This window comes from Alkalibacillus sp. S2W (assembly GCF_046764385.1).
Classification (GTDB): Bacteria; Bacillota; Bacilli; order Bacillales; family Alkalibacillaceae; genus Alkalibacillus; species Alkalibacillus almallahensis.
The window spans coordinates 2,248,790-2,364,132 of sequence record NZ_CP177234.1; the positions used below are offsets into that span (position 1 = coordinate 2,248,790).

The following is a 115,343-nucleotide window of genomic DNA, read 5'->3' on the forward strand; positions in this document are numbered from 1 at the left end:
TCTTCGCCATGTAAAAAGCCAGTAAAAACTGTATTCGTACCAGCAAAATATTTTTCTAATTCGCCACGATGCGGTCCATCGCCAACGATTCCCAACACAAATTGATCAGAATAATCGAGGACATGACGAATTTTTTCAATTTCCTTCTCTGGTGCGAGTCGTCCGACAAACAGTAATAAGGTTTTATCAGTTTGACCACCTGATAACCTGTCACGCATGTCAGGGCTTTCGTAATCAGGATTGAAAAATTCTGTATCGACACCACGTTCCCACACTTCAACATTGTGGAAATCATGCTCATCAAGTTCCTGCTTCACGACATTCGATGTGCATAGATTAAGATCGGCTTTGTTATGCAACTTTCGAAAATACCACCATAAGAGTGGCTTAAATATCGAGACATTATAATAATCTGCATAACGTGGTACTTGTGTATGGTATGACGCGACTAATGGATAGTTCAACTTATTTGCATAGTGTACCCCAGAAGCGCCAACAAATGCAGGATTAACGACATGAACAATATCTGGGTCTTGCTCTTCAATAATCGTGCGCACTTTTTTCGAAGGAAACGCAAATAATTTTGAACGGTAAAACAAGAATTTCCTTGCAGGTACACCTATAATCTGCGCTCCTTCAAATTCTTTAACACCTAAATCTGGGGCTACTACCGTTACATCATGACCCTGCTTCATAAAATAACGTATACTATGCGTTAATCGGGTCACAACGCCATCTGTTGCTGGTAGAAATGTTTCTGTGATGATGAGTATATGCATAACAAGTCCGTCCTTTATCCTATACGCCTATTATTTCCACGTTACAGTTGGCAAAATATTGTCTTTGATGACGCGATCTTTATGAGCAACAACTGCGTGTAAGATTTCTCGAATAACTTCTTCGTCTAATAAATATGGCTCTAATCCTAAATCTTGTAATTTCGTGTTTACAGCGTGGTAGAAATGATCTTCCGCTTCAATACGAGGGTTATCTAAATGTGCGATATTCGTATCTAAGCCTTCTTCTTTCGCGACTTTTTGTACTTTTTCAGCTAATTCTTGTACTGAGAAGTATTCCGTGAATTGGTTAAAGACGCGGAATTCACCACGATCAGCTGGATTCTCCGCTGCAATTTCGATACAACGTACGGTATCACGAATGTTTAAGAATGCACGTGTCTGACCACCTGAACCATAAACCGTGATATCTTCGCCGACAGTTGCTTGAATAATGAAACGGTTAAGGGCTGTACCATATACGCCGTCATAGTCAAGACGATTTGTTAAAACTGGGTCCATTAATGTTTCATCTGTTTCTAAACCATACACAATGCCTTGGTTAAGGTCTGTCGCACGAATGCCCCAAATCTTACAAGCAAACGTAATGTTATGGCTATCATGTACTTTTGATAAGTGGTAGAAAGAACCTGGTTGCTTCGGATACGGAAGTGTATCTTTGCGACCTTTGTGTTCAACTTCAATATACCCTTCTTCGATCGGAATATTCGGTGTACCATATTCACCCATCGTACCTAATTTAATAAGATGACAATCTGGAACGATTTCGCGAATTCCGTAAAGCACGTTCAACGTACCTGTCACGTTATTCTCCTGAGTATAAACCGCATGCTCACGATCAATCATTGAGTATGGCGCTGAGCGCTGTTCAGCAAAATGAACAAAAGCATCTGGCTCTTCCGTTTTAAGCACTTGTTTTAGAAAATCATAATGTGTCAGATCCCCTTCGTACACGCGGATCTCCTTACCTGTTAGCTCTTTCCACTTCGCCACACGCTCATCCAACGATGTAATCGGTGTTAACGAATTCGAATGAAGCTCTTGGTCAATATCTCGTCTTACATAGTTGTCGATAATTGATACATCATGGCCTTGCTTGGATAAATATAATGCGGTTGGCCACCCACAAAAACCATCTGCACCAGCAACAATAATATTCATAATTCTTTCCGCCTTTCTTATTTAAATCACTTTTTAATTAGATAAAACATATTTCACAATCATTATCATAACATTCATAAGCAAGATTTCAATTAGTATCTAGTAATATAGAAGCAATGATATGAATTTGTCAAATATTTTGGAAAAAACAAGGGGATTAGAGTAATCAAACCCCTTCATTCTATCAACTTAAATATGATTTGAACATCCAAAATTCTTGACCATTTTGTCTTATTATAACTGATTAATTATAATTTGGACTCATTTAACCAATAACTTTAAAAAATCTTTACATTATTATATGAACCTTAAATAATTCAACATTTTATCAACCTAATGATGAAAACACACTTTTTAATTGAATTCAGATTGAATTAACTATTTAATGATGAAAATTTATAAATGACAAAAGTCTGCACCTATAAAAATATCATTTCGCACAAAAAAACCGCCCATCTCTATGAGATGAGCGGCACCAAAAAGATAGCGTCTTAATAACCTTATGATCGAGGTTATCTTCATTTTATTATAGACCTATAATATTTACAATGTCACATTCATTGAAAAATAAATCCAAAATCCCATGTTTAGCGACCTAAAAATTGTCGACATTGTTCAACTTTTTATAATTATTCTAATCTAGAATTCTTCATCTTCTTCTTTTTTTAACTTATATTGGTCTTCTCCTAAGATTAAATAAGCTAATTCATCTCGTGTATATTTAGATAACTCGCGACGACGTCCAATGTAGAAAATCGCGCCTAGTACCACCCAGACAATTAACGCAATAAAGGACTCTTGTCCAAGCGCAGCTGGTGAAGCTGGGTATAGCAATAATATTAAGAAAGCAATACTTGATACCATACCAATGATTGTCACGACTTTTCGCCACGGTGAAATAATATGCAACTCTGGATTATAATCATGTGCTTGATCATTCCATCTTAATAACTTATAAGCTGTGTAAGTGGTGTAGAAATAAGCAATGGATACACCAACTGAAGACATATTCACAATCCAGCCAAGTACATCGCGACCAAACCACGGCGCAATAATCGAAATGAGGGCCGCAAATAAAATCGCATAAAACGGTGTGTTATGCTGCTTGTGTAAACGCGCGAACATATCTGGAAGCACTTTACCACGCGCCATAGCAAATAAAACGCGGCTTGCTGAAATTAAAAAGCCATTTAAACCAGTGAAAATACCCATTGATAAGGCTGTAGCTAAAACAATTAAACCAGCTGTCCCCATCACTTCTTCAACCACAACACCTGTGCCCCATGAATGGTTCGCACCTGATAACTCCTGCCATGGCATAGCGACACCTGTAGCCACAATCATCATTGAATAAATCGCTGCTGCAAATAAAATCGCTAGCACGATTAACGATAAAGCTTTTTTCGATGAGAACTTAAATTCTTCCGCGGCTTGTGGAACGTTATCGAAACCGACATAGGCAAATGGCGCAATAGCTACCATGGTCAGAATCGCCGATAACGCTGTCATATCTGGCTTAAAGACAGGTGTTAAATTACTGAACGATGTGTCCCCGCTTGAAGTCATACCAATTGTAATTGTTAAAACACCTAATATTAATACAGCTACAAAAATAAACTGCATACGACCTGAGATCGTCGAGCCACGAATATTTAAAAATGCAAAAATACCAATTAATAATGTCGTAATTATAATTTCTGTTAAATAAACTTCCCATCCTGCTATTTCATATAGCTTTGCCTGTTCGATGAAATCCGGGAAGATGAATTTCAACATTAATGAAAAGGCTGTCGCATTTAACGCTACGATACATATGTAACCAAGCGTTAAAAACCAACCACTAATATACGCATGCGTCCGGTTCAACCCTAAGAAGGCGTAGGCAAATTCCCCACCTGATACAGGATATCCTCGAATGAGCACACCATAGCTGATCGCAATGACGATCATGAGTAGCGCTCCGATTGTTAGTCCTAAAATAACGCCTAACGGACCAGCATCGCCCATCCAGTTTGCTGGCATAACAAATGATGCCCAACCAATAGATGAACCGAGCGCAATGGCCCAAACCCAATGAGGTTTTAATGTTCTGTCTAATTTCTGACGTGTTAGTGATTTGTCTGACCTTCCACTCACGACTAAAAACTCCTTTTCGTATTAAAATGTTAAAGTATTACGCAAGTCATTGTCGCACACTAAATGAATAATAGGAAATCTCCGATGACCTCGTCTGTGCTAGTACGAGCAAGCATGAATGACTTGTGTGCATTATTTTTTAAAAATGTCGCAAAATATCAAAAAATGCACGCAAAATACCACAAGTATAAAATGATTGACCAAGGGTAAGGATGGAAGTAAAAAAGTTAGGTGACTCATGATGCGCTGGATTGGCTTACTCTTGTTTTCAATCATTATCTTCCCTTTTTATCTTCTTACTACACATGTTTTTGATAACTTTTCATTAAATAACTCAGAACAAATTGAAGAACCGGAACCTCAATCAATCACTACAACGACAGAACATACTCTAAATGCTTCTGAACACAAGCCTGTCACAACTGTTAGCTCTTCTGACAAAATCAAAACAGAATACATAAACAAACTCAATCAACTAGAAGAATCTGTTTGGGAAGAAATCAACCAATTAGAGAAGCAAGCGGAATCTGATCTTACAAGTACAAGTAACGCAATCAAAAGAGGAGCAGTTCTTTTAAAATATGAACGACAAGCACGGGAAATTGAAGAAGAAACTGACGAACAATTTACTGAACTTATGCAAGAATTAAAGCATAATGTCCAATCAGATCAAACGGGTCAGCACCTGTCACAAGAATTAAAATCGGAATACGAAGACCGTAAATCAAAACTAAAGTCATCCATATACAAGGAAGTGAATGCATTTCTTAGTGAATCATGATGAAGGTACGCAGATTACTGCGAACCCTCAGAAAACATGTTGAAACTTTTGGATGGATTGGGGGTAGCCAGTCTAAATATCAGAGGGTAAACTATACTTAATAAATCAAGAACGTGCTAAAGGCAAACCTTCTGAAAAGTTGGGACGCAAAGCTTTTGGTCTAAGGGGGAACCTACGATTGCAAGGCTGCCACCATGTGAATGGGGGGAACGAAAATGAGGCAAGCAGCACCAACTTCGTTACGTTATCTTGATCAAGAATGGATTGAGCTGATCAAAATGGCTAAAGCACTCGGCATTGAAAAAGAAGACATTCAACAGTTTTTAAAACATAAGTCAATATAATGGGATGGCGACGTCGCCATCCCATTTCGTTACTTATAATATGCCATTAATGCGTTAAACATCGCTTCATCTCGATTTTCTAAGGCTTGATCAATTAATCGCATGAAATTTTCATGCTCTAGAGTTGTAATTACATCTAATAACTCTTCTTCCGATACTTCGCAAGCATCTGAATTTAATCGTTTGATGAGCTCGTTCACATATGTTTCAAATTGTTCAAATGCCATTAATTGATATAGTGGTAACGTCAAGTATTCCTTACCATGCTGAAACACAAATTGATCATCTGTGTTGACAATCTGTTCGCTACGTCGATCGATAATAATTTCACGTGCTTCTAAGGGAATAAAATGATAAGTCTTGCCATGATGTTCAATCGAAAAATACTGAAACGCTAAAATAATCCTTAAATAAGTCTCATCTCGTTTGACATAATAAGGCTTTAACATTTTTACCGATTGCACCGCCACCACCCCCCACTCAAGATAATTTTTGAAAATTCTGTGTATTATAATTATGCACTATTTTTCAGAAAAATTAAAGCGATTTGACAAAATTTTTATATACAAATCTTATAAACTGTTTTAAACTACGATATAATGGGAAATAATTGCTATGTTAATAGTATAAATTAGTGATAAAGAAGGTGACATGATTATGCCAAACGGGAAATGGTTTCGTATCGGATACGGACTAATTATAATCTTACTCATTGTCTTCCTATCAACAAAAGTAAGATTCATTTTCGAACCGATTTTTGTTTTATTTCAAACATTATTTATTCCCATTATTATTGCGGGTATTCTCTATTATTTAATTCGGCCACTCGTCGATTTCGCATCGAAATACATACCGCGGCCATTGTCCGTATTAATCGTTTTTTTAACCGGTATTGGAATTGTGACAGGGCTGATTATGCTGATCGCTCCAGAATTAGAACGACAATTTAACAACTTAGCCAACTCGCTTCCTGATTTAATTGATGATGCCAACCAAATGTTACTCAATATACAAGCAAGCGATTGGTTCTCACGGATTTCACCTGAAGAAGATGCGATCACGAATTTCTTTAACAATTTAGAAAGTAACTTAGATCAAATTCTTTCGCAGATCGCTTCACAAATTACAGAATATATTGGACTCATTGCGAACGTTTTAATTACGATTATTGTGGTACCGTTCATTTTATTTTACTTATTAAAAGATGGTGAACTACTACCTCGTCGAATCATCGGTTTCTTACCTAAGCGTTATAAAGATGAAGCCGTGGAAATTTTAGATGACATGGATTCAGCGCTAAGTTCTTATATTCAAGGACAAATTATCGTTAGTTGCTTTGTCGGTGTACTCGTTTATATCGGTTACACGATTATCGACTTACGATTCTCGCTAATTTTAGCTGTTGTAGCGCTTTTAACGAACTTCATTCCATTTATCGGTCCATGGATCGGGACGCTTCCTGGTGTGGTTGTTGGTTTACTCGAATCACCGTTTCAGGCACTACTTGTCATCATCATAGTAGTCGTCATTCAACAGATTGAAAGTAATCTTATTTCACCCCAAGTTATGGGTAAAAAATTACAAGTCCATCCAATTACGATCATATTCCTGTTGCTGTTTGCCGGTAGATTTGGTGGTATCTTAGCAATGATCATCGCCGTACCGACTTACGCGGTTATTAAAGTAATCGTCAGTCACATCTACCGGATTATCAAACTAAGGAATAAAGATTCATTTGAATGAATAAGACCCTCTAGCTCAGGCTAGAGGGTCTTGTTTTCTTTCATTTCTTTTTCAAGATTTATTATTGGTTTTATATATTAAATACAACACCTTAGTTGTTGTATTGTGAAGAGCGAAGGTGGCGACTCCTTTGGGAACAGCACGAGCTCGAGACCCCGCAGGCCATACTTTTAGGCCGAGGAGGCTCGATCCGTGCCCACGGAAAGCGTCCACCGGTAGCGATTCACAATAACAACAACGGATAATAATTCAACTTCTCTTTCAAGCTCTATTAAGCAATCGTTTCGTAATTTTCCAAGAGAAAAATAGGAAGATCACAGCACCGATCCAATATAAAATCACAGCAATCGTCATCCCTGAATTATAAGGTGCAATTGATGAAACAAGCATACCACCTAATAACACACTACAAAGCGGAATACCGACCAAGAAAATCGGATGCAATGAACGATACGTAATAAAATCACCTGTATATTCTGATGGTGCTTTAATAAATGAGAATAAACCTGCTACCGATGCAATAATTAGAGCTACGATCGGTGTCCAAACTGTCAAATGATCATACATATACGGTGATAGATACATAAACCAAAATAAATCTGTCACAACCGCTTCAACTTGGCTTCCATTAAATTCACCACCATGTACATAAATCAAATGACTGATTAGCACGAGTAACCCTTGCGGCAAGAATAAAAAGATAAACGTTAAGGCAATTTGCGATTTGATTTCACCAGTAATCGATCCAATCATCATTGAAAAGGCAAAAATAAACGCATAAACCGCTAAAGGCATGATAAAGACTTCCCATAAATCAACATTCGATAATAAGGAGCTAAACTCTGATTGTGAGATGACCAATACCGCTAGCAAAAACGATATAGTAAAACTTAATACAATGGATAACATTCCGAACACATATTTCGTTGCAAACATTTGCTGACGCGAAAAAGGTAATGCCATCGAAAAATCATGACGTTTCGTACTTTTTTCTAAGCCAATTAAGAAGCCAGCAAGCAAGATTACAAGACCAATCGCAATCACACCAAATACGTCTGGTGAAAATAAACCATTTATTTCATTAGCCTTATTTTGCTCCCAAAAAGTTGGGTTTTCTTCCGCCATATTCCGCCACGTGTCCAAACTCATGACTGCATTCAAAAAATAACTTAATAAAAATACAATAAGTACACTCACACTAATTAACACATTATGCTTCCACTCTTTCATCCATAGTGCTTTAGGAAACATATAAGTCACCCCCTAATTTCGCCACAAACACGTCTTCAAGCGTCAGTGGTAATTCTTCAAAAAGTATCGGATCATATTGTCTTAATACCGCTTCATTTTCCTCATCATTTTCTTTAATTAACACAACACCGACACGACCTGATTGACTCAATACATCCATATGTTCTTGAATATCACTTGGAAATGCATCGTGATAAGCGACTTGCACCTTTTTATATTGTTGCTTTAACTCTTCCATCTCCACTTCTGATTCAACCGTTCCATCTTTAAGCACAACGATATGATCCGCCATCTTCTCAAGTTCATCCAGACGGTGAGATGAAATAATGACCGAGACGTCTTGTTTGGCTACTTCTTCAGCAATAAATTGAAGGATATCCTTCTTAATAATGACATCTAAGCCATCTGTCGGTTCGTCTAGCAGTATGTACTGCGCATTAGTCGCAAACGCTAGAATTAGAGAAAATAATGCCTTTTGCCCTTTCGACATTTGTTTAATTTTACCTGTCTTCTTGAAATTGAATTTATCCAGCAAATCATAATAATAAGTTTCATCAAACGATGGATAAACAGTCTTATAAAACTTCACAATTTCTTTGACGGAATAAGCCTTCAAGGCATCTGTCGAATCAGGAACAAATACAATGTTTTGCTTAATATCTGGTTCCCGGTAAACACTTTTACCATCTACTGAAATCGACCCTTTATCAGCATGAATAATCCCTGATATCATACGGAGTAATGTCGTTTTTCCTGCTCCATTTCGCCCAACAATCCCCGTGATCGTGCCTGGATGGACTTGGAAATTTACTTGATCTAATATACGCGTTCGATCAAGCGATTTGGTTACATGATTTACTTTAATCATCTGATTCTCTCCCTTCTTCTTTAAAAAACTCCTCGACCCATTGCTTTAACTCTTCTTTAGTCAAACCAGCTTGAATAGCTTTCCCAAATAAAGCTTCTGCTTGTTCTTTCAAATACCCCACTTCCTTTTCTTTCACAAGTTCTAATACGTCTTCTGCAATAAACGTGCCTTTACCTCGATAAGTCACAAAAATCCCCTCGCGCTCCAATTCTTTATACGCTTTACTAACTGTGTTGGGATTGACAGTCAACTGTGCTGACATTTCTCTAACTGAGGGTACTTGATCACCTGCAACCACAACGCCTTGTAACACACGACGTTTGACTTCATATATGATTTGTTCATAGATCGGCTGATTACTAGTTGGGTTTAAAATAATATGCACATCATCACCTCGCTTCTCTGTGTATTAAGTGTACTACATTAGATAGTACAGTTGCAACAGTTAATTAAAATAAAAAATAAAGGCTACCTTTTGAGGTAACCTTTATTTCCCTGAACATTTATCCATAGCTTGTATAATCGCAGCTCGAAAACCATTTTGTTCGAGTGCATCTACTGCTTTAATCGTTGTTCCACCTGGTGTACAGACTTGATCCTTTAATTCACCAGGATGTTTATCTGTATCGAGCACCATCTTAGCAGCCCCCAACAAGGCTTGTGCCGCATATTGATAAGCTTCCTCACGCGGAATACCCTGTTTCACCGCGCCGTCAGCTAATGCTTCGATAAACATATAACCATAAGCTGGCGAAGAACCGCTAATTGCCGGAATGGCATCCATCATCTTTTCATCTACTTGATCTGAGCGACCGTATAGTGAAAATAAATCATGAATCAACTGAATTTCATCATCTAGCACATGCTCATTTGCACAAAACACAGTCATGGCTTCACCAACGAGGGATGGCGTATTTGGCATCGAACGTATAATTTTCGTTTCCTTCCCAAAAGCCAGTTCAATATCTTTCATCCGCACACCAACCGCAATCGTTACAATAATGGTATTCCGATTAATATCTTTACGAATTTCTTCAATAACATGCGGATATACATGTGGCTTCACTGCTAAGAATAAAATATCGCTCTCACTCGCCACACGGCGGTTATCATTACTAATGTCAACTTGGTACTTTTCTTTCACATGATCGATTGTTTCTTCTGTGACTGCAGACGCATGTATTTGCTCGGGTGCGATTCCACCATACTGAATCATGCCGTTCATAATCGATTGCGCCATCTTGCCACTTCCAATAAAGCCAATCTGCTGGTCTATCATGCTTTCCACCTCCGTTTATTACTATCCTTCTATGTTCATCATTATAATACCCTTGTCAAATTGAGTTTAGCACATAAGTTTTGAAAATCGTACTTTTTTGCAGCTACTTATTAACGTCTATTGTTGATATTACGATCCACTATCAGCAGACGCTTTTCCATACTTGAAATTCAAAAAAAGCTGATAACCCAAAGTAGGCTATCAGCTCGTTAATTGTTCTCTTTCAATTGTTAGATAGTCGCCCACTTGCTCAGCAACTTCTCGACCCTCTCGAATGGCCCAAACCACTAAGCTTTGACCACGTCTCGCATCACCTGCCGCAAAGACATGTTCGTCACTTGTGCGGTAATCATTAGTGCCATCGACAGTCCAAATACGGCCACGCTCATCAAGTTCTAAACCAAAATGATCAAGCACTTCGCGTTCTGGCCCTGTAAATCCGATTGCCACAAAGACTAAATCGGCTTCCCACACTTCTTCTGTTCCTGGAAGTTCTTTTGTGACTAATCGACCTTTTTCTTCGACCTTTTCCACACGAACCGTTCGTAACGATTTAACATTTCCCGCTTCATCCGTATCAAACGCTTTCGTTAAAATTTCATACTGACGCGGATCTTCGTCATAAGCCTCGACCGATTCCTCGTAACCATAATTTAACTTAAACGTCATTGGGAATAACGGCCACGGGTTATCATCGTCACGTTCTTCAGGGTTTGCAGGGTGCTTACCAAATTGAACAACACGGTTACATTCTTGACGTAAAGCTGTTGCCACACAATCTGCACCTGTGTCTCCCCCACCGATGACGATGACATTTTTTCCGCGTGCATGAATCGATGCTTGATCTGGATCCGTTTCTAATGCTTTAGTCGAGTCTTTTAAATAGTCCATCGCGAAATGGATGCCCTGGCTATCACGATTATCAGCTGGGACATCACGGTGTTGTTGCGAACCAGTGCATAGAATAACGGCATCGTAATCCGCTTTTAATTGTTCGCGTGTGATATCTTCACCGACTGATGTATTACAAACAAATGTAACGCCTTCAGCTTCAAGTAATGCCACACGACGCTCAACCGTTTCTTTATCCAATTTCATATTCGGAATACCGTACATCAACAAGCCGCCTGCACGGTCATCTCGTTCATAGACCGTGACTGTATGTCCTTGTTGGTTCAATTGATCAGCCGCTGCTAAACCTGCAGGACCTGAACCAACAATCGCAACATGCTTCCCTGTTCGTACTTCAGGCGGGTTCGCTTGTTCCCAACCATTTTCAAAACCACGTTCAATGATTTCATTCTCGATTGTTTTTATTGCGACTGGATCATCATTAATCGCTAATGTACATGACCCTTCACAAGGAGCAGGGCAAACACGTCCAGTGAACTCAGGAAAGTTATTTGTTTCTTTCAAGCGTTCAAACGCATGCTGCCAGTCACCTTCACTGACTAACTCATTCCACTCTGGGATGAAGTTATTAACAGGACACCCAATATCCGATTGATTAAAACTAACGCCTGTATGGCAAAATGGCGTTCCACAATCCATACAACGCGCCCCTTGTTTTTGCAATTCATCTTCGGCTAATCGAATAGTATATTCTTCCCAATCTTTGATTCGCTCAATTGGGTCACGGGCTGCTTGATCTTGTCTTGAAAACTCCATAAATCCGCGTAAATAACTCAACTAAACACCTCCTCACACTCGTTATTGCACAACTGTATCGGTTTTTTCTTCACGTTCTTGACGTAATTTCTCTTTATATTCTTCAGGAATGACTTTAACGAATTGCTGAACGGCTTCATCCCAATGATTAAGTAAATACTTCGCTCGTTTACTTCCAGTCATTGCGAGATGATTTTCAAGCATGACTTTCAATTCGTCTTGTTCTTCCGCCTCAGTTACTGTTTCAAATAAGACCATCTCATGATTGGACTTCGCTTTAATCTCTTCCATGTCTGAATTCCAAATATAAGCTATTCCACCAGACATACCTGCCGCAAAGTTTTTACCAATCTCACCTAAAATAGCAACACGGCCACCTGTCATATATTCACAACCATTATCGCCAACACCTTCGACAACAGCTTGAACACCACTATTTCTAACCGCAAAACGCTCACCTGCTGCTCCGTTAATATAGGCTTCGCCACCTGTTGCACCAAAGAATGTCACGTTACCAATAATGGTTTCGGCCATGCGATGAACAGAAGGTGGGTTATGAGGCGTAATGGCAATCTTACCGCCTGACAATCCTTTACCAACGTAATCATTCGCGTCACCAGTCACGCTCATCGTAATGCCTTTCGGTAAAAAGGCTCCAAAACTTTGACCAGCTGAACCTGTGAAATTGAGATTAATCGTATGATCTGGTAAGCCTACTTCACCATAGCGTTTCGTGACTTCATGACCTAACTCTGTTCCAACTGTCCGATCTGTATTGGATATTGGTAATTCAAGAATCGTTTGTTCTTGATGATCCAGACTTGCTTGAACGTTCGGCATAATTTCAGTTCGATCAATGTGCACTTCATCATACTGGCTAATCGTAGGGCGTTCCTGTTTAAGCCAAGCATCATCTGAATGTTGCAATAATGGATCTAAATCTAGCTGTTTCGCTTTATGATGCGACGCTTTACGTGGATGAACTTTCAATAAGTCAGTACGACCAATCATTTCATCTAGTGAATGAATACCTAGTTGCGCCATGATTTCGCGCATTTCCTCAGCAATAAAGGTCATATAATTGACGACATGATCTGCTTGCCCGTTAAATTTCTTACGCAAATCAGGATCCTGAGTCGCAATACCAACTGGACACGTATCTAAATGACAAGCTCGCATTAAAATACAGCCGAGCACAACCATAGGTGCTGTTGAGAAACCATATTCTTCTGCACCTAGCAATGCCGCTTTCACGACGTCTTTCCCTGTCATTAATTTACCATCCGTTTCTAAACGGACTTTTTCACGCAAATTGTTTAACACCAAGGTTTGATGCGCTTCCGCTAAACCGAGCTCCCACGGCAAACCAGCGTGACGGATACTTGTTTTTGGTGAAGCCCCTGTACCGCCTTCATAACCACTAATTAAAATGACGTCAGCTTTACCTTTGGCAACACCTGCCGCAATCGTTCCAACACCTGTTTTCGAAACGAGCTTCACGTTAACCCGCGCATTCGTATTCGACTTCTTCAAGTCATAAATTAATTGCGCTAAGTCCTCAATGGAATAAATATCATGGTGTGGCGGCGGTGAAATCAAACCGACACCTGGCGTTGATTTACGGACATTCGCAATCCAAGGGTGAACTTTCTTCCCTGGCAAGTGGCCCCCTTCACCTGGCTTCGCCCCTTGTGCCATTTTGATCTGCAGTTCATCAGCGTTACTTAAATAGTAACTCGTAACGCCAAAGCGACCTGAAGCGATCTGTTTAATCGCGCTCCGTCGTAAATCACCATTTTCATCAGGTGTAAAACGATCCGGGTCTTCCCCACCTTCACCACTATTACTTCGACCACCAATTCGGTTCATCGCAATCGCTAAAATCTCATGCGCTTCTTGACTCAAAGCGCCGTAAGACATAGCACCAGTTTTAAACCGTTTAAAAATCTGTTCGACTGGTTCTACTTCTTCTAGCGGAATTGCGTCACGACCTTCATCGTTAATTTCAATTAAATCGCGTAAAAATGTCACTTTTTCTTCTTCGATTAATTCAGTAAACTGTTGATAGCTTTTAGCATCATTCATCCGAGCCGCGTGTTGCAACGTATGAATCGTTTTCGGGTTAAACGCATGATGTTCACCGTCACTACGCCACTGCATATCGCCACCCGAAGGTAGTGTCTTCCGTGTTAATGGATAGGCCATGCGATGACGTGTCAGACTTTCTGCGGCGATCGTCTCTAAATCAATGCCACCGAGTTTCGAGGCTGACCCACGGAAATACTTCTCCATTACGTCTTCGCTTAAACCAATCGCTTCAAATATTTGTGCACCACGATAACTTTGAATCGTCGCAATGCCCATTTTCGACATCACTTTCACGATACCTGATGTCGCAGCATCACGGTAACGATCAAATGCTTCATGAACTGATAAATCATCGATATATTGATCGTCAATTAGCTTTTCAATCGAACGATAAGCTAAATACGGATAAATCATATCCGCACCAAATCCGATCAATGTCGAAAACTGGTGGACATCTCTCGCTTCAGCTGTTTCAACGATTAGACTTGCTTTCGTCCGTAGTCCTTTTTCAACAAGATAGTGATGCAAACCACTCACTGCTAATAATGACGGAATTGCGATTTGTTCAGCTGATTGACCACGGTCAGACAGCGTAATCATCGAAACACCTTGATTTATCGCCCGTTCAACGCGTTTAAACAATTGATCCAGCGCAGGCTCTAATCCTTTAGCCCCTTTTTCAACTGGATAACAAATCGATACTTTTTCAAATCGGAAATCACTGCGGGAGTTATGAATGACCGCATCGAATTCCGCTTTCTTTAAAATCGGTGTATACAAACGAATTCGCTTACAGTGCTCCGGTCCATCGTCAAGCACATTGTGTTTGGGCCCTAAATAAGACGTAGTCGATGTAACTAGTTTCTCACGAATCGCATCGATCGGCGGATTCGTTACTTGGGCAAATAACTGTTTGAAATAATTAAATAATAGTTGTGGCTGTTCGGATAAAACAGCAAGCGGCGTATCATTCCCCATCGAGCCAATCGGATCACGTTTTTCCGTGACCATTGGCATTAAATTTTTCATCATTTCTTCTTTCGTATAACCATTAGCCAATTGGAAATGAAGCAATTCTGTTTCATCGATCTCTTCATCTTGGCGCCCCATCGGCAAACCACTCAATTGAACTAATGAGTCATTAAGCCACTGGCGGTAAGGACGTTTCTCCGCTAATTCACGCTTAACTTCATCACTATAACTCACTTTATGATTCTCTAAATCTATTAAAATCATTTGACCTGGACCGAGCTTACCTTTTTCGACAATGCGGTCAGGCTCAATATCTAGTACGCCAACTTCAGAAGAATAGACAATCCGATTATCATCCGTTATATAATAACGCGCAGGGCGCAGTCCATTACGGTCAATCGACGCCCCAATTTGGCGACCATCTGTATAAGCAATCGCTGTCGGACCATCCCACGGCTCCATGAGACAGCTTAAATACTCATAGCATGCACGCTCAGGATCACTCATGTCATCGTTTAAGTCCCATGCTTCTGGCACCATCATCATCGCTGTTTCTGGAAGTGACCGGCCGTTCATAACGAAATATTCAAACGCTTGATCGAGCATTCCACTATCACTCGATGATTCATCAATGACAGGTAGCAAATCTTTATGACGTTGACGATAAACATGCGATGTTGCTGCCGTTTCGCGCGCTTTCATCCAATTCACATTACCTGTAATCGTATTAATTTCACCGTTATGCATCAACATACGGTTCGGATGAGCTCGCTCCCATGACGGGAAAGTATTGGTACTATAACGAGAGTGCACCAGACCGAATGATGTCTTGGCACGATCATCTGACAAATCTAAATAAAACGTCTCAAGTTGCTCTGGCGCAAGCATCCCTTTGTACACAATCGTCCGCGGCGATAAACTCGCAATATAAAATGGTCCATCTTGTAATGTTTCATCTGCTTCAATTTGCTTTTCAATAATCCGACGAATCAGGTATAAGTCTCGTTCAAAGTAAATTTCACGCCCCGTTTCGTCAGACTTTCTTATAAAAATTTGTTCTATATAAGGTTGATTATGACTTGCACTTTCCGAAATAACACTCGAATCGACCGGAACATCACGCCAAGCAATCACATGATGACCTTCTTTTTCCACGACATCATTGAACATCGTTTTAACCGCTTCACGCTTCGTATCATCCTGCGGTAAGAAAACCATCCCAACCGCATAATTACCTTTTTCAGGTAGCATTTCATTCCATTGTTGACGATATAATTCATCAGGAATTTCAAGCATTAAGCCGGCGCCGTCACCTGTATGACCATCGGCACCACGGCCCCCTCTATGATCTAACCGTTTCAAAATCGTAATCGAATCATTTATCATCTGATGAGTCGAAACACCGTCTATTTGTGCCACAAAGCCAATTCCACACGCATCATGTTCTTCGCGCGGGTTATAAAGACCTTGTTTAGCTGGATAACCTGTTTGAATCATCGTGTCACCTCATCTTTCGGTCGTAAAAATTTTCAGAAGAATGTTATTTCTATCATAGTGCTTTTCTGTTATGCTTTCAATATATATATTCGATCAAAACGATCGCAAATTGAGATAAAGCGCTTACAAAGGTTGATAGATATGGAGTTACGACAACTAAAATATTTTATACAAGTGGCCGAATTAGAACATGTAAGTGAAGCTGCAGCGGAATTACATGTCGCCCAATCAGCAGTGAGTCGACAAGTGGCGAACTTAGAAGAAGAGCTTGGTGTTGATCTTTTTATTCGTGGCGGTCGGAAAATTCGATTAACCCCTGTTGGAGAAGTTTTCCTTGAACGAATTAAGTTAGCGATGACAGAGATTGAAAATGCGGAACGTGACGTGCGCGAGTTTTTAAACCCTGAATCAGGTACGATTCGTCTCGGTTTTCCGACCAGCTTAGCGGCTAAAACTTTGCCGAAAGTGATTGCGGCCTTTCGAAAAGAACATCCGCAAATTGGCTTTCAACTTCAACAAGGGACAGTCCATGAGTTAATCGAAGCCGTAAAAGTTGGACAAATTGATTTAGCGTTCACATCTCCTGTGCCACTCAATCATGCTGAAGTAAAAGGGGATATCTTTTTCACGGAAAATATTCAGGCGGTTTTACCAAAGACGCATCCTTTCGCAAATTATGAGCATTTGCGATTAGATCAATTACGACACGAACCGTTTGTGTTGTTTCGCCAAGGCTATATTATGAGAGATTTAGTGGTGAATGCGTGTCGGCAAGTTGGCTTTGAGCCTCGAGCTGCATTTGAAGGTGAGGATATCGATACGATTAAAGGTCTCGTGGCTGCTGGATTAGGAGTTAGTTTGCTCCCAGAAATTTCACTACAAGAACGTCGGAACCAAGACACGGTGATCTTAAATATAGTTGAACCCAATATGACCCGCACTATTGGTATGGTGCGACCTAAACACCGTGAAGTCGCACCATCTGAGCAAGTTTTCTATGATTTTCTCATTAATTATTATCAAAAACTCAACCAATTCGGATGGTAGTTACACAATTGAATTGACGAGTTGACCAATCTGTTCAACCTCAATTCTTACTGAATCACCTGGATTTAAAAATTTCGGAGGATTAAATCCTTTCCCTACACCACTCGGCGTCCCCGTGGCAATCACATCACCTGGCTCTAGTGACATCCCATCTGATAAAGTTGCAATTAAATGGCGCACATCGAAGATCATTTGTGATGTGTGCCCATCTTGGCGTAATTCATCATTAACATAAGTTTGCAATGCAAGGTTATGAGCATCATCTATTTCATCAGGCGTTACAATTGATGGACCAAACGGCGCAAATGTATCGAGCGATTTACCACGGAAAAATTGTTGATGTTTCTTTTGCAAATCACGGGCGGTGATATCATTTAACAACGTATAACCAAACACATAATCTAACGCGTCAGCTTCTGTAATATTTTTACCTTGCTTTCCAATAACCACGGCTAATTCGCCTTCATAATCTAATTGCGACGTTGTTTGCTGATGTGCATCGACAGGAGTATTTGGCCCTATAACCGCACCTGGTGATTTGGTGAAAATGACGGGGTGATCAGGAATTTGCGAAACATCCTGATTAGTCACTTCTAATGCATGTTCACGGTAGTTTTTACCAATACACATGATGTTTTTCTTTGGACGGAACGGTGCAAGCAAAGTCACATCATGACGTGAGATATGTTGATTAATTTCTTCATTAATATTGAGCTCATCATAATTTTCGATGACAGCATCTAGTGTCGGAAAAATGCTTAATAACTTTTCAGAATAATAGATGCCGTCATCCGCTTCAATTCCCCATAAATATTGTTGATTGTATTCAAAACTTACAAAACGCATCACATTTCCTCCAAACGTCAAGTATCTTAGTCTTAGTGTAGCATGATTAACTTCCAATCTGTTAATCATAACGTCTTTTTTATACGAAACTTCACGATCTTCTTCAGCATCCACCAAAATCTGATTTTATATTTGGGAAATCGACTTATTTCCCGGGCAATAATTTTGTGAAGTTGATGATATTTTGCAAAACTCGATGGAAAATGACACTTCCTCGTTGGTAAGACACCAATACTCGATGGAAAAGATCCATACAAAAACCTGCACACCTAATATTTAGGCGTGCAGGTTCATTTATTTCTCTAACATTAAATACTGGTACAACTTATAATCAATTTTACCTTCAGGTTGTTTGCGTTCTTCAAAGTTTTCATTATGAATGTAACTTGCAAGGGCATCATAAAAAGTTCGGTCCGTGACATCTGTTGCGTCGTGTAAATAATTTAACTGGGTAAGACGACGAACGATTTGTTCGCGTAAATCATCATCAATGTCGACAATATCTTCTTCATTGGTACGAGTGAAATACAATTGATGTAAGCGGAAAATACGTTCCAATTCTTTAATCGGCGTGACATGGTCATCGACACGGACATCGACCATACGGTCATTATAGCCGCCATAACCACCTTTTTCTTTCACAACAAATAATGCTGCTGATTGTTTGCCACGACTGTCACCGCCAGCATTTTGACCTTCTTTCAATGCATGTAGCAATCGTTCAGCTAATGGTTCGCCTGCCTTTTCTTCAAAGCCACGCCCCATTGCAGTAACGGTCTCTTCACTTACCAAAATATTGCCTTGTGCGCTATAATTATCGCCGGTTTTGCCACCAGCCCAATCGTAGCAGCCGTCACCCGTAAACGTTGCGACACCACCATTTGCATCAATAATCGCGGCTTGGCGCATCGCTTGATCAGGATCTTTAGATGTTAATTCATCGAGAGCTTCCTGCGCTGACTTCCCTTCTTTTAACAAAGCCAATCCTTCTGGGCCATATGCTGTGTTAGCCATCGATTGCGTAGCGATAGCACCTACTCCTGCTTCAGCCCATGGGACCACAGCACCGACACCTAAAAATTTTGACTGAACGGCGATGCCGAGCTCTCCTGTTTCAGGATCGCGACCGACAATTGAAAATGTTGCGACGAGATCATTTGGAACCTTTGTCATGATAATGCCTCCTCAAAATAATACGGTTTTTGTTTGAACAATAAACTAACACCTACAAAAGCTATACAAGACAACACGACAGGTATGGTTACCGCGTGAACGCCTAATAAGTCACCATACGTTGCGTTGTACTGATAAATCGCTATATATGAAACAATACCAACTAACATAGAAGCAATCGCACCATGTTTATTCGCGTATTTCCAATAAAGTCCGAAAATAATCGGCCAAATGAATGCTGCTTCCAAGCCACCAAAAGCAAATAAGTTCAAATAGATCAGTAGATCAGGTGGATTAATCGATAATAAGAAAACGATAATGCCTAAGAAAGCCGTGAATCCGATACTGACCTTTTTAACATGACTCCTTGACGCTTGTGGCCGGAAGTAATTGATGTAGACATCTTTTACAACCGATGAACTTACGAGCAATAATAAAGAATCAACTGTCGACATCATTGCAGCTAGTGGTGCAGCCAACACGATTCCAGCAACCCAAGGTGGAAGTGTTTCGAGTGCAATCATGGGAATCACTTGGTCCGCGACTTCAATACCCGGTAAAACTGGACGCGCGTAAACACCGATTAAGTGCATATTAAGCATAATTACCCCGACAACGACTGTCCCGATCATCAATGCACGGTGCATCGACCGAGCATCACGATACGACATCGCCCGAACGGCTACTTGCGGAAGCCCAACGACACCAACACCAACTAAAATCCAAAACGACGTTACATAGGCGGCGTTTAACTGACCATCATGCCCAAATGGCGTGACTAAATTAGGATTAATCGTCGTCAGATCATTCATGATACTCGGAATACCGCCACCTGCCATGACAACAGCAATCAATAAAATAAATGTACCGACGAACATGATAATCCCTTGTGTAGCATCTGTTACAGCAACCGCACGGAATCCACCAATGATAACGTAAACTAAAACGGCTACTGCGAATAAAAAGAGTGCGCCTAAATACGACAAGCCTGTAATCGACTGAATTAAATGCGCGCCACCGATCCACTGAGCAGCCATCGCCGAAAATAAAAAGATCACAATACTAAGAGCTGAAATAATGACGACGGTTGAGCTCTGATAACGCGTTTTTAAGAAATCAATCAGCGTAACCGATTGAAAACGTCGTGTGACGATGGCGAATTTTTTGCCCAAAACAAGCAAAATAAAGTACCCAGTCGCCACTTGGGTCATCGCAAGAAGCACCCAACCTAAACCAATCGTGTAGGCAGCACCTGGTCCACCAAGAAAACTAGAAGCACTACCATAAGTCGCTGCCATCGTCATCGCGAGTACCAAGCCACCAAGTTCGCGACTACCAAGGAAATAATCGCTGATAAAAGACGATGATTGATTAAGTTTTCGATTCGACCAAATGCCAATCATAAAAATGACGGCTAATAATAATAAGAGCGGAATCAGGACTTGCCAGTTCATAAATCATCCCGCCCTTCCTCGTCAAACGGCATATCTTTAAGCACAAATTTAACGACGAGATAAACAAGACTAATCATGACAACTAGCCCAACGATACAACTCCAAAAAAACCATGCCGGAAATCCTAGTATGTATGTGTACTCTTCAGGTGGCTTTGAACCAAGTGTATAAGCAAAGCCGTACCACCAGATGATATTAAAGGCCGCTAACGCCACACCAATGAGTGCTTCACGGTGCGCTATGCGAAAACGCCAATCCCCCTTCGGCACACAACCATCCCCCTTCTATTTCTTTACGCTAATCATATTGTATAACAAAGTAAATTATAAGAAAATTCATTCGGTTGATTTTTTGCATGTTTTGTCTATTTATTAAATAACTTCACGTATTAATGAAATAATTCGGTACAATTATTTCATTAATTCGACCAACAATCTCAAATTTAATAGCAGAAAGGAAAACGAGCCGCTTAAAACGGCTCGTTCGATCGACTAGCTATAGGATTTTAGCGCATCTTCTAGTAAGTTCCAGAAACGATTTTGATCTAATCCTTGTGCAAATTTTACGTTCGGCTTTTCACCTGTTACACCTAATAGATCGACGCATGTCATACCATACGCAAATTCACCTTTGGTTTCGATATCAACTCGAACATCGACTGTATCGAAAATCGATGGATCAATTAAGTAAGCAACTGTACACGCATCATGGATCGGCGCGCCATCGAAGCCAAATACATCTTTATAGGTTTGCTTGAAGAATCGCAACAACTCAACGACAAACTCAGATACGTTATTGCCGACTTTTGAAAAACGGTCGATTGTTGCATCCGTCGCCTGAGCTTGGTGAGTCACATCGAGCCCAAACATCGCAATCGGAACACCACTTTCATACACCACTTTTGCCGCTTCAGCATCGACCCAGATATTAAATTCGGCTGCCGGCGTCCAATTACCGAACGTGCCGCCACCCATTAAGACAATCTCTTGAATCTTCGGCACGATCTTGGGCTCTTTGACCATAGCCATCGCGATATTCGTCAGTGGCCCGGTCGGCACAAGTGTGATATCACCATTTGATTCAAGCACTTTTTCGATGATCAAATCAACCGCATGCTGGTCGTGCACTGGTGTTTTTGGAACATCAGGTAAATTTGGGCCGTCTAAGCCTGAATCCCCATGAATCGATTCCGCGATTTGTGTTTCTCTAACCATCGGACGATTAGAGCCTTCTGCAACCGCCACATCTAAACCAATAATATCGCAGACACGACGGGCATTTAACGCTGTTTTATCCACTTCAACGTTGCCTGCTACTGCTGTTACGGCTTCAATTTCAATATTCTCGTTTGCATTGGCCAAAATCATTGAAATCGCATCATCATGGCCCGGATCACAGTCTAAGATTACTTTTCGTTTTGTCATGGTTGTCTCCTCCTAAGTCCATTCCCTTTTCCTTTATCTAGTTTACTAGTAAACGGTTTCAAAAGATAGAATATTGCTTTAAAATAAAATTATCACAATTAAGGAGTGGTGAAAATGGAAAATGGTTGCCTTAAATGCGGAAGCCGAGATGCAGACAGCAAAACAGTTTCAATGACAGGAGGCGCCCTTTCAAAAGTTTTTGATGTTCAAAGCAATAAGTTTGAAGTCGTTTTCTGTAAGAATTGTGGCTACTCCGAGTTTTATAACAAGAAAGCATCTGCTGCCGGTAACGTCTTTGACTTCTTTTTCGGCAGTTAAATCACTTGTCAGCGTTCATAGCGCTGACTTTTTTTATGTCGAATAGATGCGAATCTCGCCTACTTCCGCTAAAATAGTCAGTAGTGAGCACTTAAAGTTTTTAAATAATTGCTCGAATTTATTAAATAAATTGAACGACTTATGAAATAACCCTATAAAATAATCAAATAAAATAAGGAATTTATTAGATTACTTCAAAAGCTTTCAGAAAGGAGCAGCATGATGAATCGAACCATAATCCGCCCACTCTCAACCTTATTAATGGGGTCTACCTATTTATTATCCGAATTTGTCCAAGCTGATTGGGTTAATATTCTCGTCAGCTTATTTGCACTAACGACCATCATTACATACATGCCCTATTTAAAACGGATTCCTTTCATCTTAATAAGCGCGTTACTAGGTTCAGCCTTTCTAATTTTTATATTTGGCGACGGTTTATGGGAGATGTTTCTCGGCTTAAATACTAACGTCTCTGTTTTAGCGATTTTCATTTTTGTCCCGTTATTATCCATCCCGATTAAACGGGGACGTTACTTAGAATATTTAGAAACCGTGTTCAATCACTACATTAAAACAACTGGCCAGCTGTATTCCTTTGTCAAAATAGCACTCATGGGCGTTGGATCAGTCATGAATCTAGGAACGGTTCCGATTATGTATCAGTTGACTGACACGGCGTCGTATCAACCTTATCGAATGATTCGTGCCCGAGCACTTGGACGCGGTTTCGCGATGGCTTTCATGTGGTCACCGTACTTCATTTCTGTTGCTTTAATTTTATCTTATTTTGACGTTAGTTGGATTCAAATTTTCCCAATTGGATTATCCATGGCAATCATTGGTATTTTTCTTGGTGTTTTATTTGAACGAAAACATTCCATGCCAATTGAAATCAATCAATCGACTACAGACGAAACAATCTCAGTTAAAGAAGCAAAAAGAAAATTAATAGAATTGCTCGTCATCATCCTTTGTCTGACGGCATTAATCATGACGATTGAATATATGGTTGATCTATCCGTTTTAACCATCATCCCGCTCATTGCGATCGTCATGTCTGTCGGTTGGGGGCTCGTCTATGAACGTCCTCGCGACTTAATCAAAAGTTACGGCCAATTTACGCAAGAACGCCTCCCAGCAATGGGCAATGAGCTGTCATTATTTATTGCAGCGGGTGCATTCGGTGCGGCTATTTTAAGCGCAGGAGCTAGTGAATGGATTATTGATTTTATTAATTTCTTCGGTATTTCGCATATCTTAGTGCTGATTCCTGTTCTGCTGATCATTGTTAATGTTTTATCATTTATTGGTGTGCATCCGATTATTACGATGACAGCGTTAGCCATTACACTTAGTGCTTCACCGATTTTTGCTGATGATCATTTACTTTTAAGCTTTGGATTGCTAGCCAATTGGATGGTGTCAGTGATTGGTTCACCATTCTCTGGGCTCAACTTACTGTTATCTGGCTTAGCTAACAGCAATCCAGTCGCAGTCGGGCCGCGCAGCAACCTGCTTTTTGCTTTAACACTGTGGTTCGTCTGCTACTTAACCATTTGTGTATTGTATTTTGTTTTATAAAATAAATAAGCATCACGATTGGCCGCTCATGGACTGACTTCATAAAGCTTGGCTGGCGTACGATTGCCGATGATTCATTTGTATCACTTGGTACTGTGCTCGGCTCAACGTTGATTACCAAAGTTGTCTTAAGAATGCAAGGGATTATCTAAATAAACCCCGCCTACTCAATTCCAAATGAGTTAGACGGGGTCTTTTTATCAGTAATCAAAATTTAATAGATACGGCGCTTTTTGGTGATGATACGGCGAAATATTGATGTGATACAGCGAAATTTCTCTTTATACGGCGCTTTTTAGTTTTCATACAGCGAAAAAGCTGTGTGATACGGCGATATTATCTCTCATGCTTAACTTTTAACCCTTAATCGCACCTTCTGTCATACCTTTTGTAATTCGACGTTGGAAAATCGAATATAAAATGATGACTGGAAGAATCGCAAAGACGAGACTGGCAAATAGTACGCCCCATGCGTTCGTATACTGCGCTTCATTACTGATGAAGTCAATTGCCAAGGCAAGTGTATACTTCTCGCTTGATTGCAGGAAGATTAGGGCCATAAAGTATTCGTTCCAAAACTGAATCGCGTTCATAATCGTGACCGTAATGATCCCTGACATCGTTAATGGCGTCACGATCTTCCACAAGATTCCGTACGGGGACATGCCATCAATCGAAGCTGATTCTTCGAGAGATTTCGGGATGGTGCCCATGAAACTTGTTAAGACGAAAATAGTAAATGGAAGTTGTGACATCGCATAAACGACTGACAATCCAATAATACTATCAAGCATGTTAAACTGCGCTAATAGGAAGAATAATGGGATCCAACCTAATACCATTGGAATCATCATCGCTGAAATATACAATGTAAAAAGCATCTGACTGCCTTTAAAGCGAATTCTTTCTAATGCATAAGCTGTCGGGACAGCTAAGACGAGACATAACGCGGCACCGAGTGCTGTAACGAGGAAACTATTGAATATACTCGTATCAATATTATACTCTGTCCAAGCTGTGACGAAATTACTGAAACTAAACTCCTCAGGAAAGCCCCAGGGATTCGCATAAATCTCTGCGTTACTTTTAAACGCCCCTAAGAACATCCAAAATATCGGATATAAGACGGCCAATGACCATAAGATCAAGGGCAAACGGATTCCACTTCGTACTAGTTTTTCACCAACGGTACGTTTCACGATTGTCTCCCCCCTAGTACTCTACTCTTTCTTTTCTTAATAGTAACTGTAATAGAACAACGGTAATCAGTGATAGAACGAGAATCATAACACCAATGGTTGCCCCGTAACCGAAGTTATACTGCGTGAAGGCTTGTTGGTATAAATATGAACCCATCACGTGTGTGGAGTTGTTTGGTCCACCGCCAGTCATAACCTGTACAATGATAAATGACCCGTTTAATGTGGTGATCACAATATATAAGATTGATATTTTTATTTGTGGCCAAATCAACGGTAAAGTTACTTTCCAAAATTGTTGCCATTCATTAGCCCCATCAATCTTGGCCGCTTCATAATAGCTCTTCGATATGTTAGAAATACCGCCCATAAGCAGTAACATAAATAAGCCAATTCCTGCCCAAATCGAAGGAAGTACTAAACTCGGCAACGCCCATGTTTCACTACCGAGCCATGGCCTGGTCCATTCTTCTAAACCAATCACCTCTAAACCAGAGTTCACTAACCCTAAACTCGGGTTATAAATGAACATCCATAGAATACCGATTACTACGACTGACATGATATTCGGGAAGAAGAAGACAATGCGATAAAACGGCGCTTCTTTAATCTTCAATTGGGTTAAGGCAACGGCAATAAACAATGCCATAATCATAATCCCAATGACTTTGGTTGCGACTAGAAAATAGTCATGCCAAATCGTTGCAGGAATGACCTCATCATTAAATAATTCAATGTAGTTATCAAAACCTACGAATTCACGAGTATTTGATGCTCCTGACCATTCAAAGAAAGAATAATATAAGCCACTAAATAACGGATATAATGTAAAAATGCTAAACATAATAAAGGTCGGAACTAGACAAAACGCTAGAAATAAGTATTTTTGTTTTTTCGTTTGAACCATGCTTATCACTCTTTTCTTCAGTTTATGTTGTTATGTTTAAAGAAGATTGACGACGTCACCATCTCCAGGTTGAAAAGAGCCTGATCTTCGTTATGTAGAAATTGTATGGAATGTAGCGAGGCTACATTCCATACAATTTGTTATTCCTGTCCTTCTCGGTAATCAGCCGCTGCATCTTCAGCTTCTTGAATAAATTCTTCTGCTGTTATGTTACCGAGTAATAATGATACGAGCGAGTCACTGATTGGTGTTTCAAGGTCAGCACTCATTGGATGCGGTTTATAGAAGATCTCAACTTGCTCAGGATCGTTAATCATTTCGTTCGCTTGAATTAAATATTCAGGAACATTTTCATTATTCGCTAAGTCTACACCTTCTAAGTTCATAATCGCACCTGTATGCTCAGAGAATAACTGCGCATATTCGCGTGTAAAGACAAACTCAACAAATGCTTTAGCTGCTTCTGGATTATCAGCTTCCTCAGCAATTGCAAGTGGTCTTAAGTCTGGAACAATCGCCATTGGTTCATCTTCTGGGTTCATTGGAGATGGTATAAAACCATACTCTAGATCTTCTGGTTTGTCACCTTCCATCTCATTTGGTAACCAGAAACCAACTGGAATAAAGGCATTGTCACCAAGTAAGAAGTTCATTTGAGACTGCGTATGGTTAAGTGCACCTAAGCCAGAGTCAACATAACCTGCATCAACCATTTCTTGAACATTACTCATGACTTCTTTAGCTGCATCCGTTTCCCAAGCACCTTCTTTACCTTGGACGATATCAGCTAAAAGCTCATTACCACCATGTGCTGCAAAGGCAGGGTACAACATACCGCGCGAGAAGTAATATGGGTGTTGACCTGTCGTAACAAACGGTTCGATGTCTTCGTTTTCCTGAATTTCACCCATTGTGCTCATGAAACTATCAAAACCTTTAGGGACTTCATAACCGTTCTCTTCAAAACGGTTCATGTCATACCAAGTTCCCCATGCGTCGAAAACTAATGGTAAGCTGTAAAGTTCGCCGTCATATTTCGACGGTTCAGCTATAAAACTATCAACTAATGAAGAACCATCTTCAAGCTCAATCCCTTCAGCCCATTCAGTTAAGTTCATGAGCTGTTCGTCCTCAACCATTTGAGTTTCACTAGATCCTGCACCATCAATATATACGACATCAGGTGGATCGCCAGAAACCCAACGCGAACGCATTTCTTCGTTAATATTCGGGCCAGCGTGTTGTGTGACGCTAACATCTGGATATTCCTCTTCGAAGTCAGAAATTACTTCTTTCCACCAAGAATCACCATAACCACCAACGAAATATTGGATTTCTAATTCACCACTAATTTCGCCGTCAGATGACCCTTCGCTGCCACTGTCTTCGCTGCTGCTTTCATCACCCGAAGACTCCTCTTCATCTGAGGAACCATCATCTCCTACTGGTGCTTCATCTGGCGCACATGCGTACATGAGCATCGCTAGAAGCATCAGCATTAACACAAGTCCAAATTGCTTTTTCAACAATCCATTCACTTGGTTCTCCCCCTTGTGATTAATATTATTATTTGAAACGCATCTGAAATATTTATTTAAGATGCGACTTCATCCACTAATCATTGTTTCGCTAATTGAATAGCCTCTCGCACATAGCCATCACTTTCATCTAATGCTCGGTTAGCTGTTTCATAATCAACCTCGCCTTTTAACATGACAATGGCTGGCTTGACATGATTATTTGTTGTGGCCAATGTTTCTTCCGCTACTTCATAGGTGACTTCAGCAATATCCATAATGATCCGTTTCGCCCGGTCGCGTAATTTCACGTTATTCGCTTGCACGTCGACCATTAAGTTTTCATAAACTTTACCCAGTTTGACCATTGTTGTTGTACTAATCATGTTTAGAATCATTTTATGAGCTGTCGCCGCTTTCATTCTTGTCGAACCAGTTAACACTTCAGGTCCGACAACCACATCAATAGCTCGGTCTGTAATCTGGCCTATTTCTGAACCTTCATTACATGTGAGCGCTACTGTAAATGCACCTTGTTCTTTTGCATGTTTGACGGCACCAATCGGATAAGGTGTCCGGCCACTTGCTGTAATGCCTATGACGACATCTAAAGGGCCAAGATCTTTAACCGCAATGTCTTCTTTACCCTGACTCCCTTGATCTTCTGAGCCTTCTGACGCTTGGAAAAAAGCGTCGACTCCTCCAGCCATGATTGTTTGCACCATTTCAGGCGGTGTCATAAACGTCGGCTGGCATTCTGATGAGTCTAAGTAGCCTAAGCGACCACTCGTTCCAGCTCCTACATATATCAATCGACCTCCTCGCAACAATCGTTGGTAAACGGCTTCCACGACTTGGTCGATGATTGGTAATACATTTTCGATTGCTTGATGAATTTTAGCATCCTCTTGATGAATCGTTTTCAAAATGTCATATGTATTTTGCTGGTCAAGATTCATGCTATGAGGGTTTCGCTGTTCAGTTATTAATGACGATAATTCCATGTAGCCCATTCCCTTACCATTGTTTTAATAAAGCGCTTTCAGAGTTGTGACAATTGACTGAAAATTTATAATTATTATAACCTCATTAATTACTTGTGTCAATAAAGTCTTTTATTTTTGAAATATTATTTCAGATATATGAAAATAAAAGTTGTTGAATATCGACAAAATGGATTCAACAACACACTGTCACATGAATTTAGAATGCATGCTATAATAGACGCATTAACGATTTGGAGTGAGGTTTGTGCTAGAACGACTTAAGGTCATTTACCCTAATTTAACGAGTTTACAAGAAACAGATTCGGATTATGTGACTTTTTACATAAACGGTATTTTATACGGTATTCCTAACGAGGATATCAGCGATGAAGCTTATCAGTTGGTTAAAGCTTTAGCCGAAGAGGAACCGTATGACCATCACATTTGGCAACAATATTTCGAAAACGTGCGACCTGACCACCCATCATCACCAGATCATTTTCGGTTCATTGCCTTTAAACAAGTGGCTGATGCCTTGCCAGCTATTGAGGACGTTTTAAACAAAACTTTAATTATCTTATTCAACCAACAAGGTATCACCATTGCGCTCGAGTTATTAGGCAATGGCGAAGAACCGTTAGATTTCCATGACGTCATTGATGTCTTATCGAATGACTTGGACTTTAAAATGATGATCTTTCAATCTGATGTGCACGACAACCTTCAAGAAGGGCCGAATATCTATCAGTGGTTAAAACGCATAGTCCCTACCTTATTCCATGACAACAAACAAGTCGTATTGAAACAAAATGATGCCTTATTACCTTTTCTAACTGATTCATTAGATCGAACAGATCAACATTTTTTCAAACAAAGTATTTTACGAGATGCTATTGATGACGAGCCTCTTCTTGAAACAATTGAAGCGGTTATTGAGCATCAGCTTAATGTATCATCAGTTGCTAAAACGCATTACATGCATCGAAACACCGTACAAAAACGCATCGATAAGTTTAATGACTTAACTCATTTAGACATTAGAAAATTTGACGATGCGTTAAAAGCTTATATCGCCATTAAATATTTATAAGTCTCTTTTAATATACGAAATCGCTTCACGCGTTTCGTCGATGTATTGCACAGACTGCTCATATTGTTGCGCGGCTAAGCTCATAAATAACATATCAATGACATGTAGTTGCGCCATACGAGATGAGGTTGCTCCACTACGAAATGTCGCTTCGCGTGCGGCTGAAGTGTGCAGGTTAATATCCGCTTGATCAGCCACTTTTGACTTTCCATATTTCGTGACACTTATCGTCTGAATCCCTTTCTGACTAGCTAATCCGAGGACCTTAGCTACTTCTGCTGTCTCACCTGAGAACGATAAACCAACCACGACGTCGTGCTTGTCTTTGTTCGCGACCGTTGTTGCAGCCATATGTAAATCTGAAAATGAATGCACATGCTTATTAATCCTTACAAATTTCTGCGCGGCATCACTAGCGGCAATATATGACGCCCCAAAGCCTACAAATGTAATCGAATCCGCATTGATAATCGCTTGTACTGCACGCTCCAGTTCTTGTTTGTCTAAAACATCAACGGACTCCTTAATCGTTTGAATCGTATTAGCGGTTACGGTATCAATGACACTCGCGGTATCTTCATTCGGCTTAATGTCACGGTAATCCGTTGAGCCATTACCTTGCTGAAGATCACCTGCAACGCGTAATTTTAATTCTTGAAAACTTTTAAAACCAATTGATTTACACATACGAATCACAGCCGCACTACTTGTTTGACTAGCCTTACCTAATGATGCTGCTGTCATTTGAATCGCTTCTTCAGGATGCTGAATCATATAATCGGCAATTTTGCGTTCTGAATTAGGCAAAAAACCGACCATTTCCTTTAAAATCACCAAACCACCTTTTAATTCCGACACACGCCTCCATCCTTTCTTTTAACGAATTTAACACTGGTCTATTACGTTGTTGATATTGTGATCCGCTTTTGGTGCATGGTTTAGTTTCGCTGTAAGTGTAGAGATTTTCGCTGTATCAAGCGATGGTTTCGCTGAATATGAGCATGTTTTCGCTGTATCATGCGGAATTTTCGCTGTATCGAGCACCATTTTCGCTTTATAATGAGGAATTTTCGCTGTATCACAGCGGTTCACGAGACACGCGCTTTTCTCATAACAGCCCTGTCGACGCCTACCACATAAACTAAATTCCTAAGTTTCTTCGACTATTCTGCGCCGAGTACTCGCAAGCGCATGATTTACTTCGACATGATCTCGTGACTTCCACCTTGCAAACAGGACGTTTGTGTTCTTAGTGGAAGTTTCACTATAGATCGACCAGGAGTCGCCACCAACACGACTCAAAATTCAACAACTATTTAAATATTACAATATAAAACTCAATTCGATTTTTAATTAAATAACCATTATTCAACTTCACTCACATACACGGTTACATCAGGGTGATTATGTAACACACTCGCGGGAAATTGTTCGTCTATCTCACCTTCCATTAATCGATTAAACGCATGTTCTTTCCCGTGTCCACTTACCATTAAAATAATTTTCTTAGCTTCCATAATCGTCTGAATGCCCATCGTGATCGCTTGAGTCGGTACATCATCAATCGATCCAAAAAATCGAGCATTCGCTTGACGCGTTGTTTCAGCCAAGTCAACGATATGTGTCCGCGACTGAAATGATGTTCCAGGCTCATTAAAGCCAATATGTCCATTATGACCGAGTCCAAGAATTTGTAAATCAATCGGACCTTGCTCAGCAATCAATTGCTCATAGCGATCACATTCAGCCGTTAAATCACGTGCTTGACCATCCGGAATATGACTCGCTTTAACTGGTATTTCAGAAAATAAATGACGTTCCATAAATGTTCGGTAACTTTGCGGATGATCAGGTGAAACCCCAACATATTCGTCTAAATTAAACGTTGTTACATGAGACCAGTCGGGTTGTGCTTGGCGTATAGATTCATAAAATCCAACTGGCGTACTTCCGGTTGCTAATCCTAATACGGGTTGTTCTAGTTTTCCTATATATCCTCGCACATCATCAACGACAGATTGACTCATCGTTTCATATTGTTCAGTTCGAATCACGTTCATAGGCTTTCACACCTTTACAATAAGTTGCATGCACCGTTAATTGATCGTCGACTAAGACGAAATCAGCATCTTTACCAACCGCAATACTGCCCTTCTCATTCCAAACGCCGTACTGCTTAGCTGGATTGACTGAGGCCATTCTAATGACATCATGAATAGAAGCGCCACCAACGTCCATCATGCGTTTGCCCGCTTCGTTCATCATTAAAACACTACCAGCAAGCGTGCCATCACTCAATGTTGCCTGACCATCAGCTACAGTGACCTCTTGCCCACCTAACGTATAGGTTCCAGGATCTAACCCTTTAGCTCGAATACTATCTGTGATAAGCGTTATCCTGTCAGGACCTAACATGTCATAAAGCAATTTCAACATCGGATCCACGACATGAATACCATCTGCAATGAGTTCACTTTGTAAATCATCAAATAATGCCGCCGCACCCACAGCTCCAACTTCTCTGTGATGAATGCCGTTCATCGCGTTGCATAAATGGGTTAATTGACTTAAACCATGTGTTCTCGCTAAGCGAATCGTTTGATAATCAGCATCAGTGTGACCAGCTGAGGCGACAACGGCATGATCATTTAACAATCGCATCACATCATTGGCGCCATCCAATTCAGGAGCTAGCGTCATAGCCTTTACCACACCAGTTTCGAGCCATTCTTGGGTAAGCAATCGATCTGGTAAGTGAATATGTTCTGCTGGCTGAGCGCCTTTTTTCTTTTCATTGATAAACGGCCCTTCAACGTGAGCCCCAAGAATCTCAGCTTCACCTTTTTGTTGATCATAATTAGCAATCATCTTTAATGCCTGTTCGATTTGCGATGGTTCGCTTGTTAGTGTTGTCGGTAAAAATGACGTCGTGCCTTCTTGTGGTAACGTTTGAGCCATCGTTATGAGTGCTTCATTCGTCCCATCCATGACATCAACACCATTGGCACCATGAATATGGGTATCGATGAAACCTGGAATCATGTTGAATCCACTTCCATCAATCGCTGCTTGATCTTGGGTTGATTCCTCATGAATACCGATAATTTTACCATCTTCAACCCTAATCGAACCGTTTTCAATTGTTTGCTGTTCAAGGAAAATTCGCACATGATTGATGATCATAAACAGACCACTACTTTCTGTTACAATTTAAATATATATTTTAAAATTTTGATTTTTTAATGTAATTTTATTTTAACATATTGCTTTTCATATTATAATAAATTTAAGAACTTTTCAAAAAATTATCCAGAGAGGTTACGATGTCTATGACATGGATTCAAGAGATTCAAAACATTGTCGGCGAAGAACACGTACAAACCAAACAGTCCTCTTTATTATCGTACGCTTACGATGCAACGCCGAATTTTAATACAAAACCTGAGGCTGTCGTGGCCCCAACAAGCGAAAAAGAAATTAAAGAGATCGTGACAGTTTGTGCTAATCATCAAATACCTATTGTGCCACGAGGATCTGGTACAAATCTAGCGGCAGGCACGACACCGACTCAGGGCGGGGTTGTTTTGTTGTTCCATCGAATGAATCGTATTCTCGAATTCGATGAAAACAATTTAACCATCACCGTCCAACCTGGTGTGATAACAGGGGATATTTGCGAGGCTGTTGAAGCTAAAGGGTTATTTTACCCGCCAGATCCTAGTTCAATGAAGATCTCGACGATTGGTGGTAATATTAATGAAAATTCCGGCGGCTTACGTGGTTTGAAATACGGTGTGACGAAGGATTACGTTCTCGGGGTTAACGCAGTGATCGCAAATGGGGATGTCATCCGAGCAGGCGGAAAAAACGTTAAAGATGTCGCGGGATATGACTTGACCAGTTTATTCGTTGGTTCTGAAGGAACTTTAGGGATCATCACGGAAGCCACACTCAAACTCGTTCCGTTGCCTGAATCTAAACAAACTTTATTAGCTTCTTTTGATTCGATTGAACGCGCAGCGGAAACCGTTTCTCAAGTGATTGCCAATAAATTAACGCCTGCCACATTAGAATTCATTGACCGAGCGACAATTCAAGCTGTTGAAGATTACACGCATGTCGGATTGCCGACAGATGCTGAAGCGGTGTTACTAATCGAACAAGATGGGCCGCCGTCCATTTGCGAACATGATATTCAACTCATTCAAGGAATCGCGATTGAACACGGGGCCATCACGACTCAAATCGCTGAAACGGAAGCACGTGCGGCTGAATTAAGAGAAGCGAGGCGCAGTGCCCTATCAGCCTTAGCCAAAAGGAGTCCAACGACCATTTTAGAAGATGCCACCGTTCCTCGTTCTGAAATCGCGACGATGGTCAAAGCAATTGAGGCGATTGCCTTAGAACATGACGTCAATATTGCCACATTCGGACACGCGGGTGATGGCAATTTACACCCCACTTGTATGACCGATTTACGTGACAAAGACGAATGGGAACGTGTAGAAGCCGCATTCGCCGCCATTTTCCGAAAAGCAATCGACTTAGGTGGCACGATCACTGGTGAACACGGCGTTGGCGAAATGAAATCACCCTACTTAGCTTGGAAAGTCGGTGATGAAGGAATCCAGCTAATGAACCAAATTAAGCTAGCCTTTGATCCCAAGCAGATCATGAACCCAGGCAAAATATTTCACCGTTCAGGAGGTGAGGTCGATGAGTGAAGCGATCACTCAAGCCTTTCAGGAACGAATCAGTAAAGATGATTTACTCAATTGTATGAAGTGCGGCTTTTGTTTACCAGCATGTCCGACCTATGTTGAAGCACAAGATGAGGTCCACTCGCCTCGAGGTCGGATTTCACTTATGATGGCTGTTCGAGACGGAGAGATTGATGATGTTCATGAAGTCGAAGAATCGCTGAATGTTTGCCTCGGATGCCGAGCTTGTGAACCAGCATGCCCAGCCGGTGTTAATTACGGAGAAATGTTAGAAGAAGCGCGTGCGATCTTTTACGAGCATAAAGATGTCCCGCTTCAAGAAAAGGCTTTACGCAAAACGACGCTGAATATGCTTTTTACCGATCAAGAGAAGATGGGTAAAGCCACGAGTTTATTACGGTTTTACCAACGGTCTGGCCTGCAAAAGACCGCTCGGAAATTAAAAGTGATGAACTTTTTCCCTGATCATATGCAACAAATGGAACGCGCCTTACCCGACATACCGAAACGTGCGAAACAACATCGTGAAGTCACGTTTCCAAGTGAAACCGATCAAACAAAAGCAACTGCTGCTATGTTCAAAGGGTGCCTCATGGATACATTGTTTCACGAGACAAACCAGTCTACGATAACATTGTTGAATCGAGCAGGTTGTGATGTCGTCGTACCTGATACCCAAGGTTGCTGCGGAGCTTTACATGGTCATAGTGGAGAAAAAGCGGGTGCTAAAGAGTTGGCGAAGCAAAATATTCAAGCATTCGAACAAGCAGACGTTGAATATATCATCACGAATGCTGGCGGTTGCGGCGCATTTTTACACGATTATGATCATCTATTAGAGAACGATCCAGAATGGGCTGCGCGGGCAAAAGCCTTTACGGATAAAATTGTTGATTTTTCAACGGTATTAATGGACCTTGATTTTCCTAATGAAATGCCTTTAAATATTGATCAGCAAATCATTACCTATCAAGACTCATGTCATTTGCGGAATGTGTTAAGGGTAGCCGATGCACCACGACAGCTCATTCAAGCGATTGAAGGGGGTCACTACATTGAAATGCCACACGCCCACCAATGTTGTGGGTCAGCAGGAATCTATAATTTGACCCAACCTGAGATGTCAATGCAAATCTTAGATCACAAAATGGAAAACGTCGTCACAACGCGGGCAACCACAATCGTGACGACGAATCCAGGCTGTTTATTACAGATGAAACTTGGCATCGAACGAACCGAGCAAACAGACACGATGCGCGCTGTTCATTTAGCCGATTTATTATTAGAAGCTTTGTCGACAGAGGATTTGAACTCAGATTGAACCAATACACCCGCATCTTGTAAGGCCGCAACGACAGCGCCGACAACAGGTTCGCGTTCAAGCATTTTAACAGGGGCGGACAACTGATGATTGAGGATCGTTGGCAAAACATCACGACGTTTAAACACGCCACCAGCTAAGACGACTTCTTGATTATGTTTAAAATGGCGATTTAACATCGTCTGAACCGAAAACGTAAGATCATCGGCGGATTGCTGGATTAAACGAATTGCTAAGGTATCACCTTCATCATAAGCCTGAAACACAGGGCGCGTTAATTTAGCGATTGATTCACGGGGACTTGGTGATTCATAAATATACGGGATCAAATCTGGAACGTCTTGAATTTGGGCGTAAGCTAAAATATGTCGTGTGATCACATCTGCTTCCATTTTGCCGTCATAAGCTTGGAAAATAGCTTCTAAAGCAGATTGACCGATCGCATAACCGCTTCCTTCATCACCAAATAAATAGCCCCAGCCACCGATCCGAGCGGTTTCGCCCGTTTCATTTAGACCAAACGTAATTGAGCCTGTCCCAGCAATTTGAACAATGCCAGGTTCGCCTAAGGTTTCAGCGTATAAAGCATTGATCGCATCATTATCTACGCGAATCGGGAAATCTGGTGCAGCTTCAGCTAAGACCGTCTCAACAAGATGACTTTTTTCAGAATCACCAGAACCAGACATGCCTGCAAAGCCACGAGCAATCTTATTAAAAGCTGTCGGATCGTCATAATGTAATTCAGTCATTAAGGTGGTGATTGTTTCCTTTAATTGTGAACGACTCACGGCATTCGGGTTCGTGGGTCCAACAGTTGCCGAAGCATACACATGTCCTGTTTCATCCGCAACTAAGGCCTGTGTTCCTGTGCCGCCACCGTCTATTCCTAATACGATCGTCATGCTGTAACCTCCTACTTCATTTAGCAATGTGCACATAAATCATGCCACAATGGTGTGCATATTGTCTATTCTTTATGAAAGCGTTTTAATTTACAATAGTCTTATAGAAAGGATGAGTCAAATGGCAGATTTAAAGTTACATAACATTAACAAGTATTATGACAAAAATGTACACGCCGTGAAAGATATCAACCTAGACATTGACGACAAGGAGTTTGTTGTACTCGTTGGCCCTTCTGGTTGCGGGAAATCTACAACATTACGAATGATAGCTGGCCTCGAAGAAATTACAGAAGGTGACTTGATGATTGATGGTGAGCAGAAAAACAACGTGCCACCGAAAAACCGTGATATCGCGATGGTCTTCCAAAACTACGCGCTATATCCACATATGAGCGTTTATGACAACATCGCATTCGGGTTAAAATTACGTAAGTTTAAGAAGGATGAAATCAAACAGAAAGTACATGATGCTGCGAAGATCCTTGGCTTGGAAGATTTCCTTGACCGTAAACCGAAAGCACTATCAGGCGGTCAGCGTCAACGTGTCGCACTTGGTCGTGCGATCGTCCGTGATGCTAAAGTCTTCTTAATGGACGAACCTTTATCTAACTTAGATGCGAAATTACGTGTTCAAATGCGTACTGAAATTCAAAAACTCCACCAGCGCTTACAAACAACGACGATTTACGTCACTCACGACCAGACGGAAGCGATGACGATGGCAACTCGCCTCGTCGTTATGAAAGATGGCATCGTCCAGCAAGTCGGAACACCAAAAGAAGTATTCGACTTCCCTGACAACGTCTTCGTCGGAGGATTTATTGGATCACCAGCGATGAACTTCTTCTCAGGTCACATTGAAGACGGTTCATTCAAAATTGGTGATTCCGTTTCACTAGAAATTCCAGAAGGTCGTATGAAAATCTTACGCGAAAAAGATTATGTCGGCAAAGATGCTATCCTAGGTATTCGCCCTGAAGACATGTATGATGAGCCTGTCTTCATCGAGCATTCCCCTGGTTCAACCTTCACAACAAACGTTGAAGTCGCCGAACTCATGGGCTCAGAATCTTATCTGTACTCTAAACTCGACGATCAAGATTTCATCGCCCGTGTCGATGCTCGCTCAGAAGTAAATGCCGGCGACGATATTAAACTAGCAATCGATATGAATAAAGTCCACTTTTTCGATAACGAAACGGAAGAACGGATTAAGTAAACTTGAGCCTCTGCGTTGGTCACACGCGGGGGCTTTTCTTATTTGAGGAATTCGCGCAGTCGCTGATATATTCTGATTTTCGATGATAAACTCAGTATTTTCGCTGATAAATCCAATGTTTTCGATGATAAACCCAAATTTTCGCTTATAACTTAAAAATGGCTCTGATCTATTATAGTTATCGAACATAGCATCTTCCAAAAAATGGCGAACACATTCACCAATTAACAGAATCTCGTCCCTCAACCTCATTAAAGCTTATTCTTAAATGCTATCGAATAAAAACATGACATTCTATCTATTTTTCGATGTTTCTAAAGACAAAATTTCACTTCCCTCTCTATTTTCCATTCATTTTGTCCTAATTTTCCACATAAAACGTTCAACTTACTATAACTTTATACTCAAAAACACTAATTCACAGCCATTCCACCTCCGTTTGACACTAAATTGTCACAATGTTAATCTTATTCTGAATTTTAAATTCATCATTATAGAAAGGTGGTGAAACAAAATTTTATCGGAATTTTGAAAGCGCTTTCTATCTCTCACCTAGATCTACTTTGTTTATCCTCACAGAAAAACACATAAGCTACTCGTACAATAAAAACATAATTTGAGGTGGTGCTAACGTGAACCATGCACGGAAATGGTTTATTGTAACTGTTATCGTCATGTTTGTTTTATCGAATGTTGGATTAAGTATGAAAAGCCAATCAGTCCAAGCACAAGAACAACCTACTCCTCAAGATCTTATCCTCTTAGAAAATGTTCCTGAAGCGAATGCCACAATTGACTCTGAACAATTTCAACTATCAGCCTTAAATGTCTATGATGATGGCCATTTCAAGCAAGTATCAGAAGGCATTGAATGGTCGTCCACAAATAAAAATGTCGCCACTGTTAACGACAATGGCGAAGTAACCCTTACCGGGCAAAATGGCAGAACGTTTATTAAAGTAACCAATGGTGATTATGAAGACCGAATCGCTGTCGATTATAAAGTTAAGCCTGGTAAAAAGGGGCCTGGAAAACCTGAATCAGAGCCTTCTTTAGTGAAAGAACAAGGCGAACGTTATGACATGATTCAACACGCTTTAGACGAGCTATCGATCGAAGAAAAGTTAGGACAAATGTTAATGCCTGACTTTCGGAACTATGATGGTGAAGCTGTAACGGAAATGCTCCCGGAAATCGAACAGCTTGTAAAAGAGTACCATTTAGGTGGTGTGATTTTATTTGCTGAAAACGTGCAAGGGACAGAACAAACGGCGCGCTTGGTCCATGATTATCAACAAGCCTCCGAGAAATTCGGCTTAATGATGACGATCGACCAAGAAGGCGGCATTGTTACACGTCTACAGTCAGGTACTGATTTTCCTGGCAATATAGCACTCGGCGCAACGCGTTCTGAAGATATGGCCTATGATGTCGGTCAAGCCATCGGGCGTGAAATCGGGTCACTTGGGATCAATACAAATTTCGCACCAGTCATGGATGTGAATAATAACCCAGATAATCCTGTGATTGGTGTGCGTTCATTTGGTGGAGATCCTGATTTAGTTGCTGATTTAGGCATCGCTTATACAAAAGGTCTGCAATCGACTGGTGTCGCAGCGACGGCTAAACACTTCCCTGGTCACGGTGATACGGATGTCGATTCACATTTAGGCTTACCAGAAGTTCCACATGACCGCGAACGATTAGAACAAGTTGAACTGGCACCTTTCCAAGAAGCAATGGAAGCTGGCGTGGACATGATCATGACAGCACACGTGACGTTCCCACAAATCGACAACACGAAAGTAACGTCTAAAAAAACAGGTGAAAAGGTCACGTTACCAGCAACCCTTTCGCACAAAGTTTTAACAGAACTGATGCGCGAGGATATGGGCTATGAAGGCATTATTACGACAGATGCGATGAACATGAATGCCATTACAGACCACTTCGGCACAGTAGATGCAGCGATTCGTGCTGTTAAAGCTGGTAGTGATATCGTCTTAATGCCAGTCGGATTAGAAGAAGTCGCAGATGGTTTATTAACCGCAATCGATGAAGGTGAAATTTCCGAAGAACGCATCGAAGCATCAGTTGAACGTATTTTAAGTTTGAAAATCGAACGCGGCATTATTAAACAGGAAAACCCGACACCAATTGAGGACAAAATTGCTAACGCAACGGAAATCGTAGGTGCAGATGTACATCAACAACTCGAACAAAACGTTGCTAATCAATCCATTACGATGGTTAAAAATGAAAACGACGCACTTCCACTTAACCAGGATAATCAAGGCGAAATCGTCGTCGTAGGTGATACGTTTGTGAATGATTTAGGCAATGCAGTCGCTAATTATCATGACGAAACGACTGTGATTGAGTCATCAGGCAATTTATCCGAAAGCGACCAAGAAACAATAGCCAATGCAGATGCTGTCATTGCTGGTTCTTACACGTATAACGTCAATGGCAGATCACCAGATAATCCTGTCATGTCCATGTTCAATTCACTGGATAGCATGACCGATGCCCCTGTCATTTCAGTCGGTATTCGGAACCCATACGACATTATGGCTTACCCTAATGTCGATGGTTATTTAGCACAGTACGGCTTTAACGAAGCCAGTTTTGATGCAACAGCCGCGACCATCTTCGGTGAAAACGAACCAACAGGACAATTACCAGTCACGATTCCGACACTTGATGATGGTGTCTTATATGAATTCGGACACGGATTGAATTACTAATTTATTTCATTTTAAAAAAGGTTTGAGGAGGAATTTTTCATGAGAAAATGGCTCATCGGGTTAATGGCTTTTGCGCTAACATTCACAACTGTGACCGTTATAACGGCAGATCCAGGCAATGGTAATGGACAAGCTAAAGGCCACGCCAAACAATTCGAACTAGGTGTTGAACAATTATTAGATGAGGAAAAAGATTTAATCGAAGGAAAAAATGTTGGTTTAATCACCAATCCAACAGGTGTTGATTCTGAGCTTAACAGTATTGTCGATACACTACACAATGATCCTGATGTAAACTTAACAGCCTTATACGGACCAGAGCACGGCGTTCGTGGTAGTGCCCAAGCAGGCGAATATGTTGAATATTACATTGATGAAAAAACAGGTCTTCCTGTTTACAGTCTCTACGGCGAAACAAGAAAACCAACGCCTAAAATGTTAGAAGACGTCGATACTTTACTTTTTGACATTCAAGACGTTGGAACACGCTTCTACACGTATATTTATACGATGGCTAATGCGATGGAAGCTGCGGCAGAAAATGATATTGAATTCGTCGTTTTAGACCGTCCAAACCCAATTAATGGCCAAGATGTCGCAGGCCCTGTCTTAGATGAAGAATTTTCTTCATTCGTTGGTGAATATGAAATTCCATTACGCCACGGCATGACAGTTGGTGAACTAGCGAAACTATTTAATAAAGAGTTTGATATTAACGCTGACTTAGAAGTCGTAGAAATGGATAGTTGGAAACGTTATATGTATTACGATGATACAAACCTAGACTTTGTCGCACCATCACCAAACATGCCAACTACTGATACAACAGTCGTTTATCCAGGTGCCGCATTAATCGAAGGGACAAACGTATCTGAAGGCCGCGGCACAACAAAACCATTTGAGTTAATTGGCGCTCCATTTATTGATTCAAGTGAATTAGCCGCACACTTAAACGAACAAGATTTACCTGGAGTAACATTTAGAGCAGCGTCCTTTACGCCAATGTTCTCAAAACATGCGGGTGACTTATCACACGGCATTGAAATTCATGTAACAGATCAAACTGAGTATAAATCAATCGAAACAGGATTACACATTGTGAAAGCCATTCATGATTTATACCCAGAAGGTTTCTCATTCCGTTCTGATGGATTCTTTGACAACTTGATCGGTAACGGTTGGGTACAAGAATCGATTGAAAACGGTGAATCCGTCGATGCGATTATCGAACAATGGCAAGATGATTTAGATGAATTTAAAGAAGTTCGTGAACAATATTTAATCTATTAATCTAACCTTTTTATATGCTGAACAACCCCCTTTAGTTCAACAATATAAAGATTCTATTGAGAAAACGATCTCGAGGTGACTCGGGATCGTTTTTTCTTTAGTATTTAAAACCCCACTCATATTTATCAAACTTTTCTGAATAAATACTATCTCAAAACATATTATTTCGTTATAATAGAATTAATTGAAATTGAAGATTTTTAGGGAGTGTTCTTATGGCAGAATTAACTGGTGGCGAAGTCGTCGCTAAAATGCTCAGTCAAGAAAATGTTGAAACCGTTTTCGGAATTATTGACGGGACCTATTTCGGGTTCTATTCAAATTTAGAACCGAATGGTATTCAACTGATTACCCCTCGTCATGAGACGAGCGCTGCCCATATGGCTGGTGCTTATGCACGTTCTTCTGGAAAGCTTGGCGTCTGTATGGCGAGTAACGGCCCAGGCGTTGCAAATATTTTACCAGGACTTGTCGTCGAACAAGGCGAAGGTAACCGCGTCCTTGTCATCACCAGTGCAAGACGGACAGGCATTATGTATCCTGATCGTGGCGGGACGTATCAGTGCTTCGATCAAACAGGTACGATTAAGCAAATCGCAAAATGGAGTGAAGCTGTGCCATCGTTCGATCGGATTCCAGAGCTTCTGCGAACAGCTTTACGCGAGTGTTACAACGGGCGCCCAGGTGTCGTTCATTTAGATATTCCTGAAAATATTTTAAACGCATCCTTTAAATCAACCCTTAATCTCCAACAACCACATCAATATCGACTCACCGAGAATCCTTCACCTTCAGATAACCAAATTAAACAAGCAGCCAACTTATTAGCCGAAGCGAAATTTCCAATCATTCATGCAGGAAGTGGTGTCATTCACGCTCAAGCCTACGAAGCTTTAGAAACTGTCGCGAAACAACTACAAGCCATGGTGACAACAAGCTGGGCTGGTCGCGGGGCTATGCGTGAAAGTAGTCCACTGACAATGCCGATGACCCACATCGAGACGAACAACCAAATTCGTAATGAAGCGGATCTCGTTTTAGTATTAGGATCTCGTGTTGGCGAAACGGATTGGTGGGGTAAAGCGCCTTATTGGAACCCCGATCAGACCGTGATTCAAGTCGACCTTGATCCCTCTACTATTGGTCGAAATAAACCAGTTAATCTCGGCATTCAGGCAGACATTAATATTTTTCTAGAAAAGCTATCAGATACTTTACAAGATTATATTCCAAAAGCGACACTCAAACGACGTCAGTCAACGATTAAGAAATATGTCCAAGCGCGTAAGAAATATCGCAAAAAATTAAATGAAAAACTAGAAGAACTTGATGCACCCATGAACCCAGCTCATGTATCGGCAATGGCTCAAGATGTCTTCTCTAGACAAGTACCTGTCGTGGCAGATGGTGGTAACACGACGATTTGGGCGAATTTCTTCACATCCATTGAAAAACCAGGTGGCATCTTCTCTACCTTTAAATTCGGTATGCTTGGGGCTGGTGTCGCTCAAGCCCTAGGTGTTGCTGCTGCCAAACCAGAGGAGCCTGTCCTCTGTATAATCGGCGACGGCGCTATGGGCTTTCACCCACAAGAAATCGAGACGGCGGTTCGTAACAATTTAAACGTGATCTACTTAGTCGTCTGTGATAAACAGTGGGGTATGGTGAAAATCAATCAAAACATTGCGCTCAGACCGGTTAAGACACTGGTCAAAAAATCGCTCGATGACCATGAAAATATTAATTCTGATTTAGGTGAAATCGCGTTTGATCAAATGGCACAAAGCATGGGTGCGCATGGCGAACGAGTGGCAGATCCTCATTCCTTACGCGAAGCTCTTAAACGAGCCAAACAACTGAATCAATGCACAGTCATCCACTGTGATGTCGACCCTGTTAAACATATGTGGGCACCCGGTTTGAAATATTTTAAAGATATGCATGACGAGCCAAAGGGGAAATAGATCATGGGCATAGATGAGATCCAACTGAATTTCAATGAATCAACATTATTCTTAATGAATGTCTTAATTGGATTCATCATGTTCGGCGTGGCACTCGATTTAACGGTCCATGATTTTAAACGAACGTTAAAATCACCAAAACCTTTTATTATCGGATTAACGGCACAATTTATTCTATTGCCAGCATTCACCTTCCTACTCGTCTTATTATTACAACCGAGGCCAAGCATTGCGCTGGGCATGTTCTTAGTGGCTGCCTGTCCAGGCGGGAATCTATCAAATTTTCTCGCCCATCTCAGTAAAGGACGGACAACGCTATCGATTAGTATGTCAGCCGTTTCAACACTTTTGGCCATTATCATGACCCCACTTAATACGTTAATGTGGGGATCATTTTACGGCCCGACCAATGATTTATTGAGGTCATTCATGATTAGCCCGACCGATTTAATCACCACGATTGTGATCTTACTTGGCATCCCGCTGACACTAGGGATGCTGGTGAATAAACGCTTTCCCGATTGGTCAAAGAAAGCGAGTAAATGGATGAAGCGCTTCTCGATCGGCTTTTTCATATTATTCGTGATTGGAGCATTAGCCAATAATTTCGAACACTTTATCGATTATGTCGGTATGGTCGTGTTTGCGGTGTTCTTACACAACTTACTTGCGATTATGATCGGATACAGTTCTGCGCGGTCATTTGGTTTACCTGAACGAGACCGACGTGCGATTGCGATTGAAATCGGCATCCAAAACTCTGGGCTCGGATTGATTTTAGTCTTTAACTTTTTCGGAGGACTTGGTGGTATGGCGATTGTCGCCGCATGGTGGTCCATCTGGCACATTATCGCTGGTTTAACGATTGCTAGTTTTTGGTCACGAAGACCGCCTGCTACAGAAAGTGAGGGTCATGCCGCATGAATATTTTGATTACTGGAGCAATGGGCTATTTAGGTAGTCAAATCGTGAAACGTTTAATGAAAGAGCGTGATGACTGCCATGTGATTGCGACAGATATTAAGTTAGAGCCTGATTTTGAGTTGAATGATTCGGTCACGTACGAACAAGTCGACGTTCGCTCTTCTGCAATGCAACAGTTATTCGATCGTTATCACGTCGATATGGTGATTCATCTAGCGACAATCGTCACACCAGGCAAAATAAGCGACCGCTCATTCGAGTATTCCGTTGACGTCGAGGGCACACGGAATGTAATCGAAGCTTGTGTCGCAACGAATATAAAGCGATTAATTGTATCATCAAGTGGCGCTGCTTATGGCTATCATGCGGACAATGCGAATTGGATCACTGAAGATGAGCCGATTCGAGGAAACAAGGCCTTCGCTTACGCCTATCACAAACGACTCGTCGAAGAAATGCTCGCCGACTACCGTGAGTCGAATCCAGAGCTTGAACAAATCATTTTCCGGATCGGGACCATTCTTGGCGAAAACGTCGATAACCAAATTACCGATCTCTTTAAAAAACCTTACATACTAGGCGTAAAAGGTTCAAAAAGTCCGTTCGTATTTATTTGGGACCAAGATGTCGTATCCTGCTTTATTCGAGCCATTGATTCGGACCAAATTGGGATTTACAATATTGCCGGTGATGGCGCATTGACCATTGACGAAATCGCAGATCAATTAGGAAAAAACGTCATTCGCCTCCCCGCTTCACTCTTAAGATTTGGATTAGCTGGACTCAAAAAATTACGCCTAACACAATACGGCCCAGAACAACTCGACTTCTTGCGCTACCGCCCTGTGTTAGATAATACGAAACTAAAACAGGAATTTGGATTTGTGCCTAGTTATACGTCGGCGCAGGTTTTTCAGGAGTTTGTGGTACATCGAAATCAAAAATGACCACGTGCAATTTGTCTGCACGTGGTCATTTTTAAGCTATATTTTCAATTATTAAATCATTGAATTGATCATAATCGTGATTATTTAGATGGATTGTCGCTTTAAATGTGACCTGGATCCACCATTGTGAAGCATAATTAGGACGAGTATTCTTTACTATTAATGAAATATTTTCGTTATTTTTAATTAAAGCATATATTGCCTGTGCATATATTCCTGGAACATAACCTAAGAATATACCTGTTTTGTGATAAATACCAACAGCAAAACGGTCATATTCATTATTTTCCTCTATTTTCGCAGTTAAAGAGTCACCGATATGAATATATTCTGACCAATTCTCAGGCAAACTAGAATTGTGTCGCATACCGTTTATATAAAAGTTCGATATTAACGTATTTTCATTTAGTCGTAAAGGCTCTTCAAATGAATAAGGATCGCCTGATAGAACACCTCTAGTTGCCTGCAATAAATCCATACGGTCAGCATTCGAATTCAAAGACAATTCTTCTAAGATATTCACATACCCTATCCGATTTTCATCTGGAATACGTCGGTTGAATGTTGAAAAGAGCGATGTAGACTGATACGTTTTTGTTAATTCTGGAAAAGCTGGATGAAGACGATATCCTTGTTCAAGTGCTGCATACACATTTCGCGGTGATTCACTCTTAAAACTGTACTCAAAAACATACCGATTGTCATCATAATTAAGTGTTCCTACATGATAATAAAGGTTTGTCTTAAAATCCTTCCAAACGACCAATAGCGATTTAACCTTATTCATTGTAAGCCTCCTCTCTAAAAATACTTTTCATTTTATCTAAACGGAATTGAATTAACTTAATAATAAATTCTTTTCTATCCTTTGATAACAATGGAAAATCATATATGAACTCTTCAAATTTAGAGAAATCTAAAGTATCAGTCTTATAAAAAAATTTTTTACATTCCTCAGGAAAATTTTTAGCAAAAAACTTTAAAGCTTTTTTAGCTTGAATTCTAGGAGTTTCTCGATTGTCCAACCCAATTTTAACTTTAGATTTATTAAAAAATTGATTCATTTTAGTGTGATCATTAACCATATTAATAATTGCAGATTCTGTTAATTGCCAACCTAAAGAAGCGCCATTATCATATAAAGGTCCAAAACAAGGGTCTCCTTCTATATATAGAATTTGCCAATTATGACCGTGACGATCTTGATTAGCTATTAATATATCAAATAAGTTCATAAAGATATAACTCTCTAATGTTTGATTATATAGTTTAAAGTCTTCAAACAACGAGAATAATTCTCTAATTAAATCGTCATTTTTCAAGTCTCTAAACTTGAGATGATCGTAGACTTCGCCAAATTGAGCACTTAATAAAGAAGCAGCTGTCTCTCCGTGTTCAGCACCCCACTCTACCCTGAAGTGTTTCATAAGACATGCTCTTCTTCCGTTAAAATAAACGATCTCAGCGTCAACTGTTGGAAGTCCAATAAATTTGGCCAATTCTGCAGCAATAACTTCATTTACATCTTCCCAATTAGTCCGATTCCCATCAAAGTTTCTAGGAAACTTAATGACGAACTGTTTATCATCTGGAGATAGCAACTCGTATTTTTCCAAGGTACTATTCTCACCAAAATTAGTAACGGACCAATTAGAAACATCTCTCATAAATGAATACCTCATTATAAAGTCATAAATGCCTTTACACTAAGTATAAACTTGTTAACTAATTTTGTCATGGTAAAACCTCTTCATAAAACATAAATAAAACTCATGAAGCATTTTAACTCCATGAGTTCTAATGAAAATTATCCTCTTAAATACTCAAAAAACAATTCCACAAACCGTTCGCGATCAACATCATATAACACGTGAACATTCGGCTCATGATCGGTATTGCGTAAATGGTCTACAACCGTTGCTCCTGCAGTCTCACTACCACCAGTCTCAACCGTGACATAAAAATCTTCACCTTCAAATAACGTCGGATCAATCACGTAAGCGATGGCACATAAATCATGCAAGCGTAGCACATCACCATGATAACTTTCTAGGAATGGTGAATCTCCTTGTGCATCCATATAATGAGCTAGCATGCCATGTAATTTTTCGGTCAAAGGCGTGCCAATCTCTTTCATGGCAGCGACTTCTGACTGGGTTAAGTATGCTTTATGCGTAACATCCAAACCACTCATAATAATCGGAAGGCCACTTTGCATGACAACCTCAGCCGCTTCAGGATCGACATAAATATTGAATTCTGCTTGTGGTGTCACGTTACCGCCTAAAACAGCGCCTCCCATAATCGAGATCTGTTTAATTTTATGTTTTAATTCAGGATGAGCGAGTAACAGTGCCCCAACATTTGTCATCGGACCTGTCGCAACAATCGTCACAGGTTCATCCGCTTCACGTAAGACATTAACCATCGCTTGAATGGCTGGTTGTTCGCTTTCTTTCAACGTTGACTCTGGAAATGTAACGCCTCCAAGCCCAGACTCACCATGAATGTCACCCGCAATCATTAAATCGCGGATAAAAGGCTTCTCGGAACCACGTGCAATTTCGACATTACGACCTAAATAGCTTACGAGCTTAAGCGCATTGTCGATCACCTTTTCTTGTGTCTGGTTACCTGCACTCGTCGTAATCAATTTCACATCAATATCTTCGTGACGTAAACCTAATAACAACATCATCACGTCATCGATACCTGGATCACAATCAATAATAACTGGTTTTTTTGCCATGAAATCACCTCATTAAGTTTGTCTAAGTGGATCTAAATGATCAATCGTTTGATCAATTTTGTTTCCTGTTGCTAATTGGGCTGCTAACTTCCCAACATACGGGCCGATCGTTAAGCCTGAAGGGCCAAGTCCTGTTGCTACCGTTAAATTTGAAAAGGCATTAATCCTAACAAGCAACGGTTTTCCATCAGGCCCTATCGGACGAAAACCAATTCGAACTTCTTCTAAAGTTGCTTCGACTAAGCCAGGTGCGACATCCAATCCTTCATGTAACACATCATGCACGCCGCCAGCTGTTAATCGATAGTCAAAACCACTACCCGCTTCACGCGTAGCACCCATTACGACACGGCCGCCTTCAAATGCCAGCATATAATGACTAGATTGTGGTAATACAACAGGCCAATCAGCAGTTTCTTGAGATAACGTTAAATGCGCGATTTGTCCGCGCTGGGGTTCGAGCGGCAACTCAAGCCCGAGTGGCTTTAACAGATCATTCGTCCAAGCACCTGCCGCGACGATGACCTCATCCGCTTCAATACGTTCTTCATTTATGTAAGCAACCACATAATCCCCACTCAACTCTAATGATACGCTACCTACCAAATATTGACCACCACAATTTTGAAATGCTTGCAATAATGCCCGGTTCAATTTTGCACCGTCAACACGGGCACCACCTGATACATAAACCGCTTGCACATCATCTTTTAAAGGCGGATACAAGGCTTGAGCCTCCTGATTCGATAACGTCTTTACATCACCAACAAACGATGTCTCTTCTCGTTTCGTTAACGCTTCTTGATAAAGTTCCTGCAACGTCGCTTCATCTTCAGCAAGCGCCAAAGCTCCGCACAATCGATAGCCCGTGTCATCAGCACCGTCATTTCTCAAAGCATCAACTAAATCAGGATAACGAATCGCACTCGCTCGTGCTAACGCATATAAATCATCATCTTTACGCGCACTAACCCAAGGGCAGACAATCCCTGCGCCAGCATAAGTTGCCTGCCCTTCCATTTGGGAGTCAACTAACGTAACATCTTGCCCTTGTTTCACTAGTTCATAAGCTGCTGAAGCACCGAGAATACCGCCACCAACCACTAGATAAGACATTAACGTATCACCTCAATCTCATTAAACGACTTTACCGCGCCGTCTTTTCAGTAAATATTCTAATGCCCCTGTACCAAAGAAAATACCTATTAAAATCAGAACAAATCCAACCACATGCTCTACCATAATGACATCACCTAAAAAGAACGCCGAACCAATCATGGCAAATAGCACATTCAGGTTCGTGAAAATCGCTGATTCAGCAGGCCCCACTTTCTTAATCGCTAAATTGTAGGTCATATGACCAAATGCTGTCGCACAAATGGCACTAAATAAGAACACACCGCCAATATGCCAATCAAATACGCTCGTTATTTCACTAACATTAGCACCTAATAACTGACTTAATGCAAAGATAAAAAACGATCCAAATACCATCATATAACCCGTAATTAAGCGGGGATCGAATTCAGCTTTTAGCTTACTAATCAGTACAAAACTAAAACCTTGCACGACAACGCCAAGAAAGACCAGCACATCACCATATGATATCGAACCAAGTCCACCATCACCCGTTAGCGTTGTGAGCGCAACCCCTGAAAATCCGAGCAAGAAACCAGTCATGCGTAACTTATTAACCTTTTGTTTAAGAAAAATGACAGACATCAAAACCGTCACAAGCGGCACCAATCCTAAGATGAGCGACGCATTCACACCTGAGGTTCCTTCCAAACCAGTCGCGATAAACGCATGGTGCAAAACAACATTAAACGCACCGATGTAAGCCATCACGGCCCATTCTGATTTTCTTGGTAAACGAAAAATTCCAAGCACTATACAAATAATTAACACCGCAACACCTGCAGTGAACACACGAAAACTATTTAATAAAAGTGGATCAACCGCATCGACCAATACTTTCAACGCAGATACGTTCATCCCCCACATCAACATCACTAAAAACAATAAACTATAAATTTTCCACATAAGCTGTCACCTTCTAATTATGATTCTACCACTTTACAAAATTTCGTGACTAGAATCAATAGAAGAAGCTTGGAAATTTTGTTTTCGCTGTATGTTGCCACGTTTTCGCTGTATACTGCCGTATTTTCGCTGTATCAACGATAAAAATCGCTGTATAATAGGCGAATTTCGACGTATCAAGCTCAATTTTCGCTGTATGTCACATTGTTTAATATTCTTAATCCAAATTCAAGTACATGTTCTATTCCAATCAGTTATAATACAAATTTCTATATATTACATAAGGAGGTCGTAGAAACTTGGTATGAAATTTTACAGACATTCAACCTCATATCTTTACTCGGCTTAGCTCATCTAAAAATGCTGGTCGGCGATAATATTCACGCTCTAACTTCTCTATAATAGGTAAAGTTTCGTTATAACCACAAATCTTTTGCATATCGTTAATCGTTTTACAGACACGTCGGTACGCTTTACGATCAGAAGCTTTATCCGCTTCTTGATTAATTAATGTTTCAAAGAGTGTGCGAACTTCTTTAGGATAGGCGTCCTTTAAATACGGTGCAAAGTTTCTAATACTATTAGGATAATCCTGACAATAAGCCAATAAATAATCATATTGTTGCTCTTTTAATAAAAATTGTGCGTAATGCTCACCTCGAAAACGATGCGCTTCATCGTCTATAAGTGACTTTACGACAAGTGTCCATTCATCATTTGGATACAGTTTACGCAAGTAATCATAGTAAGTCATTCCAAACTCGCACAACAGATTTTTCGCTAAGTGACGCTGTTGTTCTGTATAGCCAAGTTTCTCATAATGACGATATAAAATGTCATACCAATCGTCTTTTACCACTTGGGCTGTTTCTACTAAATCAATCACCCAATCACTGTCTCCCTCACTTTCTGCTTTCGCAATCGCTCGCGTATATCAGGAATATCTAAATACTGGTTTAAAAATGAATTTAAATCAGTGTCTCCAAGTTCCCACTTCATATCGTATTCAAAGATAATCACGTCACGATTAAGCCCTTCTCTAGATGAGGCAATATGTTGTAATGCTGCTTCAATCTTCTCACGCACTTCACTCATAACTCCGTAAATCATCACACCACGTAACATTTCAACTGACCACTTCGGCCATTCCCTAAATCTTTCATGCTGAGTAGCTTCTATGACTTGATCAATGATGACAAGATAATCTTCTCTATCTAAATAAATAATCGCTTGTCGCACCACTTTATTTAACAATCTAATAGCTTGATCAATTTCAGAACCAAACAGTCCGCTTGAATCATCTGTTTCATCTATATAATCAACTAACTCTTCAATAACGACAAACGTTAAATCGACTGTTTTAATTATATCCTTATCTCGCCAAGCTTCTTCAGCTTGTTCTAACACGTAACTAGCTCCTAATGTCGCGTCAAATGTTTTATGCCATGGAATAAAACCACCATAATCCGCATCTTCAAGTGCTTCTGAAACTAAGCGTCTCGCCCAAATCATATGATCCTTGCTACCCTCTGAAAGGTATAATCGAATATGGGATTCTAAATTTTCATGTGATGACGTAAGTGACAGTAACAAATCCACTAACTGTTCCTTTGATGCACTTTTTAACAACTCGGTTATCGACTTTTCTTTGTCTCTATCAAGTAACTGAAACATAACCGCGACCTGATGTCTGCACCAATCATCATGATCTAATGGGCATGTGCACACAGCATTTGTTATAACCCCCTTCTCATTCTTTAATTTAACTTGATAAAAAGTCGACTCCTCCACTGACGCGCAAACATTTTGACTTTGGCGTTCTAACGACGTCACAGCACCATCCTGGAACAGATCAAAACCGCGATTAACAAGTACTCTTTCAATGCGTTTTTCGAAATCATTTAGATGAATCATTATTGTCGCTCCCTTCAAGTGAAGCTCACTCACTATGAAAACAAGGCGAAATCTGCCCACAATCAGATTTCGCCTTATTTATTACATTAATGTTTCCGTAATTACCCCAATATAATCCTCCCATAAATAATCTGCTTCCTCAAAGTAACTATCAATTTCATCATAGGCAGGATTTAACATATCTTCATCTTCATCGACTACATATCCGAGTAATTTGGGGTTGTATTGATACGCCTTAAGAATCGATTGTTCCACTTCAATCACGGGAATACCATCATTCACAAAAATATAGTACAATGCCCAATTAAGTGACCAAGACATCGAGGGCTCATCATATTCTGTTAACAATTTCTTTGCATCACTTAAACGGTTTAACGCAAGATAACATATAATCAATCGGTAACGTATCCCTTGATTGTCGTTCGGGTTTAAATCGAATAATAACCATTCATATAATTCAACCGCTTCATCTAAATCTTCCATATAATTATGAAAATCACCAAGCGCCTCAATCGCTCGGAACCAAGGGCGATTTTCTATAACAGCCCAAGGCATTTCGTTATCATGGATCGCCTGCATGTCAATTTGTTCACGACCAATTGAAATTGCCTTCCTTAACAAATCATATGTTTCTGAGACAAACTCACTTAGTTGTGCTTTCATAACATGAGCATCAATATTGTTCGGGTCAAGTTCTAAGGCGTCATCGGCAAGTTTTTCTTGTTCGTCTAAATCAAACGTATCAAACGCGTCATACATTTTAATTTGGGCTTTTTGTTGATCTGTTTTGGGTGTAAATGAATCATTAATATGGTTCTGAAGATATTCATTTGCGTCATCCAAACTATCAAACGGTTCATCTCCCATATTCTGATGCATTTCATAGAGCGCACGTTCAGCCCCTGTACTTGGTGGTCCTTGTACCACTTGTGGCTGTTGGCTTGTTTCTTCTTCAACTACTTGATCCATGATAAAACTTTCTAACTGTTCCACCCTATTACTAACGGCTGATGCTGAAACACCATATTCTTCTGCGACTTCTTTAAACGTAATTTGATTAACCCCAGTCGATTTGAACATCGGGTGATTTAAATAAATATAATCTAGAGCCGCCGCCATAACTTCAGGTTTTTTAAATGAAGGATGTTCATGCTCGTAATAATACAACCATAAACTAACCAGCAACTCTTGGTCCCCATCACTAATTTTTTGAGACATAAATAGATGGTCAAATGCCAGTTCCAACACCTTTATTGCGCGTGGGTCTTCGTTTAAGTCATTTATTGAATTTGGTTTAGAACCCATATTCCACCAATTTTGCAGGAAATCTAAATAGCGCTCTTCAAATTGTTGCTTATTATTGGCCTGGGCAGAAAATTGATTATACGCGAATTCAGAAAGTGGCAGGGCTACAGGCATAATTTGGTGATATACACCCCAACGCATGAGAACTCCCATTAAAAATGGAGCACTTTGATCTTCATCAGTAATAATTGTATTGCTACTGACCCAATATGTTTGACCTGTATACATATCACTGATTTCCAGCCGTTCTTCTGATGGTTGACTTTCTACCTGAAAAATACTCACGTGGCTTTCCTTCCAACTTAAAACTGTTTCGCGTGTTATCTCACGATTAATCGAAGGTGCTATACGATCAACAAATTGGTTCATAACGTCCGAATCATAAATTGACCAATATAAAAATTTCACCATATGATCCATCGATTCCATATCTGATTTCGGTTCAGATGTATAAATGGCAAAGTGATCAACCATTTCCGTTACGAGTGATTGAAAATATTGTTCTATTTCCTGCACAACCACTTGATTAGAAAATTCAACTAAATTCGTCTTTCCGCAACATTTTTTATACTTTTCCCCACTTCCACAAGGACAAGGGTCGTTTCGTCCAACTTTATCCGACATGATCATCACCTCTACCCTCATTTTAGCAAAAGAATAGCTTATGAATAGTGATTTTAAAATTATTCAGGCAATTATTTTAAATAACTACTCTAATATCTATGAAGTAGCTACTTTTCGTTACGATAATATCCCTAAACAATTATATCTATCATTTATGACAAATAGCCAAAAAATTTCAGTACGGTTATAATGTTATGTAACGAAAGGAGTCAAGCGATGAATCTATTACCATTGCAAAAACCATTAGAATTATTACAATTAGAAGTGCTGATCAAACGTTACCGTAAACGAGATCAATGTTACGCGCAAATACAAGACCAATATCACCGTGAACTTGCGGGTTATTTAGGGGAAAAAGCCTTACAATACTATTTTTCCCTTTTACGCTACAAACCAGTTCTCACTTTGTTCGGCCTCCGAGCAAAAGCTTTTACCCACTATTTTCAAATCGACGCCCTCTTAATCACGAGGCAATTCTTACTCATCGTTGAAAGTAAACATACTAAAGGTGTGATCACCGAAAATGATGCCAAACAAATGATTCAACACGCTGATGGTAATACTAAGTCATTACAACACCCGCTTCATCAAGCTGACATTCAACGCCGTCAATTACAAACCTTCCTCATGAACCACCACCTTGATCAGCTCCCTATCTATACATGTGCAACATTCACACATCCCGAAGTCATTATTGATATGCCGAATCAACCGAACAATCTTTTCACGCACCACTATTTACTTCAATTTATTTACGACTTATTAGAAGAAAATCCTACTCAGATCATTTCCTCCAAACAAGCTCAGACAATCGGCCAATGTTTAGTCGAAAATCATGCGCCGCAAAATCGACATTTGGCGATAGAATGGAATATTAAAGAACATGATTTAATTCATGGTCCTTTTTGTCCAAGGTGCTCAAAAATGGTGATGAATCGGAAACACGGAACTTGGTTCTGCCCATCATGTCAACTTTATGATAAACATGCTCATACTGACGCATTGCGTGACCTCTTAATCTATCATCAATACCCTGAATTTTCTAATCAAGTCGTCAAAAATTGGCTTAACATTGATTCACCTCATGTATGTAAGCGCCTTTTAGCAAGTTACGACCGAACTGGAGAAAAGCGATTAACGAAATATAACCTCTCCTGCCTAGTTCCTGAACTCAAACACCAATTTCGCCGAATAAAGTCTTGATTTCGCTGTATAATTGTCAAAATTCGCTGTATCAGTTTCGATTTTCGCTGTATAATAGATGAAAATCGCTGTATGATCCTTAATTTTCGCTGTATTTCTATCATTTTTCGCTGTATCAGAGCAAAATTTCGCTGTATCAATACGTTACACTACTCTATTTGTATAATAAAAAAATCCTAACTAGAGACAAACTCTAGTTAGGAACATATAAACCACTATTCAGCTGTAATCATCTCTAAATCAACTGATTGAGATTTTTCTACTTCCTCACCATTTGCAATCTTCTTCGCGATTTCAACACCGCGTTCACCAATGACAGTTGGTTGTTGCTTAACTGTTGCATCCATTTCGCCGTTTTCGATTGCTTCTACAGCATCATCGATTGCATCAAAACCAACAACGGTAACATCTTCTTTACCTGCTGCTTCCAACGCACGTACTGCGCCTAGTGCCATTTCATCGTTGTGGGCAAATACTGCGTCAATTTCGTCACCTGTTTGTAGGATATTTTCCATTACGCTTAACCCTTCAGCTCGTTCGAATCCTGCTGGTTGTTTCGCTACAACTTCAATGCCATCTTCTTCATCTACAACATTGTGGAATCCTTCTCCACGTTCACGGGCAGCTGACGAACCTGGAATACCTTGAAGTTCAACGACATTACCTTCGCCGCCTAGTTGTTCAACAATATAATCGCCTGCCATTTCACCACCAACAACATTATCAGAAGCAACGTGAGCTACGACTTCGCCACCATCAGCACTACGGTCGATTGTTACGACAGGAAGATCTGCATCATTTGCTGCTTCAACAGCAGAAACAACTGCTTTTGAATCAGTAGGATTTACAACTAAAACATCAACATCTTGTTGAATTAAATCTTCAATACTACTTAATTGTTGAGCTGAATCATTCTGAGCATCAACTACAGTTAATTCAACATTTTCATCTTCCTCAGCTTTCGCCTCAGCCCCTTCTTTAAGTGTTACAAAGAATGGGTTGTTCTGAGTTGAAACAGACATACCAATATGAATGCCATCATCACTTCCAGAATCGCTATCACTCTCTTCATTATCTCCTGAAGTTGGTGATTCTGTTGAGCATGCTGCTAATAATCCAATTACTAAAAACGCTAATAAACTTAATTTAAATTTTGAAAACATCGTGTTTTCCTCCCCAATCATAGAATAGTATTTTGACCCATCGGCTAAGCAACTACGACTTTTGACGATCTAATAAGACTGCTAGAAGAATGACCGCCCCCTTTACGATTTGCTGATAGTTAGATGAAACACCTAATAGATTCAAACCATTGTTAAGCACGCCGATAATTAGCGCACCAATCAAGGTTCCAAATATCCAACCACGGCCACCTGATAAACTAGTACCACCCAGTACGACGGCCGCAATGGCATCTAATTCATATGTGAAACCTGCGTTCGGTGATGCAGAGCCTAATCGTGACGTCAAAATAATACCAGCTAATGCAGACAATGCACCAGTTAAGGAATAAACACCGATTTTCACACGATTAACTTTTATTCCTGATAAAATTGAAGCCTCTTCATTACCGCCTAATGCATAAACATGGCGACCAAACACCGTTTTCTTCAAGATAAATAATAAGATAAAGAAAATCACGAACATGATGATAACCGGAATCGGAATACCAAATAAGTAGCCACGACCTATTAAATCGAAAAACTGACTATCTGTGAAACCCGTTACAGGTCTGCCCTCCGTATAGACGAGGGATAGCCCTCGGAACATGGTCATCGTGGCAAGCGTTGCGATAAATGGTGCCACTTTACCTTTTGAGATGACAAGGCCATTAAAGGCACCAAGACCAGCACCTGCTAAAACACCTAGCAATACAGCCAAAATAGGATCTAATCCACTTGCCATCATCCCAGCTGTTAAGGCTCCTGCTAAAGCAAGAGTTGAACCAACAGATAAATCAATACCACCCGTCAAAATAACGAATGTCATACCAAATGCTAATAAACCGACGATTGTAACCTGTCTAAGCATGGTTAATAAGTTATCTAAACTAAGGAACTGTGGACTCATGATACTTAGTCCAGTCATAATGACAATTAAACCAAGTAACGGTCCGATTTTTTGCAGGATTTGTCCTACTGATTGATTTTTCACGTTACTCCCCTCCAGTCGCTGCGTACATAATTTTTTCTTGAGTAGCATCTTCACGTTTTAACTCAGCTCCGATTCGCCCTTCATGAATAACCAAAATACGATCGCTCATGCCTAAGACTTCTGGTAATTCTGAAGAGATCATAACGATGCTAACTCCTTGCTTCGTTAATTCATTCATAATGTGATAAATTTCTTTCTTTGCCCCGACATCAACACCTCTAGTCGGTTCATCTAAAATTAAGATTTTCGGATTAATTCCGAGCCATTTTCCAATGACAACTTTTTGCTGATTACCACCACTAAGCATCCTAACTTCTTGATTTTGACCAGCCATTTTCACATTCAAACGTTTGACTAAGTCATGAACAAGCTCTTTTTCACTCTTGTCAGACAAAATGGTTTGATTTGAAAGCCCTTTCAAATTAGGCAATGATAAATTCTCTTTGACTGACATAGACAGTACTAGACCCTGTTCTTTGCGGTCCTCTGTCACGAAACCAATTCCAGCATCAATTGCATCAGTTGGCTTTTTAATATTAACTGGTTTTCCTTCGATCGAAATTGAACCGCTTTCAATTGTCCGGTAACCAAATAAGGACTGCATGATCTCTGAGCGTCCTGCCCCCATTAGGCCAGCGACACCGAGAATTTCACCTTCTCTTAAATCAAAATTAATATCTTGAAATGCATCCGATGTTAACCCATCAACTTTCATTTTGACGTCACCAATTTCGGCATCCCGCTCTGGATAAAGCGTGCCTAATTCGCGGCCCACTAGCATTTGAATAATTTCTTCATATTCAACTGTTTTAGTTTCGCGCGTGCCAATATACTCACCATCACGCAAAATCGAAACACGATCACAAATCCGATAAATCTCTTCCATTCGGTGCGAAATATAAACAATACCAACTTCTTGCTCACGAAGTCGCTCAATCACCTCAAATAATCCTTCGATTTCACGGTCTGTTAAGGCAGCGGTTGGCTCATCCATCACAATCATTTCTGCATCAACGGATATCGCCTTAGCAATTTCAACCATTTGTTGCTGACCAACCGAAAGATTGCCCGCCAATGCTAATGGATCAAGGTCAATGCCTAGCTGAAGGAGATAGTCATTAGTTAACTGTTTCATCTTTTTCGTGTTGGTGACACCCGTTTTTCCGTACTTCAATTCACGCCCTAAGAACATGTTCTCCATGACCGTTAAATACGGAATAATGTTCAGTTCCTGATGAATGACAGCAATACCTGCTTTCTCCGATTCTTTCGGATTATTAAATTCAACTGCCTCACCTTTTACATAAATTTCACCTTCATCACGACTGTGAATCCCCGTCAAAATCTTCATTAGCGTTGATTTTCCCGCGCCATTTTCCCCTAACAATGCGTGAACTTCTCCTGGCAAGACTTCAAAATCAACTTCATTTAAAACTTTATTACCGACAAACGATTTGGAGATTCCCTTCATTTGCACAATTGGTTGCGCCATTAAAAAATCACCCCAGCTCTTAAAATGACATTAGCAAACGGTGTAACTTCACCCGTTCTGATTACCACTTTGGCATCTTGAGTGAGCTCTTTAAACCGTTCATGCGAGACATAATCCACTTCACCACTATATTGATTAAAAATTTCTTTTTGGACTTCTGCGTTGTTAGTTTTAATTTCTTCAGCTAGCGTAATATGTTCTACTTCCATATCGGACAATACGACTTCTAACGTGTCAGTAAATCGTGGTTGGCCTTTCTTTAATGCCAAATCAATTTTGGGAACATGATCTGGAACAGGTAAACCACAATCCGAAATGACAATCGTATCGGTATGACCTAGCGAAGCAAGCACTGTTGCAATATCACTGTTGAGTACACCCTGTTTTTTCATATTATCCACGCTCTCCATTCAATAGTTTCATCACATCTTCACGACTTGGCATACCTGTCTGTGCACCGAATTGACTCACTGATAAAGCACCGGCCGCATTGCCAAAACGAGCAGCCTCAGCATAGGATTGACCCTCTGCAATCGCCACCGCAAATCCTCCGTTAAAGGTGTCGCCTGCTCCAGTCGTATCAACAACATCCACCGTATAACCAGGAACAATCGAAGCTTCACCGTCTTTGACCATATGCACACCTTCAGATCCATAAGTCACGAAAAAGCGGTCTCGATTGTCATTATAAAAAGTATCTTTTTGCTCATCATCAATTAAAATCTTCAACTCATGCTCATTTGGTGTTAAAAAGTCCACCTTCTCTAACAAGTCAAGATCAATCGACCGAATGGGTGCTGGATTCATGACCACCTTCACACCATGCTGATTCGCCAAATTAACAACTTCCTCCACGCTTTCTAACGGAATTTCAAATTGTAACAGCACTATATCACTTGCTTTAATATCTTCTTCGTATTGGCGGACCAATTCAGGTGTTACATGATTATTTGCACCCGGAACAACGATGATTGTATTATCGTGATCTGCCACGGTAATTTGAGCGATCCCTGTTGGAACCCCTTCAATAACCTCAACCTGACATCGATTAACACCTTGCTCTTTCAAATTATCGATTAGTGGTTGACCAAACGGGTCGTCGCCCACACAGCCAATCATGGTAACATCTGCCCCTAACTTAGCTGCAGCAACTGCCTGATTTGCACCCTTACCACCAGGAATCGTTTGAAAATCTTGACCTAATAACGTTTCACCTTTATTAGGGAAACGTTCAGCTTGGGCTACTAAATCCATATTAATACTTCCAATAACTGTAACTTTTGCTGCCATTACTAATCTTCCTTTCTCTTTCGATCAGTGGATTGCCGCCATTCTAAAGTTGGCTGATAAATATGTTCTGTTTCATCTGTTGCTTCGCCAGATATGAGAGACATCAACGCATCAGCTGCCTGTGTGCTCATTTCGTAGATAGGCTGCGACATGGTTGATAACTCCGGAATCGTCATACTACTTAAATCAATCCCGTCAAATCCGATAATCGCTAATTCTTGAGGAACTTTAATTCCTAATGATTCTGCTGCTTTCAAAGCTCCGAGTGCCATAATATCGTTTCCTGCAAAAATGCCATCAACTTCTGGTTGTTCTTGCAACAATTGTTTAACTGCTTTAGCCGATTGTTTTTGATCAAAATTACCTTGAACTACATAACGTTCATTAAACCAACCTGTTTGTTGCATGATATTGTAATAACCGTCGTAACGAGCCGTAGCGTTTTCAACATGCTCAGGCCCTCGAACATGAGCAATACGTTTGCCCCCAATATCGATTAAATGTTGCGTCGCTTGCTCAGCACCAACCGTATTATTCACCATAAATGTCGGCACCTTTTCGTGAATCGAACGGTCCAATGCAACAACCGGCATATCATATTGATCAATTAAATCTCGTTTTAACGTATTCGAAACCACAATCGCGCCATCGACATAACGCTGTTTCATCACATCTAAATATAGTCGTTCCTTATCCGGATCTTCATCTGTATTACATAAAATCGTTGTAAACCCTTTTTCAATCAAATAGTCTTCTACACCCCTAACAAGCTCAGGGAAATAAGGGTTCATAATATCTGGCACCATAATGCCAATCGTTTTTGACTCTTTCTTATATAAACTCCGTGCAACCGAATTCGGCTGATAATTCAACCGAGCAATCGTCTCTTTCACCTTCTCACGCGTATCAGGATTTACATAACCATTATCATTCATCACACGCGAGACTGTTGCAACAGAGACATTCGCATCCTTTGCCACATCTCGAATTGTCGTCAATTTCATCACCTTATTCATTTTCACTACATTCACATGTAAACGGTTACACATTTTGTTTAATAAAATGGATTACGTTTTGTGTAACCCGTTACATGCATTCTATTATAGTGGTAATTAATTTGTAAAGACATTTTTATAAAAAAATTCAGATTAATTAAGTTTTATGATCGTTAGGTATCATGCGTTAGCGGGACTCGATGGTATCTTCGTTCTACTCGATGGAATCGCTTCTCGACTCGATGGTATTCTCGATCAACTCGATGATATTTTGGCTTCACTCGATGGAAAAACTCTGCAACTCGATGGAAAATCCCCCTTGACTGACGATAATTGCACCCTAAAAAGATAGAGTCCATATAATTGTGTAAAAAGGGTCATTTTCCTCTCCACATGGTACAATGTTTTCAACCACAAAAACGATTACCAGGAGGAGAGTACTCATGACCCAACTTAAGTTTAGCGCAAATATTGAAGATTTGAAAGAAAAAGTAATGGGCTCAGACCTAGAAACGATGGTGAAATCAACGATTGTGTTGATTTTGAATGAATGTATGGAACAGGAGCGTGAGGACTACTTACAGGCTGCTGCTTACGAACGGACAACGGAACGTGTCGATTATCGAAATGGCTACTATGAACGCGAATTGATCATGAGTTTGGGATCTATTAAATTGACTGTTCCACGAACGCGATTCGGTGATTTCTCACCTTCTATTTTTGAGCGATACGCTCGCTATGACCAAGCGTTTGTGATGTCGATGTTAGAGATGTTTGTGAATGGGGTTTCAACACGTAAGGTGACGAAAATCGTTAATACGTTATGTGGTGAAACCGTTTCGAAATCCTTTGTATCGAATTTAACGAAAAAATTAGACCCCATTGTGAATGAATGGGCTCAACGCCCATTGCACACTTTAACGTTAGATTTTGTGTTTGTCGACGCTCTTTATATCAAAGTAAGAGAAAACCAAAAAGTGGTCTCCAAGGCAGTTTATATAGCCATCGCATTAGATGATGAAGGCTATCGGCATATATTAGGGCTTCACATTAGTCATTCGGAGAATGAGGAGGCTTGGCAAACATTTTTTCAGCAGCTAATTGGAAGAGGGGTATCATCACCTAAGTTGGTTGTTTCAGATGCTCATAACGGCTTAGTAAATGCGATTCAAAAGTCTTTTATAGGGACGTCATGGCAACGTTGCACCGTTCATTTCAAACGAAATATCATCGTCAAAATGCCTAAAGAAGGCAAAAAAGAAGCCATTAAGTTATTGAAACAAATATTTGATGCCTCGTCGCAAAAGGAAGCACGACAACTTAGAGATCAGTTTCTCGATGACTATGGTGATCAACCATCATTTCAAAAGGCTTGTAAGGTTTTAGATGAAGGGTTTGAAGACGCGATTCAATATCTAGGCGATGCCATTCCTGAAAACTTTAAAACACATGTTAGAAGTACAAACTCATTAGAACGTTTAAACCAAGAAGTTCGAAGACGAGAAAAAATCATTCGTATTTTTCCGAACACACAATCAGCCTTCCGTCTGGTTGGGGCAACATTAATGGCGTATGAAGAAATCATCAAACATAATCCTAAAAAATTTAGGATCTGGGAAAACAAATGAAATGACGCGATGAGGTGGAGATGGCTCGTCCCTCACCATCTCCACCTCATCGCGATAACACATAAATAATCAATGACAAGAGTTGAATTTCATTGCCATGTATTTTACACATAATTATGGACTTGACTCCCTAAAAAACCTCTTATTCTAACAATTAGAATAAGAGGTTAGACTTTACTGCTTCGTTTTATACGTTTCTAACAATCCTTGCATAAACTCCAATAGTTCATCTCGTACATCATCACGTTCAAGCGACATTTCGATCGTCGTTTTAAGGAAGCCTTTAATCTCACCAACATCATAGCGGCGACCTTCAAAATTATAAGCAAAAACGGGTTCTTTATGGTTCAATTCTTGAATCGCATCAGTTAATTGCACTTCATTTCCTGCGCCGAGCTTTTGTTGGTCGAGATACGTCATAATATCTGGATTCAAAATATAACGTCCCATGATCGCTAAGTTCGAAGGCGCTTCATCAACGGATGGCTTTTCGACAAATGAATTAACGCGGTAACGACGCCCATCTTGTTCCACTGGATCGATAATCCCGTAACGATGCGTCTCTTCTTCCGGAACCGTTTGTACACCAATCACGGAATGGCCAGTTGATTCATAGTCATCCATTAATTGTTTTAAAGCTGGCTTGTCTGAACGCACAATGTCATCGCCAAGCAAGACGGCAAACGGTTCATCACCGATAAATTTTCGCGCACACCAAACAGCATGTCCTAAGCCCTTAGGTTCTTTTTGGCGAATATAATGGATATCCACTTTCGACGTTTCGGTTACTTCATTCAATAGGTCGAATTTTTGCTTCTCTAATAAAGCATCTTCCAGTTCATACGCTCGGTCGAAATGGTCCTCAATCGCGCGCTTCCCTTTTCCGGTCACAATCATAATATCTTCAATACCTGATGCAATCGCCTCTTCAACGATATATTGAATCGTTGGTTTATCAACGATCGGCAGCATCTCTTTCGGCAAGGCTTTTGTTGCTGGTAAAAATCGCGTCCCTAATCCAGCTGCTGGAATGATCGCCTTTTTCACTGGTTTCATGGTGCATCCTCCTCGATTATCTAATCCGCTTGGTTTTTTCCTCGTCTAAATTTTGTCGAATAAACTGTCAATTGTATTACCTTTCAGAATAAGCTATACGCGCAATTTTTTCAATATATATGAGTAACCATCATTTCCTAAACTTTTCCCATAATAAATAAACACCTATACCCAGCACAACTCCTGCCGAATCGATTAACACATCGCTCACTTGTCCCGCTCGTCCATCAATAAATGTTTGATGATACTCATCAGATGCGGCATACAAGATGGACACACCTAATGCGATCACGACTCGATTCACCGTCCGCAAATGATACAAACGAATCGCATTCATGAGTAAAATCGCTAATAAGAAATAAACGAATACGTGCGCACCTTTCCTTACAAGTAAATGAATAAATTCCGTATCTTCTGTGACAAATGGTAATAGATTTAATACCACCTGCATGACACTACCACTTAAATCACTAGATTCAGTCCCAGGTTGATGGGAAAAATAAAAGATTAACGCCATCCATAAAATGACGAGTAACCACGATGTCCACTGGCGCATGGTTGAGCTCCTTTAATAATGTTTATATCTAATATAACATGATGTCTTTCCCATTTAACGTGTGAATTTTGATTAAAACTATTTCAAAAGTGCGCCGATATTTGTCCGATTTCAGCGCGCGCCGTTATATTTCAGCGAACGCCGATATATTTATGATCGCGCCGATATATTCCAGAAGGCGCCGTTATTTTTTCAATCGCGTCGATATATTTCGTGAGGCGCTGTTATCCTATTTTTATCGGCGACCTACCTGATCAAACTAGAGCTTAACCATCATGGTCGCTGATATCGCGATTTTATCGGCGACTGAACCCACATCCACATCAATTTTACTAAACAATAATTTTTCCTATTATAAGATTCAAAATGATCATCATTAAAATCAGACCATTAAATTAACCATTCACCCACCCAATCGAGTAGGAGGAGGTGATTAACCTCCGACCTCTCACACCACCGTACGTACGGTTCCGTATACGGCGGTTCAATTTTATTTAAACACGTACTTTCTTATAATGTTGTGCAGAGGAGACTAGCCCGAATTGGGCTAGTCTCTTGTTGGTTATTGTGGTTGTAAGAATCCAGGAGTAAGCGGTGCGAACCGCACCTTTACTTGTATAGCTGTTTCTGTAAGCATTGTATTTACTCATGCCTAATTTAATTAGATTCTTTCTCCTGTTCTTAGGTGTTTTCCACTTTGTCCATATGCACGCTCTTAGGCGAATCCTCGTATGGGAGTCAACACGGTCCAAAAGGCTTTTCATATAACCTATCCTAAAGTAATTAACCCAACCTCTTATGAGTTGGTTAATCCGTTCCACTTGATACTTCGTATCAACACTCCAATTTCTTTTGGTTAACTGTTTCAATTTATATTTGAACGTTTCGATGGATGTCTGATGTGGCTTTGCTTTATACTCATGACTTTGGTAATCTATAAAGAAGCCAAAACCAAGAAACTTCAAATCAGGGTTATTGGGTTTGGTTACTTTTGATTTCGTTGTGTTGACGGTCAGGCCAAGCTTCTCTTCGATAAATGTTGATACCGAGCGCATAACGCGATTCGCGGACATCTCGCTTTTGACCATAATGATACAATCATCAGCGTACCTAACGAAGCGAAGGCCTCGACTGTCGAGTTCTTGGTCTAACTCGTTCAACATAATGTTACTTAACAGCGGGGATAGATTGCCACCTTGTGGTGTTCCTATAATGGTCTCCTTATACCCTTCATCTAATTGCACCCCACTTACTAGAAATTTTCTAATGAGTGAGATAACATCGCCATCTTTCACCGTTCTCGAAATAAGGTTCATAAGACGGTCATGATTGACCGTATCAAAGAAACGTTCAAGGTCTATATCCACCACCCATTCGTAACCTTCATTCATAAATTCAAGTGACTGACGTATCGCCATTTCAGCGTTTCGTCCTGGTCTAAACCCATAACTATGTTCATGAAATTGTGGGTTAAACTTAGAGGTTAGAACTTGTGTTATTGCTTGTTGAATAACCCGATCAACCACAGTTGGAATGCCTAGTAGGCGAACTCCCCCATTATCTTTAGGAATCTCAACCCTTTTGACTGGTGCTGGTTGGTACTCTCTTCGTTTGATTTGGCGGATGATATCCTTTTGATTTTCCACCATATATGATGGCAACTCTTGAATCGTCATGCCATCCACACCAGCGGCACCTTTGTTTTTAATGACGCGTTTTTGTGCCTCGTCGAGATTATCTTTCCTAAGAATCAAGTCCAACAGTTTTTCATCGTACATGCTTGTTACTTCCTTTCTTTCTCGTAAAGATGGTATCCACTTAAACGCGGTATGCCAGTGGTCTTTTTCCTCTTCCAATCGAGATTTCCGTAACCATAAAATTGTTCAGCCCTTCGCTCTTTCTAACTTTCGTTAGATGTCTTCACTACTACGGCTTCAGCTGACTTCTCATCATCCAAACTTATATCACTACAAGTCTTTGATGTAGATAATGAGACCTCCCTGGTTAAGGTGCGAGCTCTTTCTCTCCATCTATCTGCTATATTTACACCGCATGATATGGGTAGCTATAGGACTTCAACTTCTTTAGCAGTCTTATCCTCATACGTTGCCTCTTATATAGTTTCTATTCGTCAGACCAGAGATTTGTCTAAGGCTTCCTTCAGATTCCATGTCACCATGGACACCCTTGCCTTCGACTATGTGCTTACCACTACCAGGTCGCACTCAGGACTTTCACCCGTTAGAGCTCACCCATGCCAGGCAAACTAAAAAAGCCAGCTCTATACAAGCATAGAGCTGGCTAGTAAATTACATCATCATATTTACACCTGGTCCGAGTGGAATGCCTGTTAAAGCGAAGATAATTAATAGGACAATCCAAATACCTAGGAAGATTAAGCTGTATGGCAACATGAGGGATATGAGTGTACCCATACCAGCTTTCTTATCATACTGTTGCATAAATGCTAACACGATCAAGATATACGGGTTCAACGGTGTAATAATGTTCGTCGATGAATCGGCAATACGATATGCCGCTTGAATAAAGGCTGGGTCGTAATCAAGTAGCATAAACATCGGCACGAAAATCGGTGCCATCAGTGCCCACTGCGCAGAACCACTGAACACGATTAAGTTCAGCACAGCCGTTAAAAGCACAAATCCAATAATAACCGGAAGACCTGTCATTTCGATACTCGTTAAAAATTCTGCACTGTTAACTGCTAACCAAGTTCCTAAGTTACTCCAGTTAAAATAGTTAATGAACTGGGCAGCTGCGAAAATTAACACGATATAACTCGACATGTCTTTCATAGCTTCAGCCATATATTTCGGAATATCGCCTGATGTCGTAATCTTCTTCACCGTCACACCATAAGTTACACCGAGTGTGATGAAGAATAATAAGAGAATTGGGACAATATTATCTAAAAATGGCGACGGGATCATGCTTCCATCTTCAGCTCTCAGGGGTGAATTTGGCCAGAATAAGGTTAAGGCAACTAGTCCTAAGTAAATAAGGCCTGCAATCACTGTATTGCGTAGACCACGAGATTCTTGAGCTGTGACTTCTTCAAATGAATCCTCGAAATCACCGGTGTATTCTCCTAATTTCGGTTCGATAATGCGCTCAGTAATTTGCGCACCAACAAATGCTAAAATCACCACTGACGCAATCATGAAGTAATAGTTATCCACTGGGGTGACGTTAACTGTGTCATTAACAGCTTTAGCCGCTTCAGTCGTAATTCCAGATAAAAGCGCGTCTGTTCCTGCGATAATCACGTTTGCCGTAAAACCAGCACCCGTACCTGCGAAACCTGCAGCTAAACCTGCAAGCGGGTGACGTCCAACCGTATAGAAGACCATTGCTGCCAATGGTGGAACGAGTACGAACGCAGCATCAGAAGCTAAGTTACCAATAATACCTGTGAAAATAACCGCATAAGTCACTAATGCTGGTGGTGCGTTTAAAATAGATTTTTTAATCGCTGTTTCTAATAAACCAACTCGTTGCGCTAGACCGATACCAAGCATCATCGCTAACACTAGACCGAGCGGTGCGAATCCTGTAAAGTTATCGAGCATCGACCCTAAAATATATTGCAGGCCTTCACCCGATATTAAACTTTTAATCTCTAAAACTTCCCCACTACCTGGGTGCTCAACTGTCGCTCCAACAAGGTTAAATACTAGTGATAATAGCATCACGAAGATGGCTAAATATACAAAGATAAAGAACGGATCTGGTAGTTTATTCCCCCACTTTTCAACCTTGTTCAGGAACCCTTTTTGCTCGTTTTCCATACGTCACTCTCCCTTACGTCTAAGATGGGTTTAATATTTGATAGACTTTCTTCGGGCGCCCCCGTTGGCCGGACTCTTCACCAACAACTTTCGCTAACCCGACTTCTTCTAAATCGACTAAAATTCGCCGCGCATTGCGTTCGGATCGTTGTAACCAATGGGCTAATTCTTGTGCTGTTAGTTCGTCTTTTTCATAATGATGAATTAAGGCATAAATGCGTGATAACTGTGTTGGATTAATGGATAAGTCATTTAATCGCTCTAACCAATCCTTATCAGCAATGCGCTGTTGCGTTAACATCGGAAAATCTTCCTGACTAACCGATAAGACTTCCTTATCTTCGTTCACTAAGACAATCCGGTCGTACTCTGGTTCCCCTGCGTATCCAAAAGCGACTTGCAAATGCTCGTCTGCTTCTAATACCGTATGGCCATAGCCAATGCCAACTCGAATGTCTAATCCACTTTGAGCAGCCATTTGATCAATGCGCTCTCTAATCGAATATTCTTGTAAAAATATGTCCACATCCCCCCTTGTGGTATAGATAAAGTATTTACCGCCACCGATTTTCACCATCGACCCGTTTACTTGCTCAGACATTTTTAAGATCGCTCGGTGTAAATCAAGCTCTTGGTGCTGGGTTTGATAAGGGACAAACCCTTCAGCCACAGCCGATGGATAGACCACATCCACTCCTAAAATAACGAATTGCTTTTTCTGATAAGAATGGGTATAAGCCCGTTGTTTTAAATAATCGAGTGCTAGTTGAATCGATATTTCTGATGGCACGACCCGGTACACTGGGATTCCTCGCGCTTTTAATTTCCGATAGACCGCATGGATACACGTAACAGCTACGGCCGTGTCTCCCTGATCATATTTTTGCTGATGAAATTCGACCACTTGTTCATGTGGCTCATAAAATCGACCTTGACTCACACGATGAAATTGAACGGACTGCAATTGTTCTGAGTCTAGAAGTTCTTCGCCAATCGTATCGAGACTAATCTGATCAACCATATAACCAAAATCTATAAAAATATTAAGCAGTACCGACAATAAGCTTGATCCGTGAAGCGTTGCATAAGTCCCATGCTCACTTGTAATCACGCCTGCATCGATAGCATACGAGTACGGATACGGACCAGAAAACAACCATTGATCAACCTTATAACGATGCTGCTCTATAATTGATTTAACATCCTCCGTGTTTTCATATGAATACGGATATGCACGAATCCCTTCCAACTTATTTATAACTTCCAGGGACCGTTCTACTGAATCTTCAGGTCCAAGAACGCCAATAACAACTTCTTTCATATGCACCTACTCACTTTGACTCAAATTCTTATAGTATGCTGTTAACATCTGCACGCCCTTTTCCAAATCGTCTAGCGTGGCATATTCATCTGGGTGATGGCTCAACCCATCCCGACATGGGATAAAAAGCAAGCCTGATGGCCATTTTGTGCTCATATTCATGACGTCATGCCCCGCGCCACTATCCATAACAAGCGGCTGCAAATCTAGATCTTTCCCTAATTGAACGAGCGACTCCCTTAAATCTTTATCCAATAAAATCGATGTGTTATTAACGAGTTCTTCAATCTCAAATTGAGTTGTCGATGTTTCTTCAAGTTTTGCCACATAGCTACGAATAGCATCAGCGACTCGTTTTTTCAAATCGTCGTCCACACTTCTAATATCGATGCCAATTTCAACTGTGTCCGGAATCACGTTCATCACATTAGGACTCAAATCAACCGTGCTAACAGTGGCGACTACTGGGGTTTTCTGTTCTTCGTTTAATTGCTTCGTAAACGCCTGGACATAAGGAACGAGAGGAGCAATTGCAACAAAGGCATCGTTTCGTTTATCCATCGGCGTTGTCCCCGTATGTCCAGCTTTTCCTTGCGCCTTAACTTTGAGGCGAATAGGTGTCGCAATTCCATTAACAACGCCAACGTCATAACTGTTGTCTTCAATTTGTGTCCCCTGCTCAATATGCAGTTCAACGAATGACTTGAAGGCATTTTGATCACGCTCAGCCTGGGAAAAATCAGACCAATTGTAACCGCAAGACTGAACGGCTTCTTTGATGGTAACGTTTTCAAAATCTGGAACATCACCAATCGAATCATCCAATAAACCCGTCATCGCTTTACTACCTACTGTTGAAACGCCGAATCGCGCTGATTCTTCTGATCGAAAGACAATCACTTCTAATGAATGTTCAGGTGTGAAACCTTCATCTTTCAATTGTTTAATCGCACCGAGAGCTGTTAACACACCAGCCACCCCGTCATAGCCGCCACCATTGATGACTGTGTCTAAATGCGATCCAGATGCGACTGCTGGCAAGCTTGAATCCGATCCTACCCAACGTGCCGTCACATTACCTGCTTCATCTTCTCGAACCACTAATCCTAATGCTTCCGCTTTTTGTTTAAAAACGGCAATCGACTCATCTTCTTCGGCTGTATAGCTCAATCGTGTAAATCCTTGAGCTAATGCCATATCGTCAACTAAATTTAAATCGTCTAATGTCTCTTTCAACCACTGCTTCATTTACATCGTCTCCTGCTTGTTTAAATACTGAATCGTGTTCGCAAATGTTGATACGGCAGTTTTTAATGAGTATTCATCAAAATCAAAACCTGGATGATGATGCCCGTGTGGAATCGAACTCGGGAAAATCATGAACGTTGCTTTACCGCCATTTTCTTGCACGCGATTCATCATGAACGTCACATCTTCAGACGCCCCTAGCTCAATCGTGTCGAGGAAGTTTGTGATAAATGGGTTACCCTCATTTGCTTTTGGCAAAATCGTCAACCATTCTTGATCGCAAACGCCATTTAACGCTTCACCCATAAAGTCAATCGTCGTTTCCACGTCGTACATATCGCCACTTGCCTGCAAAATTCGCTTCGCTTGTTCCATCATATATTGATTAAGCTCTGTCGTTTCACCACGAATTTCCATTTCCATACGTGCCTCATCTGCAATCACATTACGTCCACTACCTGCATCCAGCCGGCCTACGTTGACACGCGTTGCCCCATCTTTATGGCGTGGAATTGCATTTAAATTTAAACTGGCAGAAGCAGCTGCAAGTAACGCATTCTTTCCTGCATTCGGCTCGACCCCTGCATGCGCGGATTTGCCTTGATAATGAACATCGAATTTAGCACTCGCTAAAAATCGACTCGACGTCATCGCCACATGGCCTGCTGATTGATCGCCAATTCCTAAATGACCACTTAAGAAGTAATCAACATCATCAAGCCAACCTTTAGCTACCATGGACTTCGCACCACGCCCACCTTCTTCAGCGGGCTGGAAAAATAGCGTATAGCGTCCGTTTAATTCATTTTGATAATCATGTAAAAATTGGGCGACACCTAATCCAATCGTCGTATGCCCATCGTGACCACAGGCATGCATGCGACCTTCCTGCTTTGACCGAAAACCTTCACGAGCTGGCAAATGATTTTGTTCATCACTCTCTAAGATTGGTAAGGCATCAATATCAAAACGCATCGCGGTATGAGGACCTGTGCGTCCTGTGTCTAAAACAGCGACCACACCTGTTAGACCACCTTTTACTTGCTTAAGAAAACTTTCCGGAACATCATACTCACGTGCTCGATCCTCCGCTTCATCGATTTCCACTTGAGACGGCACACCATAACGTTCGTCTGGAACTAATGCATCAGCCCCGATATATGTCGTAAAGTCTAGCGCTTCAAGTTCTTCCATCACTCGATAACTCGTGACATATTCCGTAAACCCAAGCTCAGGCGTCTGGTGAAATAAGCGCCTTTTTTCCTGCAAATAGGTCGTGAGTGATTCCGTAAATTGATTCACATCCATCTCATCACGCCTCCTTTAAGTCATTCAACACGTCAATCGCTACTTGTGTCATCATGTTCACACCATAGCTTAAGCCATCTTCATTCAAGCGAAAATTCGGGTCATGTAACGGCTTCTGACCTTCACCGATTGACGTTCCAAGCCAATAATAAACGCCTGGATATTTTAATAGAAAACGACCAAAATCTTCGCCACCTAAACTCGGCGTCACATGCGGAGCAGCCTCTTCTCCGTACTGATTAACCACGGACTCTCGAACACGCTCAGCCCATTTCGGCGTATTAATCGTAGCCGGATAACCGTCTAAATATTCGATGTCAGCTGAAGCACCCATCGACTCCGTAACCCCATTCACCACATCATGAAAACGTCGCTTCACTTTATCCTTCATATCGTTCGACTGAGTGCGAATCGTACCTTCAAGCGTGACCTCATCAGCAATCACATTATAACGATAGCCACCTTCAATTTTGCCAAACGTAATCACAGCTGGATCAAATGGGTTCGCATTACGACTTACAATCGTTTGCACCGAACTAATCACCTGGTTAGCCGCCACGATCGCATCAACTGTGTCGTGTGGCATCGACGCGTGACCGCCGGATCCACTAATTGTGATTTTAAACCGATCTGAGTTCCCCATCATCGGCCCAGCTACAACACCGAACTGCCCGACTGGAAGCCCTGGCCAAACATGCTGCGCCACCAGGACATCTGGTTCGATCTCATCAAACACACCATCCTCCATCATTTGCTGCGAACCACCCGTTGGTGAATTCTCTTCAGCTGGTTGAAAAATCAATAATACAGTTCCCTCGATTTCATCTTTTCGAGCCTGTAAGTTGCGCGCCGTCCCTAAAAGCATCGCCGTATGCGCATCATGTCCACACGCATGCATCTTACCGTCTACTTCCGATTTAAAATCTTCATCCGCTTTCTCATGAATCGGAAGCGCATCAATATCCGCACGCAAACCGACTGTCTTCCCTGGTTTTCCGCCTTCGATTATTCCAAGTACTCCTGTCTCTGCAAAACCCGTTTTATATCGAATTCCATATTCATCTAATTTCTTTTGAATCTTTTTCGATGTGTTATATTCCTCACCGCTCAATTCCGGTTCACGATGCAAGTCGCGCCGAAATTGAACCACATCCGTCATGATGTCTTCAAACTGTGCCATATATAGATTCACACCTTTTAAGTTAATTTCGGAACCATTACGGACATTTTCCGTTAATCGCATTATAGTTGAATTTGAAACCGCTGTCTACAATTTGACAGAAAATTTGTTGAATTTTGTTTGTTTATGGATCTGAATGGTTACTCTTTTCTCTAATCAGGTCGCCGATATTTGCTCCGTTTCGGCGCGCGCCGTTATATATCAGCGGGTGCCAATATAATTGCTATGGTGTCGATATTTTTCTTGAGGCGCTGATACCAAAATTTTATCGGCGACCTACTCTAATTAGGAAATGGATAATCGCTCACACTACCATAACAACGTCCAAAAAATCATATTATTAATCAAACACAATAACTCCAATCAAAATATTGAGAAAATTCCAAAACTATGATAAGTTAAAAATTAATATTTTTCCTGCAAATGAACAATTAATAAAGCTTTTCCTGCAAAACTTATAAAGGAGACTCATAAAAACTATGATTGAACGTCTGAACACGCAATCATTATCGAAGAAGCTGCAATATGTAGTGGACTATTACCAACGCCTACCACAAGCGTTCGCGATGCATTCGGCTGAAAAACTGGGCGAATTAATCGACGTTAGTGAATCAACCATCATTAGATTTGCTCAAGAGCTGGGGTTCAAAGGGTTCAAGGACTTTCAGCAGGCTGTCCAAGAGAAGATTTTCGAAAATGAAAAAAGTTTATCTTCCTTCACTTATGGTAAACCGACCGCGGAACAATCTCACAATCTCGTCCATGACACGATGTGGTGCGACCAAGAGCATATCAATATGATACGCAATCAATTACCAGCATCACTCGTAGAAGCTTTTGTCACTCAGTTAGAATTTGCCAATCAAATTTATGTCGCAGGCACGCGAACTTCGGCTAGTTTGGCTCATTGGTTTACGTTTGGCTTAAATTTGGTAACGGGGAAAGCACAGTTGTATGATCAACAACATAGCGATTTTATTTCGATCGTGACTGATATGAAGCCCAACACTATACTCGTTGTGTTTTCATTCCATCGTTATGCGAAATCAACGCTTCACTTAGCTCAAGAAGCGAAAAAGCAAGGCATGCACGTTCTTGCAGTAACAGATAGTGAGGTGGCACCGATTAGCCAACATGCAGACGTCTTAATTCCGATTCAACTACCTGTTCGCTCAACGTTAGATGCAGCGCCGGTTACGTTTTCTTTCTTAAATGGTGTTTTAACTGATTTATCTCTGAAACAAGGCGAAACATTTCAAGAACGCACACAAAAATTCGAAAGTGTGCAATTAGATGATTTCTTTTATAAATAAGAACACAAACAGCGAAATTTTAAAAAGTAATGTATTTATTGAGGAGGCTTACAAAATGTCACAACAATCACTTAAAGATATTTGGACGCATTTACACAACAACGCGGAAATTAGTTGGGAGGAATACAACACAACACAATATATCATCGATCAACTCAAACCTTATAATCCCACCATCAAAACATTCGATGACATGCCGGGTGCTGTCGTGGAAATTGGTAGTGGCAAACCCGTCGTTGGCATTCGTGCTGATATCGACGCGCTTTGGCAAGAGGTAAATGGCCAAGAGCAAGCGAATCATTCATGTGGCCACGATGCACATATGACGACCGTCATCGGCGTTTTTCAAAAACTAGTGGAAACCGATTTGAACGGCACGGTTCGCTTCATTTTCCAATCCGCTGAAGAAAAAGGAAACGGCGCTCTTGCCATGGTCGAAAAAGGGGTCGCGGATGATCTCGATTATTTATTTGGTATGCATTTACGACCTGTTCAGGAGCTAAATAACGGTGAATTTGCACCTGCGATCAAGCATGGCTCAGCCAAATTTATCAAAGGAACGATCACGTCAGCTGACACGCACGGGGCTCGCCCGCATCTTGGGATAAATGCAATCGAAGTGGCTTCAGATATCATTCACCATATGCGCCATACGCATGTCGATCCGATGATTCCCCATTCGATGAAAATGACCGAACTTCATGCAGGCGGCAAAAACACAAATATTATTCCAGGAAAAGCTCACTTTGCGATCGATTTGCGTGCACAAACGAATGAAATGATGGATCAACTATCAACACAAGTCGAGCGTATGGCCGATCATTTAGCTTCCTATCATGATATCAAAATTGACCTTGAGACGGGCGCACACATGGCTGCTGCGGTTTACAACGAAGAAGCGACTGGTTTACTTGCAGGGGGCATCCAATCCGTCGATCCGGACAGCAAACGAGATCCCATCACAACCACAGGTGGCGATGATTTTCATTTCTACACACTTAAACGCCCGAATGTGAAAGCGACGATGCTCGCGATTGGTTGTGATTTAGCACCTGGCCTGCACCATCCCGATATGACGTTTAATTTTGACGCGATTCCGAAAGCAGTTGATATTTTGACAGAGACGATTCAACAGACTTTAGCTCATGGAGATGATGCGTGATGAGCACGTACGATATTAGACGGCTAACCACCATCGACGAAATGCCACTCATGCAACAAGTCGAAGAAGCCGTTTGGCAAATGAGCCCGATTCCCGTTCATCAACTATACACAACGGTCAACCACGGCGGCCTAATTTTAGGCGCATTCGACGGCGATCAAATCATTGCCTTCAGCTACGGCTTCCCTGGATTTAATGGTGAGAAAACTTATCTTTGCTCACATATGCTCGGTATTTTACCCGATTACCAACAGGCAGGGCTCGGGGAAGAAATGAAGTACGAACAAGCGCGCCATGCCTCAGACATGGGTTATGACATGATGACGTGGACATTCGACCCGCTTCAAAGCATGAACGCCTACTTAAACTTAACGAAACTCGGCGCACGCGGCGCTCATTACAAAATCAATCATTACGGCGCGATGAATGATCGTCTTAACCAAGGACTCGAAACGGACCGAATCGTGATTGAGTGGCATTTTAACGATGACGAACCTTTAGCACAGCCTGACATCAGCAATTTACAAGCACTTGTTGACGTCCAAAACAATCAACCTAAAACGCGACTTGACCGTTTCAACGACAAGCATGACGCGTTCACGGTCCCAATTCCACGCGATTTTCATCAAATCAAAACGGACGATTTAGATCTCGCAAAAGAATGGCGACACGCTACACGACCAGCGTTCGAAATGCTATTCAAAAACGGTTACGAAGCGCGAGTTGCTGTTCCAGATCAAGCAAACCAACTCACCTATTATTATTTTAAAAAGGAGTGATCTACCCGTGATTCCAATTAAAAAAATCCGCTTACGCAAATTGAACATGGAGCTCATCAACCCGTTCACGACGAGTTTTGGAACATTTAACGATAAGCAATTTTATATCATCGAAGCTGAAGATGAACAAGGTCATGTCGGTTACGGTGAATCTGTTGCATTCACGAGCCCGTGGTATAACGAAGAAACCGTCGAAACCAATTGTCACATCATCAAAGACTTTCTCATTCCTGCCTTACAAGATGCGACGATTAAACATCCAGCTGATGTCGATGAACTTTTTAAACCGTTCAGACGAAACTTAATGGCGAAAGCGGCTGTAGAAGGCGCCGTTTGGGATTTGTTTGCAAAACAACAAAATATCCCACTAGCAACCGCGCTCGGCGGACAAGCAAAAACGATTGATGTCGGTGTCAGTATCGGTATCAAGCCATCTATTGATGCCCTTGTAGATACCGTCCGCAAAAGTGTCGAACAAGGCTACAAGCGCATTAAAATCAAAATCAAACCTGGTTGGGACATCGCGCCTTTATCTCGCGTACGTGAAGAGTTTCCAGATATCGACATGATGGCGGACGCCAATTCGGCCTATACGCTCGATCAAATCGACACATTAAAACAATTGTACGACTTAAATTTAACCATGATCGAACAACCACTCGCGCACGACGATATTATCGATCACGCGACACTTCAAAAAGTAATTCAAACTCCAGTTTGCTTAGACGAAAGCATTCATTCACTCGAAGACACACGTAAAGCAATTGAGCTCGGTAGCTGCAAAATTATTAATATTAAAATCGGTCGTGTCGGCGGCCTAACCGAAGCGAAACGTATTCACGACTATTGCATGGCAAAAGACATCGATGTGTGGTGCGGCGGTATGCTTGAAGCTGGCGTTGGACGCGCACATAACATCGCTCTGACCACTTTGCCAAACTTTACATTACCAGGTGACACAGCGGCATCCAGTTTATATTGGCATCAAGACATTATTTCACCTGAAGTCACCGTTCAAAATGGTGTTATTCACGTGCCAAGCAAGCCTGGAATTGGTTTCGACATCGACGTCTTAGCACTCGAAAAATTGACCATCGAACAAGAGGAATTTTCATTACAAGCTTAGGAGGGTTATCATGCAAAAGTTATTAGAAGGGAAGTTCGGTCGCTTTATTTTACCCGGCATCATCTTACAATCCGTCTTAATCGGTGGCGGCTTTGCGACTGGACGAGAAATCGTTGAATTCGGTGCCGCATTCGGTTCCATGGGGTGGATAGCAGGTATTGCGATTTTCCTTGGTTTTACGATTGCCTCGATTTTAACATTCGAGTTCGCCAGGAAGTTCAAAACGTACAACTACCGCCATTTTCTAAAAGAACTCATCGGACCATTATGGTTCTTATTTGATATCGTTTATATTTTCTTAGCCATTTTGATCATCTCGATTATGGCATCAGCTACCGGTGAAATTTTACAAAACACGCTCAACTTAAATTACTGGATAGGCGTCGGACTCATCATTCTCATCGTTGGTGGCCTAAACTTTTACGGAAAAGGTCTTATCGAACGATTTAAAACATTCGGTACACTATCTTTAATGCTCGGCTACTTACTGTTTGCGATTCTCGTCATTTCAACCACATGGGACGAAGCAGTTGCGACACTTCAAGCAGGCGACACAAGCTTTGCGGGAAATGATATTGCGATTGGTACCGTGATCTGGACAGGTCTCCTTTACGTAGGCTATAACTTAGCTGTTTATCCAGCGACCTTATTTTCAATCGAACGCCAAACGTCACGAAAAGAATCAGTCGTCGCTGGCCTTGTTGCAGGGATCCTCATGACTGTACCGTGGTTCTTGACCTATTTCAGTTTACTCGGTCATTATCCTGATTCAGACGTGTTTGACGCATCAGTCCCTTGGCTCGTTATGCTAGACGGATTTCCAGTGATCGTCGTTATTTTATTCGGTGTTGTCGTTGGCTGGACATTAGTCGAAACGTCTTCAGGTATGATTCATGCCTTCGTCGACCGTGTCGACACACAACTACAAGAAGTCTCGAATAAAGCCTTAAGCCAAGTTCAAAAAGGCATTATTGCAGTCGGGGCCCTTGTGTTAGCGCTTGTCCTAGCACAAGTCGGCATCATCGATTTAATCGCAACTGGCTACACTGCGATGGCCTACGCCATGATCGCCGTCTTCATGCTGCCACTCTTAACGATTGGCGTTTACAAAATCTTCATCAAGAAATAATGAAAAGCCATCGCGATGAGATGCGATGGCTTTTCATATACCTATATTCCAGCAACTGAAAAAGGTTATTTCACATAGTCCTCTGATTGTTAGACAATTACCTAAGATTGTTTAACAATCATAGAGGAGTATTTAACAACCTAATGAGGTTATCTAACTATTAATAAGGATTGTCTAACATTCGGGTAAGATTATTAAACAATCTTGATTAAAGACGTCCTAAGACTCGATCCTTCAACTGCTTCAATCGCTCATCTGCAGCTTCACGCGTCGCACCTTTCACCGCAAAATAAAACTTCATCTTAGGTTCCGTGCCTGATGGACGTAGGCAGCACCAAGTATCATCATCGAGCCAAAATTTCACCACATTTGAAGCTGGCATATCCAACTCAACTGACTCGCCTGATTCTAAATACGTACGTTTCCCAGTTAAATAATCCTCAACAGCAATCGCACCCTCGACTGGATTAAAACGAAAATCTTCCATAATCGCATTAATTTGCTCAGGTCCCTCTGTTCCTTCCAATTTCAACGAATGCAAATCTTCAAAATAATAACCATGACGCTCAAATAATTGCTCCAAGGCATCGAATAACGTCATGCCCTGCTCACGGTAATAAGCCGCCATTTCACACGCCAATAACGTCGACTGAATCGCGTCTTTATCGCGAGCGAAATCCTCAACTAAATAACCGTAGCTTTCCTCATAACCGAAGACAAACTCATGCGCACCAGACTGATTATATTCTTCAATTTTCTCGGCGATAAACTTAAATCCTGTTAACGTATGCTCCGTCGTCACATTATAGTGATCTGCAACGGCCTTACCTAGCTGAGACGTCACAATCGTATTGATCATCACGCCATTTCCAGGCACTTCATCCAAATTCGCCAATTTATAATCGAGCATGAGCGCTCCGAGCTGGTTACCCGTTAACACATGATACTCGCCATCCGCTTTCTTTGCGGCCACACCTAGTCGGTCAGCATCCGGGTCTGTCGCGACTAACACATCTGCGTCAATATCCTTACCTTTTACAATCGCATATTCAAACGCTTGATGCTCTTCTGGATTCGGCGATTTAACCGTTGAAAACTCAGGATCCTCCTTAACCTGTTCCGCTACAGCAAAAACATGGTCAAATCCAGCCTGAGCCAGACTTCGTGTCGCCAAATTATGTGCCGTTCCATGTAATGGCGTGAAAACAATCGATAAATCCCGCTTCACATCATCACGATAAGTAATTGATTTAAGCTCACGTAAATAAGCCTCGTCTACAGCATCATCAATCCAATTTAACAATCCTTCTGCCTCGATCTCTGCTTGATCTTTCACCGCAATCGCTAACTCATCCGCAACACTATTCACTTGATCAATCATTTGATCAGCTTGAGCTGGTGGCAATTGCGCACCTTGCTCGTTATACACTTTATAGCCGTTATATTCAGGTGGATTGTGACTCGCCGTGATCATCACACCTGCCCCTGCTTCTAACTGCCGAACCGCAAACGATAGCGTCGGCGTCGGGCGAACACCCGTGAAGACATACGTTTTAATCCCATGTACCCCAAGGACTTTCGCCGTTTCAACCGCAAATTCGCGTGACTGATAGCGCGAATCATAAGCGACCACCACGCCACGGTCTGCCAAACCTTGTCCTTCTAAATAAAGCGCCAAACCTTTGGCTGCCTTGCGCACCGTATAGACGTTCATCCGATTCGTCCCAGGTCCAATCACACCGCGCATGCCACCCGTTCCAAATTCGAGCGTACCACTAAAGGCCGCTTCAGCCTCTGAACGATCCATCTTATGTATAGCCTCTTTTAATTGAGAGTCTAAGTCTTGAGTTGAATTCCAACGTTCATATGTATCTTGCCAAGTCAAAAATAATCGCTCCTTTAATTAAAACTTCTAATAATCATTATAACGGATTTGATCGTAAAATGGTAAAATTGATTGATACTAAATTATTTAAGGGGAATTAAGATGTCTATTTATATCCGTCCTATCATACCCGAAGACCTTCCACACATCTTACAATCAACGAAAGACCCGACCATTCGATACTTAACCGGGACGACTGCGACATTTTCATTAGAACAACTACAAAACCATTTCGACAAAACACAAGACGATCAGTCCCGCTTCGATTTCGCCATTTGCTTAACTCAAACAGGGCAATTCATCGGTGAAGGTGCTATTTTAGATATTGATCGCTACAACCAATCAGCTGCCTTTCGCCTCGCCTTGAGTCATTCAACGTATTTCAATCAAGGATTCGGCAGTCAAGCGATTCGGCTATTGTTAGCCATCGTTTTTGACGAATATCAACTCAACCGCCTGCAACTCGAAGTCTATTCACATAACACCAGAGCGATTGCTGCTTATGAGAAGCTCGGTTTTAAACGTGAAGGTGTGCTCCGCCAGGCACTCTATTATGATGGTAACTATTACGACGAAATTGTTATGGCGATGTTGAAAGAGGAATATGTACAACACTATGATTAGTAACATTTAAAAGAGCTGGGTCGCCCCAGCTCTTGTCATCACTTCTCTTTTAACTGCACATTTTCTTTCACATCTGGATTCACAATATAATTCGGTAAATACCCTTGTAAAACGTCGGCTGCATTTTGCGCTGATTTACGTTTCAGTTCTGCTTCAGCTTCCACTGAATAGAATGCTGAATGCGGATTTAAAATCACTTGGTCCATCTCTAAAAATGGATGGCCATCAGGAATCGGTTCATTTTCTAATACATCAAGACCTGCTCCTGCAATCTCTCCTTTTTCTAACGCTTGAACGAGCGCTTGTTCATCAATCACGCCACCGCGTGACGTATTAATGATAAAGGCAGACTCTTTCATTTGCTTAAATGCATCATGACTGACTAGTTTTTCGGTTTGGGCATTTAATGGTAAATGAACCGACACATAATCCGACTGGTCATAAAGTTCATCCAAACTGACTAATGTCACATCATATGAATCAGCCACATGTTTCGGCACGAAAGGGTCATACGCCACAACGTTCACACCAAACACTTGTGCTTTCTGAGCTAATGTTTGGGCAATATTACCGAACCCAAGCAAACCTAACGTATTACCACGCATGCGATAAACAGGTTTCGCGACTTTATAATCCCAGTTGCCTGCTTTCACAGCATTATTCATTTGCGTCACTTTTCTTACACTCGACAACAGTAATGTCATCGTGTGGTCAGATACTTCATCTAAACAGTAATCAGTGACATTACTGACAATGACACCATATTCTGTCGCAGCCTCTATATCAACAGTATTAAAACCAATTCCGTAACGACCAACCACCTTTAAATTTTCTAACGATTGAATCACCCGTCTCGAAATTGGACCGTATTGATTTAAAAGTGCATCTGCATCATGACATTGTTCAATAATCTCATCTTCTGTTTGGCATTGTTTTAAAATTAACTCAATCCCTAATTCGTCTAGAACTTCATGTTCAGGGTCGAATGTATTATAATTATAATCGGTTACATATACTTTCATTCGTCACACTCCTTATCGTTTCACATCTCGTTGTTCTTGATCCGGGACCATAAATTTCTCGACAGCTTCAGCAGTGGGTAAACCTTCAATGTCACCAGCCATGCCGACCACCATAGCACCGATTGCATTCGCGCGTTTAATCACATGATCAATCGATTCGCCGCTTAATAGACCACTTATTATACCTGCTGCAAAACCGTCTCCAGCACCTACTGGATCGACGACTCGCCTAACCTTAAAACCAGAGACGTAACCATCTTCACCTGCAGTTGCGTAATAAGCTCCTTCATCACCTAATTTGACAATAATCGTTTTGTCACCTTGAGGATTAAGTGCTTTCGCGATAGCTTCAGGCTCCGTTTCACCAGTCAAAAATTCACCCTCATCAATTCCTGGCAAAATCACATCAGCCAAACTAGCAATCTCCTGTAATACTAATCGCGCTCTATCTTCTGACCACAGTTTCAAACGTAAATTAGGATCAAATGTAACCGTCACACCGTGTGCCTTAGCAATTTTAATCGCCCGCATTGTCGTGTCATAGGCAGACTTACTCAAAGCTGGTGTAATACCCGTAATATGTAATATTTTCGCCTGACTAACCGCATCTTCATCCAATTGATCAGGCGTCATCATACTCGCTGCTGACTGATGACGATAATAGTACACATTCAAATCATCTGGAGACAATTGTTCCTTAAATAATAATCCCGTCGGTGATTCACGTGTGAACTGACATGTTGACACATCAACGCCTTCACCGCGAATCGTTTTTAATATGAAGCGGCCAAATGGGTCATCACCTAGTTGGCTGAACCACGACACTTGGTGCCCTAACCGAGCGAGTCCAATGGCCACATTCGATTCAGCGCCGCCAATTTTTTTCGGAAATTGGTGCACGTAATCTAATGGAGCATATTGATCTGGTTGAAAGACTACCATTGTTTCTCCTAATGTAAACACATCGTGCTGTTCCATTTTTCAAGCCTCCTTATCATAACCATAAGTTCAATCTAGTTAATTCCTACACTAAAACAAATAGCAAAACCGAAATTGTGACGACACTTAAGACCGTAGTGACCAGCGTGACGCTTGATACTAAATCCGGTCTTGCTTTGAATTCAAGCGCAAACATGGTCGTTGTCGCAGCTGCTGGCATTGCAGCTTGTAAAATAATAACTTTTCCTAATAAATCTGAAACGGGAAGTAACATCACTAAACCCCAAGCCATGATCGGCATGACCACGAGTTTAATGATAGTACCAGTCATCACCTTCCCTGTTTCAAACTTGTCGAATGAAATATTCGCTAGTTGCATCCCTAATACCACCATCATAAGCGGTAAAGCCACAGCTGACATGAATTCCACCATGTCGAGCACACTTGTATGTAAATTGATATCGAGTAAATTCAAACCTATCCCCAGTAACAAGGCATAAGTCGCAGGCATTTTAAACACGGCAAAAATCGCATAACGAATTTCATAACCACCACGCGAAGCATAATAAACACCAAACACATTCATAATAATCGTCTGTATCGACATAAAAATAATCGCGTAATTAAACGCTTCTTCATTAAGCGCAAACATTATAATCGGTGCACCATAATTTCCTGCATTCATGAAGGCCGTCGATAAAATCATGCCACTTTCTTCCGCTTGATCCCATTTCAACAGCAATTTTAATAGTTTAATAAGGCTGATTGTGGCAAATAACAATGCAAAACAACTAACGACAACGATTCCGAAATCGCTACTGAATTCTTCATAATAGAACGCATCGAAGACGAGAAACGGGATAAAGACATAAATTGTAACTGCAGATACTGGTTTCACATCAAGGTGACGCCATTTTTGTAACACATAACCAATGACGAATACACTAATAATCGGTAGAACGACTTCTAAAAATACTCCCATAAACTCACCTTCCTCATACCATCTTGTTGTTATTCTTAGTTGATTGATTCATTTACAGACAATAGTATACGCTTCCCGTAAACAATTAACGGGAAGCATCTGATAACTTTTTATTCTGCTTTAAGAAATGATTCGATTGCCTCTAAAGCCTTTTCTGCATCAGGTCCTTCACAGATGACTTTCACTTGATCGTCGCCTTGAAGCTGTAAGTTAATTAACCCTAAAATACTTTTCAAATTGGCTTCCATCATACTGCCGTGAACATTTTTTTGAAGAAAAATTTCGGCCTTATACTTTTGGATTAACTGACTGAGTTCCATAATCGTTTGGGCATCATTCAATTGAATCCGAATCGTTTTTTCGACTTGATTAGCCATGAGTTAGCCTCCTCTATCATTTAAATTACCATTCAGCAAACGTGCCATCTTCATGACGCCAAATCGGATTGCGCCAGCGATGACCTTGTTCTGCCTTTTCCTTAACGTATTCTTCGTTAATAGAAATTCCTAAACCAGGTTGTTTCGGTAATGCGACGTGACCGTTTTGATAATCAAAGACTGAACGATCCTGAATATAATCTAATAAATCATTCCCTTTATTATAATGGATACCCAACGATTGTTCTTGAATAAACGCATTATGACTCGTTGCATCGACTTGTAGACAAGCGGCTAAAGCTATCGGTCCGAGTGGACAATGTGGGGCGACTGCTACATCATAAGCCTCTGCCATACTCGCAATCTTTTTCACTTCAGTAATGCCACCCGCATGTGATAAGTCAGGTTGAATAATATCAACATAGCCGTCTTCAAATAACGGTTTAAAATCCCAACGGCTGTACATTCTTTCGCCAGTCGCAATAGGTGTAGCTGTATGATTTGCGATATCACGTAACGCTTCATTATGTTCAGGTAAAACAGGCTCTTCAATAAACATTAAACGATACGGCTCTAACTCTTTTGCCAACACTTTTGCCATTGGTTTGTGTACACGACCATGAAAGTCAATGCCGATTCCAATATCTGGACCGACTGCTTCACGAACAGCAGCTACACGTTCTACGACTTGATCAATCTTGGCATACGAATCGATATACTGCATTTCCTCTGTACCGTTCATTTTAATAGCACGAAATCCTTTGTCGACGACTTCTTTCGCTGCTAGGCCGACATCTGACGGACGATCGCCACCAATCCAAGAATACACTTTAATCGAATCGCGACATGCCCCACCCATGAGTTCATAAACAGGGGCATCATAGTATTTCCCTTTAATATCCCATAATGCTTGGTCAATGCCAGCAATCGCACTCATATGGATTGGTCCACCGCGATAGAAACCACCACGGTACATCACATTCCAATGGTCTTCGATATGAAGCGGATTTTTGCCGATTAAGTAATCTTCCAATTCATGAACAGCAGCTTTAACTGTTTCTGCACGACCTTCAATAACGGGTTCGCCCCAGCCAATCAACCCTTCATCTGTTTCGACTTTTAAAAATAACCACCTGGGTGGCACGACAAAAGTTGTTAGTTTTGTGATTTTCATGACCACTCACCTCGCCCTTGCTTGACTTGATCGACAAATGCTGTCGCTTTAGCTTTTAATGTATTTAAATCTAAAGATGGGTCAACTAACGATCCGCCAACACCGACGGCAATCGCACCATACTTGATAAACTCTGCTGTGTTATCAACATTGATGCCACCTGTTGGAATCATTGGAATATGACCTAAAGGACCTTTTAAATCTTTGAGGTAACGTGGTCCAACTGCAGAAGCAGGAAATATTTTAACTGCGTCAGCACCTTCTTGATACGCTTTCACCATTTCAGTTGGCGTTAGCACACCAGGAATCGATATCACGCCAGCATCGTGTGTTAACTGAACAACTTCCTCGTCAAAAGATGGTGAAAATATAAACTGCGAGCCTGCATCCAAGGCCTGTCTTGCTTCACCTGGGGTCACAACCGTTCCCGCACCGACAAGAGCACGGTCACCGTAATAATCATTTAACTCACGAATTGAACTAAATGCATCATCACTGTCTACCGTTAATTCCAACACGTTGACACCTGATTCGACTAGTGCGTCAACCACCTGAAATAGTTGATCCTTAGGCACCCGACGCAAAACCGCGATAATCCCCGTATCTTTCAGCATCTCCAAATGCTTTTCCTTGCTCATCTTGTTTTCACCTTCCTTTTAACTCTATTAATATTTAGTGTCAATTTAAATTCTTATGAAAACGCCTAGTTGGTGTATTGTGATGAGCGAAGGTGGCGACTCCTGGTCGACTAAGTTCGGTCACGTCCTGTGACCAACGTCGACATTAGGCCATCCGGGCCGTCACGGGAACAGCACGAGTCTCGAGACCCCGCAGGCCACGTTTTTAGGCCGAGGAGGCTCGAGCCGTGCCCGCGGAAAGCGTCCACCGGGAACGAATCACAATAACACCAACTACCCACGATAAAGTTCTTTCAACAAATAAAGATAACTGACAGAACAACAAACGCGCCCTGTCAGCATGATGGTACTATTCACCTAACGAGATTAACCATGTTGATAGATCTGGAATAAACACGATCATAATCAGCGCAAAGACCATCGCAAAGAAGAACGGAATAACAGCTTTGGATATCTTCTCAATCGACAATCCTGATATTCCAGAACTGACAAATAAGTTAACGCCAAGTGGTGGTGTAATAAAGCCAATTGCTAGTGCAACAACCATAATAATACCGAAGTGAACCGGATCATAACCTATGCTATTGGCAATTGGTAATAATATTGGCGTTAAAATGATAATCGCGGCGATCGTATCCATAAAACAGCCAACTAATAATAACAATGCCGTAATCAATAAAATTAATATAATGTGATTTTCCGTTAAACCTAACATCCAGTTCGCAATTTGGTTCGGAATTTGTTCAACCGTTAAAAACTTACCAAATGCGTTTGCCGTTCCAACGATAATCAATACAGTAGCTGTCGTTAAAGAGGAATCTGCAATCACTTTCGGTAAATCTCTAAATCGTAATTCCCTATGCAACACTAGGCCGACAAACAAGCCATAAAAGACGGCAATAACAGCCGCTTCTGTCGGTGTAAATTTACCACCGTAAATACCACCTAAAATAATAACTGGAATGACCATTGCCCATTTTGCATGCCAGAATGTTTGACCGATATGTTTGAGCGTAATTTTTTCAAGTGTGCCTTTGTAGCCCATTTTTCGAGAATATAAGTAAGCCCATACCATTAAACTCACACTGACTAAGACACCAGGAATGATACCAGCAATAAACATATTACCAACAGATGCGCCACCCGTTACACCGTAAATGACCATCGGAATACTCGGTGGGATAATAACACCGATTGAACCGGCTGCGGCGACTGTTGCCGTAGCGAATGCTTTATCATAACCTTGACGAACCATTGCTGGAATCATAATCGAACCAATTGCGGCAACAGTTGCGGGTCCAGATCCTGATATTGCTGCGAAAAACATACACGTAATAATAGTTGCGATTGCAAATCCACCTGTCTTGCTTCCAACAAGTGAGTTCGCAAAATTAAACAACCGTTCCGATATACCACCTTTACCCATAATTTCTCCAGCTAGGATAAAGAATGGGACAGCCATAATCGGGAATGAGTCTAATGACGTGACAAGCTCGGTCATTAAAAACGAAATCGGCACTGTATCAGCAGCAATAATCGTTAATAATGTCGCAATCCCGAGTGCGATCCCAATTGGTACACTTAATAGTAATAAAACGGCAAAACTACCGAATAGAATCCCTACTGTCATCAGTCATTCCCTCCTCTTCTTCAACAATTCTTTCGCGTTCATCAGCCACATCCATACTCTTCTTACCGAGTAACATTAAGACTTGATTGTACATATTTTGAATTAATCGGATCACCGTTAATCCCATGCCAATTGGGGCTGCCATGTACACTAGTCCCATTTCGACTTGTAATGCAGGCGACTTTTGACCGAGCTCTAACAAGTTCCTAGAAATATCAGTGCCATAATAAACGACAAGTGCTGCAAATATTAAGAATAATAGATTCGCAAACAAGGATAATACTACTTTCCATTTATCTTTTAATAAAATTAGTAAGACGTCAACTTTGATATGACGCTGTTTTTTAACACCGTAACTAATACCGATATAGACAAGCCATATAAAACAGTACCGTCCTAATTCTTCCGACCATGACAATGAGTTGCCTGTTTCACGCATAACCACCTGTAAAAAGATGACCGACGTCATCACACTTCCGATGATGACTAAAAGCCACTCCTCTATGTGTTGTTCGATTTTTCTAAGTATATTCATGACTTCACCTCAATACATACGGAATTCCTTCTAAAACTCATTTACATAAGCCAAAACTCTTGCCACCTAATTGGCAGCAAGAGTTTTGTTATATAATAAGGGGGAGTAACTCAAATTATTCTGATTGTGCATCTTCAACTGCTTGCATGATACCATCTACTGTTTCAGGTCCGATTTGCTCTTTGAAATCTTCGATAACTGGTTGTACAGCATCGACCATTTCTTGACGGTTTTCAGGAGTGATTTCAGTATACTCCATACCTTCTTCTTGTAGGTCTTCTAAATATTTTGCATTAGCTTCACGGTTCAATTCAATCTGATGTTGACCCGCTTCTTTTGCAGCATCGCTTACAATCTGCTTCTGCTCATCATTTAAACCATCGTAAAACTGTTTGCTCATTAAGAATACGAATGGGCTGTATACGTGGTTTGTGTTCGACACATAATCTTGTACTTCATAGAAATTTTCTAAATAGATTGTTGCGTAAGGGTTTTCTTGCCCATCTACTGTACCTTGTTGCATCGCTGTGAATAATTCAGTAAATGCCATTGGCGTTGGGTTCGCACCCAATGCTTTAAATGCTTCTAAGTGAAGGTCGTTTTCCATTGTACGGATCTTAAGACCATCGAAGTCATCAATAGTTTCAACAGCGCGTTCACTATTTGTTAAGTTACGGAAACCGTTTTCCCAATAAGCTAAACCAACTAAGTCTTCTTCTTCAAGTTTGTCTAGTAAACCTTGTGCAACATCACCTTGTAATACTTCGTCTGCTACATCTTCGTTCGGGAATAAGAACGGTATGTCAAATACACTGAACTCTGGAACAAAGTTTGCGATTGGTGCTGTTGACGGAATAGTTACTTCTTGGTTACCAAGTTGAAGCGCTTCCGTCATTGAACGGTCGTCACCTAGCTGACCACTGTGATATGTTTCAACTTTAATCGCACCATCTGTTTCTTCTTCCACAATCTCTTTAAACTTAAGTAAACCTTTGTACTGAGGGTGGTCTTTGTTTAAGCCAATACCTGCACGAATTGTGTGTTCCGCTTCACCTGAAGCGCTTTCATTTTCACCATTACCTTCGCCATTGTTGCCACTTTCGCCATTTTCACTACTGCCACCACCACAAGCTACTAATACTAAAGCTAATAGGGCTACAGCTAAGAATGAAAATAATTTTTTCATCATCAAACACTCCTTAAAATAGATTTTTTATAGGTTAATTATTTTTCAACAACAGAATGTCCACCAAATTCGTTACGTAATGCTGCAACAACTTTGCCTGAGAACGTGTCATTTTCTTGAGAGCGGTAACGCATCATAAGTGACATTGCGATGACCGGCGCTGCCATTTCGAATTCAATAGCACTTTCAACAGTCCACTTGCCTTCACCTGACGAATTCATCACACCACGAATGGAGTCTAAATCGCCATCTTTTGAGAAAGCATTTTCCATCAATTCAATTAGCCATGAGCGAATAACAGACCCGTTATTCCATACTTTTGAGACAGCTTCATAATCATAATCGAACGGGCTTTTCTCTAGGATCTCAAATCCTTCGGCAATCGCTTGCATCATCCCGTATTCGATTCCATTATGTACCATCTTTAGAAAGTGCCCACTACCACTAGGGCCTGTGTACAAGTAACCGTTTTCAACTGCGGTGTCCTTAAAGATTGGTTCGATTTGTCGAAATTGATCTTCATCGCCACCAATCATGTAGTTTGCGCCGTACCTTGCACCATCTGTTCCGCCACTTGTACCGCAATCAAAGAAGTAAATCCCCTGTTCTTGCAGATGTTCGTTTAGACGAAGACTTTCTTTATAGTTGGAGTTACCACCATCTATGATGCGGTCCCCCTCATCTAATACATTACCAAGGGCTTGAACCACTTGTTCGGTTATCTCACCCGCAGGTACCATTAACCAGATCGTTCGTGGTGTTTCAAGTTGGCTTACCAGTTCCTCTAAGCTGTAGGCTGGCGTTGCACCATCTTGAGCAATTCCTTGGACTTGGTCTTCACTTACATCATTTGCGATTACTTGGTGTCCATGGTCCATAAGATTAAGTGCTAAATTATAACCCATTTTACCAAGACCAACGATTCCTATTTGCATCTGGTAACTCCTTTCTTTTAATAGTTTAGAAAATAGTGAAATTATTTTTCTTAAATTCGATTATACATAAAATTTTTTTCGTTACAATAGGTATATGAAATTTTTTTCGAATAAATTACTTTAGTTTGAAATTTTTTTCTTATACACTAGAGATAGATGATTAATTAAATCGGAGTGATGACGTTATGACAGAAGCCCAACAAGTATTAAACTTGATTAGAGGATCGCTGACACTATACAGCGAAAAAGAACAAAGAATTGCGAAATATATTTTAGAAAATCCACAATTGATTATTCATAAGACAATTAACCAAGTCGCTGAAGATTTAGATATCGCAGAAGCAACGGTCTTTCGTTTTTGTAAACGATTAGGCTTTAAAGGGTTCCAAGCGATGAAAATAGCTTTAGCCTCGGAAGTCGTCGAAACGATTGAAGACGTGCACGAAGAAATTAATGAAGATGACTCACCGATTGAAGTGACAAGCAAAGTCTTTCAATCGAATATTCGAGCGATGGAAAGAACGCGGGAAATCCAAAATGAAGAAGCAATCAAAACCGTTGTCGATAAGTTATCGACCTATAAGAATGTTTATTTCTACGGTAGTGGTGGCTCAGGTGTTGTTGCCCAAGATGCACAGCATAAATTTATCCGTCTAGGCATCCATGCCCACGCTTATACAGATTCTCATATGCAACTAATGTCTGCAGCCCAATTAGATGAGAATAGCATCACATTTTTCATTTCACACTCAGGATCTAATATCGATATTTTAGATGCATTAGAGGTAGCTAAAGAAAAAGGCGCCTTTACTGTGGCCATTACGAACTATGCTAAGTCGCCTCTTTCTAAAGCAGTTGACGTGGCACTTTATACGTTATCCAACGAAACCGAATATCGTACCGAAGCCTTATCATCGCGTATTGCTGAATTAAGCATTATCGACGCACTACACGTCAATTACCATATGCAAAATCTTAATGACGCGAAGCATGCTGTCGATGAAATGAGACGTGTTATTTCGAAAAAACGGTTATAAAGGATGTTTACAATGAACACTGTTTTAGGATTAGATATAGGAACGACGAGTGCAAAGGCCGTTCTATTTGATTTAAATGGATCTGTCGTATCAGAACATGAAGTACCTTATCCCATTTTGCAACCGAAAAATGGTTGGGCTGAGCAGGATCCTCTACAAGTTGAACATGCGACAATTGAAGCAGTTCGATATGTCATGGCTGGTACGAAACGTTATCAATTAGTTGGCATCGGCTTATCGACAGCAATGCATTCGTTAATTTGTATGGACCATAAAGGCGAAGCACTATCTAATGCAATCATTTGGGCTGATACGCGTAGTGCTAATGAAGCTGAGAATTTAGATTCATCAATCTATTTGGCCACAGGCACCCCGCTTCACCCAATGAGCCTATTGTCAAAACTCGTGTGGATGAACAAACACCAGGTAACAGAGTTTAATCAAGCAAGCTATTTTGTATCAATCAAAGAGTACTTACTCTATCGCTGGTTCGGTGAAAAAGTCGTCGATTATTCCATGGCCTCAGCGACAGGGTTGTTTAATATCCATCAGTTAAAGTGGGATGACCAAGCTTTAAATGCAGCAGGGATTGAGCGGGAGCAACTATTCGAACCGAAACCACCTGAAACGATATTAACGAATATAGATCCGGTCTTAGCTGAAAAGATGGGCATATCACCTTCGACACCTGTTGTGATTGGTGGCAGTGACGGTCCACTTGCCAATTTAGGTATTGGAGCGATCAACCCTGGGGAAACTGCAATCACGATTGGCACAAGTGGTGCGATCCGTCAATTTTCAAATGAGCCCTTGCTTGACGATCAACAAGAGATTTTTTCATATAGCTTTACTGATGATATGTGGATCACAGGCGGCCCAACGAATAACGGTGGCATTGTGATGAAGTGGGTGCAAGACTTGATCTCCAGCAACCACTACCATTATTCAATGGATGAATTAAACAATCTAGCTTTCTCTATTGAACCAGGGTCTGAGAATTTAATTATGCTGCCCTATTTAAACGGTGAACGCGCGCCATTTTGGGACGGCAAAGCCAAAGGTAGCTTCATCGGCCTAACATCGTCACACGGTAAAGAACATATGGTACGCGCGAGCATGGAAGGCGTCATTTACTCAACCTATCATATCGGGCATGCCCTAGAGCGCTTAGGTAACCAACACGACATCATTTACGCAAGCGGTGGCTTTGCAAGATCCAGTCTCTGGCTACAAATGCTAGCTGACACATTCGGTAAACCCGTTAAACTCCCTAGCAGCCACCAGAGCTCCGCTTGGGGTGCCGCATGGTTAGTGCTGTGTAGCATCGAAAATTATCAATTGAAAGACATAAAAGATTCCGTACCCATGAGTCGTGAAATTGAACCAAACAGCGTTAATCATGATAAGTACCAGCACATGTTTTCTATTTACAAAAATTTATACGACCAACTAAAACATACATTTCACCAGTTGTCTTAGATTATTAGACACTTTCGTGAGATTGTCAGATAATCCCTGATGATTGTCTAACAATCTCTGGATATTATCTAACAATGTGACGACTTTGTCTGACAATCTTTGTAGGGTGTAAAAAAGTCAGGCATGGAGCACCGGACGCCCCAATACCTGACTTTTTACTTTCCTAACTTCCCTCGTTCATAAAAATAGTTTTCTTCAGCTTCTTTTACCCAGTCCCTGATATCAACTGAGCTTTCCGCTAAAAACTGAAATGATAATCTTGTATATTGACGAATTGCTTCCTCTGCCTTAATTAAATGTAAGTAAAAATCTTTTTTCATCGCATCACCTGTTTGATTAATATGCTCAGCTTCATTGACTAATCTCTTCAATTGATTTTCCAATTGGTACGACTCGACATCATACGTTTGAAAAAATCTCACAGCTTCAGTATAAGCTTCTCTTAACTCCTCATCCGACAAACCATTGACCCCTATTTTACCAAATTGATGTAACGCTTCATCAATAATATCATAGCGTTCTTTTAACCATTGTTGAACTGTTTCGTAAGCAATGTCATCATACGTTGGTGCTATTAACACCCTTAATTTTGAAGTCGGTTTGTATTTATTACGAATATGCTGGTCAACATCTTTTAGTTCATGACGAATGGATTGTAAGACGTTTGGAATATCCAATAAAAAATCACGCTGTGTTTGAGATATATTTTTCATTTGATGATTAAATTGTTGACGATAAGTCTTTTCTAACGTATTCCTTGCCTGATTCAAATCCTGATTGACTTCCTGAACCATATGCCTTAATTTTACATGCTCACTCTGTTGTGCTTGTTCGATTAAATGATGACTTTCTGATGCTCGACGTTCATACTCTGCATACGCTTGTTTCATCGCTCTTTCTTTAAATGTATTCGTACCCATTTTGCCACCGATAGCTCCAGCAATCCCTCCAATTAACCCTCCTGCCGCTACTCCTGGTGGCCCACCAAATGCACCTACAAAAGCGCCTGTTTGAGCACCAGCAAAACCTCCAGCACCAACTCCAGCTGTATCCAATCCAACATTTTTCATAGACGACCCAACATCTGTTTTATCTTGAATATGTAGCTTAACTTCACGCGCAGAAGACATAACTAAACTGACAAGTGGGATGCCTCCTCCCATTACATCAACCGAATCTAGTTCACCTATACTCCATAGACTATCATGGGCCATCTCTTGAATAACTGCAGGGTCTAATTCAATTAAGGACATTACTTCTTCATTTGCTGTAAAATGTTCGCCCATGGTCGAGTCCGTTAAAACTGGAATATCAGGGTACTGCTCGAAATGTTCTGCAATTACAGATGGCGATTCACCGCCTTTAATTTGCCAAGGTTCCCCGTCAACTAATAGATCCCAGCCCTCATTATTCGCATTACTTGGAACTTGAACATCATATCCCATTTGTTCTAACGCATCAGCAGACTTCATTTCCATTACATAACCTTCAAAACGTGTCATCCAACCTTCCGCGCTTTCAGTCCCTAATGCCTCCAAGTATTTCTCATCTATGTAATCTGTCATGTCATTAAAATTCGATAAATCTTTTGAAAAAGCAAAATCCATTGCATCCATAACAGCAGGGTCGATTTCGTTCAAGTAATACAGAGCAGGCATTTGACCAATCGCACCTGCAGCAGCCGCGCTTTTCCACCCTTTCATCAAATGAAATTGGTCATTTTGACTTTGTGTGTCGCTTGTTTCTTCATATGTGTTTAATTGAAGCTTGTCAGACGGTAAAAATTCCCTAACCTGAGAACGGTAATCTTTTACTAACCGCCAGCGCCATACTCCATATCCTCCCGCCCCTACTGTACTAGCTAAAACAATCCATTCCAGCATTTTCATTCCACCTTAATAATTCTTAATTACTATAATATTACACTAAACTATATATTAAATAAACGTTTCTTTTTTACAGCAACTCATGCACAAGCTCTTGCTCTAATCATGCGTCCCCAAATTATCGAATCACTAGACTGAAAATTATTTGGTTATCCTTCACTTGCTGGTAAGTAAGTGGGGCTTTTATTTAAAAAACGCTTTATTCTGCAAGCTTTTAATCAAAAGTACTTGCAATTTCCAAATCCACCACATACACTTATATACATAACTATATAACCATAACCCAACCGCACAAAAATAAAGGTGGTGACAGCCAAATGACGGGATCCTTTCGAGATGATCGTCCGATTTTTCAACAGATCCGCGAAATCATCGAAGACCAAATATTAAACGATCAATTACCTGAAGGCGAGCAAGCCCCTTCAACGAATCAGTTAGTCAATTTTTATAAAGTCAATCATTTAACCGTCTCTAAAGGTATTAATCAGTTAGTCGAAGAAGGCATTTTATACAAAAAGCGAGGTGTTGGGATGTTTGTTGCAGAAGGTGCCAAAGCCAAATTAATCGAGCAGCGCAAGGCATCATTCATTGAGCGCTACGTCCGCGATTTATTAGCAGAAGCTGAGAAATTAAACATGTCAGAAGAAGAACTGACGCAAATCATTCAGGACACAAAGAGGAGGGGACAATAATGTCTAACCATATTCAGTTTGACGATGTATCACTCGAGATTAAGAACGACTCGATTTTAAAAAATATTAACCTTACGCTTGAAGATGGCAAAATATATGGACTTTTAGGACGAAATGGTGCTGGGAAAACATCATTATTATCGTTATTAGCTGCTTTCCGCCCTGTTTCAAGTGGCCATATCAAATTAAATAATGAAACGATTTTTGAAAATCCAAATGCGATGCAACAAATTTGTTTCTCCTATGATAAGGATTACAAAGAAGAAACAGAAAAAGTTGAAAGTTTATTAAATGATATGTCATTTTTCCGACCGAATTTTGATTATGATTACGCAATGGAGCTCGTTAATCGATTTAACCTACCACTAAAAAAACCGCTTCAAAAACTATCAACCGGGATGCAATCAGCCTTTAACGTGACAGTTGGCTTAGCAAGCCGTTGCCCGATTACGATTTTTGATGAGTCTTATTTAGGGATGGACGCCCCAACACGCGATTTATTTTATCGTGAAATTTTAAACGAACAAACGGAACATCCGAGAATTTTCATTTTATCCACGCATCTCGTCTCAGAAATGGATCATTTATTCGATGAAGTCGTGATGATTCAAAACGGCGAAGTGTTACTAGCGGATGACTATGAATCATTAATGTCCAAAGCCGTTCAAATTACTGGTGCTGCAGAACAGGTTGATGATTTCACGGCGAACTATCAAGTACTTAATGAAGAAACACTCGGCCGAACAAAATCAGCTTTAGTCTTAACGGAACAAGCCGAGTCATTACAACAAAAGGCACGTGAAATTGGCCTTGAAACGCAACAACCAGCATTACAAGATCTATTTATACATTTAACGAAAGAGGTGGACAGTCATGCAAACAACCGATAGAAAATGGATGGTCGCAGGCGGTCAATATGTCGAACAACTGAAGTGGGCGCTGTGGTTTATCATCATTGGCGGCGTCCTCGTGCGTGGTGTATTACTTGTAGTCGCAGATCAAGTGGATGATCAACTAAATGAAGTCGCTGAAATGACATTATTGGAATTCATGGCTGAAGCATCAACGGTATTTATGCTCGTGATCGGGCTGATGTCCGTTTTCGTCTTCCTATCTTATTTCGGCCAAAACGGTATTACCAGATGGGAGTACTTTTTCGGAACATTGATGTCGGGTATTGGTTTAGCTTTGACGTTACCCATCGCTTTCATTCTATTAAATTTAGTCGAAATGCTCATCATTCCGTGGGTACCACTAACCATTGATGTTGCTACTTTATCACTTGGAAGTACTGCCATGATCAGCTTAGAATACATCTTAACGCTCATGATCCACTTTATGTTCGGTTGGTTTATCACGATTGGCTTTTATCGTTATAATTGGATGATCGGCCTCGTCTTTATCGGCGTCGTCATTTACGGCGGGATGATGACAGAAGCTTTATGGGACGATGAAAAATATGTCTTCTTTGGGTTAGCCTCTGAACCTAGTGACCTTCCCTTACCGATCGTCACAGCTATTGCAGTCGGATTAATTCTATTATTTGCTTGGATTAACCGACGATTGACGAAAGATATTGCGATTAAAATGTAAAAGGAAGCACTCGCGATGAGTGCTTCCTTTTCTTTATGTAGAGGAGTATTGAGTTGATCGATAAACTGACGGGATTGATTTTTATCAGCGCGATTAGATTATAAGCTTGCATCTCGGATTAAGGTCACCGAAATTTTCTTTATATCAGCAACCTTCAATCATTCCGCTTTATTAATATACGCTTCCTCTTCTTCGGATGTGAGGACGTCTCTCGCATAACCGACTGTACCATCTTGAAGCTCCCACACTGTATTATGGTGGTCATTAGCTTGAGAAAAGTCACCTTCAGCCCAGGCATTCAAAATAGATTGATACGTGTCCGAATGTTCGAGATTCTCGCTCGCAGCCTCCACACCACTTTGTAACCATTCAATCCGTTCATCCGTAATCAGGTAAAATCCCCATTTCTCACTCGCTTCAACTTTCTGATGGGACATCTTATGGATATAAACTTGAACATCATGATCCGTTAATTGCGCCTGATCAATCTCATCACCAAACGGATTCAGTTCAGACGGATTCTCGCTTTTCTCAAATTTTTCTTCCGATAATTCACCAACTTGCTTCTCATTATTAACTTGACCTTCTGAATCGTCTCCACCAAAATATTGATCAATAAAAAGATCCGTCTCGAAAAACACTCCTGTGCTAATTCCTAAAACGATCACGATCCCAATCAGCCATTTATATAATGGTTTCAATGTCATCCTCCTCAAACGATTCAGTTACTGATCCACTTCAACCACTTTCTGACTGTTCATCGACTCATAACAAGCATCAATGACTGCCATCATATGCTTCGACCGTTCATACGTATTACGCGGCGACTTACCCTCTGTCACAGCCTCCACAAAATGCTCAACCTCTTCTTTGTATTGATCACTCATGACTCGCTCATCACGCGTTACGCCACCTTTTTCAACGATGACATGCCCTTCATGACCAAATGCATCTGGACGATAAGCCCGCGGAACTTTAATCGAACCATGTGTACCAACCACTTCATATTCATGATGCATTTCCGTCTCAAAGCCACAATCAAACATAGCTGGCACACCATTTTCCATATTCACTAGCCCTCGAGCCGACATATCGACATGAAACTGCGAACTCACGTCACCTTGCACAAACACGTTCGCGACTTTTTCATCTAAAATATTATGAAACGTATGTAAGCAATAACTGCCGACATCATATAGACTGCCGCCACCTTTCGACGCATCTACACGAATATTGCCTTCTGGATTGCGAAGCGGAAACGAAAAGCTAGCGCGCATTAACGTTACATCACCAATTTCACCATCCTGAATCAATTCTTTCACGCGGTCATGCTGCTTGTGAAACTGATACATAAACGCTTCCATAAACGTCACGCCATACTTTTGGCAGACCTCTTCCATTTCAATCATCTCTTGTGCGTTTAACCCAGCTGGCTTTTCACACAAAATATGCTTCCCAGCTTCAGCTGCTTTAAAAACCCATTCCTTATGTAAATGATTCGGAAGCGGAATATAAACCGCATCAACTTCTGAGTTTTCTAGCACATCTTCATAACGTGAGTACGCTTTTGGAATATCGAGCTCTGCCGCTACTTCTTCTGCTTGATCTGACCCACTCGCAATCGCGACGACCTCTGCGTTTTCGGCCCGCTTCATCGCTGGAATCAAAGCCTTTTGAGCAATATTTGCCGTACTAATAATACCGAATTTCATTATGAATCACCTCTTTGGTAAAATTCGTTTCTTATCATGATAACCCTTCTTTTATGGTAACATTTTCCTAAAAGAAATGCTGAACGAAAGGAATTTTATATTAAATATATTAAAAGCTGGCTTCAGCCAGCTTTATTCATGATAGTATTTGATGATTTAGATCATTTCGTATGTGTAACATTGAAATTAATAGAGCCATTTCCATTATGATTGTGCCCTTCGATCAATTTGGTTCACCGATATTTCTATTATATCAGCGCTCTACCAAACTTGATCGCCGTTAAATATCCCATATCAGCGAAATAAAAATTATATCGACGACTCACCATTTTTATCGACGCCACCTGAAATATATCGGCGCGATTACAATTTTATCGGCAAGCGCTGATATATAACGGCGAGCACCGTAATATCAATTATATCGGCGACCGCTCTCAATCAACTCAAACAAACCCTACAACAAGCTCTCCGGCCGACCCTCTTTATAACCGCGCTTAAATATTTCCTGCACATTGCTCGTAGTGACATATGCATCTTCATCGATTTTTTCAATAATCCGACGCAACTGCACGATTTCACGTTTGTTGATCACGACATATAAAATATCGCGGTCATCACGAACGAAGCCGCCTTTTCCGTTTAAGATGGTCACGCCTCGTCCTAGTCGACCCATCAAGTCATCAAGTAGTTCATCTGAATTTTTCGAGATAATCATGACTGCCGTGCGCTCATCTGCACCTTCGACAATTTTATCGATAATCTTTGCTCCAACATACACTGCAATCAACGTGTACATCGCTTTTTCCATGCCGATGACGAAGGATGATGCTGCGACAACCGTAATATCAATGACCAGCATCGCCTTGCCAACGCTCCAGCCAAGCAACTGATTGAGCAAGCGTGCTAAAGTTGTCGCACCGCCTGAAGTTCCGCCTGCTCTGAAAATGACCCCCAGACCGACGCCGACAAGCAAGCCGGAAAACAGCGCTGCTAATAACGTATCGCCTAACACACGGCCAAACGGATAAGTCACTTCAAGCGCAACGGACATAAATACGATCGTGAGCAGTGTATAAATCGTCGTTTTCAACGAGAAGAATTTATAACCAATCGCGACCAAACTCATATTCAGAATAAAGTTCATCACACCAGGCGACCAATCGAATAAATAGTAAAGAACAACGGTGATCCCGATGACGCCACCTTCTGACAATGTGTTCGGAATCGCGAAATAGTTAATGCCTAACGCGAAAATAATCGAGCCAGTCAACAAAATCCCAATATCTAAACTAATTCTTTTCAAAGCACCGCCCCTTTCCCACGCTGATTATTAAAATAAACCTCTTTTAATTGCAACATGATGCGGCTAAATTTTCAACGCGACTCACTCACCAACACTAAAATGACGGCTAATCCAACACATCAGCTCCATCATCATGACCGATAATTACCAAGTCCGTCATATCTAGAAATAGTCCTGTTTCGACAACACCAACTAATGATTTCAATTGATTATGCAACCACTCAGGACGATCAATTTCCCCAAAATGACAATCCAAAATATAAAGCCCATTATCCGTCACAAAAGGCTTACCAACCGACTCCCGCAACACTGCTTCACAACCAAACGCTTTAATCCGATCCTGCGTCTGCTCCCAGCCAAACGGCACGACTTCCACTGGCAACGGGAAAGCTCCTAACTGTTCCACTTGTTTCGACTCATCTGCCACCACAATAAACCGATCAGCAGCGATATCCACAATTTTCTCTCGCAATAAAGAACCACCGCCTCCTTTTAACAGCTGAAAATCAGGATCTACTTCATCTGCCCCATCAATAGCTAAATCTAACTTGGATACCTCTGAAAAATCCGTGATTTCAATACCATACTCTCGCGCCAAGTTTTCTGTTTTGACTGAAGATGATACACCTTTAATTTTCAATCCCTCTTGAACTCGATCTCCCAACTTTTCAAGTAGAATATTAATCGTCGAGCCAGAGCCTAACCCTAAAACCATTCCATCTTCAACATACTCAATTGCTTTAAGTGCAGCTTGTGTTTTCACGTCCATTATTACCGCCTCCTTCAGATAATTCTATTTTATCAACTTTATAAAGGAAACACACACTTCATTCCTTTAATTACATTCATTCGAACAAAGTTAATCAAAATAAAAGCCGCTGGTCCAACCAACAACTCACTTAACTATTTACTCACCCAATCCAACTTATTCAATTTCACTCAAATAATACTCACCATGGTTCTTCTGTATCAACCTCATACTGACCACTGTTAATTTCTGTAATTTATTCAACCGTTACATCTACCACTTCTTGAGTAATATCATCTTCGTACAAACGATCAACCAATCCTTGTTGATCGCTTTCTAGAGAAATACCGTCTGTTGTGTTATCGACATTCGAACCTAATTCAAGATAGACAGGTTCAACAACTAATTGATATTGATCATAAAACAAAAATTCCCCGTCTTGTTCCAACGTCACATACGATTCAGTAATACCAGAAAAGAAAGGCTAAGCCGCCTCCTCAAAATTACTAGGCACATCTTCCCCTCCATTCAAAACGGTTACTTGGTCTTGTAAACTACTATGTAAATCTTGATAATCATCTGGGTTATCATTCAGATACTTCACAAACCCTTTAGCATCTTCTGTGGCCACTTCTTGATCAGTACTAAAAGACATTAACTCAGCTACACGTTCTGCACCCCCTTTTTGAAGCGCCTCATCAAATTGATTAACAGTTCGATCTGGAGAGAAAAATTGACCTATTATAGCAAACGTAATAATTAATACAGCCAATATCGCTCCACCAATACTTAATGGCTTCTTATGTTCTTTTACTTTTTCTATAAATTCATATGTAGGTTGACTATTTGCGGCCGATGGTGTTGCTTGTTCTTCCACTAAGTTATGTCTACAATGCTTGCAAAACTTCTCCTCATTAACTGGATTACCACACTTTTTACAAAAACTCATTAATGACCACACCCTTTTTATTGAGCTATTCGCATTCCAAAATAAAGTCTCTGGATTATACCAGAGACTTTAGGAAATTACTCTATTTCTTCTTTTCGCCGATTTCCATATGAAAGGTGTTTTTGCTCTTCAGTTAACTCTTCAAATTGTTTAGAACCCCTATCATTTAAAGAATAAATTTTACTCATTGCTTCATCATCTAATTCTGAATTCGTTGTGGCAACCATCTCACGTTCGTCCAGAAAGCCTTTAATTCTATTCACTAAATGTTGTAATAAATCATCAGAGCGATTAATCGTCATAATATATCTAGCACGATTCAATGTATTTGCCCCTGGCCTAGCTTGAATCGTCGTAATTAATTCTGATACAAGGAACCAAGAAGAATAAGATGTTCTTACAACTGTATTTTCACTTCTAGTCGAGTCTGTAATCGACATCCCGACTGAAAGTTTTGACTCTGTGTAAGTACCTTCTCCATGAAATTGAATTAAATTACTCTTAAATAGCATCTCACCCCAGAACAAATGGGCAATAGTTAATAAGTTCATTCCGAATAGTAGTAAAATTAATGGGTATGAAAAACTATTAAAAATACTCATAAAATCTGTCAGTTCTCTATTATGACTTAACATAAAAAATAACAACGCTGAAACGATTACAAAAACGTGTCCTAGGATAGATGCAATAAACCTAGATGTTTGTAGTGACTCATTATAAGTGAACGGTTCAAATATTGGTTGCGTCTCTTGTATGGTGTCACCCTCAAAGCTTCCTTTGTCCATACTTCCTTCCATATTTAAGTTAGGATTGAGTTCACGATAGACCCGATTGGGAATCTCTTTATACCTAAGATCTGCCATCTCCATATCCAATGCCCTAAAGAAATCTTTTGGATGTACGTTTTCTTGCCAGTGATCTCTTGACTCTGATACTTCAGTATTCGGATTTGATAGTTCAGATCTTTGCTTTGCTAGAATTATGCCCACAGTGAAAACTACACCAATTAATAAATAGGATACAATTAAGAACAAACTAGGATTAAATGGGATCGTTGGAATTGATACTCCCTCTCTTATACCTAATTCAAGCAACACCGGGACCAAAATAGCAAGAACAATTATTAGTGCTATTTTAGTATTTGTACCTTTTAATAGGGTTTTCTCGTTTACTTTAGACAAACTTAGGGGATTAAAAAACCAAATTAAAATTAATAACAAGCTAAGGGAGACTCCTAACCAACCAAGCAAAGTTTCTTGTGTTAAATTAGTTAAACCTATACTACCTGAAAGATATGCAATCAAGAAAACCATTAATCCAATCAATGAAAGTGATGTGTTTCTAACCAATATGTAGATATAGTTTCTCATCGAATGTGGTAAAAAGAGCAAATTCGGCAATATACTATACATGGCTCTTTCAAATAAAATAGTCGGTTCATCAAACGTCGTATTCTTTCTTCCCATTAACATTTGCTCAAGGGCATTCGATGAATAATATGCATTAGGTTCTACAGTGTTCTTTTCACTTTTAGTTTTATTATCAGACAGACTTGTCGGAACACCTCTACCTACATAGAATCTCGACAACCTAATAAATCCTTTTGTTAAAAATTGAATACCTAATGCTAGAATAAATAAACTTACACCTACACTTATCCAACCGGAAATGGTCCCGTTTTCTAGAACTTGTGATCGTAAAGTTAAAACTGATAAAATCCCTATGATTGCAATTATAATCCCACTAATTATGTAGTATAATCCTTCTTTCTTAAAAGGGTTTTGTATATCAAGGGAATCCGATCCATACTGGAAATCCATTCAATCGCTCCTAACATTAAGAGTTTTCTATTCATACTAGATATTCCTCTATCAACATCTTTAACCACTTCTCTAGTTTCACTAAATTCATACTTATTATATCCATCAACATTATTCCATATTAAGCTTATTTAGTTACATTATTCAAATAATCCATCGACATTAGACTAGATTATATCTACAGGGAAAGACGAAAAGTCCTATTAAACCGAACGGAGTATAACCACTATATCCCTATATATAAAAATAGCTTAGCATATGAATTAATTTTCAAAATATACTAAGCTACTTATAATGATTCCGACTTATTGATTATGAATAACAAACCATTGTTCAAGATTTCTATGTAGATCCCACCACAGAAATGGAATAATTAGTAATAGAATATGTTAGTCAATAATAATTCTTAAGATGCTTTTAAGTCACTAATATAGCCTTCTAAACTCTTTGTTTCCTTGATCCCCTTTACAGCTTGCATAACTTTAAATGGAGTGATGAAAACACCTACAAAGGATGAAATCATGACTTTTAACACAAAATAAATAACCCATCCAACGATTGGTAGGAACAAGAAAACATTGGGTGTTATGTTAGATAGAACACTCCATCCCCATGGAATTCCTGCAAACATATAAGCAGTGAAAAGTGTTAAAAATAAACCAGTATTTTCTGTTTGAGCAAACATTATGCCGACAACAAACAATAGTCCCATTAATGCTAAATTCTTAAAATAGTTAGTACGTTCTTCGCTAACAAGATTTAAATTACAATCAATACAAACTGGTGTATCGAAGTAATTAGTACACTCATTGCACATAGCTTTACTACAGGAATTACACGTCGAAACCGCATCTAAACCATTATGCTTATAACATTTCATGTCGAACCCTCCTTTATAATAAAATATTACCACATAACATACTGCAAATAAACAGTTATTTTACATTTTTATTACATTATATAGTTACTAGTGTTCAACTTAGTAAATTTATGATTAGCGAACTGAATTACAAATTAAAATAGAAAGCACCTACCATTTTAAGTCTTTTTATAAGAAGGTAAGTGCCTTATACATATATTTCTCCTATTTTCTCTGATAGGCCTCTTCAGCAGGCATGAAACCAATAAGATCGTTCTGATTCCAAATTCGATTATAATTGATTAGTGGTACTGATCAATCTACTACATACAATTACACTTCTATTATATAGCCAACATTGAAGCTCCAATATAATTATGCAAATCTCTTTTATTAACAGGATGTGAAAAGATTGGTCAGACCTTTTAATTTGAAACATCATAATAAAAGTTTTCATTTAGTTCTTTATAATAGAAAAATTCATACTTCACTAATAAAAAAGTATAGTAATTGCTCTTAGAAGATCTTAAACTTCTCCAATATAGCTTAAAGTCACTTGAAATGAAAATATTTTAATGTTTAGAAATTTATGATAATATTTACCTAAATACATAGCATGGAGGGATCGTTTTGAGAAAGCAAACTAATATACATATAAGCCATCCATTTGAACGTGAATACGAGGCGTGGGTAGTGAGTGAGATAGAAAAATATTTTTTATCACACGGCATGAATATAGAAATATGTGCTGTATCGCCTAAAGATGAAAAAACCTGGCCTTCAGATGAATATTTTTCCTTAAGCGGTCAACTAATAGGATTACAATTTAAAAGACCATATTTAAACAATTTGAACAAAATTTACTGGGACCTTAAAGAACGAACTCAATTTGAGCTCATTAAATCCAGCAGTGAGATTTATTATGCTCTTCCTACCTTTATTAATAGAACTTGGAAAAAAGAAGCCCTTCATCATTGCATCTTTTGGACACCAAAAAAAACTGATGCGTCTTCTAAGCTTAAAGCTTGGTATGATCACAGCAGAGCACAAACTAAGTACAAATATCTAAACAAGTGCGAAGATGCATTCAGGTGGGGAACATTTATAGAATTAATAAAGGAAAGAGAGATAGGATATCCAATTACTGCTTCTACATCTATAAGAAATTATTTTAAAACACTCTTTTCAGATATTGAATTTATGTCTGAATCAGATGAGTCTTCAAAAACTATTTATTTCTTATTTTTCCCAAATGACAACTTGTATAGTTAAATAACTTCAATTGTTTTAACAAAGATGACTTAAAAATGTTTTTTTAGAATATAGGTTAATTAATCATAAACTCAAAATTAACATACATAGAAAGGCAATTTGAATCTCTCTCACTATTATGTATTTGAGTATTCAATGTTTAACTTTATCCTTTTACTTTTGTCATATTTAAGCAGTTAACTTAAATCATATATATTGCTATAAAAATACCTTTATGTGCTTTTAGATTTAATAAGACTTCTGTGATAAGTTTATCAATCAGACATATAACACATTAGTTGATAAAGTCGAAGAAGCCACCGATTGGATGAAAACAAGCACTGAACCTATTCCTGTTATGTTAGTTGATAGAGAGAATATTGTATTACCAAATCAACTAGCAAACGCGTCCGTCGTGCATCAGTCGAACAACTATTGCATAGCTAATGCAATTGACTCGGCCATTGCCCAAGTAAGCGGCCAAATTGAACGCGTATTCGCCTTAGATAAATTAGGCCAGGAAGCAACCATAGAACATGCCATACAACTTGCGAAAAACGAAGCTATTAATACTGGTGCATCTGAAGATAATTTAGAAATTGTCGACTTTGAAGACATTCCTCTCGCCTATTAACCTGGTAACGCTACCAAGATTAAAGCTAAGGATGCAGGAACTTTGGCAGAATAAATATTAAACTGTCTACTCAACAATTTCAAAATGCTCCCATTTTAAAACGAAAAGGTGCCATTTCTAATGGAGGAAATGCGCCTTTTTTAGGGTCAATTTCAAATCTCATCTAAATGAAATAGTCATTCTTTTGTAATCTTTCCTTCAACTTGACTTCTCCGACGAAAAAGAACAGCGAAATGTTCGACTCAGATATACTGCAAGTTGATTAATTGCAGATAGTAGCCGATATTTTCCTCATATCAGCGCCTCAGAAATTTTATCAGCGCCATATGAAATTTATCGACACTTAAGTATATATATATCAACGCCCGCTGATATATATCGGCGACTTGGGTAAAATCATAAAAATAATCCGACATTAACCGAATGTTGCAATTAAACAAGCAATTCCAATAACCTTTTATCAGTCTATTAGTATAAGTTGTGCTTGACCTAATAATCTGTTGTCGTTGATAAACACTAGTCAGTTAGTTAGACTGTATAATCTTATTTTTAGAAAATTGTTTAATCCTACTCGACGGTCACAGAAGTTCTTACTATTCTTCCTAACCTATTATTTCTCGACACAAAATGTTAAAATTTTTTTATAATAATCCAAAGTGTCACACAACAAGAAATGATAGGTGATTACATGCCCTTAAATTATGTCAATTCAATTCCGCTACATTATCAATTAGCAAAAGAGGTTGAGGATAAAATATACAGTGGTCAATATAATGAGAAGATTCCAAGTGAACGTGAATTAATGGATGAATTCCATGTGAGCAGAAGTACTGTTAGACAGAGTATTTCGCAGTTAGTCCAGGCTGGAGTCTTAGAGAGAAAAAGAGGAATGGGAACCTTCGTCAAGATTAAGCCCATTCATGATTGGCTAGGGAATCTAAAAAGTACAAATGAGACGATTGAAGAAATGGATATGATTCCGGGTGCTAAATTGATTGAATCAAGATTAGTAGAATTAGATGATGAATTACAATCAATCACTGGCTTAAAAAAAGCTTACTATTTCAAAAGATTACGTTATGCAAATCATCTCCCATTAGGGATCGAATCTCATTATTATCCAATTGAATTGGGTCAACAGCTGCTCCAATATGATCTAAATAAAGAATCCTTTTATCACTTAATTGAGGAAAAGCTCGGTGTTAAATCTTTCAATGCTGATCAGAACATTACTGCTAATATTATTAGCGATGAAGATGCAAAGCTTATGAATGTGTCAAACAAGCTATGTATGCTTCATACTAATCGTAAAATCATTGATATTAATGGACAATTTGTCGAGTATGAGAATGCTGTCTATCGCTCAGATATGTACTCCTTTAATATTAGTCTGTCTAGAGGATTTAATATTGAATAATAGAAGGCCATCTTCATAACGAAGATGGCCTTCAACTTTAGCTCAAACGATTATACACTTCTTCTCCATCAATAATCGTTCGAGTTACTTCAATATCTTTTATTTCACTTAATTCTACATCATAAGGATCATGAGATAGTGTGACTAAGTCAGCCTGTTTACCTACCTCGATACTTCCCGTTAAATCTTCTTCAAAATTTAACTTAGTTCCTTCAGTGATCATCGTCCGTAATGCTGTTTCCAAATCAATGATTTGATCTTCTCCTAAGACATGACCATTCCGCGTTAAGCGATTAACTGCTGCCCAGACTGAAAACAATGGTGATATTGGTGTGATTGGACAGTCAGAGTGCAATGTATAAAGTAAACCTTTATCACTTGCCTCTTTTAATGGATTAATTTGTTCTGCACGCTCAGGACCTAAGAAAATATCGCGATGTCGGTCACCCCAATAATACACATGATTAATAAAGAATGAAGCTGCTATGCCTAGACGTTTCATTCGATCAAGGTCCTCAGGTTTTGCCGTTTGTACATGCTCAATTCGGTGACGATGATCTTCTCTTGGATATTGGTTAAGAGCGTATTCATAAGCATCGATTATTGAACGAATGGCTCGATCACCATTACCATGTGTGGTAATTCTGAATCCACGTTTATGGTATTCTAATACTTCTTCTTTAAAATCATCTTCCTCATGAATGAAATCACCTATTACTGAAGAATCATTATAATAAGGTTCTCTAAGGGCACCTGTCATACCCTGAATAGATCCATCCTGGAACATTTTAACACTATCTAATGAAACTAACCCATCAGACTTATCCAATAAATATTGATTTAGTTCTTCTGGTGTATAATTGCCAAAAGGAGCACCTTCTTGCATTAAATAATGCATAATCATAACCCGTGTCTTAATAGGATTCACTCTGTCTCTGGCGGCTTTTAAATGAACCTCTAATTCTTCCATATTAAATATGGCTGCATCTGAGTTAGTTGTGATCCCTTTAGTTAAATATTCATCAGAAGCTTGTTTTAGTATATTCACTGATTCATCAGTGGTTCTTTCAGGTAATGCGTCTAAAAATGGCTGCATAGCACCTGGTTCATATAACACACCATTTAACAATCCCTCTTCATCTCTTCCAAAGTGACCTCCAGGAAAATCTTTCACCTGGTCATCTAAGCCTACCATTTCAATCGCCTTCGAATTCACATAAGCCAGATGTCCCGAGATATGCCGTATATAAAGCGGATGATGAGGCGCAACATCATCTAACTCTTTACGATTCAAATGGCGCTTCTCAGCAATCATCGTATCATCATACCCAAAACCTTCAATCCATGAACCTGACTCAACTTGTTTAGTTTGTTCATTGATCGCATTTAAGACATCACTAACTGTTTCATTTGGAGGTACATTACAATCTATTTGTTCCTTCGTTTTTGCATACATCAAGATATGGTTATGTGTATCGATAAACCCTGGAATCATCGTTGCTTGATCTAAATCGACAACAGATGTTTCGTTATTAGACTCCACTTCATCTTGTGGAGGTTCAGAACTTTCCCAAACGCCAGTTATTACACCATCAGCTACTGTTAGCGAACCATACATCTGGTTAGATGAATCAAACGAATAAATTCTACCATTCTTATAAATTGTGTCTGCTTTCACCATTAAATCACCTTCTTGAATATTATTTTATTCATTCTTGTAAGCAAAATAATAAGCTGTTGGATCTTCATCGTCTGAATGGTCAGTTATTAAACTCACAACCACTAAAATGATTAAAGACACTAATAACCCTGGAACAATTTCATGCAAGCCAAACGGTTTTCCTGCTAGATTCCAACTTAGTGCAAAAATTAAGGAACCAACCACGCTTGTAATCATGCCTGTCTTCGTTGCACCACGCCAATACATCGCTGCTAAAACAGGGAACACCATTGATACCGCTGAAAGTGATAAAGCATACGTGTAAATCGCGATAATGTCAGAGATTAAAAGCGCAATTAATAAACCACCCACAGCCATGACAGCTACGGAAAGACGAGAGACTTTTAAGATTTTCTCACCACTGGCATCAGGGTTCATCCACTTTTCATAAATGTCTTTCGAGATGTTCATGGCACCACTTAGTAGAAATGAAGTCGCTCCTGTTAAAACCGCCGCAAATAATGACACCATGAAGAAACCACCTATAGCAGGGTGGAAGACAGTTGCTAGAAAGTCTGTATAAACGGAATCAGGATGCGTATCTAACGGGATAGATTGACGAGCAATCACACCAATTCCAACTGCAAAGAAACCAACAACTGACGTTAAAATAAAACCAACTGTAACAGCGCTAACTGCTGTTTTTTCCGATTTAGCAGCTGAAATACGTTGCCACGACGTTTGCCATACGAGATAAAACGGTCCGAAGATAATTAAATAATTAATCAGTTCTGTACCACTCAATCCTGTAAAGTTAAGTAATTCGCTTGGCGTATTTTGTACGACTGTATCAAATCCACCAACGTAATTTAGACCAACAATGAACATCAAAATTAATCCAACTATAATTAAGACTGACTGTACCGCATCAGTCCAAGCAACACTCGGAAGACCACCCATTAAAGTAAAGGACACACAGACTAGAAAGCCAATAATCATGGCCCAGAATAACGGTATGTCGACTATCGTCGTGAAAATGGAACCCATCCCAACAATTTGCATACCAAATGTTGGGGTCATATAAAGAATACTAATGATCAACGCAGGGATTAACCCTGCTGCTTTACCGAAACGTCTTACGAATAGATCAGGAATCGTATACAACTTCAACTTTCGAATCGTTTTACCAAGTAAAAATACGAGTAAAATAGAGAATCCAGCTACAGGCAAGGTTGTTAAAAACCAAGCTGTACCGACTTGGAACCCTTCTCCAGCTGCACCAATGACTGCAGCAGACCCCATAGAAGTCGCAATGATACTACCACTGATTGGGAAGAAACCTAGGCTGAAGTTCGCCATTGTATAATCATCACTACTTTTAATTCTACGAGAATAATAAAATCCTAACCCCATAATTCCGGTTAAGAAAACAATTAACCATATTAAATACCACGACACAAATAACAACACCTTTCGACTATGATTGCTAAAATTTTTAGAATGTTGACATAGTCTTGATTATAAAGAATCTATATTTCGTGGCTCAATGAAGTAGGAATGTCCGAACCAATTATATAACTGGTTCGGACATCTTTGAGTTTTATTTGATAAAAAGAAATTGAGGTTACTTAAAAATGCTACGAATAAAAATTAGTTAAAAACTTCATAAAAATTCAGAAGCTGTTTCAATTAACGAAATGGTGATATCTGATCCTCCAGTAGAAGTGAAAAAATTATTAGAAGTCTGTTGAACCAATAAATCTATAGGTTATATCTTATAAACTAATATATACAGTATTAAAAAGCACTTACTCATTTTTAAAGTTTTAAAATTGAGTAAGTGCTTTAATTTTTACGTTTTTTAATTATCTCTGATAAGCTTCCTCAGCCAGCATCAAACCAATAGAATCGTTTTGATTCCAGATTCGATTATAGTTACTTAATGGTACTGGTCGATCACCAACATAAGGTGATACTTCTGGTGTATAGCCAGGGTATCCAAGTGAATCGAGTACCCAGTCTTTATAACCTCCACCATTCAAATTATATGGTACATATAATGAATAGCCAGTCTTACCACTAATCATTTCTGCAATGCGACGTGTGTCATTATATAACTGACCACTCGTATTGTAGTCCCAATATAATATCTCGCCTGCTGAATGATAGGCAACGGCTGTTTTGAAATCGTGACTTAGGGTAAAGTCAGCTAATGCTCTTGTTTCTGGTTCAGATAATGGTTCAGTTCCCTTATAACGTTCAGGTCCCGGGAATGGTTCAGTGTTACTCAGCGTAGCCCAGTCAGCAGGGTATTGTCTGTTCAAGTCTACCCCATTAGCATTCGCCTTCCAAGCTGAGAAATCTCTACTGCCGTCGTTCAATGCAATCACATAATCTGAATTATCGACAGCACTAGGGCCTTTTTGAACCAATGAAACACCATCTGGATTAACCATTGGCACATAATAAATAGAAGCTTTATTTAATACTTCTCTAACGTCATAGCCATCAATTGTTTCACCTTTAACAAAGGCTTGACTATAAGTATCAATTTGATCCATTACTAAATTAGTTGTAATCCATTCACGTGCATGGTGAGCAGCGTTAATCGTGACTTTCTCATTACCATTACCAACCCTAATAGCATATAGATTTCGACCATCCACTGATTGACCAATCACTTCATAATCAACTAAACCAGGATATTGGTCAGCTAATTGGTAAATATCATTTTCCATCTGTTTATACGTATACTCTGTATGTGGATTTACAATAGGATCAACGCTTAAACCATCTAAGCTGACATCATTTTTATGAATATAACCTGTGTGACGATTTCCATCAACGAAAACAACTGCTTCATACCAGTTTTCCGTAAAGGATTCAAACATTAATTGTGATCCAAAGTTATACCCTTTTAGCTTATTGGAATGACGACTAGCCTCTGAATATACATGAACACGATCACGAATAGCTACACCTTCTAGAATTTCTTGTTCAGCATTCGAATCAATGACTTCATTTTTCGGAATATAACCTGTGTGACGCTCTCCATTAACATAAACAACTGCTTCATACCAATCATCTAAATATGATTCATAGTATAATAGTTTTCCTTCTGGGTAATCTTTTAATTCTTTAGAATGTCTGCTAGGTGAAGCATACACATGTGCCTCAATATCATAAACATACCCTGTTAAACTCGTTTGATCCTGCACAGGTTGTTCCACATCACTCTGATGAATGTAGCCTGTTTGACGTTCGCCACCTACGTATACAATGGCTTCATACCAATCATCAATAAAAGTTTCATAATACAATTGATGTCCTTGGTCATAAGACTTTAACTTCTTGCTGTCTCGATTAGGTGTGTTGTAGACGTGAGTATGATGTTCCATTCCAATTCCCGTCAAACTTTGGGGATTGTCAGTAGGCTCTTCAACATCGTTGCTATCAATATACCCTTTATGTTTCTCACCATTTACATAGACAATCGCTTTATACCAACCATCGATAAATGTTTGATAGTACAAAATAGATCCTGCTTTATAGTCTTTTAGAACCGAAGCACTACCATTCGGTTTATCATAAACATTAGTTTGACTTTCTAGTGCAACTCCTGATAGTTCTTCAGGATTCTCAACGGGTTGTTCTACATCGTGATTATTGATATAACCCGTTCGTTTTTCACCATTAATATAAACAATCGCTTTGTACCAACCATCGATAAATGTCTGATAATATAATGTTGAACCGGCAGCGTAATCTTTCAAGACATCTGATCCACGGTTAGCACTCTCGTATATATTCGTGCGTTTTTTTGTAGCAATTCCTGATAATTCTTCAGGATTTTCTACAGGCTGTTGTACATCACTTTGGGCAATATAACCCGTTAGGCGCTCACCATCTACATAAACAATTGCCTTATACCAATCTTCTAAGAATGTCTCATAATAAAGAACCGAGCCTTTAGGGTAATCCTTCAAAACGTCTGAAGTATCACTTGCACTTGCATAAACATTTGTGCGGTTCTTTGTGGCAACCCCAGACAAATCCTCTGGATTCTCGACAGGTTCTTGTACATCACCTTTTGCAATATAACCCGTTAGGCGCTCGCCATCTACATAGACAACCGCCTTATACCAGTCTTCTAAAAACGTTTCATAATAAAGAATGGACCCACCATCATAATCTTTCAAAATAGATGAGCTTCTTTTAGGGGCTGCGTATACATTCGTCGGATTTGACGTCGCTACACCTGATAAATTAACAGGATCATCAACAGGGTATTCAATATGATCCTTGTGAATATAGCCTGTTCGACGCTCACCATTTACATAAACAACCGCTTCATACCAATTGGATAAGTAAGTTTTATAGTAAAGGTAATGTCCTTTTTCATAAGACTTAATTGCCTTACTATCTAAACTTGGCTTTGCATAGATAGGTGTTGGCGCTTTAGAAGCATATCCCGTTAAAGATTCTTGCTCTTGAATAGGCTCTTCTATTTGAGACTTGGAAATATAACCCGTCTTTTGTTCGCCGTCAATAATCACAACTGCTTCGTACCAATTGGCAGAAAACGTTTTATAGTATAATAGATTTCCCTTAGCATAGCTCTTCCACACATCAGCGCTAGTTTTCGGACTTTGATAAACCTGTGTCGTTTCTGTTGCATAACCGGACGAGTCAGTTTGGTCTTCTTCAACTCGTTCTATTTGATCTTTATGTATAAAACCTTCTTGACTCTCACCATCTACCTTAACGGTTGCATTAAACCATTGATCATCATTCTTATCCGTTAAAGTTAAGATTGATCCA

The 115,343-nt window shown here is 40.2% G+C and carries 100 protein-coding genes and 1 riboswitch (2 of these 101 running past the window's edge); of the genes, 31 read left to right on the forward strand and 69 right to left on the reverse strand.

All coding sequences use genetic code 11. The features are described 5' to 3' along the window. The 3 genes from ACKXGF_RS11840 to ACKXGF_RS11850 all read right to left on the reverse strand — a co-directional run. A protein-coding gene (locus ACKXGF_RS11840) for a glycosyltransferase family 4 protein (RefSeq protein ID WP_411953919.1) crosses the window boundary here: on the reverse strand, positions 1-779 show its 5' portion. The gene continues 346 nt to the left of window position 1, outside the view; 779 of the gene's 1,125 nt are visible here — the first part of the coding sequence; it begins with the start codon at positions 777-779; its stop codon lies beyond the left edge, outside the window. Positions 780-809: 30 nt separating this feature from the next. Further along, positions 810-1,958 carry an NAD-dependent epimerase/dehydratase family protein gene (locus ACKXGF_RS11845; RefSeq protein ID WP_411953920.1) on the reverse strand — a complete coding sequence of 383 codons (1,149 nt, stop codon included), beginning with the start codon at positions 1,956-1,958 and terminating at the stop codon, positions 810-812. 639 nt (positions 1,959-2,597) lie between these two features. Continuing rightward, the gene (locus ACKXGF_RS11850; RefSeq protein ID WP_411953921.1) at positions 2,598-4,094 is read right to left on the reverse strand and encodes an APC family permease; all 1,497 of its coding nucleotides are present in this window, start codon (positions 4,092-4,094) and stop codon (positions 2,598-2,600) included. Positions 4,095-4,335: 241 nt separating this feature from the next. Between ACKXGF_RS11850 and ACKXGF_RS11855 the strand changes: the two genes are divergently transcribed. Next, positions 4,336-4,875, forward strand: coding sequence for a hypothetical protein (locus ACKXGF_RS11855; protein ID WP_411953922.1), 540 nt, complete (start codon positions 4,336-4,338; stop codon positions 4,873-4,875). A gap of 111 nt (positions 4,876-4,986) precedes the next feature. Further along, positions 4,987-5,069, forward strand: a riboswitch (cyclic di-GMP riboswitch). Between the two features lie 21 nt (positions 5,070-5,090). After that, a complete protein-coding gene (locus tag ACKXGF_RS11860; RefSeq protein ID WP_411953923.1) occupies positions 5,091-5,219 on the forward strand; it encodes an anti-repressor SinI family protein in 129 nt (42 codons plus the stop codon). 29 nt (positions 5,220-5,248) lie between these two features. Here ACKXGF_RS11860 and ACKXGF_RS11865 read toward each other — a convergent pair whose 3' ends face one another. Further along, on the reverse strand, positions 5,249-5,683 hold the full coding sequence (locus tag ACKXGF_RS11865) for an IDEAL domain-containing protein (protein WP_411953924.1): 435 nt from the start codon (positions 5,681-5,683) through the stop codon (positions 5,249-5,251). A 193-nt stretch (positions 5,684-5,876) separates the two neighbouring features. Here ACKXGF_RS11865 and ACKXGF_RS11870 point away from each other — a divergent pair, with 193 nt between their 5' ends. After that, positions 5,877-6,962, forward strand: coding sequence for an AI-2E family transporter (locus ACKXGF_RS11870; RefSeq protein ID WP_411953925.1), 1,086 nt, complete (start codon positions 5,877-5,879; stop codon positions 6,960-6,962). Between the two features lie 261 nt (positions 6,963-7,223). On the opposite strand, the gene ACKXGF_RS11875 is transcribed toward ACKXGF_RS11870, so the two are convergent. From ACKXGF_RS11875 to gltB, 6 genes are all read right to left on the reverse strand, one after another. After that, positions 7,224-8,213: an ABC transporter permease subunit gene (locus ACKXGF_RS11875; RefSeq protein WP_411953926.1), complete on the reverse strand. Its 990-nt coding sequence runs from the start codon at positions 8,211-8,213 to the stop codon at positions 7,224-7,226. Further along, positions 8,203-9,081 carry an ATP-binding cassette domain-containing protein gene (locus ACKXGF_RS11880; protein WP_411953927.1) on the reverse strand — a complete coding sequence of 293 codons (879 nt, stop codon included), beginning with the start codon at positions 9,079-9,081 and terminating at the stop codon, positions 8,203-8,205. The genes ACKXGF_RS11875 and ACKXGF_RS11880 overlap by 11 nt, the downstream gene beginning before the upstream one ends. After that, complete coding sequence (locus tag ACKXGF_RS11885; protein ID WP_411953928.1) at positions 9,074-9,466, reverse strand: GntR family transcriptional regulator; 393 nt, start codon at positions 9,464-9,466, stop codon at positions 9,074-9,076. Before ACKXGF_RS11885 ends, ACKXGF_RS11880 begins: the two co-directional genes overlap by 8 nt. 102 nt (positions 9,467-9,568) lie before the next feature. After that, a complete protein-coding gene (gene proC, locus ACKXGF_RS11890) occupies positions 9,569-10,360 on the reverse strand; it encodes a pyrroline-5-carboxylate reductase (RefSeq protein ID WP_411953929.1) in 792 nt (263 codons plus the stop codon). 201 nt (positions 10,361-10,561) lie between these two features. Further along, a complete protein-coding gene (locus tag ACKXGF_RS11895; RefSeq protein WP_411953930.1) occupies positions 10,562-12,049 on the reverse strand; it encodes a glutamate synthase subunit beta in 1,488 nt (495 codons plus the stop codon). Positions 12,050-12,070: 21 nt separating this feature from the next. Continuing rightward, positions 12,071-16,585 (reverse strand): glutamate synthase large subunit, encoded by a 4,515-nt coding sequence (gltB, locus tag ACKXGF_RS11900; protein ID WP_411953931.1) that lies wholly within the window; start codon positions 16,583-16,585, stop codon positions 12,071-12,073. Positions 16,586-16,726: 141 nt separating this feature from the next. Here gltB and ACKXGF_RS11905 point away from each other — a divergent pair, with 141 nt between their 5' ends. After that, a complete protein-coding gene (locus ACKXGF_RS11905; protein WP_411953932.1) occupies positions 16,727-17,632 on the forward strand; it encodes a LysR family transcriptional regulator in 906 nt (301 codons plus the stop codon). Here the strand turns inward: ACKXGF_RS11905 and ACKXGF_RS11910 are convergent, their stop codons facing one another. The 5 genes from ACKXGF_RS11910 to ACKXGF_RS11930 all read right to left on the reverse strand — a co-directional run bounded on the left by ACKXGF_RS11910 (position 17,633) and on the right by ACKXGF_RS11930 (position 22,529). Beyond that, positions 17,633-18,478, reverse strand: a complete 846-nt coding sequence (locus tag ACKXGF_RS11910; RefSeq protein ID WP_411953933.1) for a fumarylacetoacetate hydrolase family protein — start codon at positions 18,476-18,478, stop codon at positions 17,633-17,635. It abuts the gene before it with no gap. Between the two features lie 294 nt (positions 18,479-18,772). Further along, complete coding sequence (locus tag ACKXGF_RS11915; protein ID WP_411953934.1) at positions 18,773-19,651, reverse strand: DUF1028 domain-containing protein; 879 nt, start codon at positions 19,649-19,651, stop codon at positions 18,773-18,775. After that, on the reverse strand, positions 19,648-21,105 hold the full coding sequence (gene panF / locus ACKXGF_RS11920) for a sodium/pantothenate symporter (RefSeq protein WP_411953935.1): 1,458 nt from the start codon (positions 21,103-21,105) through the stop codon (positions 19,648-19,650). The genes ACKXGF_RS11915 and panF overlap by 4 nt, the downstream gene beginning before the upstream one ends. After that, positions 21,102-21,374 carry a YhdT family protein gene (locus tag ACKXGF_RS11925; RefSeq protein WP_411953936.1) on the reverse strand — a complete coding sequence of 91 codons (273 nt, stop codon included), beginning with the start codon at positions 21,372-21,374 and terminating at the stop codon, positions 21,102-21,104. Before ACKXGF_RS11925 ends, panF begins: the two co-directional genes overlap by 4 nt. A 222-nt stretch (positions 21,375-21,596) precedes the next feature. After that, on the reverse strand, positions 21,597-22,529 hold the full coding sequence (locus ACKXGF_RS11930) for a nucleoside hydrolase (protein WP_411953937.1): 933 nt from the start codon (positions 22,527-22,529) through the stop codon (positions 21,597-21,599). A 114-nt stretch (positions 22,530-22,643) separates the two neighbouring features. Here ACKXGF_RS11930 and ACKXGF_RS11935 point away from each other — a divergent pair, with 114 nt between their 5' ends. Next, a complete protein-coding gene (locus tag ACKXGF_RS11935; RefSeq protein WP_411953938.1) occupies positions 22,644-22,847 on the forward strand; it encodes a zinc ribbon domain-containing protein in 204 nt (67 codons plus the stop codon). 222 nt (positions 22,848-23,069) lie between these two features. After that, complete coding sequence (locus ACKXGF_RS11940; RefSeq protein WP_411953939.1) at positions 23,070-24,431, forward strand: hypothetical protein; 1,362 nt, start codon at positions 23,070-23,072, stop codon at positions 24,429-24,431. 356 nt (positions 24,432-24,787) lie between these two features. Here ACKXGF_RS11940 and ACKXGF_RS11945 read toward each other — a convergent pair whose 3' ends face one another. From ACKXGF_RS11945 to murQ, 4 genes are all read right to left on the reverse strand, one after another. Further along, positions 24,788-25,630, reverse strand: coding sequence for an ABC transporter permease subunit (locus tag ACKXGF_RS11945; RefSeq protein WP_167262564.1), 843 nt, complete (start codon positions 25,628-25,630; stop codon positions 24,788-24,790). Between the two features lie 13 nt (positions 25,631-25,643). Further along, positions 25,644-26,537 (reverse strand): carbohydrate ABC transporter permease, encoded by an 894-nt coding sequence (locus ACKXGF_RS11950; RefSeq protein WP_411953940.1) that lies wholly within the window; start codon positions 26,535-26,537, stop codon positions 25,644-25,646. 140 nt (positions 26,538-26,677) lie between these two features. After that, the gene (locus tag ACKXGF_RS11955) at positions 26,678-28,036 is read right to left on the reverse strand and encodes an ABC transporter substrate-binding protein (protein ID WP_411955586.1); all 1,359 of its coding nucleotides are present in this window, start codon (positions 28,034-28,036) and stop codon (positions 26,678-26,680) included. A 119-nt stretch (positions 28,037-28,155) separates the two neighbouring features. Then, positions 28,156-29,058, reverse strand: coding sequence for an N-acetylmuramic acid 6-phosphate etherase (murQ, locus tag ACKXGF_RS11960; protein ID WP_411953941.1), 903 nt, complete (start codon positions 29,056-29,058; stop codon positions 28,156-28,158). 247 nt (positions 29,059-29,305) lie between these two features. On the opposite strand from murQ, the gene ACKXGF_RS11965 reads away from it, so the two are divergent. Then, positions 29,306-30,130, forward strand: a complete 825-nt coding sequence (locus ACKXGF_RS11965; RefSeq protein WP_411953942.1) for a helix-turn-helix domain-containing protein — start codon at positions 29,306-29,308, stop codon at positions 30,128-30,130. On the opposite strand, the gene ACKXGF_RS11970 is transcribed toward ACKXGF_RS11965, so the two are convergent. From ACKXGF_RS11970 to nagA, 4 genes are all read right to left on the reverse strand, one after another. After that, positions 30,125-30,988, reverse strand: coding sequence for an SIS domain-containing protein (locus ACKXGF_RS11970; RefSeq protein ID WP_167262560.1), 864 nt, complete (start codon positions 30,986-30,988; stop codon positions 30,125-30,127). The genes ACKXGF_RS11965 and ACKXGF_RS11970 overlap by 6 nt on opposite strands. A 27-nt stretch (positions 30,989-31,015) precedes the next feature. After that, a complete protein-coding gene (locus ACKXGF_RS11975; RefSeq protein ID WP_411953943.1) occupies positions 31,016-31,222 on the reverse strand; it encodes a hypothetical protein in 207 nt (68 codons plus the stop codon). A gap of 272 nt (positions 31,223-31,494) precedes the next feature. After that, positions 31,495-32,190, reverse strand: coding sequence for a glucosamine-6-phosphate deaminase (nagB, locus tag ACKXGF_RS11980; RefSeq protein WP_411953944.1), 696 nt, complete (start codon positions 32,188-32,190; stop codon positions 31,495-31,497). Next, entirely contained in the window at positions 32,171-33,313 is a 1,143-nt protein-coding gene (gene nagA / locus ACKXGF_RS11985) for an N-acetylglucosamine-6-phosphate deacetylase (RefSeq protein ID WP_411953945.1), read from the reverse strand. The genes nagB and nagA overlap by 20 nt, the downstream gene beginning before the upstream one ends. Before the next feature lie 140 nt (positions 33,314-33,453). On the opposite strand from nagA, the gene ACKXGF_RS11990 reads away from it, so the two are divergent. Both ACKXGF_RS11990 and ACKXGF_RS11995 read left to right on the forward strand, forming a co-directional pair. After that, on the forward strand, positions 33,454-34,854 hold the full coding sequence (locus tag ACKXGF_RS11990) for an FAD-linked oxidase C-terminal domain-containing protein (protein ID WP_411953946.1): 1,401 nt from the start codon (positions 33,454-33,456) through the stop codon (positions 34,852-34,854). Beyond that, on the forward strand, positions 34,847-36,172 hold the full coding sequence (locus ACKXGF_RS11995; protein WP_411953947.1) for a (Fe-S)-binding protein: 1,326 nt from the start codon (positions 34,847-34,849) through the stop codon (positions 36,170-36,172). The genes ACKXGF_RS11990 and ACKXGF_RS11995 overlap by 8 nt, the downstream gene beginning before the upstream one ends. On the opposite strand, the gene ACKXGF_RS12000 is transcribed toward ACKXGF_RS11995, so the two are convergent. Then, positions 36,115-37,077 carry an N-acetylglucosamine kinase gene (locus ACKXGF_RS12000; protein WP_411953948.1) on the reverse strand — a complete coding sequence of 321 codons (963 nt, stop codon included), beginning with the start codon at positions 37,075-37,077 and terminating at the stop codon, positions 36,115-36,117. The two genes, ACKXGF_RS11995 and ACKXGF_RS12000, sit on opposite strands and share 58 nt — an antisense overlap. Before the next feature lie 121 nt (positions 37,078-37,198). Here ACKXGF_RS12000 and ACKXGF_RS12005 point away from each other — a divergent pair, with 121 nt between their 5' ends. The 6 genes from ACKXGF_RS12005 (at position 37,199) to ACKXGF_RS12030 (ending at position 46,171) form a co-directional block, all read left to right on the forward strand. Further along, positions 37,199-38,299 (forward strand): ABC transporter ATP-binding protein, encoded by a 1,101-nt coding sequence (locus ACKXGF_RS12005; protein ID WP_411953949.1) that lies wholly within the window; start codon positions 37,199-37,201, stop codon positions 38,297-38,299. A gap of 674 nt (positions 38,300-38,973) precedes the next feature. Further along, positions 38,974-41,046 (forward strand): glycoside hydrolase family 3 N-terminal domain-containing protein, encoded by a 2,073-nt coding sequence (locus ACKXGF_RS12010; RefSeq protein ID WP_411955587.1) that lies wholly within the window; start codon positions 38,974-38,976, stop codon positions 41,044-41,046. Positions 41,047-41,085: 39 nt separating this feature from the next. Then, positions 41,086-42,336, forward strand: a complete 1,251-nt coding sequence (locus ACKXGF_RS12015) for an exo-beta-N-acetylmuramidase NamZ domain-containing protein (protein ID WP_411953950.1) — start codon at positions 41,086-41,088, stop codon at positions 42,334-42,336. A gap of 215 nt (positions 42,337-42,551) precedes the next feature. Continuing rightward, complete coding sequence (locus ACKXGF_RS12020) at positions 42,552-44,300, forward strand: thiamine pyrophosphate-binding protein (RefSeq protein ID WP_411953951.1); 1,749 nt, start codon at positions 42,552-42,554, stop codon at positions 44,298-44,300. Between the two features lie 3 nt (positions 44,301-44,303). Then, the gene (locus ACKXGF_RS12025; RefSeq protein WP_411953952.1) at positions 44,304-45,224 is read left to right on the forward strand and encodes a bile acid:sodium symporter family protein; all 921 of its coding nucleotides are present in this window, start codon (positions 44,304-44,306) and stop codon (positions 45,222-45,224) included. Next, positions 45,221-46,171 carry an SDR family oxidoreductase gene (locus ACKXGF_RS12030; protein ID WP_411953953.1) on the forward strand — a complete coding sequence of 317 codons (951 nt, stop codon included), beginning with the start codon at positions 45,221-45,223 and terminating at the stop codon, positions 46,169-46,171. The genes ACKXGF_RS12025 and ACKXGF_RS12030 overlap by 4 nt, the downstream gene beginning before the upstream one ends. A 31-nt stretch (positions 46,172-46,202) precedes the next feature. Here ACKXGF_RS12030 and ACKXGF_RS12035 read toward each other — a convergent pair whose 3' ends face one another. The 8 genes from ACKXGF_RS12035 to ACKXGF_RS12070 form a co-directional block, all read right to left on the reverse strand. Next, a complete protein-coding gene (locus ACKXGF_RS12035) occupies positions 46,203-46,958 on the reverse strand; it encodes an HIRAN domain-containing protein (protein ID WP_411953954.1) in 756 nt (251 codons plus the stop codon). Next, a complete protein-coding gene (locus ACKXGF_RS12040) occupies positions 46,951-47,838 on the reverse strand; it encodes a HipA domain-containing protein (RefSeq protein WP_411953955.1) in 888 nt (295 codons plus the stop codon). Before ACKXGF_RS12040 ends, ACKXGF_RS12035 begins: the two co-directional genes overlap by 8 nt. A 140-nt stretch (positions 47,839-47,978) precedes the next feature. Then, positions 47,979-48,920, reverse strand: a complete 942-nt coding sequence (locus ACKXGF_RS12045; RefSeq protein WP_411953956.1) for a nucleoside hydrolase — start codon at positions 48,918-48,920, stop codon at positions 47,979-47,981. 12 nt (positions 48,921-48,932) lie between these two features. Beyond that, a complete protein-coding gene (locus tag ACKXGF_RS12050; RefSeq protein ID WP_411953957.1) occupies positions 48,933-50,036 on the reverse strand; it encodes an NAD(P)/FAD-dependent oxidoreductase in 1,104 nt (367 codons plus the stop codon). 21 nt (positions 50,037-50,057) lie between these two features. Next, complete coding sequence (locus ACKXGF_RS12055) at positions 50,058-50,963, reverse strand: DMT family transporter (protein ID WP_411953958.1); 906 nt, start codon at positions 50,961-50,963, stop codon at positions 50,058-50,060. A 328-nt stretch (positions 50,964-51,291) separates the two neighbouring features. Continuing rightward, positions 51,292-51,849 carry a hypothetical protein gene (locus ACKXGF_RS12060; protein WP_411953959.1) on the reverse strand — a complete coding sequence of 186 codons (558 nt, stop codon included), beginning with the start codon at positions 51,847-51,849 and terminating at the stop codon, positions 51,292-51,294. Next, positions 51,846-52,877: an SWIM zinc finger family protein gene (locus ACKXGF_RS12065; protein WP_411953960.1), complete on the reverse strand. Its 1,032-nt coding sequence runs from the start codon at positions 52,875-52,877 to the stop codon at positions 51,846-51,848. The genes ACKXGF_RS12060 and ACKXGF_RS12065 overlap by 4 nt, the downstream gene beginning before the upstream one ends. Before the next feature lie 81 nt (positions 52,878-52,958). Then, a complete protein-coding gene (locus tag ACKXGF_RS12070; protein ID WP_411953961.1) occupies positions 52,959-54,806 on the reverse strand; it encodes an SEC-C metal-binding domain-containing protein in 1,848 nt (615 codons plus the stop codon). Positions 54,807-55,022: 216 nt separating this feature from the next. On the opposite strand from ACKXGF_RS12070, the gene ACKXGF_RS12075 reads away from it, so the two are divergent. After that, positions 55,023-56,009 carry a nuclease-related domain-containing protein gene (locus ACKXGF_RS12075; RefSeq protein ID WP_411953962.1) on the forward strand — a complete coding sequence of 329 codons (987 nt, stop codon included), beginning with the start codon at positions 55,023-55,025 and terminating at the stop codon, positions 56,007-56,009. A 215-nt stretch (positions 56,010-56,224) separates the two neighbouring features. Here ACKXGF_RS12075 and rbsB read toward each other — a convergent pair whose 3' ends face one another. Genes rbsB through ACKXGF_RS12105 form a run of 6 tightly spaced genes read right to left on the reverse strand, consistent with a single transcriptional unit; the run spans position 56,225 to position 61,943 of the window. After that, positions 56,225-57,172 carry a ribose ABC transporter substrate-binding protein RbsB gene (gene rbsB, locus ACKXGF_RS12080; RefSeq protein WP_411953963.1) on the reverse strand — a complete coding sequence of 316 codons (948 nt, stop codon included), beginning with the start codon at positions 57,170-57,172 and terminating at the stop codon, positions 56,225-56,227. Positions 57,173-57,224: 52 nt separating this feature from the next. Continuing rightward, positions 57,225-58,163 carry an ABC transporter permease subunit gene (locus ACKXGF_RS12085; RefSeq protein WP_167264088.1) on the reverse strand — a complete coding sequence of 313 codons (939 nt, stop codon included), beginning with the start codon at positions 58,161-58,163 and terminating at the stop codon, positions 57,225-57,227. A 1-nt stretch (position 58,164) separates the two neighbouring features. Beyond that, positions 58,165-59,655, reverse strand: coding sequence for a sugar ABC transporter ATP-binding protein (locus ACKXGF_RS12090; RefSeq protein ID WP_411953964.1), 1,491 nt, complete (start codon positions 59,653-59,655; stop codon positions 58,165-58,167). Then, positions 59,655-60,047 (reverse strand): D-ribose pyranase, encoded by a 393-nt coding sequence (gene rbsD, locus ACKXGF_RS12095; RefSeq protein ID WP_411953965.1) that lies wholly within the window; start codon positions 60,045-60,047, stop codon positions 59,655-59,657. Before rbsD ends, ACKXGF_RS12090 begins: the two co-directional genes overlap by 1 nt. Before the next feature lies 1 nt (position 60,048). Further along, positions 60,049-60,945 carry a ribokinase gene (rbsK, locus tag ACKXGF_RS12100; RefSeq protein WP_411953966.1) on the reverse strand — a complete coding sequence of 299 codons (897 nt, stop codon included), beginning with the start codon at positions 60,943-60,945 and terminating at the stop codon, positions 60,049-60,051. Positions 60,946-60,947: 2 nt separating this feature from the next. Next, positions 60,948-61,943 (reverse strand): LacI family DNA-binding transcriptional regulator, encoded by a 996-nt coding sequence (locus ACKXGF_RS12105; RefSeq protein ID WP_411953967.1) that lies wholly within the window; start codon positions 61,941-61,943, stop codon positions 60,948-60,950. A gap of 440 nt (positions 61,944-62,383) precedes the next feature. On the opposite strand from ACKXGF_RS12105, the gene ACKXGF_RS12110 reads away from it, so the two are divergent. Beyond that, a complete protein-coding gene (locus ACKXGF_RS12110; protein WP_411953968.1) occupies positions 62,384-63,568 on the forward strand; it encodes an IS256 family transposase in 1,185 nt (394 codons plus the stop codon). A gap of 174 nt (positions 63,569-63,742) precedes the next feature. On the opposite strand, the gene galU is transcribed toward ACKXGF_RS12110, so the two are convergent. The 8 genes from galU to ACKXGF_RS12150 form a co-directional block, all read right to left on the reverse strand. Beyond that, positions 63,743-64,624, reverse strand: coding sequence for a UTP--glucose-1-phosphate uridylyltransferase GalU (gene galU / locus ACKXGF_RS12115; RefSeq protein ID WP_411953969.1), 882 nt, complete (start codon positions 64,622-64,624; stop codon positions 63,743-63,745). 130 nt (positions 64,625-64,754) lie between these two features. Next, positions 64,755-65,180, reverse strand: a complete 426-nt coding sequence (locus tag ACKXGF_RS12120) for a VanZ family protein (protein ID WP_411953970.1) — start codon at positions 65,178-65,180, stop codon at positions 64,755-64,757. Positions 65,181-65,674: 494 nt separating this feature from the next. Beyond that, entirely contained in the window at positions 65,675-67,036 is a 1,362-nt protein-coding gene (gene ltrA, locus ACKXGF_RS12125) for a group II intron reverse transcriptase/maturase (protein ID WP_411953971.1), read from the reverse strand. 453 nt (positions 67,037-67,489) lie between these two features. Further along, positions 67,490-68,989, reverse strand: coding sequence for an AbgT family transporter (locus ACKXGF_RS12130; RefSeq protein ID WP_411953972.1), 1,500 nt, complete (start codon positions 68,987-68,989; stop codon positions 67,490-67,492). A 19-nt stretch (positions 68,990-69,008) separates the two neighbouring features. After that, on the reverse strand, positions 69,009-70,310 hold the full coding sequence (locus tag ACKXGF_RS12135) for a hypothetical protein (protein WP_411953973.1): 1,302 nt from the start codon (positions 70,308-70,310) through the stop codon (positions 69,009-69,011). A 6-nt stretch (positions 70,311-70,316) separates the two neighbouring features. Beyond that, entirely contained in the window at positions 70,317-71,558 is a 1,242-nt protein-coding gene (locus ACKXGF_RS12140) for a M20 family metallo-hydrolase (protein WP_411953974.1), read from the reverse strand. Continuing rightward, positions 71,559-72,866: an amidohydrolase gene (locus ACKXGF_RS12145; protein ID WP_411953975.1), complete on the reverse strand. Its 1,308-nt coding sequence runs from the start codon at positions 72,864-72,866 to the stop codon at positions 71,559-71,561. A 4-nt stretch (positions 72,867-72,870) separates the two neighbouring features. After that, complete coding sequence (locus ACKXGF_RS12150; RefSeq protein WP_411953976.1) at positions 72,871-74,046, reverse strand: M20 metallopeptidase family protein; 1,176 nt, start codon at positions 74,044-74,046, stop codon at positions 72,871-72,873. Between the two features lie 479 nt (positions 74,047-74,525). On the opposite strand from ACKXGF_RS12150, the gene ACKXGF_RS12155 reads away from it, so the two are divergent. The 5 genes from ACKXGF_RS12155 to ACKXGF_RS12175 are packed head-to-tail and all read left to right on the forward strand — an operon-like array spanning position 74,526 to position 79,555. Next, positions 74,526-75,359: a MurR/RpiR family transcriptional regulator gene (locus ACKXGF_RS12155; RefSeq protein ID WP_411953977.1), complete on the forward strand. Its 834-nt coding sequence runs from the start codon at positions 74,526-74,528 to the stop codon at positions 75,357-75,359. A 55-nt stretch (positions 75,360-75,414) separates the two neighbouring features. Beyond that, entirely contained in the window at positions 75,415-76,521 is a 1,107-nt protein-coding gene (locus tag ACKXGF_RS12160; RefSeq protein ID WP_411953978.1) for an amidohydrolase, read from the forward strand. Further along, positions 76,521-77,300 carry a GNAT family N-acetyltransferase gene (locus ACKXGF_RS12165; protein WP_411953979.1) on the forward strand — a complete coding sequence of 260 codons (780 nt, stop codon included), beginning with the start codon at positions 76,521-76,523 and terminating at the stop codon, positions 77,298-77,300. The genes ACKXGF_RS12160 and ACKXGF_RS12165 overlap by 1 nt, the downstream gene beginning before the upstream one ends. 10 nt (positions 77,301-77,310) lie before the next feature. Continuing rightward, positions 77,311-78,426 (forward strand): o-succinylbenzoate synthase, encoded by a 1,116-nt coding sequence (gene menC / locus ACKXGF_RS12170; protein ID WP_411955588.1) that lies wholly within the window; start codon positions 77,311-77,313, stop codon positions 78,424-78,426. 10 nt (positions 78,427-78,436) lie between these two features. After that, entirely contained in the window at positions 78,437-79,555 is a 1,119-nt protein-coding gene (locus tag ACKXGF_RS12175; RefSeq protein ID WP_411953980.1) for a hypothetical protein, read from the forward strand. Positions 79,556-79,763: 208 nt separating this feature from the next. Here the strand turns inward: ACKXGF_RS12175 and ACKXGF_RS12180 are convergent, their stop codons facing one another. After that, a complete protein-coding gene (locus ACKXGF_RS12180; RefSeq protein WP_411953981.1) occupies positions 79,764-81,440 on the reverse strand; it encodes a phospho-sugar mutase in 1,677 nt (558 codons plus the stop codon). Positions 81,441-81,542: 102 nt separating this feature from the next. Here ACKXGF_RS12180 and ACKXGF_RS12185 point away from each other — a divergent pair, with 102 nt between their 5' ends. After that, entirely contained in the window at positions 81,543-82,064 is a 522-nt protein-coding gene (locus ACKXGF_RS12185) for a GNAT family N-acetyltransferase (RefSeq protein WP_411953982.1), read from the forward strand. 38 nt (positions 82,065-82,102) lie between these two features. On the opposite strand, the gene ACKXGF_RS12190 is transcribed toward ACKXGF_RS12185, so the two are convergent. The 10 genes from ACKXGF_RS12190 to gnd form a co-directional block, all read right to left on the reverse strand. After that, complete coding sequence (locus ACKXGF_RS12190) at positions 82,103-83,086, reverse strand: C-terminal binding protein (protein WP_411953983.1); 984 nt, start codon at positions 83,084-83,086, stop codon at positions 82,103-82,105. Between the two features lie 12 nt (positions 83,087-83,098). Further along, positions 83,099-84,064 carry a sugar kinase gene (locus tag ACKXGF_RS12195; protein ID WP_411953984.1) on the reverse strand — a complete coding sequence of 322 codons (966 nt, stop codon included), beginning with the start codon at positions 84,062-84,064 and terminating at the stop codon, positions 83,099-83,101. Positions 84,065-84,110: 46 nt separating this feature from the next. Next, positions 84,111-85,007, reverse strand: coding sequence for an AEC family transporter (locus tag ACKXGF_RS12200; RefSeq protein ID WP_411953985.1), 897 nt, complete (start codon positions 85,005-85,007; stop codon positions 84,111-84,113). Positions 85,008-85,117: 110 nt separating this feature from the next. Next, positions 85,118-85,384, reverse strand: coding sequence for an HPr family phosphocarrier protein (locus ACKXGF_RS12205; RefSeq protein WP_411953986.1), 267 nt, complete (start codon positions 85,382-85,384; stop codon positions 85,118-85,120). Between the two features lie 25 nt (positions 85,385-85,409). Then, positions 85,410-86,558, reverse strand: coding sequence for a galactonate dehydratase (dgoD, locus tag ACKXGF_RS12210; RefSeq protein WP_411953987.1), 1,149 nt, complete (start codon positions 86,556-86,558; stop codon positions 85,410-85,412). Continuing rightward, on the reverse strand, positions 86,555-87,196 hold the full coding sequence (locus ACKXGF_RS12215; RefSeq protein WP_411953988.1) for a bifunctional 4-hydroxy-2-oxoglutarate aldolase/2-dehydro-3-deoxy-phosphogluconate aldolase: 642 nt from the start codon (positions 87,194-87,196) through the stop codon (positions 86,555-86,557). The genes dgoD and ACKXGF_RS12215 overlap by 4 nt, the downstream gene beginning before the upstream one ends. A gap of 349 nt (positions 87,197-87,545) precedes the next feature. Continuing rightward, positions 87,546-88,826: a TRAP transporter large permease gene (locus ACKXGF_RS12220; protein ID WP_411953989.1), complete on the reverse strand. Its 1,281-nt coding sequence runs from the start codon at positions 88,824-88,826 to the stop codon at positions 87,546-87,548. After that, the gene (locus ACKXGF_RS12225; protein WP_411953990.1) at positions 88,801-89,361 is read right to left on the reverse strand and encodes a TRAP transporter small permease; all 561 of its coding nucleotides are present in this window, start codon (positions 89,359-89,361) and stop codon (positions 88,801-88,803) included. The genes ACKXGF_RS12220 and ACKXGF_RS12225 overlap by 26 nt, the downstream gene beginning before the upstream one ends. A gap of 115 nt (positions 89,362-89,476) precedes the next feature. Continuing rightward, positions 89,477-90,547 carry a TRAP transporter substrate-binding protein gene (locus ACKXGF_RS12230; protein ID WP_411953991.1) on the reverse strand — a complete coding sequence of 357 codons (1,071 nt, stop codon included), beginning with the start codon at positions 90,545-90,547 and terminating at the stop codon, positions 89,477-89,479. Between the two features lie 38 nt (positions 90,548-90,585). Then, positions 90,586-91,524 (reverse strand): phosphogluconate dehydrogenase (NAD(+)-dependent, decarboxylating), encoded by a 939-nt coding sequence (gene gnd, locus ACKXGF_RS12235; RefSeq protein WP_411955589.1) that lies wholly within the window; start codon positions 91,522-91,524, stop codon positions 90,586-90,588. 143 nt (positions 91,525-91,667) lie between these two features. Here gnd and ACKXGF_RS12240 point away from each other — a divergent pair, with 143 nt between their 5' ends. Both ACKXGF_RS12240 and ACKXGF_RS12245 read left to right on the forward strand, forming a co-directional pair. Beyond that, positions 91,668-92,519 (forward strand): MurR/RpiR family transcriptional regulator, encoded by an 852-nt coding sequence (locus ACKXGF_RS12240; protein ID WP_411953992.1) that lies wholly within the window; start codon positions 91,668-91,670, stop codon positions 92,517-92,519. A 12-nt stretch (positions 92,520-92,531) separates the two neighbouring features. After that, positions 92,532-93,998: a gluconokinase gene (locus ACKXGF_RS12245; RefSeq protein WP_411953993.1), complete on the forward strand. Its 1,467-nt coding sequence runs from the start codon at positions 92,532-92,534 to the stop codon at positions 93,996-93,998. 155 nt (positions 93,999-94,153) lie between these two features. On the opposite strand, the gene ACKXGF_RS12250 is transcribed toward ACKXGF_RS12245, so the two are convergent. Continuing rightward, positions 94,154-95,881 (reverse strand): hypothetical protein, encoded by a 1,728-nt coding sequence (locus ACKXGF_RS12250; RefSeq protein ID WP_411953994.1) that lies wholly within the window; start codon positions 95,879-95,881, stop codon positions 94,154-94,156. A 320-nt stretch (positions 95,882-96,201) separates the two neighbouring features. Here ACKXGF_RS12250 and ACKXGF_RS12255 point away from each other — a divergent pair, with 320 nt between their 5' ends. The 3 genes from ACKXGF_RS12255 to ACKXGF_RS12265 are packed head-to-tail and all read left to right on the forward strand — an operon-like array spanning position 96,202 to position 98,169. Next, positions 96,202-96,576 (forward strand): GntR family transcriptional regulator, encoded by a 375-nt coding sequence (locus tag ACKXGF_RS12255; RefSeq protein WP_411953995.1) that lies wholly within the window; start codon positions 96,202-96,204, stop codon positions 96,574-96,576. Then, the gene (locus ACKXGF_RS12260) at positions 96,576-97,466 is read left to right on the forward strand and encodes an ATP-binding cassette domain-containing protein (RefSeq protein WP_411953996.1); all 891 of its coding nucleotides are present in this window, start codon (positions 96,576-96,578) and stop codon (positions 97,464-97,466) included. The genes ACKXGF_RS12255 and ACKXGF_RS12260 overlap by 1 nt, the downstream gene beginning before the upstream one ends. After that, a complete protein-coding gene (locus ACKXGF_RS12265; protein ID WP_411953997.1) occupies positions 97,450-98,169 on the forward strand; it encodes a hypothetical protein in 720 nt (239 codons plus the stop codon). The genes ACKXGF_RS12260 and ACKXGF_RS12265 overlap by 17 nt, the downstream gene beginning before the upstream one ends. Positions 98,170-98,327: 158 nt before the next feature. Here the strand turns inward: ACKXGF_RS12265 and ACKXGF_RS12270 are convergent, their stop codons facing one another. The 8 genes from ACKXGF_RS12270 to ACKXGF_RS12305 form a co-directional block, all read right to left on the reverse strand. After that, on the reverse strand, positions 98,328-98,870 hold the full coding sequence (locus ACKXGF_RS12270) for a DUF6241 domain-containing protein (RefSeq protein WP_411953998.1): 543 nt from the start codon (positions 98,868-98,870) through the stop codon (positions 98,328-98,330). Between the two features lie 24 nt (positions 98,871-98,894). After that, positions 98,895-99,881, reverse strand: coding sequence for a Gfo/Idh/MocA family protein (locus tag ACKXGF_RS12275; RefSeq protein ID WP_411953999.1), 987 nt, complete (start codon positions 99,879-99,881; stop codon positions 98,895-98,897). A gap of 454 nt (positions 99,882-100,335) precedes the next feature. Beyond that, the gene (locus tag ACKXGF_RS12280) at positions 100,336-101,184 is read right to left on the reverse strand and encodes a YitT family protein (RefSeq protein WP_411954000.1); all 849 of its coding nucleotides are present in this window, start codon (positions 101,182-101,184) and stop codon (positions 100,336-100,338) included. Between the two features lie 106 nt (positions 101,185-101,290). Further along, entirely contained in the window at positions 101,291-101,953 is a 663-nt protein-coding gene (gene rpiA / locus ACKXGF_RS12285; protein WP_411954001.1) for a ribose-5-phosphate isomerase RpiA, read from the reverse strand. A gap of 235 nt (positions 101,954-102,188) precedes the next feature. After that, positions 102,189-102,359, reverse strand: a complete 171-nt coding sequence (locus ACKXGF_RS12290) for a hypothetical protein (protein WP_411954002.1) — start codon at positions 102,357-102,359, stop codon at positions 102,189-102,191. Positions 102,360-102,416: 57 nt separating this feature from the next. Further along, complete coding sequence (locus ACKXGF_RS12295; RefSeq protein ID WP_411954003.1) at positions 102,417-102,881, reverse strand: TcaA second domain-containing protein; 465 nt, start codon at positions 102,879-102,881, stop codon at positions 102,417-102,419. Between the two features lie 77 nt (positions 102,882-102,958). Beyond that, complete coding sequence (locus tag ACKXGF_RS12300) at positions 102,959-104,701, reverse strand: hypothetical protein (RefSeq protein WP_411954004.1); 1,743 nt, start codon at positions 104,699-104,701, stop codon at positions 102,959-102,961. A 406-nt stretch (positions 104,702-105,107) separates the two neighbouring features. Continuing rightward, entirely contained in the window at positions 105,108-105,581 is a 474-nt protein-coding gene (locus tag ACKXGF_RS12305; protein ID WP_411954005.1) for a hypothetical protein, read from the reverse strand. Between the two features lie 609 nt (positions 105,582-106,190). Between ACKXGF_RS12305 and ACKXGF_RS12310 the strand changes: the two genes are divergently transcribed. From ACKXGF_RS12310 to ACKXGF_RS12320, 3 genes are all read left to right on the forward strand, one after another. After that, positions 106,191-106,832, forward strand: a complete 642-nt coding sequence (locus ACKXGF_RS12310; protein WP_411954006.1) for a hypothetical protein — start codon at positions 106,191-106,193, stop codon at positions 106,830-106,832. 307 nt (positions 106,833-107,139) lie between these two features. Continuing rightward, on the forward strand, positions 107,140-107,445 hold the full coding sequence (locus tag ACKXGF_RS12315; protein ID WP_411954007.1) for a hypothetical protein: 306 nt from the start codon (positions 107,140-107,142) through the stop codon (positions 107,443-107,445). A gap of 688 nt (positions 107,446-108,133) precedes the next feature. After that, entirely contained in the window at positions 108,134-108,862 is a 729-nt protein-coding gene (locus tag ACKXGF_RS12320; RefSeq protein WP_411954008.1) for a GntR family transcriptional regulator, read from the forward strand. Between the two features lie 37 nt (positions 108,863-108,899). On the opposite strand, the gene ACKXGF_RS12325 is transcribed toward ACKXGF_RS12320, so the two are convergent. The 3 genes from ACKXGF_RS12325 to ACKXGF_RS12335 all read right to left on the reverse strand — a co-directional run. Continuing rightward, on the reverse strand, positions 108,900-110,543 hold the full coding sequence (locus tag ACKXGF_RS12325; protein WP_411954009.1) for an amidohydrolase: 1,644 nt from the start codon (positions 110,541-110,543) through the stop codon (positions 108,900-108,902). Positions 110,544-110,567: 24 nt separating this feature from the next. Then, entirely contained in the window at positions 110,568-111,980 is a 1,413-nt protein-coding gene (locus ACKXGF_RS12330) for a sodium:solute symporter family protein (RefSeq protein WP_411954010.1), read from the reverse strand. 407 nt (positions 111,981-112,387) lie between these two features. Next, on the reverse strand, positions 112,388-115,343 hold the 3' portion of the coding sequence (locus ACKXGF_RS12335; protein ID WP_411954011.1) for a M14 family zinc carboxypeptidase. The gene runs 191 nt beyond the window's last position; only the last 2,956 of its 3,147 coding nucleotides appear in the window; its start codon lies off the right edge, out of view — the gene reads right to left on this strand; it ends in the stop codon at positions 112,388-112,390.

Excerpts from the sequence above, each read along its gene's own strand:
- ACKXGF_RS12145 (WP_411953975.1), bottom strand. The coding sequence starts at position 72,866 with ATGGATGTGAATCAATTTACGGAATCACTCACGACCTATTTGCAGGAA.
- ACKXGF_RS12040 (WP_411953955.1), bottom strand. The coding sequence starts at position 47,838 with ATGAGAGATGTTTCTAATTGGTCCGTTACTAATTTTGGTGAGAATAGT.
- ACKXGF_RS12325 (WP_411954009.1), bottom strand. The coding sequence starts at position 110,543 with ATGGTGAAAGCAGACACAATTTATAAGAATGGTAGAATTTATTCGTTT.
- ACKXGF_RS12070 (WP_411953961.1), bottom strand. The coding sequence starts at position 54,806 with ATGTCGGATAAAGTTGGACGAAACGACCCTTGTCCTTGTGGAAGTGGG.
- ACKXGF_RS12150 (WP_411953976.1), bottom strand. The coding sequence starts at position 74,046 with ATGGCACAGTTTGAAGACATCATGACGGATGTGGTTCAATTTCGGCGC.
- ACKXGF_RS11940 (WP_411953939.1), top strand. The coding sequence starts at position 23,070 with ATGAATCGAACCATAATCCGCCCACTCTCAACCTTATTAATGGGGTCT.
- ACKXGF_RS12020 (WP_411953951.1), top strand. The coding sequence starts at position 42,552 with ATGGCAGAATTAACTGGTGGCGAAGTCGTCGCTAAAATGCTCAGTCAA.
- ACKXGF_RS12295 (WP_411954003.1), bottom strand. The coding sequence starts at position 102,881 with ATGAGTTTTTGTAAAAAGTGTGGTAATCCAGTTAATGAGGAGAAGTTT.
- ACKXGF_RS12245 (WP_411953993.1), top strand. The coding sequence starts at position 92,532 with ATGAACACTGTTTTAGGATTAGATATAGGAACGACGAGTGCAAAGGCC.
- dgoD (WP_411953987.1), bottom strand. The coding sequence starts at position 86,558 with ATGAAAATCACAAAACTAACAACTTTTGTCGTGCCACCCAGGTGGTTA.
- ACKXGF_RS12025 (WP_411953952.1), top strand. The coding sequence starts at position 44,304 with ATGGGCATAGATGAGATCCAACTGAATTTCAATGAATCAACATTATTC.
- ACKXGF_RS11905 (WP_411953932.1), top strand. The coding sequence starts at position 16,727 with ATGGAGTTACGACAACTAAAATATTTTATACAAGTGGCCGAATTAGAA.
- ACKXGF_RS12015 (WP_411953950.1), top strand. The coding sequence starts at position 41,086 with ATGAGAAAATGGCTCATCGGGTTAATGGCTTTTGCGCTAACATTCACA.
- ACKXGF_RS11955 (WP_411955586.1), bottom strand. The coding sequence starts at position 28,036 with ATGCTGATGCTTCTAGCGATGCTCATGTACGCATGTGCGCCAGATGAA.
- ACKXGF_RS11950 (WP_411953940.1), bottom strand. The coding sequence starts at position 26,537 with ATGGTTCAAACGAAAAAACAAAAATACTTATTTCTAGCGTTTTGTCTA.
- ACKXGF_RS12190 (WP_411953983.1), bottom strand. The coding sequence starts at position 83,086 with ATGAAAGTATATGTAACCGATTATAATTATAATACATTCGACCCTGAA.
- ACKXGF_RS12130 (WP_411953972.1), bottom strand. The coding sequence starts at position 68,989 with ATGGAAAACGAGCAAAAAGGGTTCCTGAACAAGGTTGAAAAGTGGGGG.
- ACKXGF_RS12135 (WP_411953973.1), bottom strand. The coding sequence starts at position 70,310 with ATGAAAGAAGTTGTTATTGGCGTTCTTGGACCTGAAGATTCAGTAGAA.
- ACKXGF_RS12200 (WP_411953985.1), bottom strand. The coding sequence starts at position 85,007 with ATGGGAGTATTTTTAGAAGTCGTTCTACCGATTATTAGTGTATTCGTC.
- ACKXGF_RS12140 (WP_411953974.1), bottom strand. The coding sequence starts at position 71,558 with ATGAAGCAGTGGTTGAAAGAGACATTAGACGATTTAAATTTAGTTGAC.
- ACKXGF_RS12220 (WP_411953989.1), bottom strand. The coding sequence starts at position 88,826 with ATGACAGTAGGGATTCTATTCGGTAGTTTTGCCGTTTTATTACTATTA.
- ACKXGF_RS12065 (WP_411953960.1), bottom strand. The coding sequence starts at position 52,877 with ATGATTCATCTAAATGATTTCGAAAAACGCATTGAAAGAGTACTTGTT.
- rbsD (WP_411953965.1), bottom strand. The coding sequence starts at position 60,047 with ATGAAAAAACAGGGTGTACTCAACAGTGATATTGCAACAGTGCTTGCT.
- ACKXGF_RS12005 (WP_411953949.1), top strand. The coding sequence starts at position 37,199 with ATGGCAGATTTAAAGTTACATAACATTAACAAGTATTATGACAAAAAT.
- rpiA (WP_411954001.1), bottom strand. The coding sequence starts at position 101,953 with ATGGACGTGAAAACACAAGCTGCACTTAAAGCAATTGAGTATGTTGAA.
- ACKXGF_RS12195 (WP_411953984.1), bottom strand. The coding sequence starts at position 84,064 with ATGGAACAGCACGATGTGTTTACATTAGGAGAAACAATGGTAGTCTTT.
- ACKXGF_RS11860 (WP_411953923.1), top strand. The coding sequence starts at position 5,091 with ATGAGGCAAGCAGCACCAACTTCGTTACGTTATCTTGATCAAGAATGG.
- ACKXGF_RS12320 (WP_411954008.1), top strand. The coding sequence starts at position 108,134 with ATGCCCTTAAATTATGTCAATTCAATTCCGCTACATTATCAATTAGCA.
- ACKXGF_RS12110 (WP_411953968.1), top strand. The coding sequence starts at position 62,384 with ATGACCCAACTTAAGTTTAGCGCAAATATTGAAGATTTGAAAGAAAAA.
- ACKXGF_RS11910 (WP_411953933.1), bottom strand. The coding sequence starts at position 18,478 with ATGCGTTTTGTAAGTTTTGAATACAATCAACAATATTTATGGGGAATT.
- ACKXGF_RS12275 (WP_411953999.1), bottom strand. The coding sequence starts at position 99,881 with ATGAAATTCGGTATTATTAGTACGGCAAATATTGCTCAAAAGGCTTTG.
- ACKXGF_RS11880 (WP_411953927.1), bottom strand. The coding sequence starts at position 9,081 with ATGATTAAAGTAAATCATGTAACCAAATCGCTTGATCGAACGCGTATA.
- ACKXGF_RS12055 (WP_411953958.1), bottom strand. The coding sequence starts at position 50,963 with ATGTGGAAAATTTATAGTTTATTGTTTTTAGTGATGTTGATGTGGGGG.
- ACKXGF_RS11855 (WP_411953922.1), top strand. The coding sequence starts at position 4,336 with ATGCGCTGGATTGGCTTACTCTTGTTTTCAATCATTATCTTCCCTTTT.
- ACKXGF_RS12050 (WP_411953957.1), bottom strand. The coding sequence starts at position 50,036 with ATGTCTTATCTAGTGGTTGGTGGCGGTATTCTCGGTGCTTCAGCAGCT.
- ACKXGF_RS11930 (WP_411953937.1), bottom strand. The coding sequence starts at position 22,529 with ATGACAAAACGAAAAGTAATCTTAGACTGTGATCCGGGCCATGATGAT.
- ACKXGF_RS12155 (WP_411953977.1), top strand. The coding sequence starts at position 74,526 with ATGATTGAACGTCTGAACACGCAATCATTATCGAAGAAGCTGCAATAT.
- nagB (WP_411953944.1), bottom strand. The coding sequence starts at position 32,190 with ATGAACGTGATTCGAACTGAACAATATGAAACGATGAGTCAATCTGTC.
- ACKXGF_RS12260 (WP_411953996.1), top strand. The coding sequence starts at position 96,576 with ATGTCTAACCATATTCAGTTTGACGATGTATCACTCGAGATTAAGAAC.
- ACKXGF_RS12160 (WP_411953978.1), top strand. The coding sequence starts at position 75,415 with ATGTCACAACAATCACTTAAAGATATTTGGACGCATTTACACAACAAC.
- ACKXGF_RS12090 (WP_411953964.1), bottom strand. The coding sequence starts at position 59,655 with ATGGCGCAACCAATTGTGCAAATGAAGGGAATCTCCAAATCGTTTGTC.
- ACKXGF_RS12215 (WP_411953988.1), bottom strand. The coding sequence starts at position 87,196 with ATGAGCAAGGAAAAGCATTTGGAGATGCTGAAAGATACGGGGATTATC.
- ACKXGF_RS11995 (WP_411953947.1), top strand. The coding sequence starts at position 34,847 with ATGAGTGAAGCGATCACTCAAGCCTTTCAGGAACGAATCAGTAAAGAT.
- ACKXGF_RS12165 (WP_411953979.1), top strand. The coding sequence starts at position 76,521 with ATGAGCACGTACGATATTAGACGGCTAACCACCATCGACGAAATGCCA.
- ACKXGF_RS12300 (WP_411954004.1), bottom strand. The coding sequence starts at position 104,701 with ATGGATTTCCAGTATGGATCGGATTCCCTTGATATACAAAACCCTTTT.
- ACKXGF_RS12205 (WP_411953986.1), bottom strand. The coding sequence starts at position 85,384 with ATGGCTAATCAAGTCGAAAAAACGATTCGGATTCAATTGAATGATGCC.
- ACKXGF_RS12255 (WP_411953995.1), top strand. The coding sequence starts at position 96,202 with ATGACGGGATCCTTTCGAGATGATCGTCCGATTTTTCAACAGATCCGC.
- ACKXGF_RS11935 (WP_411953938.1), top strand. The coding sequence starts at position 22,644 with ATGGAAAATGGTTGCCTTAAATGCGGAAGCCGAGATGCAGACAGCAAA.
- ACKXGF_RS12010 (WP_411955587.1), top strand. The coding sequence starts at position 38,974 with ATGTTTGTTTTATCGAATGTTGGATTAAGTATGAAAAGCCAATCAGTC.
- nagA (WP_411953945.1), bottom strand. The coding sequence starts at position 33,313 with ATGATCATCAATCATGTGCGAATTTTCCTTGAACAGCAAACAATTGAA.
- rbsK (WP_411953966.1), bottom strand. The coding sequence starts at position 60,945 with ATGGCAGCAAAAGTTACAGTTATTGGAAGTATTAATATGGATTTAGTA.
- proC (WP_411953929.1), bottom strand. The coding sequence starts at position 10,360 with ATGATAGACCAGCAGATTGGCTTTATTGGAAGTGGCAAGATGGCGCAA.
- murQ (WP_411953941.1), bottom strand. The coding sequence starts at position 29,058 with ATGGAATTATCGTCATTAATAACTGAACAGCGAAACCCTCATAGCATG.
- ACKXGF_RS12035 (WP_411953954.1), bottom strand. The coding sequence starts at position 46,958 with ATGAATAAGGTTAAATCGCTATTGGTCGTTTGGAAGGATTTTAAGACA.
- ACKXGF_RS11870 (WP_411953925.1), top strand. The coding sequence starts at position 5,877 with ATGCCAAACGGGAAATGGTTTCGTATCGGATACGGACTAATTATAATC.
- ACKXGF_RS12305 (WP_411954005.1), bottom strand. The coding sequence starts at position 105,581 with ATGAAATGTTATAAGCATAATGGTTTAGATGCGGTTTCGACGTGTAAT.
- panF (WP_411953935.1), bottom strand. The coding sequence starts at position 21,105 with ATGAACTGGCAAGTCCTGATTCCGCTCTTATTATTATTAGCCGTCATT.
- ACKXGF_RS12175 (WP_411953980.1), top strand. The coding sequence starts at position 78,437 with ATGCAAAAGTTATTAGAAGGGAAGTTCGGTCGCTTTATTTTACCCGGC.
- rbsB (WP_411953963.1), bottom strand. The coding sequence starts at position 57,172 with ATGTTTTCAAAATTTAAATTAAGTTTATTAGCGTTTTTAGTAATTGGA.
- ACKXGF_RS11875 (WP_411953926.1), bottom strand. The coding sequence starts at position 8,213 with ATGTTTCCTAAAGCACTATGGATGAAAGAGTGGAAGCATAATGTGTTA.
- ACKXGF_RS12030 (WP_411953953.1), top strand. The coding sequence starts at position 45,221 with ATGAATATTTTGATTACTGGAGCAATGGGCTATTTAGGTAGTCAAATC.
- ACKXGF_RS12000 (WP_411953948.1), bottom strand. The coding sequence starts at position 37,077 with ATGACGATCGTATTAGGAATAGACGGTGGCGGCACAGGAACACAGGCC.
- galU (WP_411953969.1), bottom strand. The coding sequence starts at position 64,624 with ATGAAACCAGTGAAAAAGGCGATCATTCCAGCAGCTGGATTAGGGACG.
- ACKXGF_RS12265 (WP_411953997.1), top strand. The coding sequence starts at position 97,450 with ATGCAAACAACCGATAGAAAATGGATGGTCGCAGGCGGTCAATATGTC.
- ACKXGF_RS12250 (WP_411953994.1), bottom strand. The coding sequence starts at position 95,881 with ATGCTGGAATGGATTGTTTTAGCTAGTACAGTAGGGGCGGGAGGATAT.
- ACKXGF_RS12045 (WP_411953956.1), bottom strand. The coding sequence starts at position 48,920 with ATGGCAAAAAAACCAGTTATTATTGATTGTGATCCAGGTATCGATGAC.
- gltB (WP_411953931.1), bottom strand. The coding sequence starts at position 16,585 with ATGATTCAAACAGGTTATCCAGCTAAACAAGGTCTTTATAACCCGCGC.
- ACKXGF_RS12230 (WP_411953991.1), bottom strand. The coding sequence starts at position 90,547 with ATGAAAAAATTATTTTCATTCTTAGCTGTAGCCCTATTAGCTTTAGTA.
- ACKXGF_RS12075 (WP_411953962.1), top strand. The coding sequence starts at position 55,023 with ATGAATCTATTACCATTGCAAAAACCATTAGAATTATTACAATTAGAA.
- ACKXGF_RS11915 (WP_411953934.1), bottom strand. The coding sequence starts at position 19,651 with ATGACAAAGGTTCCAAATGATCTCGTCGCAACATTTTCAATTGTCGGT.
- ACKXGF_RS12120 (WP_411953970.1), bottom strand. The coding sequence starts at position 65,180 with ATGCGCCAGTGGACATCGTGGTTACTCGTCATTTTATGGATGGCGTTA.
- ACKXGF_RS12185 (WP_411953982.1), top strand. The coding sequence starts at position 81,543 with ATGTCTATTTATATCCGTCCTATCATACCCGAAGACCTTCCACACATC.
- ACKXGF_RS11990 (WP_411953946.1), top strand. The coding sequence starts at position 33,454 with ATGTCTATGACATGGATTCAAGAGATTCAAAACATTGTCGGCGAAGAA.
- ACKXGF_RS11845 (WP_411953920.1), bottom strand. The coding sequence starts at position 1,958 with ATGAATATTATTGTTGCTGGTGCAGATGGTTTTTGTGGGTGGCCAACC.
- ACKXGF_RS12315 (WP_411954007.1), top strand. The coding sequence starts at position 107,140 with ATGAAAACAAGCACTGAACCTATTCCTGTTATGTTAGTTGATAGAGAG.
- ACKXGF_RS12225 (WP_411953990.1), bottom strand. The coding sequence starts at position 89,361 with ATGAATATACTTAGAAAAATCGAACAACACATAGAGGAGTGGCTTTTA.
- ACKXGF_RS12240 (WP_411953992.1), top strand. The coding sequence starts at position 91,668 with ATGACAGAAGCCCAACAAGTATTAAACTTGATTAGAGGATCGCTGACA.